Annotated in this window: 79 protein-coding genes, 1 tRNA gene and 1 other RNA gene; 17 read left to right on the top strand and 64 right to left on the bottom strand. The window is 42.5% G+C overall.

From position 1 onward, the window contains the following. Positions 1-103: 103 nt before the first annotated feature. The 15 genes from LIZ08_RS04695 to LIZ08_RS04625 all read right to left on the bottom strand — a co-directional run bounded on the left by LIZ08_RS04695 (position 104) and on the right by LIZ08_RS04625 (position 21,035). Complete coding sequence (locus tag LIZ08_RS04695) at positions 104-967, bottom strand: helix-turn-helix domain-containing protein (protein WP_070674785.1); 864 nt, start codon at positions 965-967, stop codon at positions 104-106. 289 nt (positions 968-1,256) lie between these two features. Beyond that, positions 1,257-5,651 (bottom strand): PolC-type DNA polymerase III, encoded by a 4,395-nt coding sequence (locus LIZ08_RS04690; RefSeq protein WP_070674782.1) that lies wholly within the window; start codon positions 5,649-5,651, stop codon positions 1,257-1,259. A 163-nt stretch (positions 5,652-5,814) separates the two neighbouring features. After that, the gene (locus LIZ08_RS04685; protein ID WP_070448960.1) at positions 5,815-6,372 is read right to left on the bottom strand and encodes a hypothetical protein; all 558 of its coding nucleotides are present in this window, start codon (positions 6,370-6,372) and stop codon (positions 5,815-5,817) included. A 430-nt stretch (positions 6,373-6,802) separates the two neighbouring features. Continuing rightward, positions 6,803-7,207 (bottom strand): DUF5082 family protein, encoded by a 405-nt coding sequence (locus LIZ08_RS04680; RefSeq protein WP_049482422.1) that lies wholly within the window; start codon positions 7,205-7,207, stop codon positions 6,803-6,805. Positions 7,208-7,216: 9 nt separating this feature from the next. Beyond that, entirely contained in the window at positions 7,217-7,771 is a 555-nt protein-coding gene (locus LIZ08_RS04675) for a DUF3592 domain-containing protein (protein ID WP_049482417.1), read from the bottom strand. A gap of 8 nt (positions 7,772-7,779) precedes the next feature. Beyond that, positions 7,780-8,313: a hypothetical protein gene (locus LIZ08_RS04670; protein WP_053092568.1), complete on the bottom strand. Its 534-nt coding sequence runs from the start codon at positions 8,311-8,313 to the stop codon at positions 7,780-7,782. Further along, positions 8,310-9,734 (bottom strand): T7SS effector LXG polymorphic toxin, encoded by a 1,425-nt coding sequence (locus LIZ08_RS04665; RefSeq protein ID WP_049482414.1) that lies wholly within the window; start codon positions 9,732-9,734, stop codon positions 8,310-8,312. Before LIZ08_RS04665 ends, LIZ08_RS04670 begins: the two co-directional genes overlap by 4 nt. A gap of 45 nt (positions 9,735-9,779) precedes the next feature. After that, the gene (locus LIZ08_RS04660; RefSeq protein WP_049482413.1) at positions 9,780-10,070 is read right to left on the bottom strand and encodes a hypothetical protein; all 291 of its coding nucleotides are present in this window, start codon (positions 10,068-10,070) and stop codon (positions 9,780-9,782) included. Between the two features lie 11 nt (positions 10,071-10,081). Next, positions 10,082-11,179: a hypothetical protein gene (locus tag LIZ08_RS04655; RefSeq protein ID WP_070448957.1), complete on the bottom strand. Its 1,098-nt coding sequence runs from the start codon at positions 11,177-11,179 to the stop codon at positions 10,082-10,084. Beyond that, complete coding sequence (gene essC / locus LIZ08_RS04650; protein WP_227038369.1) at positions 11,179-15,594, bottom strand: type VII secretion protein EssC; 4,416 nt, start codon at positions 15,592-15,594, stop codon at positions 11,179-11,181. Before essC ends, LIZ08_RS04655 begins: the two co-directional genes overlap by 1 nt. A gap of 3 nt (positions 15,595-15,597) precedes the next feature. After that, the gene (gene essB / locus LIZ08_RS04645) at positions 15,598-16,887 is read right to left on the bottom strand and encodes a type VII secretion protein EssB (protein ID WP_227038368.1); all 1,290 of its coding nucleotides are present in this window, start codon (positions 16,885-16,887) and stop codon (positions 15,598-15,600) included. Between the two features lies 1 nt (position 16,888). Next, positions 16,889-17,131, bottom strand: coding sequence for an EsaB/YukD family protein (locus LIZ08_RS04640; RefSeq protein ID WP_013904565.1), 243 nt, complete (start codon positions 17,129-17,131; stop codon positions 16,889-16,891). Then, the gene (gene essA / locus LIZ08_RS04635; RefSeq protein ID WP_125826715.1) at positions 17,132-17,587 is read right to left on the bottom strand and encodes a type VII secretion protein EssA; all 456 of its coding nucleotides are present in this window, start codon (positions 17,585-17,587) and stop codon (positions 17,132-17,134) included. Continuing rightward, positions 17,584-20,607 (bottom strand): type VII secretion protein EsaA, encoded by a 3,024-nt coding sequence (esaA, locus tag LIZ08_RS04630; RefSeq protein ID WP_227038367.1) that lies wholly within the window; start codon positions 20,605-20,607, stop codon positions 17,584-17,586. Before esaA ends, essA begins: the two co-directional genes overlap by 4 nt. A gap of 140 nt (positions 20,608-20,747) precedes the next feature. Continuing rightward, positions 20,748-21,035, bottom strand: coding sequence for a WXG100 family type VII secretion target (locus tag LIZ08_RS04625; protein ID WP_003016069.1), 288 nt, complete (start codon positions 21,033-21,035; stop codon positions 20,748-20,750). A gap of 477 nt (positions 21,036-21,512) precedes the next feature. Between LIZ08_RS04625 and LIZ08_RS04620 the strand changes: the two genes are divergently transcribed. Further along, positions 21,513-22,064, top strand: a complete 552-nt coding sequence (locus LIZ08_RS04620; protein ID WP_023919523.1) for a hypothetical protein — start codon at positions 21,513-21,515, stop codon at positions 22,062-22,064. A 54-nt stretch (positions 22,065-22,118) separates the two neighbouring features. Here LIZ08_RS04620 and LIZ08_RS04615 read toward each other — a convergent pair whose 3' ends face one another. The 21 genes from LIZ08_RS04615 to LIZ08_RS04515 form a co-directional block, all read right to left on the bottom strand. After that, positions 22,119-23,969: a proline--tRNA ligase gene (locus tag LIZ08_RS04615; RefSeq protein WP_227038366.1), complete on the bottom strand. Its 1,851-nt coding sequence runs from the start codon at positions 23,967-23,969 to the stop codon at positions 22,119-22,121. Between the two features lie 15 nt (positions 23,970-23,984). Next, positions 23,985-25,244 (bottom strand): RIP metalloprotease RseP, encoded by a 1,260-nt coding sequence (gene rseP / locus LIZ08_RS04610; protein WP_049482393.1) that lies wholly within the window; start codon positions 25,242-25,244, stop codon positions 23,985-23,987. Positions 25,245-25,280: 36 nt separating this feature from the next. Continuing rightward, positions 25,281-26,084: a phosphatidate cytidylyltransferase gene (locus tag LIZ08_RS04605; RefSeq protein WP_023919527.1), complete on the bottom strand. Its 804-nt coding sequence runs from the start codon at positions 26,082-26,084 to the stop codon at positions 25,281-25,283. Positions 26,085-26,093: 9 nt separating this feature from the next. Then, the gene (locus tag LIZ08_RS04600) at positions 26,094-26,843 is read right to left on the bottom strand and encodes an isoprenyl transferase (protein ID WP_227038365.1); all 750 of its coding nucleotides are present in this window, start codon (positions 26,841-26,843) and stop codon (positions 26,094-26,096) included. A 154-nt stretch (positions 26,844-26,997) separates the two neighbouring features. Further along, the gene (gene yajC, locus LIZ08_RS04595) at positions 26,998-27,324 is read right to left on the bottom strand and encodes a preprotein translocase subunit YajC (protein WP_003004444.1); all 327 of its coding nucleotides are present in this window, start codon (positions 27,322-27,324) and stop codon (positions 26,998-27,000) included. A gap of 156 nt (positions 27,325-27,480) precedes the next feature. Further along, positions 27,481-27,726, bottom strand: coding sequence for a hypothetical protein (locus LIZ08_RS04590; RefSeq protein ID WP_003009969.1), 246 nt, complete (start codon positions 27,724-27,726; stop codon positions 27,481-27,483). A 225-nt stretch (positions 27,727-27,951) separates the two neighbouring features. Further along, positions 27,952-30,081 (bottom strand): AAA family ATPase, encoded by a 2,130-nt coding sequence (locus tag LIZ08_RS04585; RefSeq protein ID WP_021154368.1) that lies wholly within the window; start codon positions 30,079-30,081, stop codon positions 27,952-27,954. A 355-nt stretch (positions 30,082-30,436) separates the two neighbouring features. Beyond that, complete coding sequence (locus LIZ08_RS04580) at positions 30,437-30,736, bottom strand: hypothetical protein (RefSeq protein ID WP_024056353.1); 300 nt, start codon at positions 30,734-30,736, stop codon at positions 30,437-30,439. Between the two features lie 18 nt (positions 30,737-30,754). After that, a complete protein-coding gene (locus LIZ08_RS04575) occupies positions 30,755-31,135 on the bottom strand; it encodes a hypothetical protein (RefSeq protein WP_024056354.1) in 381 nt (126 codons plus the stop codon). Further along, entirely contained in the window at positions 31,114-32,709 is a 1,596-nt protein-coding gene (locus tag LIZ08_RS04570) for a hypothetical protein (protein ID WP_070448949.1), read from the bottom strand. Before LIZ08_RS04570 ends, LIZ08_RS04575 begins: the two co-directional genes overlap by 22 nt. Beyond that, positions 32,699-33,094 (bottom strand): DUF1310 family protein, encoded by a 396-nt coding sequence (locus LIZ08_RS04565; protein WP_024056357.1) that lies wholly within the window; start codon positions 33,092-33,094, stop codon positions 32,699-32,701. Before LIZ08_RS04565 ends, LIZ08_RS04570 begins: the two co-directional genes overlap by 11 nt. A gap of 163 nt (positions 33,095-33,257) precedes the next feature. Next, positions 33,258-33,644, bottom strand: coding sequence for a DUF1310 family protein (locus LIZ08_RS04560; RefSeq protein WP_024056358.1), 387 nt, complete (start codon positions 33,642-33,644; stop codon positions 33,258-33,260). Positions 33,645-33,658: 14 nt separating this feature from the next. Further along, positions 33,659-34,066, bottom strand: coding sequence for a DUF1310 family protein (locus tag LIZ08_RS04555; protein WP_024056359.1), 408 nt, complete (start codon positions 34,064-34,066; stop codon positions 33,659-33,661). A gap of 19 nt (positions 34,067-34,085) precedes the next feature. Next, the gene (locus LIZ08_RS04550) at positions 34,086-34,484 is read right to left on the bottom strand and encodes a DUF1310 family protein (RefSeq protein WP_070448947.1); all 399 of its coding nucleotides are present in this window, start codon (positions 34,482-34,484) and stop codon (positions 34,086-34,088) included. A 105-nt stretch (positions 34,485-34,589) separates the two neighbouring features. Beyond that, entirely contained in the window at positions 34,590-35,354 is a 765-nt protein-coding gene (locus LIZ08_RS04545; protein WP_049507565.1) for an amino acid ABC transporter ATP-binding protein, read from the bottom strand. A gap of 19 nt (positions 35,355-35,373) precedes the next feature. Continuing rightward, positions 35,374-36,060, bottom strand: a complete 687-nt coding sequence (locus LIZ08_RS04540) for an amino acid ABC transporter permease (RefSeq protein WP_003004305.1) — start codon at positions 36,058-36,060, stop codon at positions 35,374-35,376. A gap of 3 nt (positions 36,061-36,063) precedes the next feature. After that, positions 36,064-36,756 carry an amino acid ABC transporter permease gene (locus LIZ08_RS04535; protein ID WP_049507562.1) on the bottom strand — a complete coding sequence of 231 codons (693 nt, stop codon included), beginning with the start codon at positions 36,754-36,756 and terminating at the stop codon, positions 36,064-36,066. Positions 36,757-36,822: 66 nt separating this feature from the next. Continuing rightward, entirely contained in the window at positions 36,823-37,701 is an 879-nt protein-coding gene (locus LIZ08_RS04530; protein WP_155169342.1) for a transporter substrate-binding domain-containing protein, read from the bottom strand. 27 nt (positions 37,702-37,728) lie between these two features. Further along, positions 37,729-38,730 (bottom strand): uroporphyrinogen decarboxylase family protein, encoded by a 1,002-nt coding sequence (locus tag LIZ08_RS04525; protein ID WP_049507558.1) that lies wholly within the window; start codon positions 38,728-38,730, stop codon positions 37,729-37,731. Positions 38,731-38,829: 99 nt separating this feature from the next. Beyond that, positions 38,830-39,030 (bottom strand): hypothetical protein, encoded by a 201-nt coding sequence (locus LIZ08_RS04520; RefSeq protein ID WP_021154358.1) that lies wholly within the window; start codon positions 39,028-39,030, stop codon positions 38,830-38,832. 17 nt (positions 39,031-39,047) lie between these two features. Then, on the bottom strand, positions 39,048-40,058 hold the full coding sequence (locus tag LIZ08_RS04515) for a uroporphyrinogen decarboxylase family protein (protein WP_406697815.1): 1,011 nt from the start codon (positions 40,056-40,058) through the stop codon (positions 39,048-39,050). Between the two features lie 426 nt (positions 40,059-40,484). On the opposite strand from LIZ08_RS04515, the gene LIZ08_RS04510 reads away from it, so the two are divergent. After that, positions 40,485-41,342, top strand: a complete 858-nt coding sequence (locus LIZ08_RS04510; RefSeq protein WP_070448942.1) for a 5'-nucleotidase, lipoprotein e(P4) family — start codon at positions 40,485-40,487, stop codon at positions 41,340-41,342. A 57-nt stretch (positions 41,343-41,399) separates the two neighbouring features. Here the strand turns inward: LIZ08_RS04510 and glmS are convergent, their stop codons facing one another. The 7 genes from glmS to LIZ08_RS04475 form a co-directional block, all read right to left on the bottom strand. Then, positions 41,400-43,208 carry a glutamine--fructose-6-phosphate transaminase (isomerizing) gene (gene glmS / locus LIZ08_RS04505; RefSeq protein ID WP_195327186.1) on the bottom strand — a complete coding sequence of 603 codons (1,809 nt, stop codon included), beginning with the start codon at positions 43,206-43,208 and terminating at the stop codon, positions 41,400-41,402. A gap of 232 nt (positions 43,209-43,440) precedes the next feature. Then, positions 43,441-44,826, bottom strand: coding sequence for a glycoside hydrolase family 1 protein (locus LIZ08_RS04500; protein WP_227038364.1), 1,386 nt, complete (start codon positions 44,824-44,826; stop codon positions 43,441-43,443). Between the two features lie 134 nt (positions 44,827-44,960). Then, entirely contained in the window at positions 44,961-45,656 is a 696-nt protein-coding gene (locus tag LIZ08_RS04495) for a gamma-glutamyl-gamma-aminobutyrate hydrolase family protein (RefSeq protein WP_201088945.1), read from the bottom strand. Positions 45,657-45,834: 178 nt separating this feature from the next. Next, positions 45,835-47,355 (bottom strand): ABC transporter permease/substrate-binding protein, encoded by a 1,521-nt coding sequence (locus tag LIZ08_RS04490; RefSeq protein ID WP_227038363.1) that lies wholly within the window; start codon positions 47,353-47,355, stop codon positions 45,835-45,837. Further along, positions 47,348-48,076: an ABC transporter ATP-binding protein gene (locus LIZ08_RS04485; RefSeq protein ID WP_227038362.1), complete on the bottom strand. Its 729-nt coding sequence runs from the start codon at positions 48,074-48,076 to the stop codon at positions 47,348-47,350. Before LIZ08_RS04485 ends, LIZ08_RS04490 begins: the two co-directional genes overlap by 8 nt. Next, positions 48,069-48,923 (bottom strand): SDR family oxidoreductase, encoded by an 855-nt coding sequence (locus LIZ08_RS04480; RefSeq protein WP_227038361.1) that lies wholly within the window; start codon positions 48,921-48,923, stop codon positions 48,069-48,071. The genes LIZ08_RS04485 and LIZ08_RS04480 overlap by 8 nt, the downstream gene beginning before the upstream one ends. Before the next feature lie 17 nt (positions 48,924-48,940). Next, on the bottom strand, positions 48,941-49,390 hold the full coding sequence (locus LIZ08_RS04475; RefSeq protein WP_227038360.1) for a MarR family winged helix-turn-helix transcriptional regulator: 450 nt from the start codon (positions 49,388-49,390) through the stop codon (positions 48,941-48,943). Positions 49,391-49,646: 256 nt separating this feature from the next. Between LIZ08_RS04475 and cbiM the strand changes: the two genes are divergently transcribed. From cbiM to LIZ08_RS04460, 3 genes are read left to right on the top strand one after another with little or no spacing between them, the layout of a single operon-like run. After that, positions 49,647-50,630, top strand: coding sequence for a cobalt transporter CbiM (cbiM, locus tag LIZ08_RS04470; RefSeq protein WP_227038359.1), 984 nt, complete (start codon positions 49,647-49,649; stop codon positions 50,628-50,630). Beyond that, complete coding sequence (locus tag LIZ08_RS04465) at positions 50,623-51,411, top strand: energy-coupling factor transporter transmembrane component T (protein WP_023919566.1); 789 nt, start codon at positions 50,623-50,625, stop codon at positions 51,409-51,411. The genes cbiM and LIZ08_RS04465 overlap by 8 nt, the downstream gene beginning before the upstream one ends. Before the next feature lie 12 nt (positions 51,412-51,423). Continuing rightward, a complete protein-coding gene (locus LIZ08_RS04460; RefSeq protein WP_227038372.1) occupies positions 51,424-52,149 on the top strand; it encodes an ABC transporter ATP-binding protein in 726 nt (241 codons plus the stop codon). Positions 52,150-52,225: 76 nt separating this feature from the next. Here the strand turns inward: LIZ08_RS04460 and LIZ08_RS04455 are convergent, their stop codons facing one another. From LIZ08_RS04455 to LIZ08_RS04445, 3 genes are all read right to left on the bottom strand, one after another. Further along, on the bottom strand, positions 52,226-52,897 hold the full coding sequence (locus tag LIZ08_RS04455) for a DUF4352 domain-containing protein (protein ID WP_227038358.1): 672 nt from the start codon (positions 52,895-52,897) through the stop codon (positions 52,226-52,228). Between the two features lie 192 nt (positions 52,898-53,089). Further along, entirely contained in the window at positions 53,090-55,591 is a 2,502-nt protein-coding gene (leuS, locus tag LIZ08_RS04450; protein ID WP_227038357.1) for a leucine--tRNA ligase, read from the bottom strand. A gap of 123 nt (positions 55,592-55,714) precedes the next feature. Beyond that, positions 55,715-57,691 carry a peptide ABC transporter substrate-binding protein gene (locus LIZ08_RS04445; RefSeq protein ID WP_155199205.1) on the bottom strand — a complete coding sequence of 659 codons (1,977 nt, stop codon included), beginning with the start codon at positions 57,689-57,691 and terminating at the stop codon, positions 55,715-55,717. A gap of 165 nt (positions 57,692-57,856) precedes the next feature. On the opposite strand from LIZ08_RS04445, the gene LIZ08_RS04440 reads away from it, so the two are divergent. Continuing rightward, positions 57,857-59,179 (top strand): DUF1958 domain-containing protein, encoded by a 1,323-nt coding sequence (locus tag LIZ08_RS04440; protein WP_155199204.1) that lies wholly within the window; start codon positions 57,857-57,859, stop codon positions 59,177-59,179. Between the two features lie 316 nt (positions 59,180-59,495). Here LIZ08_RS04440 and LIZ08_RS04435 read toward each other — a convergent pair whose 3' ends face one another. Both LIZ08_RS04435 and LIZ08_RS04430 read right to left on the bottom strand, forming a co-directional pair. Beyond that, entirely contained in the window at positions 59,496-60,587 is a 1,092-nt protein-coding gene (locus tag LIZ08_RS04435) for a glycerol dehydrogenase (RefSeq protein WP_227038355.1), read from the bottom strand. A gap of 497 nt (positions 60,588-61,084) precedes the next feature. Further along, positions 61,085-62,980: a M13 family metallopeptidase gene (locus LIZ08_RS04430; RefSeq protein WP_227038354.1), complete on the bottom strand. Its 1,896-nt coding sequence runs from the start codon at positions 62,978-62,980 to the stop codon at positions 61,085-61,087. 148 nt (positions 62,981-63,128) lie between these two features. Between LIZ08_RS04430 and LIZ08_RS04425 the strand changes: the two genes are divergently transcribed. From LIZ08_RS04425 to tpx, 4 genes are all read left to right on the top strand, one after another. Continuing rightward, a complete protein-coding gene (locus LIZ08_RS04425; protein ID WP_049473110.1) occupies positions 63,129-63,851 on the top strand; it encodes a metal ABC transporter ATP-binding protein in 723 nt (240 codons plus the stop codon). After that, positions 63,848-64,690: a metal ABC transporter permease gene (locus LIZ08_RS04420; protein ID WP_049473111.1), complete on the top strand. Its 843-nt coding sequence runs from the start codon at positions 63,848-63,850 to the stop codon at positions 64,688-64,690. The genes LIZ08_RS04425 and LIZ08_RS04420 overlap by 4 nt, the downstream gene beginning before the upstream one ends. Before the next feature lie 11 nt (positions 64,691-64,701). Next, positions 64,702-65,631, top strand: a complete 930-nt coding sequence (fimA, locus tag LIZ08_RS04415; protein ID WP_227038353.1) for a metal ABC transporter substrate-binding lipoprotein/fibrin-binding adhesin FimA — start codon at positions 64,702-64,704, stop codon at positions 65,629-65,631. A gap of 77 nt (positions 65,632-65,708) precedes the next feature. After that, positions 65,709-66,203, top strand: coding sequence for a thiol peroxidase (gene tpx, locus LIZ08_RS04410; protein ID WP_227038352.1), 495 nt, complete (start codon positions 65,709-65,711; stop codon positions 66,201-66,203). A gap of 395 nt (positions 66,204-66,598) precedes the next feature. On the opposite strand, the gene LIZ08_RS04405 is transcribed toward tpx, so the two are convergent. Next, positions 66,599-67,624: a DUF3114 domain-containing protein gene (locus LIZ08_RS04405; protein ID WP_227038351.1), complete on the bottom strand. Its 1,026-nt coding sequence runs from the start codon at positions 67,622-67,624 to the stop codon at positions 66,599-66,601. Between the two features lie 124 nt (positions 67,625-67,748). Between LIZ08_RS04405 and LIZ08_RS04400 the strand changes: the two genes are divergently transcribed. Continuing rightward, the gene (locus tag LIZ08_RS04400; protein WP_227038350.1) at positions 67,749-68,402 is read left to right on the top strand and encodes a metal-dependent transcriptional regulator; all 654 of its coding nucleotides are present in this window, start codon (positions 67,749-67,751) and stop codon (positions 68,400-68,402) included. 21 nt (positions 68,403-68,423) lie between these two features. On the opposite strand, the gene dtd is transcribed toward LIZ08_RS04400, so the two are convergent. The 8 genes from dtd to LIZ08_RS04360 all read right to left on the bottom strand — a co-directional run bounded on the left by dtd (position 68,424) and on the right by LIZ08_RS04360 (position 75,382). Further along, positions 68,424-68,867, bottom strand: a complete 444-nt coding sequence (gene dtd, locus LIZ08_RS04395) for a D-aminoacyl-tRNA deacylase (RefSeq protein ID WP_227038349.1) — start codon at positions 68,865-68,867, stop codon at positions 68,424-68,426. A 276-nt stretch (positions 68,868-69,143) separates the two neighbouring features. Further along, a complete protein-coding gene (locus LIZ08_RS04390) occupies positions 69,144-71,363 on the bottom strand; it encodes a RelA/SpoT family protein (RefSeq protein ID WP_049506398.1) in 2,220 nt (739 codons plus the stop codon). A gap of 163 nt (positions 71,364-71,526) precedes the next feature. After that, positions 71,527-72,270, bottom strand: a complete 744-nt coding sequence (locus tag LIZ08_RS04385) for a 16S rRNA (uracil(1498)-N(3))-methyltransferase (protein ID WP_003014229.1) — start codon at positions 72,268-72,270, stop codon at positions 71,527-71,529. Between the two features lies 1 nt (position 72,271). Then, positions 72,272-73,222: a 50S ribosomal protein L11 methyltransferase gene (gene prmA, locus LIZ08_RS04380; protein WP_227038371.1), complete on the bottom strand. Its 951-nt coding sequence runs from the start codon at positions 73,220-73,222 to the stop codon at positions 72,272-72,274. Between the two features lie 137 nt (positions 73,223-73,359). Next, positions 73,360-73,833, bottom strand: a complete 474-nt coding sequence (locus LIZ08_RS04375) for a GNAT family N-acetyltransferase (protein ID WP_049506395.1) — start codon at positions 73,831-73,833, stop codon at positions 73,360-73,362. Then, complete coding sequence (locus tag LIZ08_RS04370; protein WP_049506393.1) at positions 73,830-74,264, bottom strand: NUDIX hydrolase; 435 nt, start codon at positions 74,262-74,264, stop codon at positions 73,830-73,832. The genes LIZ08_RS04375 and LIZ08_RS04370 overlap by 4 nt, the downstream gene beginning before the upstream one ends. Positions 74,265-74,313: 49 nt before the next feature. Continuing rightward, on the bottom strand, positions 74,314-74,856 hold the full coding sequence (locus LIZ08_RS04365; RefSeq protein ID WP_227038348.1) for a hypothetical protein: 543 nt from the start codon (positions 74,854-74,856) through the stop codon (positions 74,314-74,316). 55 nt (positions 74,857-74,911) lie between these two features. Beyond that, positions 74,912-75,382, bottom strand: coding sequence for a DUF3013 family protein (locus LIZ08_RS04360; protein WP_003009881.1), 471 nt, complete (start codon positions 75,380-75,382; stop codon positions 74,912-74,914). Between the two features lie 114 nt (positions 75,383-75,496). Here LIZ08_RS04360 and LIZ08_RS04355 point away from each other — a divergent pair, with 114 nt between their 5' ends. The 5 genes from LIZ08_RS04355 (at position 75,497) to LIZ08_RS04335 (ending at position 78,347) form a co-directional block, all read left to right on the top strand. Beyond that, positions 75,497-76,768 (top strand): replication-associated recombination protein A, encoded by a 1,272-nt coding sequence (locus LIZ08_RS04355; RefSeq protein ID WP_227038347.1) that lies wholly within the window; start codon positions 75,497-75,499, stop codon positions 76,766-76,768. A 66-nt stretch (positions 76,769-76,834) separates the two neighbouring features. After that, positions 76,835-77,027, top strand: a non-coding RNA gene (gene ssrS / locus LIZ08_RS04350) — 6S RNA. Between the two features lie 5 nt (positions 77,028-77,032). Continuing rightward, positions 77,033-77,105, top strand: a tRNA-Lys gene (locus tag LIZ08_RS04345). Positions 77,106-77,200: 95 nt separating this feature from the next. Beyond that, positions 77,201-77,614 (top strand): helix-turn-helix domain-containing protein, encoded by a 414-nt coding sequence (locus LIZ08_RS04340; RefSeq protein WP_227038370.1) that lies wholly within the window; start codon positions 77,201-77,203, stop codon positions 77,612-77,614. 217 nt (positions 77,615-77,831) lie between these two features. Continuing rightward, complete coding sequence (locus LIZ08_RS04335) at positions 77,832-78,347, top strand: HdeD family acid-resistance protein (protein WP_227038346.1); 516 nt, start codon at positions 77,832-77,834, stop codon at positions 78,345-78,347. A gap of 701 nt (positions 78,348-79,048) precedes the next feature. Here LIZ08_RS04335 and LIZ08_RS04330 read toward each other — a convergent pair. The 5 genes from LIZ08_RS04330 to LIZ08_RS04310 all read right to left on the bottom strand — a co-directional run bounded on the left by LIZ08_RS04330 (position 79,049) and on the right by LIZ08_RS04310 (position 82,146). After that, entirely contained in the window at positions 79,049-79,393 is a 345-nt protein-coding gene (locus tag LIZ08_RS04330) for a lipopolysaccharide assembly protein LapA domain-containing protein (protein ID WP_004250751.1), read from the bottom strand. Positions 79,394-79,984: 591 nt separating this feature from the next. After that, the gene (locus LIZ08_RS04325; protein ID WP_009732101.1) at positions 79,985-80,524 is read right to left on the bottom strand and encodes a T6SS immunity protein Tdi1 domain-containing protein; all 540 of its coding nucleotides are present in this window, start codon (positions 80,522-80,524) and stop codon (positions 79,985-79,987) included. Positions 80,525-80,649: 125 nt separating this feature from the next. Next, positions 80,650-81,135, bottom strand: a complete 486-nt coding sequence (locus LIZ08_RS04320) for an immunity protein YezG family protein (RefSeq protein WP_009732100.1) — start codon at positions 81,133-81,135, stop codon at positions 80,650-80,652. Positions 81,136-81,520: 385 nt separating this feature from the next. Continuing rightward, positions 81,521-81,619, bottom strand: coding sequence for a TipC family immunity protein (locus LIZ08_RS04315; protein WP_227038345.1), 99 nt, complete (start codon positions 81,617-81,619; stop codon positions 81,521-81,523). After that, on the bottom strand, positions 81,616-82,146 hold the full coding sequence (locus tag LIZ08_RS04310) for a hypothetical protein (RefSeq protein WP_049486467.1): 531 nt from the start codon (positions 82,144-82,146) through the stop codon (positions 81,616-81,618). The genes LIZ08_RS04315 and LIZ08_RS04310 overlap by 4 nt, the downstream gene beginning before the upstream one ends. A gap of 216 nt (positions 82,147-82,362) precedes the next feature. Between LIZ08_RS04310 and LIZ08_RS04305 the strand changes: the two genes are divergently transcribed. Next, positions 82,363-82,893 (top strand): hypothetical protein, encoded by a 531-nt coding sequence (locus tag LIZ08_RS04305; protein ID WP_227038344.1) that lies wholly within the window; start codon positions 82,363-82,365, stop codon positions 82,891-82,893. Positions 82,894-83,090: 197 nt separating this feature from the next. Here LIZ08_RS04305 and LIZ08_RS04300 read toward each other — a convergent pair whose 3' ends face one another. Together LIZ08_RS04300 and LIZ08_RS04295 are read right to left on the bottom strand one after the other, a co-directional pair. Next, a complete protein-coding gene (locus LIZ08_RS04300) occupies positions 83,091-83,798 on the bottom strand; it encodes an ABC transporter (RefSeq protein ID WP_227038343.1) in 708 nt (235 codons plus the stop codon). Continuing rightward, the gene (locus LIZ08_RS04295) at positions 83,795-84,475 is read right to left on the bottom strand and encodes an ABC transporter ATP-binding protein (RefSeq protein WP_227038342.1); all 681 of its coding nucleotides are present in this window, start codon (positions 84,473-84,475) and stop codon (positions 83,795-83,797) included. Before LIZ08_RS04295 ends, LIZ08_RS04300 begins: the two co-directional genes overlap by 4 nt. Between the last annotated feature and the right edge of the window lie 155 nt (positions 84,476-84,630).

Below are 84,630 nucleotides of genomic sequence, written 5' to 3'. Positions count from 1 at the left end.
CATTCTATCCATTAAAGATGCAATTGTTATTGTCATTACTCATGATCAAAATCCAAAAATATTGGAAGAGTTTGATCACGTTATTACCTTATAGGTAAATGGCCTAGTCTACTAAATGAATGATGTGTTTCTCAAAGTATTCTTTGTAATTTTTGTAGATTGTTTTATTGAAGAGTTCGAAAATTTTTAAAGCTTCTTCGATTTTTAAAAGTGATTTTTGATTATGATAGAATTTCAGTTCCAAATATCCATCTAAATACAGCAAAATAGTTTGTTCAAAAAAATCTGTGGAATCCGCTAATATATTCTTCGTAGCCTGTTTTAAAAATAAAGATTCCTCATATAAGTCGTTCTCAATCATTATAATCCAAGAATTGAGAAGTAGTTGAATGAGAGATTGTCTATTTCTAGGTATAGAACTATACAACTTCCCTTTGTTGAGCGCCTCTTTGGCATATCTAAATAATAAATCTGGAGATAGAACACGACAGCAATTTCCAAGGATGAGCGTTTCGTAATAACCCCAGTTTTCAACAGAAAATAAATAGTTTGTAAGATAAGAGGCGTCTTGTTGACTCAATTGATGATTCTTATCCATTCCCGAAACAATACTTTCAATGAAAATAGCATTTAATTTATGGTAATGAGAATTTGTCCCATGAAAAAGTTCTATTTCTTTCTCTACCATATCTAGTAATGCTTGAGCATCTTCATTATATGCAGCCTGTTTAACATAAGCTATTAAGGTATTAAAATCCGAAGGTTGATAATGATTACAGATAAGCAGAAATTCTTCTAGTGTTACTCCTATTCTTTCAAGAAGATACAATAACTTAAAGACAGAAATCTCTGTTTCTCCTAATTCAAATCTAGATATTTGAGATTTTGAAATTTCAGCACCTGCTAATGAAGAAATAGAAATCCCCTTTTCTTCTCTTATTTTCCTATAAGTTTCACCTAAAATCATACTTATCTCCATTCCATATCGAAAAGTTATTAAGGTATAGCAAACACTACTTCCGTTAAGCTTACTCTTGTTTGAGAGTATCATTATTAGTAATTTATAGCAATCATTTTTGATAATTTCAATATATAACTTCCTAAAGTTTTAGTCTTTGGATAAAAACTTACTTATACTATATCATATCTAAAAAGCAGTAGAAATGAAAATCATAAAAAATCATCTCTACTGGTTTTACTGTTAAGTCTTAATTAGATGAAACTTAGTCGGCTTATTTGAACAAGTTGACTTTAAATTAGAACAAATCATCAAACAAACTCAACTGGTTATCCTCTGGCATATTGCCAAGAATGCCCATCTCATCCATCTTTTCAACCAGGGTGGACGAAACACCGCCGCGCTTACGGAGTTCTGTTTTAGAAAGGAATTCTCCTTCTTCACGCGCCCGCACGATCTGCTTGGCAACGTTCTCTCCTAGACCATCCATAGCGACAAATGGCGGAATGAGGGTGTCCCCATCAATCAAGAATTCTGTCGCTTGACTGCGATAGAGGTTGAGCTTGCCAAACTTGAAGCCCCGCTCCCACATTTCATTGACAATCTCAAGGGTGGTGTAGAGGTCGATCTCCACATTGGAAGCTTCGTTGTTCTTGCGTTTCTCAGCAATCTCCTTCATCCGCGCTTTCACGGCCTCAAGGCCTGCACCCATGGTCTTGATGTCAAAGGCTTTGGCCCGAATCGAGAAGTAGGCACAGTAATAATAGAGAGGATGATGCACCTTAAAGTAGGCCACACGAAGGGCCATCATAACATAGGCCGCCGCATGGGCTTTGGGGAACATGTACTTGATCTTCCCACAGGACTCGATGTACCACTCAGGAACATTGTTTTCCTTCATGGCTTGGATATAGCCATTGCGCTCTTCTTCAGAAATCTTAAGCCACATGCCTTTCCGCACCCGCTCCATGATGGTAAAGGCCATTTTTGGATCTAGGCCAGCGTGCATGAGGTAAACCATGATGTCGTCCCGACATCCAATAACGGTTGATAGGTCGGCAATTCCTGCCTTGATCAAGTCTTGGGCATTTCCCAACCATACGTCGGTACCGTGAGACAAACCAGAAAGCTGAAGCAACTCGGCAAAGGTCGTCGGATGGGTTTCATCCACCATGCCCCGAACGAAGTTGGTCCCAAACTCTGGGATTCCCAGCATACCAGTTGAGGTACCGATTTGCTCCGGTGTGACTCCTAGGATATCGGTTCCTGAGAAGAGGGCCATAACACCTGGATCATCCATAGGGATATCATTTGGATCAATGCCTGACAAGTCCTGGAGCTTCCGAATCATGGTCGGATCATCGTGTCCCAGAACATCGAGCTTGAGGACGTTCTCGTCGATATCGTGGAAGTTAAAGTGGGTGGTCTGCCATTCGGCTGTCACATCATCGGCTGGGTACTGCACAGGAGTGAAGTCATAGACGTCCATATAGTTTGGAATAACAACGATTCCCCCTGGGTGCTGACCGGTCGTCCGTTTGACCCCAGCTGCACCAAGAGCCAAGCGCTCGACCTCGGCATCTCGGTAGTACTTGCCATAATCCCGCTCATAACCCTTGACAAAGCCATAGGCCGTCTTAGCAGCCACAGTACCAACCGTTCCTGCCCGGAAGGCATATTCTTCCCCAAAGATATCCCGGACATCCAAGTGGGCACTCGGCTGGTCCTCCCCTGAGAAGTTCAAATCGATATCGGGTACCTTGTCTCCATCGAAACCAAGGAAGGTTTCAAAGGGAATATCCTGTCCATTTTTGCTGAGCTTGTGACCACAGTTTGGGCAGTCCTTATTAGGCATATCAAAGCCGGAACCGTAAGAACCATCCGTGATAAACTCACTGTACTGGCACTGACCACAGACATAGTGAGGCGAGAGCGGATTAACCTCGGTAATCCCGATCATGGTCGCGACAAAGCTGGACCCAACGGATCCACGCGATCCAACCAGGTAGCCCCGCTCATTGGAACGGTGCACCAGCATCTGTGAAGCCAGATAAATCACGGCAAAGCCATTCCCCAGGATAGAGGTTAATTCCTTTTCAATCCGCAAATCGACAATATCAGGGAGCGGATTACCATAGATCTCAAAGGCTCGCTTATAGGTCAATTCCGCAACTGTCTCTTCGGCCTTGTCGATAAAAGGCGTATAGAGGTCACCCTTGACCACTTCAACGGGTTCAAAGATTTCTGCCAGTGCGTTGGTATTTTCAATGACCAATTTTCGCGCCAAGTCTTCTCCTAGAAAGGCAAATTCATCCAGCATTTCATTGGTGGTTCTGAAATGCGCTTTAGGAAGTGGCGCTGGCTGGGCATCTTCTCCATGCCCGATGGTCCGGTTGATCATAGCCCCTTGACCGAGACTGCGGACAATGATCTCCCGATAGATTTCATCTTCTGGCTCCAGATAATGGACATTTCCTGTCGCAAGAACGGGTTTGCCGAGGCGATCTCCCACCTCAATCAAGCTCTTGATAATGGTCTGGAGCTCGTCCATGTCCTTGACCTGCTCCTTGGCAATGAGAGGTGCATAGATAGCCGGTGGCATGACCTCAATAAAGTCGTAGTACTTGGCCACTTCGACCGCCGCATCCACGCCTTGTGACATGACCGCATCAAAGACTTCCCCTTCTGAGCAGGCCGATCCAAGGATCAAGCCTTCGCGGTGGGCATCCAGCACAGTCTTGGGAATCCGTGGGACTCCTTCGAAATACTTGGTCCCAGAAAGCGAGACCAGTTTAAACATATTCTTAAGTCCGGTCTGGTTCTTGACATAGAGAGTCGCATGCTTGACCCGGGCCTTCTTATAAGAATTCTCATCGATCAAATCGATATTCAAATCCTTGAGATTGGTCACCCCATGCTTTTCAGCGACTTCTTTGATAAAGATAAAGAGCAGGCGCCCCGTTGCTTCCGCATCGTAGTTGGCCATGTGGTGGTGCTCCAAAGCGACCCCAAACCGCTTGGTCAAAGGTCCCAAGCCATGCCGTTTAAAATCTGGGTAGAGGTTACGGGCAAATTCCAGGGTATCGATGACTGGTTGGGTAATCTTTGGTAAGCCATGACGCTCATAGTTAGCATTCATGAAGCCCACGTCAAAGGTGGCATTGTGGGCGACAAGAACCGTTCCCTCACAGAAAGCCTGAAATTCCTTCAAGACCTGTACCAAGGGCTTGGCCCCACGGACATGCTCGTTGGTGATCCCTGTCAATTGGGTCGTAAAAGCCGACAAAGGATGGCCCGGGTCAATAAACTCGTCAAACTCCTCAATGACATTGCCCTTGTACATCTTAGAAGCGGCGACCTGGATCAAGTCATTGTAGATGGCTGAAAGTCCTGTCGTTTCCACGTCAAAGACCACATAAGTCGCTTCATTGAGGTCTAGATCCACCTCGTTATAGGTGATCGGCACCTTGTCCTCTACGATATTGGCTTCCATCCCATAGATCAGCTGGATCCCAGCCTTCTTGGCTGCTTTAAAACCATGCGGGAAGCTCTGCACATTGCCATGGTCGGTGATGGCTACAGCCTTGTGGCCCCACTCAGCTGCCTTGGCAACCAGCTCTTCGACTTCCGGCAGGGCATCCATGGTCGACATATTGGTATGGGCGTGGAATTCCACCCGGCGCTCGCCTTCTGGCATCAGGTCCTTGCGGGTATAATGGACGACTTCCTGGATGTCTTGGACATTCATAGTTAAGTCACGCGTGAAATTGTTCATTTCGATATTTCCCCGCACCCGTAGCCAGCTGTTCTTCTTGATCATGTCAAACTTCTGGGCTTCTTCCTCATTTTTAACCCATTTCTGAAGGGAAAAACTCGAGGTATAGTCGGTCATCTTAAAGCTGATCAGGACCCGACCAGTCCGCGTCACCTTGTGCTCCACGTCAAAGACCACACCCTCAAAGACAATCCGGTTCTCTTCTGTCGTAATCTCGATCATCGGAGTGATCTCGGCCTTGTCTAGCTTAGGTTTAGCTGCCGCTTTCTTAGCCTTGAAGTCAAAGACCGGCTTTTCTTCGACTGCTGGTGGCGGAGCCATCTGAGCCAAGGATTCCATAGCCCGCAAAGTCTCCTCATTGGCTGCTTGGAAGATCTTTTCATTTTCCTCTTCAAAGCGCGCTACTTCTTGCTCTGTCAACTCCTCATCAGACTCCACCCGACAGGTGAAATGCGGAAAACCAAAGGCTTCCAACTGTTTGGCAAGGTTAGGCAAATGATTCTTACGAAAATGCTCTGTATCGACCGAAGAAGGCCCTGAGATGATCAATTCCTGACCTTCCGCGCGCACCTGCAAGTCTTGGTAAAGCCCCTTAAAGCCTTGACTCGCGCAAGGTCCATCCTCAAAGACCTCCCGGTAGTAGGCCTGCAACAAATCCTCAGAAAAGTCCGGATTCGCCACTTGGATGGTAAAGGTCGCTTGGTTTCCCGTCTTTGAAAATTCGTCCTTCAAGCGCTGGCGCAATTCCTTAAACAAAGCAATCGGCAAGACTTCCGCAAAGGCAAAGCGGAACTCCCAGACCCGGCTGACCTTATGCACCACGACTTCTTGAATCTCCGCATGCAAAAAGGCACTGGAAGATCGCATCTCCAGCGGCATATCCAGCTGATCCATTAAAATTTCAAAGGTGTTGGACATTGTTTCTCCCTTGATCTTGATTCTTTTGCTCGCTTTTGAGTAGCCCGATTTCTATGCAAAACAAACCATTCAAAAACATTCGTAACCCTTATTTTATCACAATTTAAGGATTAATTCGAGGGAGAAGTGAAGACAAAAAAATCACCGATAGGACAGTGATTTCTCAATGATTGGTCAACAGCAGGCAATCCTGATCATTCCCCACTTGTTGCCTCTGTTTCTGAGCTGAACTTGGTGTCCGAAGTAGGTCCTTCATCTGAGACTGGACCGCTTCTCTTGAGCTTTGTTCTTGCTTTTGGATATTCTCCATAGCAGGCTGCAACTTCTGCCGGATTTCCACTTTCTCCTCTTGCTCTTTTTGCGCTTGGAGGGTCGGACGATACATAGCAAAGAAAGAACCGATGACCACGATCAAAGCGATCAGACTCACCCCATAGCGTTTTGACTGTTCCTGAGAGTCAACCTTGACGCCTTTGACCGACACCTCCTTCCACTCCGGATGCTCTTTCTCAAAGGCATCTTTCTTAGCCTTGGTCGGCATGACCAAGACTTGGTTCATTAAGGAAATCATCCCCATAACCACAAGCAAGTAGGGAATATAGCGCGATTGATTGAAGATCATAACGATCAATAACACAAGACCGATCCCTGCAATCCCCACATTAAAAGCAAAACGCATCCAAAATTCTTTCTTCAGCTGTAAATAAGTTTCTTTAGACATCGGTCACTCCTTATCCATCATTTATACTTCATCCCTTACTATCTTATCGAAATTTAGTTTGAAGATCAAGTTAGTCACTGGGTGGAGAGAGTTGAGGGGGATTTCGTTTCACAAAATTAACAAAAGATAATATAGAAAAACTATGATCGGTACACAATACCTAGAAATTAATCATAGTCTTTCTACTTAAATTGATAATTTTTCCCTTAAAATACACTATATTCTAAGGGAAAATCTTTCTGGTAAGGGATAAATTTTTATTGCTTAGAATATAAAAAGATTGAAGAAAATTATCCAAAATGGCTTTTTTCTTCAATCTGAGAAAGAATCAGTTATTTCTTTCTTAGTTGTAACTTTTCATCAATCATCCACAGTTGATAAAAAGCCTTTTAAATTCAACTCTAGTAATAAACTTCAGAAATATAGCGTATTAATTAACAAAACTTTCAAACCATCCACTAATATTATTCAATAATATACCTAATTGACCAATAAATCCATCTTGTTCCATCGCTTTATTTTCATACTCGTTTATTTTATTAAGCAACTTATCTATATTTTCATTCATCGCTTTAATACTAGAATCAAAATTCTCAATTAGATCTTCTGCTGGAGTAACAAATTTTGTACTATGAAGATTACCCGTCCATGAATCATCATGTTCGTTTTTCTTAGTATCCAAAGATTTTTTCTGTTTTACAAATTCACCCTTGATAGTTCTTAATTCTTCATAGATTTTTTTTACTTCTCGAGCTTTCTTCAAATATTCTTCTTTTTTTGATTGTGCTGCACTAATCTGTGATCGAATTGCAGCTTGTTGACTAGATTTTGACATGATCCCTCCTTAATTTGCTTTCCAATTGTATATTATAGATAAAATAGTAAGTGTCACAAAAACGATCATATAAACGATGTAGAGAATGAGAAAGAGAAGAGCTAACTTTTTATACAGTTTATCTTTATTACAAAAACGTTCAACATAAGACTCTTTTGGATTTTGAGGATTATACCAGACGGTCATGGTGGATCCTTTAGGAAATGCTTCTTTTAAAACGTTTGTGTAAGAGACAATTGAGTTTCTAGAAATCACTAAATTTTCACCCAAAAGATCCGGTGTATCAGCTACCGCCTTTCGACTCATCCAAGGAGCCGATTTCACTACGGTCCAACGGTATTCCAATTGCCTCTTATAAGCTATTCCATCAACAATATATTCTACAATGGGTGGAATCACTTGTTTTGCGTATGCATAGCCAACAACAATGCCATCAACCCGTTCTGTTGATAGATTTTTCCTTCTTGCAAAACGCTTAGAAATGTAGGAGTAAATGAAGAAAGCAGTTAGGAAATAGATCGACCCGCCCCCTATTGCAAAAAGAAATATAATATATAATGGCATTTTTTAACCTACTTCTTTACTTTTAAATCCGACATCTCTAATGACATCTTTTCTTCTTGTGTCATGGTCTCGACAATTTGTTTTTGCTCGCTGGATATTGGCAAGGTCAAAATCGTAGCAGATTGATCCGGCAATACTCCACTGTCACTAATTTTATAGCCAATCCGTTGATGTTGATAAATGAATTGCCCATCATATTTCCAACTCAATGAAAATTCAAAATCCTTATCAATTTGAAATCCAGCTTTATTAATCAATAGAAAAACGGCATATTCTTGTTGATTTGATGAGAAAGTTGCGCCAGTATAGTTGATCGATAGGCTTCCTTGATTTCCAAGATCTGGATGTTCCTTCGTTAATTTTTTACCTAATTCAATTAAATTAGATTCTTTTCCTTCATACTGTGGTGCTACTATAAATTTCAATGTCTGTCCTCCTTTATTTTCGTTTCCTACATTTTTATTTGATGATACATTTTCCCCTGAACACGCTACTAAAAAGAATGAAGTAACCATCAATAATAATATTTTATTTATTCTCATTTAAAACCTCTTCCAATCCATCTGAAAAATCCATCCGGCCAAATATAAGGAATAGTAACATCCGCATTTATACCTAAAAATGCTTTGGCTCCAGCCTTTAAATTTATAGTACGGACATCCCAATTTTCATCACCTAAGAAACTATCATATGCTCTTTCTTCTTTGACTTTTAGTGTAAGTGAGCCTCCTTCAGAAGCTTCAGGAGTAACAGACATTGCAAGTAAGTTTTTCCCAACTTTTTCTCCATTTTCATCAGTTGCTTTGTAGTGAAATAGCTCAAATCCTATTTCAGCTGAAGTAGATGGACCTGATCCATCAATATCAAAGCCAAATTCTGATTTATCAGATGTAATATAGGCATCTAAGTCAACAGTATATGAAGCTGCACTAGTTTTACCTTCTAAATAAACCGTATCAAAAAGAGTACTTACACGTCCTTTCGCACTTGCAACCTCACCTTTAGATTTCAAATAAAGACCACCAGTACCAAATCCAAATTCATTTTGTAGCTGGGCAGCGTTTATTTCACCCGTTCCCTTAAAAAATGGACCAAGTTTTAATTCTACATTACTAGACAAGACTTTTACATTAGAATAGAATTTTGTCATCCCATTTTCTACGATAATCGATCCATCATTTTTTAATAAACTACCACCGATATACCCATAATAATCTTTGCCCCAACCTTTTGCCATCTGGCCTTCTAAAACTGAATAATATGCTGTATTATATGAATACGGATCTTGTTTTCGTTTATTATCAAGTATAGAGCCGTTCCCTTTTATATACCATTCTTCTTGTTTCAATTCTTTAAATTTTGCATTATTGTATTTACCGCTAGATGTGACATAATTATTTAAAATATTTGTGATCATTGTATCCAATTTACTAATGGATGTCAAGATACTTTCCGCACCTTTAGATAACTCATCATCTTTTGTCTTAAAATCTTTATTAACTGTTTCTAAATTTGTATCTAAGGTAGTAAATCCATCAGTCAGTTTACTTGTATTAGTTGGAGAAACAGAAATATATTCTGCTGCTTTTTCTTCGTTACTTGCAAGATCATCTATATCACTAGTGACAGCTTTAGAAATATTTCCAAGTGATTTTTTCACATCATCTACTCGTGAACTTGATACCTTACCAGACTCATTTGATTCGAATTCAAGAAATCCTTTTTTTATTTTTTCAATGTATTCCTTTACATCTTTCCCAACCTGTAATAAAACATAGGTTGCATTTACCGAATTTTCCTGCATAAATGACTTATACTGTTCCGCACCTGTACCTTTAAAATTCAAGGAATTCGTCAGAACAGTTAGAGTTTTCTCAACATTATATAACTGAGTTTCTAGGTTCGTATAGGCTGTACTTCCGGTAGTATCAATTGCACTTAATTTTGAATTATCCAGTTTCATATTTTCCCTTTCCAATACTACAAAATTTTTTAATTGTTCTCAAATTTATTTACTACTTGTCAGCCCTTCTCCATGAGTGGCAATGGTAGAATCCACAGCCATCCATTCGGATCTAATTACTTCCAGATTCTTAACATCTTGGGCTAGTAATTTTTTGTATGACTTAATCACATTATTAAAATTAGTTACAATATCTTTCAATTGAGTAATAGTTTCTAATTCAAGACCGTCTGTCTCAATCTTCAATATTTCATCCAAAACACTATCTTTTGATTTTGTTAGTGCATCTATTTCTGTCTGAAAACCTTCTGGAACAATTAGGATTTGATCTGCCATTATTTTCTCCTTTACTTACAATTTACTGTACAAAATAAACTCTCATCTAAAACAATCAAAAAGTTATTCCTAATCGTTTCTAATGATTTAGTTATTATCGATTTGTTATATTCAAGATAATTAACCCCAGACAACCATAATACAACGAATAAATTTGTATAAACCTTCGGTTTTTCCTCCAGTAAATAATTATTTTGTCGCCTGATTTGCTCGATATATTTAGTTAAAATTTCATCATTAAACATATGTCGTTCAATTTTATTTATCTCAGGAATATACATACCCATATCAGCACCATCAATAGCTAATATGGGCTGAAATTTTTTATAATGTTCTGTTAAAATCTGATAAGTCAGAAAAACATCCTCTGATGTATATAATAATTCATTCTTTTCTTCAAAAAAATTTGGATTCGAATGGATTAATAACCCTCTCTTACCTCTCTCTTTAACCACTATTTTCTTAGGAACTATATCATCAGGGGCCAGGGGAAAAATTATTGACTCGGGGCGATATGGATTATGTGATATAGAGATTTCTTTCTCAAACATTTGTATGACATTCTCTTCTACATTTCCTAAAATGAATACTTTAGATTCCATACCTTGAAAAAGTATTTCTTGGACAAATCTAACATCCTCTGATGTAATTTTTTGAATTTGATTAAATAGATTATATCTTGAGAAGCGTTTATTTTGTCCAAGAAATTCTAATATAGATAAGTTAAAGATATCAGGAAAATCATTTTCTTTCGTTAAATATTCTTCTACAAACTCTTTTTTATTCTTTTCGAACACTTCATTAGGATTGTACAACAAAAACTGATTCAATTTTTTTATATCTTCTTCAATTTTCTTTGAATTGCTAACAAACGAAATTGTAGTATTACCTGGATTAACTGAAATCTCAATATTTTTTCCTAATATTTCCTGAGCAAATTGTTTCTTGATATTTGCCAAAAATAAAATAGAAGCTGGATTAACTCGATAAATCTCATTATCTATTTGATACTCTTGTAAAGTAAAACCAAAATTATAACCGAATGTTATATAGATTCTATCTTTATCATAATCAAAAGGTTGGATTAAAACATCGTATTTTTTTGACATTATTCTACTCCTTTCACTAATTTCATAGTTTGATAATGATTTCCATCGACCATATAAGCAACTGATTTTTTCAAAGTAGGTTCCGAATATTTCACATTCGACACACTTATGATTTTCTGATCATTCAATCGCATTTCAACAACAGCATATTTTAGTTGCTTAATAAATTTCGAAACAACATTTAGACTATTAGATAACATAGGGAGAGTTGTGATGAAGCTATATACCTTAACTTTAGGTCCGTTTGTCATGATATATAGTATTTTATCAGACAATACCTCATTCTCCTGAATCAAGTCTCCAATTCCATCCCAAATTATTACCATTGGTTTAGGAAGCACTTCATCTAAATCAATATTTTCACTGACTAAATCATACATTTCTTCTATGGCATTTTTCCTTCCCAAAGGCGAATCTATTTCATTTGAGATACGAGATTGTTTTTGAGATTTCGAAGTTGTCAAAAGAATAGAGTCGAAATGGAGTTTTTCGAAACTTAACAACATAGTGTTGATAATATTAAGCTTTTGCCATTCTTGTTCAAAAATATATAAAAGATTTCCTTTAATTAAATCCCAACTTAATGGTTGAACATTTTCCAGATCCAATCCGAGTGGCACTTTTCCTTCATCCAGCAAGGCTGCTACATCCTCACGTCCGTAGAAGGCTGCTTCTGTCAACTCATCTGGCACCATTGGGATGCCTGCTGGGGTGCGGCCAGTCCACATCTCTTTGAGACTTTGGACTTGATCGCGGAGGTTGTTGATGATTTGGATATCATTGTCTCCTGCGACGGGTAGAGCGAATTGGACGACATCGACTTCGTCACGCTTCATGAGGGCGCGTCCCTTGATGTCTTCCATGGTAGCCGCAAGTGGGGTTGCTCCCACGATACCGCGGATTTCAGAGATATCATTTTGTGGCAAGGTCAGCTGGTGCTTGAAGTTGGAATAGAGCTGAGCCCGTAGGTTGTTCTGACGGCTAGCTGTGATGATCAAGTGCACACCGATGCTGAGACCTTCACGAGAGATCCGCATGAAGAGCTTGAAGAGGTCTGTCTCATAAGGCTCGTCCTTCATAGACTCATAGCTATCCATGAGGATGACCATGGTTGGCTCTTGCTTACCGGTCACTTCACGGTAGAGGGCGATGGTGCCGACCCCATGCTCAGAGAGGAGCTTCTTACGACGATCCAACTCGCGGTTGATGATCCGGATGAATTTCTGGATTTTCTCCGTCTGATCGAGCAGCAGGCTATCGGCCACATGTGGCAATTGGCTCAAGGGTGCTAGACCGTTAGTTCCGAAATCAAGCAGATACATGGTCAGATTTTCTGGACTCTGCTTGCGGGCCAGATCCATTGCGGCTGTCTGTAGGAAAGTCGTCTTTCCTGTACCTGGACTTCCGTAAAGGAGGATATTGCCATCTTTTGACAGATCGATGGCGACAGCTTCTTGCTTTTGCGCTTGCGGGATATCGGCGACCCCGATCAGGACGCTTGGAGCTGTCCGTTTTTGCCAAGCCTCGATCGGCACGACCTTGTCCAACTCATCCAGCGTGATCCGCTCTTTAAGCGGTGGCAACCATGGTTGGGCCACAGCTGCGATGCCTTCTTGTTGGTGCAAGTGGTTGATTTCTTGCACGATGACATCCAGCTCTGTCGGCACTTCCTTGATTTCTTCTGCCATATCCAGACCGGAGAGGTCTTGGTTGAGGACTTCGTATTGGCCCAGTTCATTGATCAAGTAGATGGTATGGTCTTCGATCCCTAGCTGGTCCTTCTCAGGCTGATAGTCTGCTCCTGACCAAGCGGTTTGGAAGAGTTCATAGACTTCGTTGTTCCCGACTTGGAGGTAGGCACGACCAGTCTGAGTGATCTCAGCCGCATCTGCCGTCCGCAGCATCTCCATCGAGTCTCCACGGTCAGCTACCTTGAGGGCTAGCTTGAAGCGAGAGTTGGACCAGATCTGGTCATCCACGACCCCAGAAGGTTTTTGCGTCGCAAGGATCAAGTGTACCCCGAGGGAACGCCCGACACGCGCGATAGAGACCAATTCCTTAATGAAGTCTGGCTGGTTGACCTTAAGTTCGGCGAACTCATCACTGATCAAGAAGAGGTGAGGAAGCGGTTCGGTCGCTTCACCGAGTTTAAATTTCTTTTGGTATTGGTTGATATGGTTGACCCCATATTGACCAAAGAGGCGCTCCCGACGATGGATCTCCGCATTGATAGAGGCTAGGGCCCGCATGGACTGGGCACCATCCAAGTTGGTGATGGTCCCAAGCAAGTGAGGCAGATCCTTGAAGAGATTGGCCATTCCCCCACCCTTGTAGTCGATGAGGAGGAAAGCCACATCATGTGGGTGGAAGTTGACGGCAAGGCTCAGGATATAAGACTGAATAGTCTCAGACTTACCAGAACCGGTTGTCCCTGCGATCAAACCGTGTGGCCCATGAGCTTTTTCATGGAGATTGAGGTAGACCAAATCGTCCTTCCCGCGCAAACCGATCGGAACAGCCAAACTTTGGTAAGGGGCATGGCTCTCCCAACGACTCAAGACCTTGAGGTCATTGAAGGTCTCCGCTTGGTACATTTCAAGGAAGGTCACCGAGTCCGGAATTGAGCTCTTGAGCTGTTGGATATGCTTCAGAGGCGCAAGGCCACGCGAGATGGCTTCCTTGTCATAACCTTCAGGGAAGTGATCCAATTGGAAGTCAAGCTCACGAAGAACCCCTTCTTGCAAGAGCAATTGCCCTTGGTTGCGGTCCTTGATGGAGATAACGGTTTGGATATTTTCAGAAAGAGATGAGAGCACATCTGCCACATAAATGATGGAGCAACCTAGCTCTGTCGGATCCTCACGGAAGAACTCCATGATGACATGGTCCAAAATCAAGGTTTCATCGGTGATGAGGACCACATAGTGAGGGTGGAAGATCTTGGTATCATTAGCTTTTTCTTCCTCTTTTTGCGCCTTGCGGAGCTTGAGGATCTGGTTAAGACTGTTCAAGACCTGATCGCGTGTCCGCTGATTGTAGACGAAGCTACGGACATTCATGTCTTGCAGAGTTGCATGAGGCAACCAGCGCATCCAATCCCAGCTTTCTTTTTCCTCTTCTGGAATGATCGGAATGATGGTCAGATCATGGTAAGAGTGAAAAACTGCCAATTGGGCAACCAGGAGTTGCAGCTGTTCTAGCACGATAGGCCGAGGGCCGACGTACCCTACAGGTCCCCGATTAAGGCTGGCTACAATCGGAAGATTATCGATCTTTTGATGAGCTTGGAACAGGGCATAGCCTTCTTCTTCCAAGGCATCTTTCTTCCCACTGCGCTCTTCCTGACCATATTTGAGCTCGTAGCTGGTTGGAACCTTGCCCAAGCCCAAACGATAGGCCAAAAAGTCAAAATGAAGCGGTGTTTTTTCGTAGATCCGCGAGTCATAGCGTTTGACCATCTTGGTCAAGTCTTCAATCGCTGGGAAATGGTAAAACATGCCTTCTCGCTGCTTACGAGATAGTTGTTCCAAGTCCTTGGCCTTGTCCTTGAGATAGAGATGGTAGAGCTCCACGCGCTCTTTCTTGTCTTCTTTGTATTTCTTACGATTCTTAAAGAATCCTTGGACCGAAAAAATCACACTAACCACAGACATGGATACCGTCGCGATGATATAGAGACCCCGCGGTTGGAAAATGGTGATCAAGATGGTCACCCCAACCATGATGAGGGGTGGCATGATTAACTTCAAGAGTTCATCTGATGGCTTTTGAGGCTCCGCTCCCGGAGGATTGATCAAGATCTTGTCTTCCGAACTCCGGTAGATGATCCGCGGAGACCGGTGGTACTCTGGATAGTCCTTGTAAAAGTCATAGCGTGAATGCAAACGCGGCACTAGATAAGGACTTACTTCGACAGCCCCTTCCACGCCAAATTCTTCCGGATAGAGCTTAAAGGTCACATCTCCAATAGCCAGCTCATCCCCAAAGGCTAGTGGAAAAGTCGTTTCACTGACGAGTTTGTGGTTATGGTAGAGTTTTCCGGATAAGAGCTGGCAAGTCCATGTCTGCTCTTTTTTCACAAGGAGAAAGCGTACTGGATAGTGCAAGCGCACATCTGCACCCTTTTCATCTGCTACGAGGATCTCTTCCTTGTCTAGCAGTTCATAGGTATGGACTTCTCCTGTCGCCAAGTAGCAGACTACATCCCCAAGGATCGTACTATTTTCAAGCACACCCTTGTCTTCACCATACTGGTAGAAGATTTCTCCTTGACTCCATTGAAAATGAAGGGGATTTTCTTGCGAAGCCAGGGTCAACTGAGCTGTTTCTTGATTCGATACGGTCGCTGTTTTCCCCTCTTCTAGCGCTAGCTCATAGCGAAAACCTTTTTTATAGAGTATGATACGTTTTTTCATAGACTACTCCTTGTGGTCGCTAGACTCAGTCGAGCTTGCAGTTGTAGAAGACGAGCTTTCTGTTGAGGAGCCTTCTGTAGATGAAGCTGTTGTTGAGCTGCTAGTGGAAGCTTTGGTTTCATCTGTCTCTGCTTCCAAGAGTTTAGAGCGGGCATCCCAGTATTTCTTGTATTCACCCTCGAGTTCAGAGAGTTTCTTCTCGCGCTGTTCACCAGAGAGTTTTTCGCTATCACGTGTCGCCTTGATTTCCTTCCGAAGGGCGTAGATGATCAAGTCTGAATCGTCGATCCGCTTAGCTGTATCCAGCGCTTGGGTAAAATCATGACGTCCGATATAGATCCAGTAGTGGAGATAGAGGCTATCTGACTTGAGCGTGACGTTGTTGAGGATGACCTTCTTTTGATCCTCTGAGAAATTCAAGCCTTGCAAGTAAGACGTCGCCAACTCATATTTCTGTGTCGTTGGAAGACTGCTTGGAGCTACTCCCTCCAACTCATCGATCACACCGGTATAGTCTACCTTGAGATAGGCTGTATCCGCTTGAAGCAACTTTTCTTTAAAAGGTGCTTGGAAAAAGACCAAATAGATCAAAGGCAAGAGTAAGAGGGCCACTACAGCTGAAAGCCATACGGTTGCCAACTTAAAGATTCGGTGTTGACGACTTGAAACCAAGGTCAAGGTCTTTTCTTCCTCTTCCTTGCGTTCTTGGTAGGCTTTCTCTAAGAGAGCTTTCATCTCTTCTAAGCTAGCGGCATCACGGATTTCCACCAAGAAATCTGGTAGATCTTCTAATTCGAGCGTGCCTTGATAGAGCTCCATGAAATCCCAGTCCCCAAAAAGAGTGACCGCATAGCACTTGGCCTGACGCAAGAATTCATCCTGATCCCACTTGCGTGGCACCATCATTCCTGGAACACCGCGGTAAGCGATCTTGACCTGCGCATCCTTGGTCACAAACAAATTGATAGGATGCAACATAAAGGTCACCGGAAGCTCCAAGGCTGGCGCCAAATCTAAGACATTAATGGCTAGACGCAGACGGTCTGAAACCGGTAATTCTTGGATTTCTTCAGCACTCAATCCTAGCGCATCTGTCTGATAGGTCAGATGAATCTGGTCTTGATCCGCTGTCATGCTTTGCTCTAAAAACAAGGGATGATGGAGATCCAAAATCCATAAATTGCGTAAATCCTGGCTATCCACTTCTGAACGCTTGAGGTCCAGCCGCCAGCTCGTTTCTTCTTTTTCAAAACGGAAGACTTGTTCTTCCAGTGTAAATTGTTCTTCTTTCACCTTACCACTCCTCAATCTCGATCAGATCACCACTCGTGATCGGATACTCTTGTACCACCTTGCCTTCATCCAGCAAGATGCCCTTATTTACCACGCGCAACTGATACTTGCTTCTAGGTTCCATGGCAGACCCAAAGATCTGATCCAATTCCCGAATCAAGCGTCGCACCTCCATCCGTGTTGGGATTCGGAGATCATGGCTTGCACCATTCATACGGAAGGTGACATTGATATGTTGCTCCATTTAGGCCTCTTTTCTATAGATTCGATAAGAAATATAGCCAGCAATCCCAAAGAGAAGGGCACTCCAAGCCAGCATTTGCAAGGCTGGAATAAAATCCGCCAAACTGGCCGAATTGTCCTCCACATCGGACTCAAATTTAGATAATTTTTGATTTTCCGGCTGGAACAGGTCCGCTTCAGGCCCTGTTTTTTTCTTTCCCTTTATAGCAGAAAACAACTGGCCGTCTGAATCGGTCAATTGTTTCTCTTGCTTGCGTTTTTCATCTGCTAATTTTTCCTGATCCTTCTCATTGAAAAGAGACTCAGTCGCATCCAATTGGCCCCCGAGTGTCTTTTCCTCTTCTGTCTCAAGACGTGAGTTGTTGACCTGCAGACGATTATCAATAAAATCATCTGCAGAAACAACAACTACTGGCAAGAGACTAAAGACAAAGAGAAGATACATCATTTTTTTCATAAGCTTGATTCAATTTCCTTTGTTTGAGTAAACTTCTTTGGAATGAAGATATTGGCAACCGCCAAAAGGCCGAAGAAGACCAACAATCCGAAGAAGACGCCGATACCGGCTGTTTGTCCATCAAAGTAACCCGCAAACTGTCCTTCTAAAATAGAAAGGAGGTTGACATTTTTCACCAGTGCTGGAAGGCCTGACAAGGTCGCGGTCGTTCCGATCGCGCTTGATAGGTAGACATAACTGATCAACATGAAGAAGGCCAGTCCCATTCCAATCACACGGAAGTGTTTCAAGAGGAGGTATTGCAGTTGTACCAAGACAAAACTTGCTAGAACCGCTAAGAACACCCATGAAGGTACATATTCACGACCAACAGAGAGTTGAATACTTGAAATCATTCCGATCACCAGTCCAAGGATGAGAGAAAGTCCCACAAGGACACCGACAGACAAGAGATCTGATTCTTGCAAACGATCCAATTTGAAACGATCCTTAACCTTGCGAATGATTGGTTGAGTCGCAAAAAGATAAGCTGTAAAGAGACTCAAGACTTCCAACATAAAGATCCAGATAAATGGACGGTAGACGTTGATAGTCGCTTTCACAGAAGAAGATTTCTCTGCAACTGGATTTGACAAGAAGTCGAGCAAGACTTCATTCGGCACTCCGTTTTCATAGGCATTGTTGAAGACCTTACGGAAGGCTTCGACGAAGTTCCCGTTTTCAGACAATTCCTTGTCGAATTCACCCATCAAACTTTCCGCATTGCTAGACAATTTCTCTGTATTGCCTTGGGCTTTTTCCAATTCTTTGTTCAATTGACTAAAGATTTCATTGGTAGAGTTAGCAGCTTCTACATTGCTACGAGATGAGCTCTTAACGCCTTCTGTCGAGCTCAATAATGACGTGTATTCAGAACCAAGGGCTGACAAATCTGCATCGGTCTTGGTTTGAGCCTGTGTCACTGTTTCTTGTGATTTTGAGATCTCTTCTAAACGTTTTTGAAGCTCTGCATATTGCGTCAATTGATCGTTGATATTTTGGGTTAGATCCTTGTTGGTGTTTTCGATCGCTTGAAGATTGGCCTGCAATTGTGGTCCCAAGTCTTGCAACTGTTGGAGTGTACCATCTAACTGGGCTTTCACACTCTTCGTTGCATCCCCAGATTCATCCGTTTCAATACTCTTACGGTAGTCCTTCATGTTACTTGAAACAGCAGCCTTCACGATGTCGACCAAAGCGTTTGTCAAATCCATATCTTCGATTGGATCATAGAGCGAATGACGATCTCCCTTTTCATCTTCTGGATAGTAGGCATCGATCAATGCTCCTGCGCGTTGATAATCCAAGGCGATTTCACTAGCTTTCGATGCATAGTTAGCGACAGCTGTTTTCAAATCTTCTGCAGATACGGTCACACTGGTTGAAGAAACTCCATTCACAAGAACTTCAACATCAATCGTGCTTGGCATAGTTCCCCCATCTTCAGCGAGGTGAATTTGAATTTGTTTGCCATCTTTCAGTTCGACTTCCTGCTCGCCGCTACCTGCATAAGTATGTCCATCATAGGTCCAAGTATCAACCTTGACTCCTGCTGGCACTTGGATGCTAACCTTCTGTTTTCCAGATTTAGCATTGAGGACATCCGCAACTGCCGTTGATTTGGCATCCACTTCTGCAGCCAATCGTTTTAATTCATCGGCATTCCCTTTTGCTTGCGCCTTCGTTCCAGCAAAAGCACTATCAAAATTAATCGCTGCGTTGAGATTCCCATACTTATTCAGATTAAGACTAGCAGGGTCTAAAGACGGAAGTTTTTCAATCGCTTGACGAATGTCATCATCCGCTTTATCTCGAGCCTTGCTGATAGTTTCGATTTTTGGCTTTCCAAGCAAGGTACGAAGAGTGACTTTGTCTCCTTCATTTAGACCATAGTAGTCAAGGATCTTCGCTTTTACAGAAGACTCGATGTTCTTTTCGTGCTCATCTAATTTGTCGCGTTCTGCCTTGATCCCTTTTTCGAGGTCTGCCACACGATCATTCACATCTTTTGTCAAGCCTGCATAAGTCTTGGTACCTGAAGCATCTCCTTCTGTTTCAGTTGGTTGACTCAATTGTTTGGTAATTGCTTCTTGGTTTTGTTGTAGATTCTTATACAACTCTTGGGTCTTTTCACTGACAACAGACTGGTTCATAGACATCAGCTGGTTCATGAACTCTTCATGGCTGATCTTGTCCTCAGAGCGTTGTTTGATCAATGTGTCGAAGTTTTGACCGTACTGATCCTGAGATTGGGTCAATTGATCAAAAGCCTGTGTATAAGACTCAAGGACTGTCTTCAAAGCATTGTTCGACTCGACAGAAGACGTAGACAAGCTATAGAGACTTGGAAAGATATTCTTCGAATCTAAAGCCGAATCCAGCAAGTTGCTTCGGTATGAACCAATGTTGGTAGATTGAATTTTGTTACTTGTTTCCACGTTCTTCTGAGCTGTATAAAGGTTGCTCAAAATGCTGACCATATACATATCAACCAACTGGCTATTCAAGTTCGAAACGATATCTTTAGCGACTTTATTGGCCTCGTTTTCAACCTGAGAATTTCCAGCCGCATTGACCTTATACGTCACCGTTGTCTTCTCTGCATTAACCGCGTTCACTTCCAAGACCTTCTCTGAGAAATCACTTGGAATAACGATCATCAACTGGTACTTGCCATCTGCAAGCCCTGACTCAGCAGCTCCACGAGGGAGTACAGACCAGTTTTGCGAATTATCCCGTTCGATATTCTTTACATAGCTAGCCCCAAGGTTATATTCTTTATCATTCAGCTTGACCGCCTTGTCTTCATTGACAACCGCAATGTTGAGCTTAGTGTTTTCCGTTGTTTGCACGGTCTTGGCTTCGTTTTGCTTTTGGTCCTTTTGAACCGTCGTATAAAGACCCACGACAGATCCCATCAAAAGGAGCACAACCGCACTCTGACCGATGTATTTTAACCATTTTTTATTTTTAACTTCCATACCTTTTCCTTTTTCTAATTCATAGATACAAAATAGGGGTTAGGAATTAAGAATCTAACCCCTATTTTCTATATATCAAAAGACAAAAGGGTGATCTACCTACAAGAAGTAAGATCACCTCCAAGACTATCTTAGTTATCTTAGTGGATTTGTGCAGCGATATCTTGGTCAGTTTGTTCAACGATATCAGCAACTTTGATCAATTGACCGTTGATGTCTTCCAACAATTGAGCGAATTGTTTGATTTTTGGAGACAATTCGTTGAATTGTGCTTCAAAGCTATCAAATGCAGATCCATCCCAGTTTGCGTCGATGACTTGTTGTTCATGAGTCAAAGTAGTAAGGATTTGATCGATTTCTTGAGAACCTTGTGCATAACGTTGTGCTGAAGCACGTAGGTCTTCTGGAGTTAATTTAATTTGAGCCATATGTTTCTCCTTTTGGGCTGATACCCTTATATTTTTTTCATAAACAATACATTTTAGTACGAATTAGTAAAATGCCAGATAACTGTATATTTTACCTTTTTCTCCCTGTTTGTATTATTTACTTAAAAATATCTTAATGAAATATTGCCAGAATGTCAAGTTTAGAGGACTAACTGATAAAACATTGTAACTTTGTTACAATTGTGTAACATTTTGTCATAAAACTGTAATATATTTCCCGAATTCCTTGCCCCAGTAGTCTCCAACTAGTATTATTTATGGAAAGAAAAGAAGACACTCTGTCCTTTTATATTAACTCAACACATAGATAAAAGTTGTTGATTTTAGGTGTTTTTAAAAGCAAATTTCGATGACTTTTGTATATTTTTTCATTTTTAAAACTTTTATGGTATAATGAAACCTGTTCAAAACTTGTTTCATACAAGATCGAACACCATTAACCTATAAGGAGTATATATGAAAAAATTTCTACTTGTCTCTGTCTGTCTACTAGCTCTTACCGCTTGTAGCCAAGGCCAACAAGGCAAAGGGACTACTAACGCTTCTTCCAAGCAAGAGGCCACTCAAACCAAAAAGGAGCAAGTCCAAAACAAGACCTTTGTTAGTGACCTCGGCGATCACCACCAAAACAAAATTCAAATCGGCTACAAAAAAGATGAAATTGTCTCTTTTACTTTTCTTAGTTTTGAACCCATTTCCTCAGATTTGCAAGACATGGATCTTTCCGAGTTAAAGGAAATCTACCAAGAAGAATTAGAACATAGCGATATCTATAAAAGCTTAAATGGCAAGCCTGGTCTTAGCTTCCGCATTCAAATTTCGAAAGATAAACAATCCTATGCCAAGGTCTTACAAGCTGACTTCTCAAAAATCAAGAAAGATGAGTTTGCTTCCATCTACGGGGATCAAGGGGAGGAAGAAAGAGCCGAGTTCAAGAAATACCTCAATGGCAAACCTCAAGATCTCTTTACCTATTTCAAAGATCAAGGCCTCAAAGAAGAAAAATAAAAAGAGCTTCCTGAGTTTCATCACCACACTGGTGAGAGCTCAGAAAGCTTTTTCTTATTTGTTCAAGATTGAAAGAGTTTCAAGGAGATTGTCCGCATGAACTTCAATGGTATCTCCTGTCGCTTTGATTTTCACTTCAACGATGCCTTCAGCTGCTTTCTTACCAACTGTTACGCGGATTGGAAGTCCAATCAAATCACTATCGCTGAATTTGACACCAGCGCGTTCATTTCGGTCATCCACCAAGACTTCGTAGCCTTTATTCACCAAAGCTTCTTCGATCCGATCGGTCAAAGCAAGGCTTGCTTCATCCTTGACATTGACTGGAATCAAATGCACATCAAATGGCGCCAATTCTTTAGGGAAGTTAATCCCCCAAGCGTAACGGTATTCCCCTTTTGGAGTCTTATTGACAAAGAGGCGTGCATGTTGCTCCATAACAGCTGAAAGAAGACGGCTGACACCGATTCCGTAGCAGCCCATGATGATTGGAACTGCACGACCGTTTTCGTCCAAGACATCTGCTCCCATGCTAGCGGAGTAGCGTGTGCCGAGTTTGAAAATGTGACCGATTTCGATCCCGCGCGCAAAGTTCAAGACCCCTTTCCCATCTGGTGAGATCTCGCCTTCCCGAACTTCACGGATATCGACGTATTCTGCGGTAAAGTCACGGCCTGGGTTGACACCAGTCAAGTGGTAGCCTGTTTCATTGGCACCTACGACTGCATTGCGACTATCTTGGACCTTGCGGTCTGCGATAATCTTAACATTTTCAGGAAGATCAACTGGACCGAGAGATCCAAAATCAGCTCCCAATAATTCTTTCACTTCCACTTCGGTTGCAGGTTCAAAGAAATCTGCTCCGAGGTGATTTTTCAACTTCACTTCATTGAGCTGATCATTACCTACGAGAAGGGCAACAACTGGCTCTTCATCTGCAATGTAAACCAAAGTCTTGATAGTCGCTTCTTCTGGAACATTCAAGAAGGCCGCCACTTCATCAATGGATTTGACACCTGGCGTTTCCACGCGTTTCACTTCTTCTTCTGCTACGACACGGTTACTTGGCTTGTATTCATTGGTAGCCATTTCCAAGTTGGCAGCATAGGTCGATTCACTTGAATAGGCAATGGTATCTTCACCAGAAACCATCCATTTGAACAATTCTGCTTTGATTTCTTCTTGGACTTCTGCTGGGATCTCATCAAAGGAAGCCACCGATTTGTCTAAAACAACCCAACGGTCCAAGTCTGTACGAGCAGGTGTAACAGCCATAAACTCTTGGCTATCTTTTCCGCCCATGGCACCACCATCACCGATGATGGCTTTGTAGTCGATGCCACTGCGGGTGAAGATCCGCTCATAAGCTGCCTTATACTCATCATAAGTTACGTCCAAGCTATCATAGTTAGCATGGAAACTGTAACCATCTTTCATGATGAACTCACGGGTCCGAAGAAGACCATTCCGTGGACGTTTTTCATCGCGGTATTTTGGTTGGATTTGGTAGAGATTCAATGGCAATTGTTTGTAAGATTTCACTGAGTCGCGCACAATAGCTGTAAAGGTTTCTTCATGGGTTGGACCCAAGATAAAGTCAGAGCCTTCACGGTTTTTCAACTTATAGAGGTCTTCCCCGTAAGTTTCGTAACGACCAGATTCACGCCAGAGATCCGCACTCAAAAGGGCTGGAGCAAGCATTTCTACTGCTCCAATTTTTTCAAATTCTTGGCGCATGATGCCTTTTGCTTTTTCAATCACTCGATTAGCTAGTGGCAAATACGAATAGACACCAGCTGATACTTGGCGAACATAACCTGCACGCAACATCAAAGCATGGCTAATGACTTGAGCATCGCTTGGCATTTCGCGAAGCGTTGGAATCAACATTTTACTTTGTTTCATGGACAATATCCTTTTCTATTTCAAAAATAATTTCATAATATCATTCCAGGTGACAGCAATCATCAAAATAACCATTACAGCTACACCTGCAAGTGTCATATAGGTTTCTACTTCTTGTTTCAATGGCTTTCTCCGGACGACCTCGATCAAATTGATCAAGATTTTTCCTCCATCCAAAGCTGGAATCGGGATTAGATTGAAGATCCCAATATTAATAGAGAGCATGGCCATAAGAGACAAGACTGCTGGAATCCCTAATTGAGCAGCTTGTGAGCTGGCATTGTAGATAGCAACCGGTCCACCCAGTTTATTGAGACTAAAGTGGAAAATGATATCTTTCAAAGCTCCCAAAATCCGTGTCGCTGTATTCCAGGTATCTGTAAAACCAGACAAGAGTTTATCCACAAATCCTGTCTTGAGGCCATTTGTCACACCCAAATAGTAACGATTCCCTGACTTAGTTGGCTTCACTTTGACTTCTTTTTCTTGGCCGTCTGTCTTGACCTTCAGGGTCAATTCAGGAGCCGTCTTGCTGTCCTTGGTTGCTTTCTCAACAGCGTCTGTCAGCTCATCCCAGTTGCTAACGGTGTCGTTGTTGACTTGAAGGATCTGAACATTGCTTTTGACACCGACCTTAGCCAACGCCCCATCAGGTGCCACCTGAACATTGTTGCTGTAGTAGTCAATCGCACCACCGCGCATAAAGGCTAAGAGTGAATAGACGACAATACTGAGGATAAAGTTGTTCATAGGACCCGCAAAGTTGGTGATCAACCGTCCCCAAATGCTGGCATTCTGATACTGAACATCTCTCGGTGCAATCCGCACTTCCGTCCCATCTTCCTCAACGATGGTCGCATCATGATCAACACTATAGGTCTTGGTCTCATCGAGAACCAAGCCCGTAATTTCCAGTTTGTCTTCAAAGTCAAACTGGGTGACATTCATAGGAAGGGCTGTCTGATCCAGATTCTTTCCTGAAAGATTGATCCGGACGACCTTACCAGCCTCATTGAGCGTCAAGCTGACAGGCGTTCCGGTTTTAATCTCAGTTGTGTCCTCACCCCAGCCAGCCATACGCACATAGCCACCTAAAGGTAGAATGCGAATGGTATAAGCTGTTCCATCTTGACCAATATGGGCAAAGATCTTTGGACCCATCCCGATCGAGAATTCTCGCACCAGGATGCCCGATTTTTTTGCAAAATAGAAATGACCAAACTCGTGAACGAGAACGATCACTCCAAAAATAACAATAAAGGCAATAAACTGCATCGTTCTATACGTGGTTTCCTTTCTATCTCTTCTGTCTTAGAACAAGCCCAAGAAATGCATCAAGGGAAAGACAAAAATCAAACTATCAAAGCGGTCTAGAACACCACCATGTCCTGGAATAAATTTCCCAGAATCTTTCACACCGAAGTGGCGTTTAATCGCACTCTCTACCAGATCTCCAAACTGACCTGCAATACTAAAGAGGATGGTAAAGAAGATCATCGCAAGAAAACCATGTCCACCCGCCACAGAACGATCCACGATCATATAGATCACAGTTACCGCAACTGCAGACAAGATTCCCCCAAGACTGCCTTCAATCGTTTTATTAGGAGAAACCGCAGGCATGAGCTTGCGTTTCCCAAACCGACTTCCTACCAGATAAGCACCTGAATCAGTAGCCCAGACAATAAAGAGGGCCAATAAGACCTTATCAATACCAGCGATTCGCGCATCCACTAAAGAATGGAAACCAAGTCCAACATAAAAGCTAGAGGCAATGGGATAGACCACATCTTCATAATTATAATTCTGAGCAAGAACAGTTGTCCCCATGAGAATCAAGACAACCAGACCATAGGCAATCATATTGCCATCTGCTGGAAGGTAAGGGAGGTAGTCCTCGATCGGCAAAGTCAGGACGAAGGCCGCTAACATGGCTAGCGCTCCTTCAAAAGTCGCTGTCTCAAGCCCCTTCATCTTGAGCAATTCATGAACCCCTAGCATGGCGATCAAGCCAATCACAATCTGGAAGAACACTCCTCCAACCATTACTGTTGGAATGAAAAAGAGCAGGGCAATTCCTCCAAAAATCACACGTTTTTGTAAATCTTTCGTCATCATCTTCTCCTAAACACCACCAAATCTCCGATGGCGATGGCTATATTCTACTATGGCACTTCGTAGTGCTTCCTCTCCAAAATCTGGCCACATCACATCTGTGAAATACAACTCACTATAAGCAGCCTGCCAAGGAAGGAAATTGCTCAAACGGATCTCTCCGCTGGTACGGATAATCAAATCCGGATCCCTTAGGACACGTGGCAAACTCTCGGTATAGAGAGAATCTGCGATCATCTCTTCTGTGATATCTTCTGGGCTAAACTTCGCATCCAAGACTTCTTGGGCGATCTGCTTCACAGCCTGAGTAATCTCTGTACGTCCACCATAATTGAGTGCGAAATTCAGGATCAAGCCAGTATTGAGGTGGGTCATCGCTTCTGCTCTTTCCAAAGCTTCTAATGTTTCTTTGGGTAATTTCTTAGTGTCACCGATCATTTGAATCTTGACATTATTGCGATGCAATTCAGGGACAAAGCGATCATAAAACTCAACTGGCAAGTGCATGATAAACTTGACTTCATCTTCAGGGCGTGTCCAGTTTTCGGTCGAAAAGGCATAGACAGTCAGGACCTGAACCCCCATATTTTTTGCTGCAATCGTCACTTCTTGGAGAGCTTCCATCCCCGCCTTATGACCGAAGACGCGCGGTTGCATCCGTTTTTTCGCCCAGCGACCATTGCCATCCATAATGATCCCAATGTGTTTCGGGACTTCTAAAGGTATCTCGATTTTTTCTTTTTTCTTAAAACGAAACATGTTTTTCTACCTATTTCAATATTTATCGCTTCATTATACCATAAATCCCCATAAAATAGGGACTCTGGCCTCTTTTTTGAACCAGCAAGGCTTTCCTTCATCACATCGTCCTATTTGCCCACCAAAAAAGAGGCCTTTGCCTCTTCTTTGATGATTATTCTTCGATGGCTGAATCGGCATCTGAGCTAGCGCCTTCTGTAGCAGTAGCTGAGATTCCTTCTGATACAGGAAGAACTGTTTTGATCGCTCCCAATTCAAAGGTCAGGTAGACACCATCAACATCCAAGACAACGGTCTTGCGATCTGTATCGACTTCATCGATGGTTCCGTACAAGCCACCAATCGTGATGACTTCATTTCCTTTTTGAAGTTTATTCAAACTTTCCATCCGTTTTTGATACTGTTTCTTTTGGCTACGGCTCATGAAGTACATCAAACCGACCATAAGAACGAGCATAATTAGCAAACTTCCGCCTTGCATATGTTTCTCCTTTAATTTTCATATATGCTATACTATATCAAATTTCGCCCGTCTTTTCAAGTTTTCCCATCCTCTTCAAGTAAAATCAGACTCCAGTCTCAGAGAAGAGGCACGTTTTGATGAAAAAGAAAAAAACCACGAAAAGTGGGCTACTGACTAGTCAATCGTAATGCCATACTTTTCATGATTCTCATCATACCAATCAATCAAGGCCAAAGCCGTTTGATAGGTAATATTTTTGATTTTACTCGTTCCCTTCGTCAAAGTCGCTAGGCTCATTTTGCTGATGTTTGTTTCAGTTGCGACACGATAGCTCGTCAAGCGACCGTCAACCATCAGTTGAACAACGGCTTCCACTTTTCTGTATTCGGGAGTTGAGTAGATATCAATTGTATTGCTCATCTTACTTCCATTCCTCAAATTTTATTCTTGTATAGATTATATACTTATTTTCTTTATTTATTAATAATTTTGCTCAAATTGGATTAATTTCACTAATTATTGATGTTTTTTTGCCCCAAATAGGAGGATTTTGGCCTTATACGGCGAATAATTTCCCCCAGGTGGGAAGAAAAAATAAAGACTGCTATATGATAGCAGTCTCTATTTTTCACAAACTAATTCGCCTTAATCTGCTTGTTTATCAGCGTTTTCTTCCTTCTTTGTGTCTTTTTCTCTGATCACAAGCACACCATCTTCCATGTCTGCTTCGAGATGTTTGGCATCCAAGTTATCCAAGTGGAAGTCTGTGACTTTGTCACGGATTTGTTGTTCAACTACCCGACGGAGTGGACGAACACCCATCACTTCATCATAACCTTCTTCAGTCATGTATTCTTTAGCTGCATCGCTCACTGCCAAGTCGATTTCTTTCTTAGAAAGGGTCTTATTGACATCTACCAACATCAAATCAACAATCTTAGAAAGGTCTTCCTTGCTCAAGTGTGAGAATTCAATGACAGCGTTGAAACGGTTCAAGAATTCTGGACGGAAGTAAGGTTTCAAACGATCCATGAGTTCTGGTTTATCCGCATCTTCTGTCAAGTTAGCTTCGTAACCAAATCCAGCGTTTGAAGTAGCGATAATTACAGTGTTCTTGAAGTTGACCGTATTCCCTTGACCATCTGTCAAACGACCATCGTCCAAAACTTGGAGGAGAAGGGTGATCACTTGAGGATCCGCCTTTTCAATTTCGTCAAGAAGAACGATTGAGTATGGGTTACGGCGAACACGTTCTGTCAAAGTATTGCTGTTGTCATCATAACCAACATAACCAGCTGTTGTACCAATCAATTTAGAAACAGCTGTACGGTCGCTGTATTCTGACATGTCCAAACGGATGATGGCATCTTTGGTTCCGAACATATCAAGAGCCAATTGTTTAGCCAACTCAGTCTTACCGACACCAGTCGGACCTACAAAGAGGAAGCTCCCAATTGGACGGTTCCCTTCGTCAAATCCTGCACGGTTCCGACGGATAGCACGTGCCACTGCTTCAACAGCCTTGTCTTGACCGATAACCTTGGTTTGCAAACGGTGACCCATATCTTTCAAACGTTCGATATCAGTTGCACCCATTTGAGACACTGGGATACCCGTCATCCGTTCTACTGATTCAGCCACATCGTTGATTGTTGCAGTTACCTTATGGTCTTCTGTATGGTTTTCAATTTTCTTTTCAAGCTCTTCGATACGAACTTTTGCTTTCAAAGCTGCTTCGTAATCTTCTTTAGCCGCAGCTTCTTCTTGTTTGGTTTTTTCTTCTTCAATTTCATGTTCCACAGCATGGACATCTGTTACTGGATGTTGAGCCGCCAAGTGAGCAGCTGTTACATCGACCAAGTCAATGGCCTTATCAGGCAAGCTACGTTGTGGAATGTATTGGATAGAATAATCAACTGCTGCTTTCAAAACTTCATCTGGCAAGATGACATTGTGGTGTTTTTCATAAAGATCACGGATCCCTTGGAGAATCTTGAAAGTATCTTCAGCTGATGGAGCATTGACTTTCACTTCGTTGAAACGACGAGCAAGAGCTGCATTCTTCAAGATAGTGTTACGGTATTCATCTTGAGTCGTTGCACCAATGACTGTCAATTCCCCACGTGAAAGAGCAGGTTTGATGATATCCGCAAGACCTTTAGAGCCTTGACCATCACCTGTGCTACCTGCACCAAGGATTTGATGGATTTCATCAAAGAAGAGAATAACATTTCCCATAGCTTTGACTTCTTGGATCAGATTTTGAATATTTTCTTCAAAGCTACCACGGTATTGCGTACCAGCTTCTAGACCAGAAATATCAATCGAGATGATTTCTTTATTCTTGATAGCAGCTGGAACATCCCCGTTCACAATAGCTTGTGCCAAACCTTCTACAACTGCTGTTTTACCAACACCGGCATCCCCTACAAGGACAGGGTTGTTCTTGGTACGACGAGACAAGATTTCAGCAGTTTCTTGAATTTCTTTATTACGTCCGATGACCGGATCCAATTTTCCTTCACGAGCTTCTTCGGTCAAGTTGCGACCAAGTTTTGCAAGGATCCCATCTTGTTTCATTCCTTTACCTTGATGGTGTTGCACTTGCTCGCTTCCTTCATTTGGAAGTTGACCAGTTTGGCGGTAAATAGCGAATTCTTCTGGTGTCACTTCACGACCGTTGATCATGTAGCGACGGCTTTCAGAACGAAAACCACCCATGTTTCCCATTAGTTGATTGAAAAGATCATCCATATTGTTAAAGTTGTTGTTCATATTGTATACCTCTAATTTACATAATTTTAATTCATTCTTGAAAATTAGCAGACCAATTGGCTGCTGTTTGATTGTTTACATAATTTAAATTCATTTATATAATAATAGCCCTACAGGCTAACAGTTTCTATTTTTCCTTTTATCAATTAGTTGTCTTAATTCTGGAAATAGCATATCACCATCTCCTTTCCACTATTGATCTTGTAAACCAGTAGGTTTTTCAACCTCTTTTTGTTTACATAAATTATTATAACGCAGACTGAATTCTTTGTCAACACTTTTTTACATAATTTTTTAAATTTATTAAAAAAATCTGGAGTCACTCCAGATTCTATATTTAAATAGAAGTTCTTGGCTAGATAGATTTAAATTTACCAGCTTTTTCTTGAATAACCGTCTGTACGTTTTTAGCAAATTGACCCACCATGGACTGATCCAGTTGTTTTCCAACTACCTGGACGTCTTCTTCAGCTACTGTTGTAATCGCAGTCAATCCATCATTGTAACGTTTCTCAACTCCTGCCTTGCAGGCCAATAAAATGGGCGCATAGACAACACGGATTAAATCTTTTTCAAGTTTCTTTCGGCTTTCGATGATCCTCATCTTATCTTTCATATCTAAATCAAAGAAATCTTTGACTGGACTATCACCCATACTTCCTCCTCTTCTATACTATGAAACTTTATCTTGTGCAAACTCCTCTTCCAGTTGGCGTCTATCTTTCCGGTAGGATTGCCATAAATTCTCTTCCTCGATTTCGATCTGTTTTAAGGCTACTTGTGCAGCTTCTCTAGCTTCGAGATCATACTCTTCGATACAGCGATGGAGGGACTCCCATTCACAACTGCTATCAATCTCCTGCTGTTGTAAAAAGGAAGCTGCCATCGCATACTCTTCTTCCAGCATCTGGGTGAAGAGCTGCTGTTTTCTTTCCACTAGGCAACGCTTTTCATCTAGCTCCAAGCGCGCTTTTTGGAACTCTCTTTCCAAGTGATCTAGTTTCTTTTCCTTTTTTGAAAGAGTAGATGAAATTAATAAGCTAGTTGTTCCCACTGGTTCATTTCTCCTGCTATTTTTTGATCTTTTGCTTTTAAGAGCTCAATTCCTGTATTCACTTGCTCGTTTAAAGCATGAAATTCATTCGATAAGGACTGATATGCAGCCAAACGATTGTCGAACCTTTCTCTTACTTGAGTGACAACTGTTTGCCTTGTTGCACCAGCCTGTGCATAGGCCTCTTCTACTTCGGAAAGATTGAGAATGAAGCCTTTCGGAACGGTCTGTAATACTTTCTCCAAAGCTTCTAAATCTGTATCCAGTCGTGCCTTAGATTTCTGAGCTTGCTCCAGCCCTTCATCCACTACTCGAATCAGCTCATCAGAAGCCAAGCGTGCCTGCAAGGCATCGAGATAGATTTGTTCACTTGAACTCAGTCCACCACCTGTTTTTTGTAATTTATCCTTTAGGCGATAGTAAACCTTCATCCGCTCTTCAATGATTTCCTTGCGAGTGATGGCTTCCGTTCCCTTTTCAAGAACCAAATTCCCATCCTTATCATAGATATAACCATGCATCATGTGCTGCAGGCCAGTATTTATCAAATTTTTAGTTTTGAGGTGCTTGACAATCCCACTGGATTCCTTGCTTCCAGAATCCTGATAGCCCAAGCTAACCAAATCTTTATGGTCAATGTGGTTGTAAATTTTGTACTTCAGCGAATCTATACGCGCTTTTTGCTCGGGTGTTAAAATAGGATAGGCATTAGGGCCATTGTATAGATGGACAGTCCCAATATGAGAAGCTTCCTCTTCCGTCAAACAGGCAAGCGCATACTGAATATTCATAGACCCCAGAGAGTGACCGTATAGATCGATCTTGGCATTGGGGTATTTTCGGATCACCTCTTTCAAATGAGCTGCAGCATCTTTAAACTGCGGAGGCGGGAAAGTACCGTTTTCATCATTGTATTTTTTTAAAAAAGCAGCTCCCATTAAAGCAGGAAATTTAACCTGTTCTTCGGCTGTTCTTTCTGCAAAAAAGCCGACCGCATCTGATGCTTTTTCCTGTATGAAATTGCTGACAGGATTGTCCATCGCTTTTTGTATGAACCTACCTAAGGGAGTGGCCTCCGGTGGAAGATTAACAGATGTAGGAATAATTGCATCTTCAAAAGCTTCTACAGCATTGTTAAAACCATTTTTAGCCTTATCTCGCGCATAATTCTTCGCATATTCTGTTGCATACTCGCTTGCACCACCAGGGTTCAAAATATTGGAAGCTGCTGGCAAATCTGTCCCTACCCAATCTGTAAATGTATCATGGAGTAATTTTTGTGTACTTATTTCAGTTTCAGATCCCTTCATCAAAACTGTCACATCATGGATTTGGGCGCGATCTTCATCAGAAGCAGAATAGGGGACTGGATCTTGTTCAACCCCCTTGCCACTATCCGTTAGTACAAAGACCTGTTCTTCATTGCCATTTACACTATCATAGATGTGAGCTAAGTTACCAATATAATCATCTCCATCGTTAATAGAATAATCTTGACCCATTTCTAACGGTTGATATTCCAATAAGGATGTTTTCTGATGTTGAAGATCCGAAAAATTAGAATTAATGACCATCACTTTCTCCTCTTATTAGTCTCGTTAACTTTTTTGGCATCCCAGACGCTGCAACGGTATATTCCCCAGAATCTTCCTCTTGAACTGTCATATTGATTATTAATGTATCATCATTGTTAATGACTACCTCTAGAATCAGTCCTCCCATTGGGTTATATTTTAATTTGTCTTTTAAAATCCTATAAGTCTTTATTTTCCCATTTGGAGTTAATGCCTCTGGATCCTGTTTTTTTAAATATTTTTCAATCGCCACTTTCATTTGCTTACTCTCTGCGATTTGAATCATTTCTTGTTTTTTTGCAGATTGTCCATTAAAAAAGCTACAGCCTCCTAAGCTCAGGCTAAATACTACCATTATCAACACAATAAATTTACTTTTTTTCATTTCTTCCCGTTTCTTTTTCTAGTTTTCTTAAAATTTATTATACAAAATTCCATCAACGTCTGAAATGTTACTTTTGTTAAAAAACATTGCCAAAAGGTTACAAGCACTAACTATTGATGTAACATACCAGCTTTGATTCAGAAAATGTTTCTGGTTACCTATTTTAATTGTTGGTTAATAAATCACTTAACTCCTCTGTTTTCCCAAAATAGGTCTCTTCATATTTCCCTGTAGTAGCATCTTCTTGTATAGTTGTGCTCAAAACTAACTTATCATCATTATTTATGACTATTTTTACTAATAGTCCTCCCATTGGATTATAATCTAAATCATCTTTAGAAATTTTATACGTTTTAATTTTTCCTTCTGGTGTAAGTGCTTTTGGATCTAATTTTTTTAACATATTCTCAATCGCCACTTTCATCTTCTTGCTCTCTGCGATCTGAATCATTTCTTGTTTCTTTGTAGCTTGTCCGGTAATAAGACTGCATCCTCCTAGAAATAGCCCTGACAGAATCATGATTACGGTCATACTGTATCTTTTTTTCATTCTCTTGCAATTCCTTATTTATCGTTTACTAATTTCTTGGATAATTCCCCTGAAATGACTACTCCATTCTGTTCCATATGACCATCAGACTCTTGGGTTAAGGTTGTCGTAATGGTTAAATTCTCATCCTCATTAACCATCATTTCTATCGTCAAACCTCCCATGGGATGAGATCTCAGCCGGTGGATATTAATTTTATATGACTTCACAATCCCCTCCGCTGTCAAGGCATTGGGATCTTCTTGTCTCAATATATTTTCGAGAACTCTTTTTGATTGCTTACTCTCTGCAATCTCTAGCATTTCTCTTCGTTGCTCTGATCGTCCGGTAGTAAGACTACATCCTCCTAGGCACAAAGTGGTTAGCAATAACCATAACGTCCCTATTATTTTAGTTCTCATATTTTCCTTTGATGCTTCCATGAATGACTCCACTATGAATTTATTTCCCAGTCTCTTCTGCTTTACTTAACAGATCATCTAATTTTGCTGAAATACCGTAACTACCTGCTTCGAACTGTCCTGAATCTTCCATTTGAATAGTCGTATCGATCGTTAACTTTTTATCGCCATTGATCACGAGATAAACATTCATCCCTCCCATTGGATTGTATTCCAATTCACCTTTTATCAGGGTATAGGAGTGAATGACTCCTTCTGAAGTGAAAGCTTTCGGATCGATACTGATTAACAAGTGTCTTATCGCTCGCTCCATTTTCGTGCTTTCTGCAATCTGAATCATTTCTCTTCTCTCAGCAGCTTTATCCGTAAAAAGACTGCAACCTCCTAGAAACAAAGTCAGTAAGAATAGTAGTACAAATCGTTGTTTTTTATCAGTCATATTTCCCTCTCACTTATATTATTCGTAATGATTTTTAAAAAATGAGCTAATTTTTAAATTTTTTCCAGAATCCAAAAAACACACCCTTACTAGGTGTGCCTCTTGTTAAATCATGTATTCGACACTATAAGTGGCGTCGGATAAAATCCGTGAAAGGAATTGTTTGGTTCGCTCTTCCTTTGGACTGTTGAAGAATTCATGGGGCTCATTTTCTTCAATGATATGCCCGCCATCCATAAAGATGACATGATTAGCCACATCACGCGCAAAGCTCATCTCATGCGTTACGACAACCATGGTCACTCCTTCTTGGGCTAGCTGTTTCATGACATCTAAGACATCCCCAACCAACTCTGGGTCCAGTGCTGAAGTCGGCTCGTCCAGCAAGATCACATCTGGTTTCACTGCAATGGCACGTGCGATTCCGATCCGTTGCTGCTGACCACCTGATAATTGAGAAGGATAGTAATCCTTATAAGCGAGGAGACCAACTTTTTCAAGGGCGGATTCCGCCCGTCGGATGGCTTCTTCTTTTGGAATCTTACGAGCTACAACCAGGCCTTCTAAGATATTTTCAAGAGCTGTTTTGTTGGCAAAGAGATTATAATGCTGGAAGACAAAGGCTGTCTTTTGGCGGATTTCTAGAATCTCTTTTTTGCTAAGTTTTGAGAGGTCATATTCTTTTCCACCTAGGGTTAGGTGGCCTGTGTCTGCCTTTTCCAAGTGGTTGAGGCAACGAAGGAAAGTTGTTTTTCCTGATCCAGATGGGCCCAAAATGACGACAACGTCCCCTTGATTAACCTTGAGATTGACATCTACCAGGACCTGATGGTCCTTAAATTTTTTCGATACGTGTTCTACTTCTAACATCTTCTTATTTCTCCTTCTTCTAAGCGAGTGTCAGGCGTTTTTCCAAGAGGTTGAATCCCCACTGAATCACCCCACAAATGACAATATAAAGAATAAAAATCACGAGATAGGATTCAAAATATTGATAACCATAAGAGGCTTCGACCTTGGCAATGGCGGTGATATCCTTGATGGTCATGACAAAGACAAGGGAGGTTCCTTTGACCAAGTTGATAACCAAGTTACACAAATTGGGCAGGGCTGAACGCAGGGCTTGGGGAAAAACAATGCGGATATAGGCTTGGCGATTGGTCAAACCAATGGCTTGCGCTGCTTCTAGCTGGCCCTTATCCACGGTCAGGATGGCTGAGCGTAGAATTTCAGCCAGACTCCCTGTAGTCATCAAGCTAAAGATGATAAAGGCATAGTAAATGGGATTGATCTCAAAGACATTAAAGTGACTGCCAATACTCTTAAAAAAGCTATTCAAGAGGCTGGGAAAGAGACTATAAAAGAAGAGAATCAAGAGAATCGGAGGCGTCGCGCGAATAAAAGCCAAGTAAACCACTGAGAAACTGCGAACCCCTTTGACCTTATAGATCTGACCGAGCGCCAAAAAGAGGGCTGGAAAAAAACTCAAGAGAATCGACACGACCATGATCAGAAGGGTCACTGGAACACCACCCAAGGTGGCTAGAAATGTTTTACTAATAAAATTGAAATCCATAAGCTACCTTTCTGTTACACTGAGTCGTTTCTCAAGGAGTTGAGCGGAGAGGGAGATCACAAGGGCAATTGCCCAGTAGATCACTGCTACGGCTGTATACGTTTCGAGGGAATAATTCCCAAGATTGCGACTGATCAAGTTGTTTCCTGCTCCCATGATATCGATAAAGCCAATAGTATAAGCCAAAGCGGCATCGCGCATGAGGTTTAAGATGGCAGTCGTCATATTTGGAAGAGCCACACGAAAGGCTTGGGGAAGGACAATCCGCCAAATGGTTTGAGCCGGCGTCAAGCCGATACTCAAGCCCGCTTCCATCTGACCTTTTGGAATGGCCAAATAGGCTGCCTTGAAAACCTCAGAGATCATCGCGGCAAAGAGAAGAAACATGGCAACAAGGACAAAGACAAACTTGGACCAGTGGTCAATGTCAATGCCCAACCACCAGTTCAAAAATTGGGGAAGTCCATAAAAGACCAAAAAGAGCAAGACAATCGGAGGAGTACAACGCAAAATAAAGACATAGCCTTTTGCCAGACCTGCTCCTACCTTATCTTCTGATACTTGTGCCCAGGTCAAAACCAAGCCAAATGCAGAACCGAGAACCGTCGTTAAAACCATCAAAGCTAGGGTCGCTGGTAGGGCTTGGACCAAGGTTGGAAGAAATGACCAGACCTTGGAAATGTCGTATGAGACCATGTTTCTTTTCCTTTCTGTATCCATATAGAAATAAGGAAGCTGGGGCTATGCGCACCCAGTTCCATCTTATTTCTCTTTATCTACATAACTGAAGACATCTTCACCGAAATATTTTTTCGACAATTTAGCAAGTGTCCCATCTTTTTCCAATTCTTTGATGGCCTTGCTGTATGCTTCCGCAAATTTTTCGTTTTTCTTATCCTTATGGATCAATGGGTAAGTTGGAATTCCTTTGTAGGCAAACCAGCTCAGTTTGTCCGCATATTGGTGGTAAGAACCATCTTTATCTGTGACAGCTTTTTCAAAGGAAAGTTTGATATCAAAGAAGGCATCGTAACGTCCTTCAAGAACCCAAGCATAGGCATCTGCGACTTTGAAAGATTCCGCAGCTGTTAATTCGATTTGTTGGTCCTTATGCTTTTCATTGTATTCTTTAATAACATTCCATTGTGCATTTTGTGGTGAAATTGGAACCAATTTTCCTTTTTCTTTAGCGAAGTCATCGATGTTCTTGTATTTATTCGCATCTTCTTTCCGGACGGTAAATCCGATGATACTTGCTCCGATTGGTTCTTTTGGAATGATAAATTTCTTGGCACGTTCTTCGGTATACCAAGCTCCTTTGGTTCCGATATCGTATTTACCAGATTCTAGACCAATCAAGAGATCGTCATCACTTGTTCCGGTGTACTCAAACTTGTAGTCTGGTAGTTTTTCGTCAATGGCTTTGAGAACGGCTACTTCATAGCCATCTGACTCTCCTTTTTCATCAACGAAATCATACGGTACATAGTTTTGAGTGTGGGCTACTTTCAAGGTTGTCACCTTGTTCGATCCTGTTGAGCCTCTGCTGTCGTTTGCATGGTTCAAGCTCCGTCCAAGAATGGTTGCACCTGCAATGGCAAGCACTGCCACCCCACCGATAATCCATGTTTTTTTACTCATACTCTGTTCTCCCTCTTTCTATTTTCCTTATTCTGCTGCAGCTTCACGAACCCATTCGATTCGTTCTTCATCAATGTCACTTGGAATCGTACAATCGGCACCAATGACCAAACCTGTGGTTCCTGTTTCTGCGATGATGCGTTTGGTTTCTGCTTGGATCGCAGCCTTATCTCCTGTGTAAAGAAGACCATTTTTGCCATTTTCAAAACCACCAAGAACCGTGCGTCCACCGAAGATTTCGCGTCCTTCTGCTAGGCTGATGCCTTCTGGTCCAACTGCCCAGTTAATGACTTGGGCTGGGTAGCCTGTGAAGAGATGGATATCATTGCGAGCTCCTTCGTAGCCACAGATATGAAGGATATTTACGCCACCGGCTTCATTGGCTGCCTCTAAGACATGGAGTTCACTCGGTGCAATAATGTTTTTATAGACTTCTTGTGTAACCCGCGCATCTTGGATGCTTTGAACACTGAGGTAGATCCCGTCTGCCCCTGCTTCTTTGATGATTCGTTGGCTCAAACTTGCAATATCTTGGCCAATCGTATCCAATACTTTTTTAAGAGTTGCTGCATCTTGATCGATAAAGTTTGCGATCAAGTCATCTCCTCCCGAAACTTCTCCGACCAACCATTTGAAGTAGGTCACTGGAGCAAAGATATTGTAGATAGCCACAATGTCTTCTTCAAAACCAGCACGGATTTTTTTAACGAGCTCTACTTGCTCTGTGATCCATGGATGATCGGCTCCAAGCGGTTCAATCCCTGCTAAATCTGAGATGTTTTCAAGGCCTTTGTGAATAGCTGGATTTGGATAAGCAAAGTAACCATCGCTCATAAGTTTGACAAAGTCTGGTTTGACCTTGTGAAGAAAGTTTTTATGGCCATTGAGATTTTTTTCAATAATTTCCGGATTGGAAAATCCTTTCAACCATTCTTCTTCTGTTGTAAAATGATGCCAAAATCCAACTGGCACACGGTCAACTGCTTCTCCTTTAAAAGCTTTTAAGACTAATTCTCTTTTTGATGACATGTTCTTACCTCGTTCTAATCTTTTCTTGTTTGTTATCTTATCACTTCGATAATTGTTTGACTAATATATATTTTTTATCAAGCTCTTCATCTTTTTTTATCACTGATCTTCAAGGAGTAGAATTCCTGCTAGGTCAGATGGGCGGATGAGGGAGAAACTATGAGCTGGAATCTTCTCCAGTCTTGCCATATCTGGATCTTTTTTTGCTTTCCCCTGACTGCTTGCTAGAGCTACTTTACTGAGCCCTAGAAGCAAAAACAAAACGGTTACCAGGATACACCATACATTGATCTTTTTCATCTCCCTCTCCTTTCTTCTTACAATACAGCTGCTTGACGTACCCAATCTAAGCGTTCCAATTGGAAATCATCTGGCACGGTACAGTCTGCTCCAAGAATCAAACCACGGCTTCCGGCTTCAGCCACCAAGCGACGCGTTTCTTGCTCAATAGCTTCTCGTTCTCCTTGGTAGAGCAAACCTTTCTTGCCGTTGACAAAGCCACCCAAAACGGCACGATCGCCGAAAAGTTTACGACCTGCGGCTAGGCTAAGGCCTTCATGATGGGTCGCCCAGTTAATGACTTGAGCTGGATAATCCTTGAAGAGCTCCACTTCATTGCTAGCCCCTTCAAAACCACAGATATGAAGGATATTGATACCTCCAGCTTCATTGGCCGCTTCTAGGACAGCGATATTGCTCGGTTCAATGATCTTGCGGTATTCTTCATCTGTCACTCGCTCATCTTGGACCTGCTGGGTTGAGAAGTAAATCCCTTCAACACCTGCTTCTTGGATCAAGCGGCGACTTAAAGTAGCGATGTCTCCTGCAATCACGTCAAGGACATGAGCTAAAGTTTCTGGATCCTCCTTGATAAAGTCTGTAATCACTTGGTCTCCACGGGATTGATCCGTACGGAACCAGCGTTTCAAATAAGAAATAGGCGAGAAGATATTGTAGAAAGAAGCAATCTCTTCATGGAAATGAGAACGAATCTCCTTGACCACTTCAATTTGTTTTTCAATCCAAGGATGATGCTCCCCGATGGGCTGAATATCCTTCAATTCTTTGATTGATGTGATCTCTTTCGAATAAAGTGCACTCGGATAGCGGAAAAAGCCATCGCTCATGATCTTGACAAAATCAGGTGAAATCTCTTCTACATAGTGTTGGTGTCCTTTAATACTTTTTTCAACTACAGCCGGATTGTCTAGCCCCAATTCTTTTTCTTCTTGGGTCACATAATGGAGCCAAAATCCTACAGGGATTCGCTCTACTGCTTCGCCTCGAATGGCACGAAGAACCAATTCTTTTTTACTCATACTGTACATCCTCCTCAATATTTCTCCAACAGAAAGATTGACTGCTTCCCTTCTGGAATTTGTAACCATGATATCACCTCGAAAAGTAGCTGACTAATATATTTTCCCTATCAAGGCCTTAAAATTTCTTTATTAAGAAAGGTATCAAAAAAACGCAAGTCCTTGAAAATAGGGACTTGCGGGTATCTTTCTTTATTGTTTCATTTTAGAAGAAAAGGACCGCTTTGATCTTTTCTTGACCTGGTTATAGCAAAAAACTATACCCCTTCTTTTAAAGGAAAAAATAGCATATGTTGAGGCGAAGAAACCTTTCATAACAGCATTTTTTCTCCTTTGTTCTTTTCACCGATTCCTAGACACCTTCTCCTCTTTCTTGTCAGGCAAGATTGAAAGGAGTATAATTTTTATAGAATAATTTTAAGGAGTGTACGGTTTATGAAAACAACAAAAACCACCTTTACCATCGTTTCTGCTCTTGCTTCTGTCATTTTACTGACGAGTTGTGGAAGCAACACCAACAAAACGCAAGAGACAAAAGCAAGCAGCACTAAAAATCAGGTGACGATGACCTATGATCAACAGCGCTCACAAGAAAATACCATGTCTGTCCTTTGGTACCAAAAGGCAGCTGAAACTAAGGCTTTGTATTTACAAGGCTACAATGTCGCTACTGACCGTTTGAAAGAGATCCTCCAAACTCCTTCTGATAAGCCTTATTCCATCGTCTTGGATTTGGACGAAACTGTTTTAGACAACAGCCCTTACCAAGTTCAAAACGTCAAAGATGGTACGGCCTTCAATCCTAAAGATTGGGATGTTTGGGTGAAAAAAGCAGCCGCAAAAGCGGTGCCAGGTGCCAAAGATTTTCTTCAATATGCGGATCAAAACGGGGTTCAAATCTACTACATTTCTGACCGTACAACCTCTCAAGTAGATGATACCATCAAAAACCTTGAAAAAGAAGGCATTCCTGTTCAAGGACGTGACCACCTCATGTTCTTAGAAGATGGCGTCAAATCAAAAGAAGGCCGTCGCCAAGCTGTACAAGAAAAGACCAACCTTGTCTTGCTCTTCGGGGACAACCTGGTCGACTTTGCAGACTTCTCTAAGACCTCTGAAGCTGATCGCGACAAGAAATTGGACGAATTGCAAAAAGAATTTGGTGAAAAATTCATCATCTTCCCAAATCCAATGTACGGATCATGGGAATCAGCTGTTTACCAAGGTAAAAAACTAGACGCCAAGGGACAAACAGAAGAACGCCTCAAAGCCTTGCAAGGTTTTGACAAATAAAACAAATATCCTCGTTAGGAAAAACCTAACGAGGATGTTTTTTCTATATAGACAAGTTTATTCAACGGTTACAGACTTAGCAAGGTTCCGTGGTTTGTCGACATCGAGCCCACGATGAAGGGTTGCAAAGTAGGCAATCAATTGGGTTGGCACCACCATTGAGATTGGAGAGAGGTAAGGGTGAACCGCTGTCAAGACCAAATCATCTGTCTCTTTAGCGACATTTTCTTCTGCAATGGTTAAAACATGAGCCCCACGTGCTGCCACTTCTTGGATGTTTCCACGTGTGTGGCTGGCTAAGACTGGGTCAGACAAGAGGGCGATGACCGGTGTACCCTCTTCGATCAGAGCGATGGTCCCGTGTTTCAACTCACCCGCAGCGAAGCCTTCACATTGGATGTAAGAAATTTCTTTTAGTTTCAGACTGGCTTCCATAGCAACATAGTAATCTTGGCCACGTCCAATATAGAAAGCATTGCGGGTTGTTTCCAACAAGCCACGAACTTTTTCGTCGATCACTTCTTTTTCTGAAAGGGTTGATTCGATCGATTGGGCAACGATAGACAATTCGTGCACCAAATCAAAGGCTTTGGCCTTCTCATTGCCATTGGCTTCCCCAACAGCTTTAGCCAGAAAGGCAAGGGCTGCGATTTGAGCCGTATAAGCCTTAGAAGAAGCTACCGCAATTTCAGGACCAGCATGGAGCAACATAGTCATGTCTGCTTCACGTGAAAGAGTTGAACCTGGGACATTGGTCACTGTCAAGCTTGGGATGCCCATTTCATTAGCTTTGACCAATACTTGGCGGCTATCGGCTGTTTCACCAGATTGGCTGATAAAGATGAAGAGTGGTTTCTTGCTGAGAAGTGGCATACCATACCCCCACTCAGATGAAATACCGAGTTCTACTGGGGTATCCGTCAACTCTTCCAACATTTTTTTAGACGCAAATCCAGCATGGTAAGAGGTACCAGCCGCAAGGATATAGATGCGGTCTGCTTCTTGAACAGCCTTGATAATAGCTGGGTCTACTACTACTTGACCAGATTCATCTGTATAGGCTTGGATCAACTTACGCATGACAGTTGGTTGCTCATCGATTTCCTTGAGCATGTAGTATGGGTAAGTCCCTTTTCCAATATCAGAAAGGTCGAGTTCAGCCGTGTAGCTAGCCCGTTCTTTGACGTTGCCATCATAGTCTTGCACTTCAACGCTGTCAGCCTTGACAATGACCAACTCTTGGTCATGGATTTCCATGTATTGGTTGGTTTCACGAATCATGGCCATGGCATCAGAGCAGACCATATTGTAACCATCGCCAAGACCGATCAAGAGTGGTGATTTATTTTTTGCCACATAGATCGTGCTTGGATCTTCCGCATCCATCAAAGCAAAAGCATAGGCCCCACGGATGATGTGGAGGGCTTTTTTGAAGGCTTCGAGCGTAGATAAGCCATCTTCTTCAGCAAATTTTCCGATCAAGTGGGCAGCGATTTCTGTATCTGTTTGCCCCTTGAAATGGTGACCTGCTAGGTATTCTTCCTTGATTTCAAGATAGTTTTCAATGACCCCATTGTGGACCAAAACAAAGCGACCTGTTTCAGAGCGGTGTGGGTGGGCATTGTCCTCAGTTGGTTTTCCATGAGTGGCCCAACGGGTATGTCCAATCCCAGCTGTTCCTTCGACACCTTCTGCCTTAGATGACAATTCTGCAATGCGACCAACTGCCTTTACCAATTGGCTCTTGCCTTCACTAGCTAGGAAAACACCCGCAGAGTCATAGCCTCGGTATTCGAGTTTTTCAAGTCCTTGAATCAAAATATCAGTAGCATTTGTATTTCCTACAACACCAACGATTCCGCACATAGTTTTTACGATATAGCCTTGCTATACTTTCCCCTTTACTTAGTCAAACGACCCATGGTCGATTTCTCAGTTACTTTAAAATTGGTCTAGTCTAATTTGACCAAAAAGCAACCAGTGGAGTCAGTATACAATGCTTCTTCCAGTTTGTCAACTAGGAAATTCAAGAAAATTGGTCTAGTTAAGGGAGGGTTAAGAAAAACCTATCAACATCTTGGTTGATAGGTTGCTTTTTCTACTCTTCAAATCCATTCTGCTGGCTCAACTCACGGAACCAATGGCCGGATTTTTTGAGGGTACGTTTTTGACTCCCAAGATCCAATTCAACTAAACCATAGCGGTTCTTGTAGCCATTGAGCCAAGACCAGCAGTCAATAAAGGTCCAGATCAAATATCCTTTACAGTTGGCACCATCTTGAATAGCCCGGTGGAGCTCACGAAGATGGTCTTTGACAAAGTCAATCCGGTAGTCGTCTTGGATCACGCCATCCTTGCGGAATTTTTCCTCTCCTTCAACCCCCATCCCATTTTCTGTCAGGATCCATTCGATATTGCCATAGTTTTCCTTGATGTTTTGGGCAATGTCATACAAGCCTTGCTCATAGATTTCCCAACCACGGTGGGGATTGATCTTGCGCCCTGGCATAACATAAGGTTCATAAAATTGTTCAAAGAGTAGGGGAGATGCTAGATTTGGAGCATAACGAGGAGCCGCCACACGGAGTGGTTGGTAATAGTTAACTCCTAGGTAATCCACCGTATTTTCCTCAATCAAGCGCAATTCAAAGGGATCATAATCCGGTAAGAGATCGCGCTCCCGTAGGATCTCCACTAATTCTTCAGGATAATGACCAAGAACAGATGGATCTAAGAAAGATTTGGCTTGAAAGAGCTCGGCAATACGCGCAGCTTTCACATCTTCTGGATGCTGGCTCCGAGGATAGGCTGGTGTCAAATTGAGCACAATCCCGATACGATAGTTAGGATCCACCTCGTGACAGGCCTTAACCGCTAGAGAGCTTGCTAACTGGGTGTGGTAGGCTACTTTTACTGCTGCTGCTGCGTCTACCTTATGAGGAAAATGGGCATCATAAAAATAACCAAACTCCACAGGGACAATGGGTTCATTAAAGGTGATCCACTGATCGACCAGATCCCCATAGGTCTTGAAACAGAAACGCGCATATTCTTGGTAAGCATAGGCAGTTTCTTTATTTTCCCAACCATCCCCTTGCTCTTGAAGAGCCATCGGTAAATCAAAATGATAGAGGTTGACCAAGAGGTGAATCCCTTTCTCCTTTATCTTTTCAAAGACACGACGGTAGAAATCAACGCCTGCTTGATTGATCTCTCCTCGTCCTTCTGGGAAAATACGTGACCACTGAATAGAGGTCCGAAAGGCCGTGTGGCCAGTTTCTAACAAGAGGTCCAAATCTTCTTCCCAGTGTTCATAAAAAGTCGATGTTTTCTCTGGTCCTTGCCCTTGATAAAAGCGGTTGGGCTCGATCTTATACCAGTAATCCCAGAGATTGTCTCCCTTTCCATCCTGGGCGAAACGCCCTTCTGTTTGAGGGCCCGAGGTCGAACTCCCCCATAAAAAATCCTTTGGAAATTGATACATGTCCTAATCCTCCTCATTCTACTAGCTCTATTGTAGCGCATCCTCCTCCAAAACCTAGTCACAATTTACAGTCTTTCTTACGCAGATTAAAGAAAAAGCCCCTTAGGAAAAATTCCTAAGGAAGCTGGTCCTCTTTACAATTGAGTCACGACATATTCAAAGAGCTTGCGATCTGCTGGGCTCTTGTCAAAACGCAATTCCGGATGCCACTGAACGCCGAGGAAACGACTCTCATCTGTGGATTGAACGGCTTCTATGATGTCATCTTTAGGATCCCGCGCGATCACTTCTAAACCATCTGCCAAGTCTTTAATACTTTGATGATGGAAAGAATTGATGCGACTGGTCTTACCATAGATCTCTTGCAGGATCGTCTGATCCTTGGTCACCAACTCTTGGCTGGTGTACTGACCTGGATTGTCCTGCCAGTGGTGTTCAATGTCTTGATACAGAGTTCCCCCTAGAGCGACATTATAGAGCTGGGTCCCACGGCAGACGGTAAAGATCGCTTTTTTAGCCGCACGCGCTTCTTCAATCAAAGCCAACTCAAAGAGATCGCGTTTCAAGAGGTAGTCATCACTGTCGATGGTGATTTCTTCTCCGTAAAACTTGGGCAAGACATTTTGTCCACCGGTAATGATGAGCTTATCAATCATCGATATGTAGTCTTTGGCCAAGGCTGCATCTCCAATCGGCAAGATCAAGGGAATCCCTCCTGCTTCTTTGACCGCTTCGACAAAACCAGTCGCCGCATAACTCATGTTCGCGTCTGGATCATCCGGGAAGGGTCTTTCATTTCCTGTAATTCCAATCACTGGTCTTATTTTCATACTTGTTTCCATATACTTTCATTCGTTTTCAAGGCTTATTGTAACACAATTTTAAGCTAGACTCAATGGAGAGTTTTTGAAGAGAAGGTCTCTCCCTCTATAACAAAAGCTTGCTGAAAGGGGTTAAAATTGCTTTCTATCAAAAAATCCTCAAGTGCGAAGACTTGAGAATTGTTTGTTAATTTTTAATAAACCCTTCTTTTACCAAAAAGTCACGCGCCACTTGAGCAGCAGACTTGCCTTCTACTCCGACTTGGTAGTTCATCTGGCTCATTTGCTCTGCTGTGATTTTACCAGCTAACTGATTGAGAACAGCTTCCAATTCAGGGTGTTTCTTAAGAAGAGCTTCTTTCATGAGGGGAGCCCCTTGATAAGGTGGGAAGAGTTGCTTGTCATCTTCAAGGACCACCAGGTCATAACGAGCCAGCTCGGCATCTGTTGAGTAGGCATCCGTTATTTGAATATCCCCAGACTGGATCGCCTGGTAGCGAAGGGCTGGCTCCATGGTGGAGACTTGTAAGTTGAGACCATAGATCTTCTGCAAGCCTTTGTTTCCGTCCTCTCGGTCGTTAAACTCAAGCGTAAAGCCTGCCCTGAGTTGTCCTTCCACCTTTTTCAAATCTGAAATAGTCTTGAGTCCATACTCTTGGGCAATCTTTTTAGGGACTGCAACAGCATAGGTATTTTGATAAGCCATAGGTTTGAGCAAGGCCAGGTCGTCTTGTCGTTTGATCCCATCTCGGGCAGCTTTGTAGACTGTTTCTGGATCATGACTGACTTGTGGTGCTGGCTTGAGGAGACTTTCGGTCACCGTACCTGTAAACTCTGGATAGATAGCGATATCCCCTTTTTTCAGGGCTTCATAGAGGAAGGTGGTCTTGCCAAAATTCGGTTTGACAGTCACTGTCATGTCCGTATTTTCCTCGATCAAGATCTTATACATATTGGCGAGAATTTCAGGTTCAGGACCCAACTTCCCAGCAATGACCAGATTTTCTTTTTTCGGTTTGGGAAGTAGACTTGGTGTATAGCTAGCTCCCAATCCCAGGATCATGACCGCAAAGGCCGCAAAGATGGTCCGCAATTTGGCCTTTTCCATCCATTTGAGAAGAAGGTTAAAGGCGATGGCTAAGAAGGCAGAAGACAGGGCACCGATCAAAATCAAACTGGCATTATTGCGGTCAATCCCCAGAAGGATAAAGGAACCGAGTCCCCCTGCTCCAATCAAGGCAGCTAGGGTAGCCGTCCCGATAATCATCACAGCTGCTGTCCGAATCCCAGACATGATAACGGGCATGGCCAAGGGAATCTCGAACTTCTTCAAGCGCTCCCACTTGGTCATCCCAAAGGCGATTCCTGCTTCTTCAAGGCTTGGATCAATCCCCTGTAAACCGGTGATGGTATTTTGAAGGATGGGGAAAATGGCATAGATGACAAGAGCTGTTAAGGCCGGAAGCGTTCCGATTCCCATGATGGGTATGAAGAGGCCGAGAAGGGCCATGGAAGGAATGGTCTGGAAGATCCCAGCTAGCTGTAAAACCCAGTTGCTTGTTCTTTTGTGGATACTCAAATAAATAGCTAGAGGAACAGCCAGAAAAATCGCAAGGAGCAAGGTCAGTAATGACAGTTGCAAATGTTGCCCCAGTGCAGCGAGCCAGTCCCCAAAGCGTTCTTGAAAGGTTGCAAGTAGTTTAGACATGGTGAGCACCTCCAAATAGATCTGCAACAAAGTCGTTGGCTGGCTGGTCTAAAATGGACTCAGAATCCGCCACTTGTACAATCTCTCCTTCTTGCAACACTGCAATTCGATCCCCTAATTTTAAGGCCTCGTCCGTATCGTGGGTCACAAAAATAGTGGTCATACCGAACTCCTTGTGCAAGTCTTTGGTGAGAGCTTGCAACTGCTTACGGGAGATGGCATCCAAGGCCGAAAAAGGTTCGTCCATCAATAGAATCTTTGGTTCCCCAATGATAGCTCGCACAATGCCAATCCGTTGTTGCTCTCCACCAGATAACTCGCTTGGTAACCGATGAGCATAGTCTGCCGCAGGAAGCCCCACCTTGGCCAAGAGTTCTTCTGTTTTCGAAGCGATTTGCTCCTTGCTCCAGCCCTTCATCTCAGGAATGAGAGCAATATTTTCCGCAACGGTCAAGTTTGGAAATAGGGCAATGGCTTGAAGGACATAGCCAGTACTGAGACGTAACTCCCGTTCATCATAGTCCTTGATACGTTTCCCATCCATATAGATATTGCCATCAGTCGGCTCCAAGAGACGGTTGACCAGCTTGATCATGGTGGTTTTTCCAGATCCTGAAGGTCCCACAAGAACCATAAATTCTCCATTTTCAATGCGGAGGTTGACATCTTTTAAAATGTTTTTATCCGTGTAGCGTAGGACTACATGTTTGTATTCAATCATATTTTTCCTCAATAAGTTTTCTGTCTCTAAAAATATCCAATAAGCTACTTGCTGGATGCCCTAGGACTTTTTCGACATCTGTAGAAACCCCAGCTTGTTCTCCAGCTTTAATCGCTGTATAGGTGCTGACCCAGGCATCGTACTCCCATGTTTGTGCTGGCCATTTTTTCCGTGACTCATAGGCTTCTTCTACTGATTCATCCACATACGCGATGGTCTTACCGGTCTCTTCTGAGAGAAGCGCTACGATCTCTTCCATGGAAAGTTCCTCTGGTCCTGTTAGATTCAAGGTTTGATTTTCCCATTTCTTAGCATGTAAAAGAATCTCTGCTGCAACACTAGATGTGTCCTTACGGGCAACTGCTGAAACCTTCCCACTTCCTGCTGGACCACGAATCTCTCCATTTTCAAGAGCAATATCTATCAAGAAGTCCAAGTAAAAATTATCTCTCAAAAATGTATAGGTGAATCCTAACTCCTTGATATAGACTTCCGTCTGGGCATGATCTCGAGACAAGGTAAAGGTTGCTTTTTCATCTGCTCCGTAAAAGGAGGTATAGACGATATGCTGCACCCCCGCTAGCTTTGCGGCATTTAAAAAACTCGTGTGTTCCTCAACACGCTCTGGATTTTCCCGAGCAGAGACCATCAATAAGACATCGATACCCTTTAAGGCCTCAACCCCCTCTGGAGTATTGGCATACACCATCTTACGAATTTCCGCTGACGCGTAGACTGTTGCCCGCTCTGGGCTTCTTGCCAGATGGATAGAAGCAATTCCTTTTTTATCGACAAGATCAGCCACATAAGAGCCTAATTTCCCTGTTACACCTGCTATTCCAATCATAAGCATTTTCCCCTCTACTACAGTTCACTCTCTTTAGCTTTTAGATTTGTGATAATACGCTCTTGATAGGCTTCAAATTCTCGGATTTCTTGATCCGAAAAGCCTTGGTAAAAAATCTCTCCCAACTCTTTACTAACGCGGTCACCGATTTCTTTTTGCGCCCAACCGAGGTCTGTCAAAGAAATATATTTTTTCCTTTTATCCTGTGTGCAAGGTTGAATCGTAACCAAGCCTTGTTCTTCCAATTTCTTAACCATACTGGTCAATGTATTATTGGCTAGACCCGTCGCAAGAGCGATATCTGTCGCAGTAGCGCACTCCAACTCTTGCTTCCACAAAATCGTTAAAATTTTCCCTTGTTCACTTCGGTATAGGGCATCTGGTTCCTTGCTCAGCAGTTTTTGAAAGATACGCCCATTTAACAAGCGTATCTGTAAAGCTTGGTGGCCCCCTTGCATCTTGTCCATTTTGTCTCCTTTTTATTTCGATATCGAAACATCACAGTCATTGTATCACTGCTCGTTACATCTGTCAACTATTTCGATATGGAACCAATAATTTTATCTAAATTCACCTTAAAAAGCCTTTCTAGCCCTTCAAACTAGTTTCTTCTCCCTCTTTCTAGCAAGTGTAACAAATGTTGGACTCGTTTTGCAACGACACCTGATTTTATAATGTGGTAATCTGTTAACGAAATTAAATCATACTAATGGAGAATTTGTTATGCATATACCAGATAATTACCTTAGTCCTGCAAGTTGTGCAGTTTTAGCGGTTGCTGCTGCGCCTGTTATTGTCTTATCCATCAAAAAAGTCAAGGTCCAATTAAAAGAAAATAAAGAGCTAGCGCCGATGCTTGGGATTGCTGCTTCTTTGTCCTTCTTATTGATGATGTTTAATGTTCCTGTTCCTGGTGGAACGACCGCTCACGCTGTCGGAGGGACCCTTCTTGCCATTCTCATAGGTCCCTATGCGGCCTCTCTAGCGCTGACAGTTGCCTTACTCCTACAGGCCTTCTTATTTGGTGACGGAGGGATTCTCGCTCTTGGGGCCAATATTTTCAACATGGCCATTGTGATGCCTTTTGTTGGCTATGCTATTTATAACTTGTTCCGCAAGCACCATCAGGAAACGCTTGGCGTTATTATCGGTTCTTTTCTTTCGATCAATGCTGCTGCCTTCTTAGCTGGTGTTGAATTGGGCTTGCAACCCCTCATCGCGTCAGAAGCTGGTCAGCCACTCTATAATCCTTATGGATTGAGTATCACGGTGCCTGCTATGTTGGGTGCTCACCTCCTTGTCGCAGGTTGGGTCGAAGCCTTCTTCACCTTTGTGATTTACCGTTTTGTCAAACAAGTTGCTCCTACAGAGTTGTACACACCAAGTTCAGTCAATACAACTTCATTCGTTAAAAAAATTCGCTGGGTGCTCCTTGCTTTGATCGTCCTCAGCCCACTTGGACTTCTCGCAGATGGGACAGCCTTTGGTGAATGGTCTGCTGAAGAATTGGGTAGCCTGCTTCATGGCAAAGTTCCAACAGGGATCAAAAATGGATTCTCATTTGATGCCTTGTTTAGTGATTACACCATTCCTGGAACTAAAATTGCGATCGGCTATATTCTCTCAGCCGTGACAGCCGTCCTTATCTTCTATATCATCAGTAAAATCATTCGATCAATGAACGGAGAAAAAACTTCTCATGCGTAAACTCCCTGACTGGCTTCATCAAGAGCAAGCAACTCTTGAAGCATCCAAAAGCCATCACTATTTACAAATGAATCTTCAAACATTGCGCCACTTTCTTGGCAAAATGAAACAAACGACGCCCGCATTCAAGGCCAAAACTTCGTCTTGGATGCGACTCGTTTCCTTTTTAATTCTAGCCATTCTCATTACGACTGCCCACCATCCCATCCAACTGTGGTTGATTGGTATCCTTTTGTTAATGCACATTGCCATGCTTCCTGGAGAGGTCCTACTCCACCTCTTTAAGGTCCTGTTCAAGGTGCTGCTGATTTCCACAATTGTGATATTACCTAGCATCTTATTTCAAGGATTTCAAAATGGAGGGCTCTTTTTGCTACGTGCAGGGATGATTGTCCTCAATATTTCCCTCTTTCTAGCCACAACGACAAGTGTGCAACTGGTCGAGGCCCTTCGTCAGTTACGTGTTCCAAAAACCTTTGTGCAAACCATTGATATCACACTCAAATATGGCTATATCTTAGGGAAACACTTGCAACAACAGATCGAATGCGTCCAGCTGAGAACAGTTGGGCAAAAGGTGAATCTCAATCTCTTTGGCTCCCTCCTTGGTCTCTTGTACCTATCCACAAAAAACCATACAAAAGAAGTGTACGAAGCGATGATTCTTCGAGGCTACGGCATGGATACAAAGCGCAAAGAAGCCTTCCACTGGAAGAAGGAAGACGTCTTTTTCCTATTGGAATTGGCAGTTCTCACGACCTTCACGATCTTACTTGGCTAGAAAGGAAAGTATATAATTCGCATTCAAGATGGAAATTACCACTACACCGAGGAGACTGGAATCCATGATATTCAACTCCAGATCCAAAAGGGGGAAACCGTTGGCCTGATGGGTCCAAACGGAGCGGGAAAATCTACCCTTTTTAAAATTCTGGTTGGACTCTTGCCCCTCTCTTCTGGTCAGTACCACTTCAAGGACTGGACCATTGACCAAGACTTCTTGAAAGATCCCCATCGTGCTGGGCAACTCTTCCAGCAGGTTGGACTCATTTTTCAGAACAGCGATACCCAATTGTTCAATACAAGTGTCTATGATGAACTGGCTTTTGGGCCACGCCAATTAGGTTTAGCCGAAACCGAAGTCCAACAACGCGTCAAGGATACGCTCGGTCTTTTAGAGATTGAACACCTGAGAGATCGCATTCCCTACCATCTTTCTGGTGGCGAAAAGAAGCTAGTCGCTATCGCCAGTGTCCTCACCATGAATCCTAGTTTCTTGCTATTTGACGAGCCTTTTAACGGCCTCTCGCCAAAATACCAGAAGCTGATTGTCACCTTGCTGCAAGAACTAAAAACAGCTGGAAAAACAATTGTGATTTCCTCCCACCATTTCGAACAAATCGCACCGATTGTCGAACGGGTCCTCCTCTTTTCTGAAGAACGCACCATCACAGGCAGCTACGATCGAGCCGATTGGGAAAATGACCCGGCCATTCAACAATCCTTCACTACATGTTAAAAAGCCTCGGTAAATTTTTTTACCGAAGTTTTTTTGATGAGAGAGACAAGCGTAATATCTATACATAAACAACTTATCAATCCAAGTTTATTTTTCCTTTTTGTGTTCCCCAAACACCGGTTTGTACTTGTAATACAAGTCCGGATGCATTAGCAGTTTCCGCATTAAGGTCGAAAACCACATTACCAGTGATGCTGTTTTCCGGATTTAACTCTGAAAGAAAGAATTTTCCTTCCTCATTAGCATACATACCAGCTACACTATCGGTTTCATACTCCGTATCACCTTTTAGCAGTTTAAAGAAATCGTTCGTAACAGTAATTGATTTCTTTCCTGAATTTTTTACTGTTACATTCAAAATCAAGTAGCTACCATTTGCTGTCTTTCCGTACTCTCCTCCAACATTTTGAGAAATAGACTTAGAATTTACAATATATTCAACATCCCCCACTTTAGTAACTTCACCAATTTTGGGAATCACTTGTGCTACAGATTTCTTCTCGGCAGACTTACTCTCTTCAGATACTGCTGTTTTCCCATTTTTATCATTAGTTGCTTGCTCAGTGGAACTGGTCGTTTGTGTTGTCGTTGAGTTACCTGTTGAATTTTTTGAAGTTATTGAACCTCCACCCTTCGTTACAGCACCATAAGCAATTAACACTACAAGCAAAATAAACCACCATTTCTTGTAGAAAGGTGTTTTTTTCACATAAACGTTCCCGTTTTCATCCTTGATTTTCTTAGACATAAGAAATCTCCTTTAAACTTTTTCTTTGATATAATTATAATGTATTTGCTCAAAAAAAAAAGCATTTTGAGGGATAAAACTAAAAATTTCTTTAAATAGTGATTTATCTCTATGAAATTATGTAAATTATTTTGTTCATTCTCTAAATGAATTCAAAAATCCCCCAGAATTTAGCTCTGGAGGATTCATTTTTTATTTCACAACAATATTAACAAGCTTATTAGGGACACTAATCACCTTCACGATTTCTTTGCCATCAATCTCTGCTTTGACTTTTTCGTCAGCCAGAGCGACTTCTTGCAATTCTTCGCGTGAAAGGTCTTTTGCGACCATGAGTTTAGCACGGACTTTTCCTTTGATTTGAACGACGATTTCAATTTCGTCTTCAACCAATTTGCTTTCGTCCCATGTTGGCCAAGCCACATAAGAGATAGACTCGCCTGTTGCTGCCACTGTTTGCCAGAGTTCTTCTGCCAAGTGAGGTGCAAATGGTGCAATCAATTGGATGAAACCTTTGGCGTAGTCCACATAGAGTTTATCTTCCTTATTGGCAGCATTGACAAAGACCATGAGTTGAGCAATGGCTGTGTTGAATTTCATAGACTCGACTTGCTCAGTAACAGATTTAACGGTTTCGTTATAAACCTTGTCTAGAGCGCCATTGTTTTCCGCAACGATTTCTTTACTTGTAATCAAACGGTAAACACGGTCAAGGAATTTACGGCTTCCTTCCAATCCTTCTTCAGACCAAGCGATGGAAGCATCGAGTGGTCCCATGAACATTTCATAGACACGAAGGGTATCCGCACCGTATTGTTCCACCACATCGTCTGGGTTCACCACGTTCTTGAGGGATTTAGACATCTTGGCTGGTGCTTGCTCCAACTCTTCCCCTGTTTCCACATGGAAGAAGGAACCGTCACGTTTTTCAACCTTGTCTGTTGCCACAAGAGCTCCACGGTGGTCACGGTAGCTAGTTCCCAAGATCATTCCTTGGTTAAAGAGTTTTTGGAAAGGTTCTTTGGTTGGAACAACACCGATATCATAGAGGAATTTGTGCCAGAAACGAGCGTAAAGCAAGTGAAGCACGGCGTGTTCTGCACCACCCACATAGATATCGACTGGCAACCATTGTTTGAGGAGGTCCTCATCAGCCAATTTCTCAGTGTTGTGTGGGTCGATATAGCGAAGGTAGTACCAGCTTGAACCCGCCCATTGTGGCATAGTGTTGGTTTCACGACGACCTTTCACTCCATCCTCACGAGTCACTTCAAGCCAGTCTGTCAAGTTAGCCAATGGGCTTTCACCTGTACCTGAAGGGCGGATGTCCTTGGTGACTGGCAAGACAAGTGGCAATTCACTTTCTGGAACAGCTGTTGAAGTTCCATCTTCCCAATGAATGATTGGGATTGGTTCACCCCAGTAACGTTGACGGCTAAAGAGCCAGTCGCGGAGACGGTAGGTCACCTTTTCTTGACCAAAGCCTTTTTCTTCTAGCCAAGCCACGATTTTAGCAATCGCTTCTTCTTTGTTGAGACCGTTCAAGAAGTCAGAGTTGACGTGAAGGCCATCTTCTGTGTAAGCAGCCTCTTCAACATTCCCACCTTCCAAGACTTCTACGATTGGAAGACCAAACTGTTTAGCAAATTCCCAGTCACGCTCATCGTGGGCAGGTACGGCCATAACAGCACCTGTACCGTAGCTAGCAAGAACATAGTCGGCAATCCAGATTGGAATTTCTTTACCATTGACAGGGTTGATAGCATAAGCACCAGTCCAAACCCCTGTTTTTTCCTTGGCAAGGTCTGTACGAGCCAAGTCTGATTTAAGGCTAGCTTGGTGTTTGTAGTCCGCTACAGCTTCAGCTTGTTCAGGTGTCGTGATGGCATCTACTAGTTCATGTTCAGGAGCCAAAACAGTGAAGGTCGCACCGAAAAGAGTATCTGGACGAGTCGTAAAGACGGTAAATTCCTTGTCTGTCCCTTTTACTTTGAAAGTGACATTGGCACCAGTTGATTTCCCAATCCAGTTGCGTTGCATGTCCTTGATAGACTCTGGCCAATCCAACTCATCCAAATCATTGAGCAAACGTTCCGCATAGGCCGTGATTTTAAGCATCCATTGGCGCATTGGTTTGCGGACAACTGGATAGCCCCCACGCTCAGATGTTCCATCTGGAAGAACTTCTTCGTTGGCGATAGCTGTTCCTAGTTCCTCAACCCAGTTTACTGGCACTTCCGCTTCATAGGCTAAACCTTTTTCGTAAAGCTTGGTGAAGATCCATTGCGTCCACTTGTAGTAGTTCGGATCTGTCGTATTGACTTCACGGTCCCAGTCGTAAGAGAAGCCAAGCGCATTGATTTGGCGTTTGAAGTTGGCGATGTTTTCCGCTGTGAATTCCGCTGGGTCATTCCCTGTATCCATAGCGTATTGCTCTGCAGGCAAACCAAAAGCATCCCATCCCATTGGGTGAAGGACATTGTAACCTTGGGCACGTTTGAAACGGCTAAGGATATCAGTCGCTGTGTAGCCTTCTGGGTGTCCTACGTGAAGACCCGCTCCAGATGGGTAAGGGAACATGTCCAATGCATAAAACTTAGGTTTTGAAGCATCTGTTCCTGTCTTAAAGGTGTGATGGTCAGCCCAGTATTTTTGCCACTTAGGCTCGATTTCTTTATGATTGTAAAAACTCATAGCGTCTCTCCAATTTTCGTGATGCTCCTATTATACCATTTTTAGGCGATTTTTAAAGGTTCAGACAAAGAAAAAGACAGGTCCCATACGGGACCTGTCTTTCCTGTTTTCTTCAAGAAAAGTCTATTTCACATGCTTTTCAAGTTCTTCTTGCGCTTTTTTATTGGATTTTTCTTTTTCTTTCTTCCATTGATCACGCGCTTTGTCGTAGTCTTTAGCCGATACGACCTTGTCTTGAACTTCCAAATATTTATAGTTGAAGGTTTGACCCTTGTGGCCTGTCCAAGCAAAGGCTGCAGAGTATGGTACAGTCTTACGAACGACTGGAGAAGCTCCATCTGAATGGATCGGAATCAAGAGGGCACTATCGGTCAACCAAGCTTGAGCGGCAGCGTATTTTTCGTAACGCTTGTTCACATCTGTGGTTTCTTTTTGAGCATCCTCAATTAATTGATCGTATTCATCAAAACCAGCTGCTTTTGCGGCCGCATTGTTGGTACCAGCATCGAATCCAAAGTAGGCATTAGCATTTTCGCCAGATTTACCACTAGTGATATCGATGTAAGAAGATGGGTCCGTATAGTCTGGTCCCCAACCCAAGTTATTGTTCAAATCCCAGTCTTGTTGCGAAGCATTTTCAGCAAAGTAAGTCACCCGTTGCAGATCATCCTCAGAAATCATATTCAAATCGATGACAATATTTTCTGCTCCTAGTGTAGATTCAACTGACTGTTTAAAGGATTGAGCTTGTTTGATTCCTTCCGTAAAAGTCGATGAAGTTGGAAGATCCAAATGAATTGGGAATTCAACTCCTTGAGACTGCAATTCTGCCTTAGCTTTAGCAAACTCTTCTTTGGCCTTGGTTGGATTGTAAAGGGTATCTTTTCCATCTGCGACAGAAATCCCTTTCCATTCATCCCCATAAGCTTCTAGGTCTTTTTCTACTGCATCCCCAAATTGTTGGCCATTGATTTGGACAAAGTTTGGTGGCGTAAAGGTATTACGGATGACCTTATTGGCAGCAGCTTCCCCATTCGCCTGAGCTACGTATGCCTTACGGTTGAAGGCAAACATAATGGCTTGACGGAAGTCCTTATTTAAGATGGCTTTCTTAGTTGAAGTCTTTTGAGCATCAGTAGTCTTCTTTGTGATTTCATAAGCCTGACGGTCAATGTTGAAGGAAAGGTTGTAGGTAGAGGAACCTTGGTCAGTAAAGACGATATCGTCTTTGTGCTTCTTCTCTACACTCTTATAGTTAGAGCCATTTGGGAAGACACGGGCAACTGTATAGTCGCCGTTATCAAACCCACGAATCAAGGATTCTGAGTCTTGTCCATCATAATAGGTCAACTTCACTTTACTGATCTTGACATTATCCGCATCCCAGTATGTTGGGTTCTTTTCCAATGTCGCAGAAGATTTAGAAGTGATGGATTTAATCAAATAAGGACCGCAGTAGAGGATACTAGACGGAGAAGTTCCTTGGCCATAGTCATCTCCTTTAGATTTCAGGAACTCTTCGTTAACCGGCATCAAGATCCCCATCGTAGTCTTAGAATTCCAGAAACTTTCTGGTTGGCTCAAGGTATATTGAACGGTGTAATCGTCAATAGCTTTCACTCCAACAGTTGAGAAATCAGATGTCTTCCCTGAAACATAATCATCCAAGCCTTTGACAGATTTTTGGACCAAGTAAATCGCTTGTGATTTCTTGTCTGCCGCGTGTTTGAGACCTGTGACAAAGTCTTTGGCCTTGACTTCTCCATATTCTTCCCCTTCAGAAGTCATCCATTTGACCCCTTTACGGAGTTTATAAGTATAGGTCAAGCCATCCTTGGAAACAGTCCAGTCTTTAGCAAGCGATGGGATCAAGTTCCCGTACTTGTCCACTTCCAACAAGCCATCTATCGCATTTCCTGTAAACTCGGAAGTCGATTTTTTATTAGAAATCGAGTAGTCTAAGGTATCTGGATCCTGGGTATAGACATAGCTATAGGTCTGACCACCAGAGCTACTAGATTTCCCTCCTGAGCAGGCTGCCAGTACACCAGCTGATAAAAGCAGAGCGCTGGTAGCTAAGAGTACCTTCCCTTTGTTCATATAAATCACCTCATTGTAAAAAATGTTATACTCAATTTAAATTATAGCACTTTCCAGGGAAATGTAAACGCTTTTACTGTGAAATTATTCTATTTCTTCTTTATTTTTTCAATTTCTTCTTTTTCTAGAATTTTTTCAAGTTGAATCCCTGGCCTGTATGATATAATGGAATCTATGAATTATAGGAGACATTTACACAAACGACTAAAACACAGCCTCTTGTCCCTCCTTGTAGGAGTCTTGGCATTTGGCACTATTTCCACTGCTTTTGCGGACGACATCTACCAGCAAGAAGATGTCATGAAAATCGCAGCTGATGCTGGACTGGTATTGGATGATTTTTACAAGCCTAAGGCTGATATCGTCATCGACGCCAATACTGGAGCCATTTTGTACGGAGACAATATCGACACGGTCCGGGACTCAGGAAGCATGGCCAAGCTCATGAGTGCCTATGTTGTCTTTCGGGCCCTCAAAGAAGGCAAGATCAAGTACGATACCGTGGTCACAGCAACAGAGGCAGACCAAGCCATCTCAGAAAACAACCTTTTAAGTAATTCACCTATTGTAGCTGGTGTAGACTACAAGGTATCGGAATTGATCAAGATGCTCTTTGTTCCATCTTCCAGTGCGGCCGTGATTATGCTCGCCAACGCCGTCACTGACAATGATCCCGATAAGTTTTTGGACTTAATGAATCAGTACGCGCAAGAAATGGGGATGAGCCATACCAAATGGCACAATCCAAATGGGGCGATGATCTCGGTCCTTCAGGGCTACTACAATCCTCAGCGCTACGATGTCAATGCGAATAACGAAATCACAGCGCGGGACATGTCTATTCTGGCTTATCACATCGTAAACGACCTGCCAGAAATGTTGGAATACACCAAGCAAGCTCACACTACGATCATGGAAGGAACCCCCTACGAGCAAAGCTACGATAACTACAATACTTCCCTCGAAGGTGGAAAATTCGCCCTTAAAGGAACAGATGGACTCAAAACTGGATCCAGCCCGACTGCTGACTACAACTACACCGCGACAACCAAGCGGGGTAAACAGCGGATTATCGAAGTCATTTTGGGGGTTGGAAACTACGATGTCGAGATCGCCGAAAGTTACCGCAATCAAATCGGGAATACCTTGGCTGAGAAAATGTTCGCAGACTACCAGTATAAAAAAATCCTTTCTGCAGGCGATCATACCATCGACGGGAAGACAATTCACTTGAAGCAAGACTTCTATGCGACTGTTAAGAAGGGGACGAAGCCAGCGCTAAAACTCGAAAATAACCGCCTAGTCGTCCAAAACGGCTTGCAACAGGTATCTCCAAGCATTAAACCGGGAGTGGCTGTAAGTGAGTCTAAAACAACGACCTCTAGCAGTAAAAGCAAGGGACTCGATGTCATGTGGCTCTTCTGCTTCCTGCCTGCCGGAATTTTATACCTGATCTTTAAACAAACCGATCCAAAAAGAAGAAAATAGGAAAAGAACTCCCATTACCATAAGGTATGGGAGTTCTTGGTTTGTCGACAAAGCCGTCTTAGAAACTTTCCTTAGGTGAGTACGGACGTCAGCGAACTTCGAAGAAGTTCCATGACTTAGTTTTGGACCTAAAGTTCCAAAACTCCCGAGTGCTAGAAACAATCGTGTTTCTAGCACTTTTCTCACGGCGGAAAGTTCCTAAGCATTTTTTAATGAGCCTTAAAAAGTATCTAATTTTAATTTTTTAGGCATCCATTAGTTTGTTTGATGTAAAAAATCAGTTTGTCTACATTATCTGTGAATGACAGATATTGATTTAGTCTAAACCTTGAACGTAGGCATCTACTGCTACGATGGCTTGGGCAATATCAGAAGCCTTCACTTCAAATGGCATTTGATGGATGGTTTCTCCTTCGATGGTGGCTTGTTGACCAACTTTGAGAAGATCTTCATAACTTGCAGTTTCAAGATGCATTTCTTTCAGAGTTGTTGGCATACCGATTTGTTGATAGAAACGAATGTATTTATTCAATTCTTCCTTCGGACGGTTTTCCAAGAACAATTGAACGAGCGTTCCGTAGGCTACTTTTTCACCGTGAGTTAAATGGTGGATGTCCCCAGTAAGGGCTGTAAAGCCATTATGGATGGCATGGGCAGCAGCTAATCCCCCACTTTCAAATCCAATACCACTGAGAAGGGTATTAGCTTCAATAATGTTTTCAAGAGCAGGTGTTACAACTTTGGCTTCACAAGCAGCCATGGCTTGAAGACCGTCTGCAAATAAGGTTTCTTCACAACGTTGTGCAATGGCGACACCCGCTAAAGTTTGTCGTTGACCCAACATGGTTTTTCCATTCGCTTGCATCACTGCACGCGCTTCTACCCAAGTTGCTAGGCCATCTGCGATACCAGAAGCGAGCAAGCGTTTTGGTGCTTGAGAGATCACTTTGCTATCCACCAAGACCAATTCTGGGTTCTTAGAATAGAAGATATAGCGCTCAAAGGCACCCTCATCCGTATAGATAACCGACAAGGCGGAAACGGGAGCATCTGTAGAGGCGATGGTCGGAGCAATCACAACTGGTGATTTTAGAAGATCAGCAATAGCTTTTGCACTATCGATGGTCTTTCCTCCACCAAGTCCAATGACCAAATCACAGCCATTTTCTTCTGCCAGACTAACCACACGATTGATTTCGTTGTCAGAAGCTTCTCCATTGAAGAAGACTGGCAAAACCGTGAGCCCATTTTGACCAAGGTATTCTTCAAAACGCTTCCCTACGATATCATAGACCACTGAATCACATAGCAAAACAGGGTGATTCCCTAATTCTGAAATAGATTGCGCATTTTCAAATAAGGCATTCACACCTTGAATGTAACGTGACGGACTTGCAAAATTTCTCATAGTCTGCTCCTTTAAAATTTATTTAGTTCACACCTATAGTAGCATTTATTTCTATGAAATTCAAAGAATTATACAAGGCTCCACTCAATTAAATTTATCTGTTCACGCAGTCATTGGAAGCGCTTCGTTTTTATTTGATGAATCTTATTATCAAAAATCCCCAAAGCTAGTTTCAGTAGGTTGAAACTTGACTTTGGGGATTTTTATTTTTTTCACGAGCGATCAAGAAAATCAATCGCTTAACTGAAGTTGAGACTACTTCCTTTGATCAACAAAACTAGTATCGCGAAATTGAACTCGCCCTAAAAGCGTCGAGAAAAAGAGAGATTGACTGGTGGGCCTGGCCCACATGGTCAAGAAAATCAATCGCTTAACTGAAGTCGAGACTACTTCCTTTGGAAAAAAGATAAATCAATTGGCATTCAGGGAATGCGGCATTGATTTCCTATTTTTCTGCAGGAAGTTTCGGTAAACCGAATCGTCTCTCCTATCTTAGTTTACCAAATAATCACACGATCCTCTGGTGCGCGCCACATGCCGTCGCCTTCTTTGACATCAAAGGTTTCAAAGAATTCGTCAAAGTTTGGTAATTGGACATTGGTGCGGAGTTTTCCTGGTGCGTGGACATCGACACTTGCGAGGAGTTGCATGTACTCTGTCCGAGCTTTCATGCGCCAGATGCGAGCAAAGTTGGTGAAGAATTCTTCTGCTGAGAAATCTTCCTCTTTCTTAGCGGCTTCAAGGGCTGCAGCGATACCACCGAGGTCTGCTACGTTTTCAGAAACGGTCAATTTCCCGTTGATCTTGGCACCGTAAGAGTCTTGTCCTTCAAACTGATCGATGACTTTTTGAGTCCGAGCGGTAAAGGCTTCGTAATCTTCTGGCTTCCACCAGTCTTTCAAGCTACCGTGCTCATCAAAGGATGCTCCATTGGTGTCAAAGGCGTGGGAGATTTCATGGGCAATGACTGCACCGATTCCGCCGTAGTTGGCTGATGATGATTGGTGAAGGTCATAGAAAGGTGCTTGTAAAATCGCTGCTGGGAAGACGATTTGGTTCTGTTGCGGATCATAGTAGGCATTGACCATATTAGCTGGCATGTGCCATTCGCTCCGATCAACTGGTTGGTTCCACTTGCTCCAAGTATGGGCAATGGAAATTTCATAGAGAGCTTGAGCATTTTCAACCAATGTTTTGCTCTCATCGATGATCTTTTTGGCGTATGTTTCTGGTAATTTTTCAGGGTAGCCGATATGTGGTGTGATGACATTGAGTTTGACAATGGCTTTTTCGCGAGTTTCAGGAGCGAGCCAGTCTGCTTTTTCTAAGCGCTCCTTGTAGACGTCAATCATGGTCGCTACTTTATGCTCTACATCTGCTTTTGCTTCTGGTGAAAATTTTTCTCCCGCATACCAGAGTCCAAGCGCTTGGCTATATGGTACTTCTGCTAATGACAAGGCCGCCTTTTCTTTTGGACGAGGTTCTGGAACACCTGCAATCGTACGACTATATTCACCAGCCAAGACACGGATTTCTTCGGTCAAGAATAAAGTCCAAGAAAGAGCTGCGCTGAGTTTCAATTTAGCATGAAGGGTTTCCCAGTTGGCTGCTGAGTAGAATTTTGGCGCAAATTCCTTCCAAAAACGCTCTTCTGGAACAATGATAGTATCTGGTGTTTGTCCAATCACTTCTGTAAAGAAGGTATCAAGTGGCAATTCTGGAACCAAGGCCTTGAAATCTGCCCATTCATAAGGATGGTAGAGTTTGTTGTACTCGGATTTTTCTTCGTTTGACAAGACATATTTGGCCAATTCTGCATCGGCCGCAATGACCTTATCCAAGATATCTTTGATTTCTGCCTCTGAGAAATCGAATTTTGCCAAGAGTTTTTCAACCATTTGACGCCAAACAGCCAATAACTCTGGGCCTTTTTCATTGCCTTCTTCATAGTAGGTTGTATCAGGCAAAATCAAACCGAGTGCTTCTCCCCACAAGACATTCATTTGGGCATTCATAAAGTCCGGTGACACGCTAAATGGCATGAGATTTGGTTTGCCAGCTAGCTCATAGGTGCCTAACTTACTGGTATAGTCTTCAAAAGAAGACAAGGCCTTGATTTCATTGATCAAGGGCATAGCTGGAGCCACACCAGCTGCATCTCGTGCCTCAAAATCTGCCACCATCTTGTGGTATTTGACAAAGTTTTGGAGAATGCTGTCTTCGGGTAAGTCTTCTCCCCGTTGCCATTTTCCGGTAATATCCAACATCAAGTTTTCAATCTCTTGGATCAAGTCCATAAACCCACCGGTTGACGGTTTATCATCAGGGATGACGGCTGTCTCAGCCCATTTCCCGTTGACGTAATCATAAAAATCATCTTGTAAACGTACCATGATCTTCTCGCTTTCATTCTTTTCTATTAACCTTATCAAAAATAGGTCTATTTTTCAATGATTACAAGCAAGTTAATCTAAATTATTTTAAAAATTAACTTGACTTAATTTTTAAATTTATGTATATTAATGGTAAAGGAGCAAAATCATGATTCAAATTGAACATTTAAGTGTTGCTTATCAGCAAACACTAGCCTTGGAGGATCTTTCCCTCACCATCCAGGGGCCAACCATCCTAGGAATTCTTGGCCCCAACGGAGCTGGAAAATCAACCCTGATCAAGGCTATGCTAGGACTTCTCCCTCATTCGGGAAAAGTCCTGCTCGATCAAAAAGATCTCGGCCAAGTTCTTCAACGAGTGGCCTACGTCGAACAAAAGACAGCTATTGATTTCCACTTCCCCATCACGGTGCGAGAGTGTGTCTCACTGGGCCTCTACCCCCATCTTTCTATTTTCAAGAGAAAAAGCAAAGAGGATCTCCAAAAGGTGGAAGATGCCCTAAAACTTGTCAATCTCCTTGATCTAGCGGATCGCCAGATTGGCCAGCTTTCAGGAGGGCAATTCCAACGGGTTCTAATCGCCCGCTGCTTGGTCCAAGAAGCAGATGTCATCTTTTTGGATGAGCCCTTCGCTGGAATTGACTCCGTTAGCGAAGACATCATCATGCAGACACTCCAAACCCTGAAAAAGGAAGGCAAGACCATCCTGATCGTCCATCACGATCTCAGCAAGGTTCCAGCTTATTTTGATCAAGTTCTGCTTCTTCATCGCAAGCTGATTGCCTTCGGAAAAACGGAGGAAACCTTTACCAAAGAGAATCTGCATGCAGCCTACGGGCATGAACTCTTTATAGGAGGTGAAATCAGATGATTGCAGAATTTATCAATGGATTACAACAATTTCATTTCCTCCAAAACGCTCTCATTACAGCTATTGCCATTGGGATCGTCGCCGGTGCGGTCGGATGCTTCATTATTTTGCGAGGCATGTCTCTCATGGGAGATGCTATCTCGCACGCAGTCCTTCCAGGGGTGGCCCTGTCCTTTATCCTTGGTATCAATTTCTTTATTGGCGCCATTGTCTTTGGGCTTCTAGCTTCCATCCTTATCACCTATATCAAGAGCAACTCCATCATCAAGAGCGACACAGCGATAGGGATTACCTTTTCTTCTTTCCTCGCCTTAGGAGTCATCCTGATTGGAGTCGCAAAAAGTTCCACCGACCTTTTCCACATCCTCTTTGGGAATATCTTGGCCGTGCAAGACCAGGATATGTGGATGACCATCGGTATTGGGGTGGCGGTCTTGCTGGTGATTGTCCTGCTTTTTCGCCCCTTGCTGCTCACTTCATTTGATCCGGTTTTGGCTCAATCCATGGGCGTCCGGGTCAAGGTCTACCACTACCTCCTTATGGTGCTCTTGACCTTGGTTTCTGTTACTGCTATGCAAAGTGTCGGAACCATTCTCATCGTCGCCATGCTTATTACACCCGCTGCGACGGCTTATCTCTATGCCAATAGCCTCTGGTCCATGATGCTCTTGTCCTCTAGCTTAGGTGCTCTTGCATCCATTTTGGGACTCTTTATTGGTTATAGCTTAAACATCGCCGTCGGGTCTTGTATTGTCCTCACTTCTGCCGTCTTCTTTCTCATCAGCTTCTTTATAGCTCCTAAGCAAAGAAAGAACAGGCACGCTCTTTCATCTCATTAAAGGAGAAACACATGAAAAAAATCGCTTCTTTCCTCGCCCTCTTTGTGGCGCTCTTATTTGGCCTTCTAGCCTGTAGCAAGGGGGCTTCTTCTGGAGCTTCTGGCAAATTGAAAGTGGTCACCACCAACTCCATCCTCGCAGATATCACCAAAAATATCGCCGGGGACAAAATCGAGCTCCACAGTATTGTCCCTGTCGGTCAAGATCCCCACGAATACGAACCGCTCCCAGAAGATGTCAAAAAAACTTCACAAGCAGACCTGATTTTCTACAACGGCATCAACCTCGAAACCGGTGGCAATGCTTGGTTTACCAAGTTGGTCAAAAATGCCAATAAAGTAGAAAACAAGGATTATTTCGCAGTGAGCAAGGGAGTCGACGTCATCTACCTAGAAGGCCAAAACCAAGCTGGAAAAGAAGACCCTCACGCTTGGCTCAATCTCGAAAACGGGATCATCTACGCTAAAAACATTGCCAAACAATTAATCGCAAAAGATCCAAAAAATAAGGACTTCTACGAAAAAAATCTAGCAGCCTACACTGAAAAACTCAGTAAGCTCGACCAAAAAGCCAAGCAAGCATTCAATAACATCCCAGAAGAGAAAAAGATGATTGTGACCAGCGAAGGTTGCTTCAAGTACTTCTCAAAAGCCTATGGCGTCCCATCTGCCTATATCTGGGAAATCAATACGGAAGAAGAAGGCACACCTGACCAAATCAAAACACTGGTAGAAAAACTCCGTCAAACCAAGGTGCCGTCTCTCTTTGTTGAATCCAGCGTTGATGAGCGTCCCATGAAAACTGTCTCTAAAGATACCAATATTCCGATCTATGCAAAGATCTTCACTGATTCCATTGCCAAAGAAGGAGAAAAGGGCGATAGCTACTACAGCATGATGAAGTGGAACTTAGACAAGATCGCAGAAGGATTGAGTCAGTAACCCTTCAGATTTCTAAACAAATCAGTGGCCCCTCCACCGGTATTGCGGTACAATAAAAACAAAAAAGGAGTCTTTTTATGGCAACATTTTTAGGAAACCCTGTTACCTTTACCGGTTCTCAACTTCAAGTTGGCGATACTGCTCATGACTTTTCACTGACTACACCAAACTTAGAGAAAAAATCTTTGGCTGATTTTGCTGGGAAGAAAAAAGTCCTCAGTGTGATCCCATCTATTGACACAGGTATCTGTTCTACTCAAACACGTCACTTCAACCAGGCCCTCTCTGACATGGAGGACACTGTGGTCTTGACGGTTTCCGTCGACCTTCCTTTCGCTCAAGGTAAATGGTGTGCTGCTGAAGGGATCGAAAATGCCATCATGCTCTCAGACTACTTCGACCATTCCTTCGGAAAAGCCTATGGCCTCTTGATCAATGAATGGCATTTGCTCGCACGCGCTGTCTTGGTCCTAGATGCGGACAACAAGGTCACTTACGTCGAATACCTAGACAATATCAACAGCGAACCAAATTACGACGCTGCAATCGAAGCCGTCAAAGCACTTGGATAAATGAAAAAAGAGGTCTGCGACCTCTTTTCTATATCTACAAAATCTGTTCAGAACCTTTCCTTAAGTGAGTACGGACGTCAGCGAACTTCTAGGAAGTTCCATGACTTAGCAAGATACAAAGGGTGTTCGCGGATAAAGTCAAAATAGGAAGTTTGACACAGAATCTTTTGATTCTAGGAAAACTTATCTTTTTGACACGATCCGCAGCCCGTGTTCAATTAGTTTTGAACCTAACGTTTCAAAACTCCCGAGTACTTGAAACAACAATGTTTCAAGCACTTTTCTCACAGCGGAAAGGCTCATCACCTGATAGATCAGCTCTAAGAACTTAACTGTTTTAACTTCTTTTAAGAATCTCTTAGGCTATTTTATGTAAAATAACAGTTCTTTCGTTGTTATAAAATCCGATGGAGCCCATTCTGGAGGAGAACCCGCCAGCGTAAGCGAGGGATGCCTCTGAGGAAACTTCGCACGCGTCTTGCTACTTGTTGCTTGTAGCTCTTGCCTCCTTGTGCAAAGACTCCTTTTCGACTCCAGTATCCCTCGATACCGCGGTCATTCTTCGGAGCTAGATAGCGAACACCTTGCTGATAGAGGACCTGCTTGCGAAAGGCTGGGTCCCAAGCTTTGACGGGGTCAATATCTAAGTCCTTATGGGTCCGGCCCCTAGCCAACCCGTAGTTAAAACTGGCACCATTGACAATGCCATTTTCAGAAACTTCTACTGGATCGACTTCATTGAGGAAATGCCCAGCTTGATCGAGAATATACTCCGTATGAAAATTTAACAAGACCTTGAAATTGACTTGTTGGGAGGCCCCTGATGGATAATGAAGGTGACCATCTGGCCTTAGGGAGACCTTGTTGTGAAGGCGGGCAGCCGCATAAGCATCCACCGTGACAGCTCTGGCCTCCTGTAGGTAAGCTTGTAAGGCCTCCTCGTCAGTCTGTCCAGCTCTCGCATTATGTATCCGAATCCATTGTGCCTGGTAACTTGAAAGTAGGTAGCGCAACTGGTGAACCTGGCGTTTCAAAAGCTGATCTCCCGACTGGTCCGCCAAGGGATCACTTTCAAAAGCGACCTGCACGACGCGTGAAAATGCCGTCCAAAAGTCGGATCCTGGCGGACAATCTGGAGCCATCCTACTCAGAAGAAAGGCTGTTTCTTCACAAGTTCCAGACAAGTCACTCGGCATCAGGAGAATTTTCATGACGCCCCTCAGTAAATCTTGGGCAGCAGTCTCCGTTAGATCCTTGATCTCCTGAAACCACATGTTTTGAAACAGAGGACTGGCAAAGAAAAAGACAGACTGGTATTGTTCTTGGTAGGCTTGTGGATCTTTGTATCCCTGCAAGTGCTTCTCTAGATAGGCTAAACTATTTTCTCTCCAGCCTAGTCTCGCTAATTCCCGTCTGTTCATGATGCCGTCCTTTCTATGCTACTATACTACCATCTTTTGGAGCTTGAGACAATTCTCATTACTCCACTAGCGTTTTTGAGGATTTTTTTGATATACTAGAAGTGAGCGAAGAAAAGAGGAAAGCATGACACCAAACAAAGAAGATTACCTCAAGTGCATTTATGAAATTGGCACAGAAGTAGAAAAAATCAGTAATAAGGAAATCGCTAGTCGCATGCAGGTCTCTCCACCCGCTGTGACCGAGATGATTAAGCGCATGATCTCTGAGGGCCTCTTGGTGAAAGATAAGACCCATGGCTATCTACTAACAGATCTGGGCTCGCAATTGGTCTCTGATCTCTACCGCAAGCACCGCTTGATCGAAGTATTTCTGCTGGAAAATCTTGGCTACACAACTGAGGAAGTCCATGAAGAGGCAGAAGTTCTCGAGCATACCGTTTCTGAACATTTCGTCGACCGACTGGATCACATGCTTGGGAATCCTAAGACCTGCCCTCACGGTGGGACAATTCCAAAGAAAGGCGAAAGGCTTGTCGAAGCCCACCAAGACCGTCTCAGTGAAACGACCCAACCTGGTCTGTATATTCTGCAAAGGGTCTATGACACCTATGAATTGTTAAAATTCTTAGACCAGATCCATCTCCAAATTGGTGATACCATCGCGTTTCAACGGTACGATGACTACACAGGCCTCTATCACTTCGTTATCCATGGACAAGAAATTTCTATCAACCAAGTGATCGCCCAACAACTTTATATCGAAAAACATGCAGTCTAATCTGACTGCATGCTTTCTTACTTATGGATTTTTTGTATCTAGCAAAATCGTCACTGGACCATCATTGATCAATTCAATCGCCATATCGGCTCCAAAGATCCCTCGTTTGACAGTGACTTCTTTTTCTAATTGATCATTAAAGGCATCATATAACTGACTGGCCATATCTGGCTTGGCAGCCCCTGTAAAAGCAGGACGGTTGCCTTTTTTGGTGTCCGCAAAGAGGGTAAATTGAGAGATCGACAAAATTTCCCCTTGGATATCTTTGACTGAAAGATTCATCTTATCTTCCTCATCTGAGAAAATACGCATCTGCGATACCTTTCGAACCGCATAATCTAAATCTTTCTGATCATCATCTGGACCGACACCTACTAGAAGCAGCAAACCTTGCTGGATCGCATTGTATACTTGACCATCAATGGAAACTGAGGCACTCTTGACCCGTTGAATCACTAATTTCATTTTACTATCCTATTTTATAAATCTATCGAGCATTCACTGCTGCGCTTGAAAGAACATCAACCTCAGACAACGAGCTAACCAAGCAATAAAAGAGTTCTGAGCACGTCCTAGCTTCTTCAAAGAAAATCGACATCAGACAAGGCAATGAGACGCAGGCACACCATCTGAAAAGTAAAGGCTGTTCAGTTGCTTTTAGTGCGAGGCAGCGAGACGAAGACAGTACTTAAGTACGGCAAGGCGAGCTAACGAAGCAATAAAAGATAACTGAGCAGCCGACTAGCCGTTGGTACGCTTAACAGAGTACACCTCCGGCACACTCTTAATCTTATCCACAACTGTTGTCAACATAGACAGGTTTGGAATCCCAAAGGAAATGTGGATATTGGCAAATTTCATGTCCTTGGTTGGTTGGGCATTGACGGTTGAGACCATTTTAGCTGTATTGGAGAGGACTTGTAGCACATCGTTCAGAAGTCCGGCACGATTGAGTCCGTAAATATCGATATGAGCGATGTAGTCTTTGGTCGTGTTGTTATCTTCCCATTCTACATCGATCAAGCGTTGCTCGTAGTTGTCTTGAGCTCGGAGATTCATACAGTCCTGACGGTGAATCGCAACACCGCGTCCTTTGGTGATGTAGCCGACGATTTCATCACCTGGAACTGGATTACAACACTTAGCAATCCGAATCAAGAGCCCAGAAGCGCCTTGGATGACCACGCCACCTTCGTGACGAACCTTCAGGGTGTCTTTTTTATTTTCAACCTTGACCTCGCCACCTTTGACTAGCTCTTCTGCTTCTGCGCGTGCCTTAGCCCGCTCTTCTTCTCGGCGTTCATCCTCCGTCAAGCGGTTAAAGATGGTAATAGCCCCAATCTCTCCAAAACCAATGGCCGCAAACAAGGCTTCTTCTGTCTTGTAACTTGATTTTTGTAGCACTTTGTCCATGTGCTTTTTGTCCATGAACTTATTGGCTACCAAGTCATGCTCGTGGAATTGGGCCATCAAGAGGTCCCGACCACGGTTAATCGACAATTCCTTGTCTTGATTTTTAAAGAATTGACGGATCTTGTTGCGCGCCTTGCTAGTTTTAACAAGTGTCAGCCAGTCACGGCTCGGACCAAAGGAGTTGGCATTGGTGATAATCTCCACCTGGTCTCCCGTCCGAAGTTTGGTATTGAGGGGCACCATCCGGCCGTTGACCTTGGCACCAATCGCTTTTTCCCCAACCTTGGTGTGGATTTCATAGGCAAAATCGATCGGTCCGGAATCTTTCGGAAGCGAGCGTACGGTTCCATCTGGTGTGAAGACGTAAATCTCTTCTGCCAGGATGTCTTCTTTTACATTTTCAACAAATTCTTTGGCATCGCCTGACTGGTCTTGGAGTTCCATCATCTCCTTAATCCAGTTCATCCCAATAGCCGATTCCTTGCTATTGACCTGACCCTTAATACCTTTTTTATAGGCCCAGTGAGCTGCAACCCCATACTCAGCGACTTCGTGCATTTCCTTAGTTCGGATCTGGAACTCAATTGGTCCTTTAGGGCCGTATACAGTCGTATGGATGGACTGATAACCATTGGCCTTCCGGTTGGCAATATAGTCCTTAAAACGCCCCGGCATTGGCTTCCAGAGCTCATGGATGTAGCCTAGCATAGCATAAACATCACTTGGAGTATCCAGGATACAGCGGATGGCAATCAAGTCATAGATTTCATCGAAGCGTTTCTTCTTATCCTGCATTTTGCGATAGATCGAGTAGATATGCTTTGGTCGACCATAAATTTTCCCATGCAGATGGCGTTCCCCAGCATAGGTCTCAATCTTGTGGACAACCTCTTCGACCAACTCTTCTCGCTCGCGACGTTTTTCCTTCATCATATGAGAAATCTTGTAGAATTCTGTCTCATTCAAATAACGGAAAGACAAATCTTCAAGCTCCCACTTGACGCTGGAAATCCCGAGACGGTGGGCTAGTGGTGCATAGATCTCCATGGTCTCACGCGAAATGCGCTCTTGCTTATCCTTGCGCAAATGCTTGAGGGTACGCATATTATGCAAGCGGTCTGCCAATTTGACCAAAATGACACGGATATCTTGAGACATGGCCATGAGCATCTTGCGATGGTTTTCCGCCAACTGCTCTTCATGGGACTTGTACTTGACCTTCCCGAGCTTGGTCACCCCATCGACAATCACGCGCACATCATGACCAAATTCGCGCTCTAAATCATCTAAAGTCGCATCCGTATCTTCCACGACATCATGCAAAAAGCCACAGGCGACCGTCACAGCATCCAGTTTCAGCTTGGCAAGGATTCCTGCCACTTGAATTGGGTGGATGATATAAGGCTCGCCAGACTGACGGAATTGCCCATTATGGCAATCAACCGCATAGACCAAAGCCTTTTGCACAAAAGCAACATCTTCAGGTGATAAATATTTTTTTGTAAGGGCAACGACTTGGTCCCCTGTTAAATTCTCTTCTTTCGGCATGTATTTTCTCCAGTTTCTTGGATACTATTTTAACACTTTTAGAAGCAGATGGGAACCAATGAAGCTACTTTAATATACGGATACTTCTCGAAGATCATTCTGGGATCCACCTTGCTTTCATCATTCTTGTAAAAAAAACTAACGAAGCGATTCCTTCACTTCGTTAGTTCATTAATTCTGTAACAACACTCACGGCACTGAGAGCGTAGAGTGGGGCCGTTTCCGCTCGTAGGATGCGAGGCCCAAGCCCTGCTAACACTGCTCCTTTAGCTGTAAAACTTTCAATTTCTGCAGGGGAGAGGCCTCCCTCTGGCCCAAAGATAAAGAGCAATTTACATCCAGCTTCTAATCCTGTCAGCGACTGAATCAGAGCGGCCACCTCGCCTTCTTTGGCTGACTCTTCATAGGCCACCACGGTGCGGTCAAACTGGTCGAGTTGGGCTAGAAAGTCTGCCTTTTTCTCAAAAAGGGTGATGCTCGGTACCAGATTCCGCTTGCTTTGCTCGGCTGCTCCAAGGGCGATTTTTTCTAGTTTATCGACCTTTTTACCCAATTTTTTGCCATCCCATTTGGCAACGGACCAATCGGCAGGGAAAGCCCAGATCTGGCTAGCTCCGAGTTCTGTTACTTTCTGAGTGATGAACTCGAGCTTGTCTCCTTTGGGAAAGCCTGATGCGATGGTCACTTGAATTGGCAATTCTACATTGTCAGCCAATTCCTCAACCAGCTCCAACTGACGCGCCTCCACATTGACCACGCGCGCCATACGCTTGATCCCATCATCAAAGACTAGAGTAACTTCGTCATCCTCCTTCAGGCGCATGACCTGAAACATGTGCTTGCTGGTTTCCTTGTCCTCGATAGTGACAGGTGATACGGCAAGACCTTTTACAAAATACTGCTGCATGCTAGCCTCCAATCACACCGGAGACATCCTTGGTCTTCTTGAAGACGCAGGCATTCCATTCCCCTTGGATCATGTGGGTCTCAAGGAAAAATCCAGCCGACTCAGCTGACTCACGCACCATGTCCCACTTGTCCTTGATAATGCCACTCATAATCAGGTAGCCTTCGTCCTTGACCAAACGATAAGCATCATCCGTCAGATGGATAAGGATATCCGCTAGGATGTTGGCCACGATGACATCTGCTTCAATCTCCACACCCTTAAGCAAATCGCCTGGGGCTACATGGATGTTCTCCATGCCCGGATTGAGCTCAATATTTTCCTGAGCGACGCGAACCGCTACATCATCCAGGTCATAGGCTAAGATTTCCTTGGCACCTAGGAGTGAGCTAGCAATAGAGAGAACACCTGAACCAGTCCCCACATCCAGCACCGTTTCCCCACCACGAAGGACCTGCTCCAAGGCAAAGAGGCTCATCTTGGTCGTCGGGTGAGTTCCTGTCCCAAAGGCCATACCAGGATCTAGCTTGATAATCTTTTCTCCAGCCGTCGCCTCATAGTCCGTCCAAGATGGCACGATGGTCAAGTCATGAGTGATACGAGCTGGCTCATAGTATTTCTTCCAGTTGTCGGCCCAGTCTTCCTCAGCCAAGGCAGTCGTGCCAATATTAATCTCTCCTAAGTCCATAAAGTCGGTCAATTCTGAGAGACGAGCCTGCAAGTCCGCTTCAACCGCTGCTACATCAACCGTTTCCGGATAATAGGCGGTTACCACAATTTCTTCTTGTTGCTCGACCTCAGGGAAAATCTCACCAAAGCGATCGACGTTGCCCACATAGTCCATGCTGTCTTCGATTGCGACACCTTGGGCGCCTAACTCGATCAAGAGATTAGAGACTAGCTCCTCTCCCTCACGCTTCACTGTAACTTTTAACTCTTGCCATGTTTCCATCATTAAGATACCAAGCCCGTAAAACATAAAGCCAAAATAGGAAACTCTCTGAAGACACTTGTGTCTAAGAGAAGTTTATCTTTTTGGCACCGTGTTTAGGGCGGGTTCAGTTTAGAAATTTAACTGAACCATCCTTTCTATTTCTCTATCAATTTTTTCATGTAGACCATATCCATGCCTTCTTTTTCAGGCTCGATATGGGTTTGACGGTAGCCATTTTTCTCGTAGAACGCGACCATGCCTGCATCCTGTAACACCGTACACAAATCCCATTGTCTAACGGTTGAAAATTCCTCTTCTAGCAAGCGTAATCCTTCAGATCCATACCCTTTTCCCTGATACGGAGGCAGAATCGCTGCAGTCCCCAACCAAGCTTCCGTTAACTCTTCATTGGTCTGAATTCGTAAAAAACCAATCTTCTCTTCGTTTTCTTTGACAAAGTAGTAATAGCTATTGGGACGCTCCAATAATTTCCATTTGATTCGCTCGCGATCCTCCAGATAGGGATCATATTCATCTTGGTATTTGTCATAGACTGCCTTAAAACTGGCTCTTTGAATGGCAATAATGGTTTCTAAATCCTCTGCTCCCGCTCGAACAAGTGTTATCATAAACCTTCCTCCAAATAATCCCTCAATCTCCCCTGTAGCTGAGGCACTGCCTGTTTAGACTTCAAAAATTCCTCAATAGGCATCAATTTATAGCCTTGTCCTTCATCTCCGAAGATGATATTGTCAAATTGTTCTTGCCTTAGCTGACCAACCATAAAGACCGATTGCTTGTCTTTAAAGATTACGCTAGGATAAATCTTGCTCCAAAGCAGACAGTCTTCATCTAAATGAATTCCCAGTTCCTCATAAACTTCACGCGCTGCGCACTCGAAAGGACTTTCGTTTCCTTCACGACCACCACCTGGCAACTCCCACATGTTGGGACAAGGGATATCGTCCTTGTCATCACGTAAGATAGTCAAGACCTTATCCCCACAAATCAAGGCAATCTTGCAACCTTGGAAATCCATTCTGCTATCCAATAATTCCATGATATTTACTCTTTTCTATGATAACAATTACTCTCTAGGAAAATACGAGCTAGCTTTCTTCGATTACTTTTTGGCACTCTGCATCCCAGTATGCTTGCCATCTGCCATGTTTTTTCGCAAAATAAACCGTAAACTCATCGTTTACATAATCTGCAACATAGCGAAGATTAGGCGGGTTTTCCTCACCACTTAATATCCAAGGATGGAAGTAAAAGGTTTTCTCCCACCTTTTCTGAGTATAGCCGAGATCCTTAGCATACTGAGGGATAGGTTGTTGCAACTCGCTTTCCAAATGGGACTGAATAGCATTGTCAATACTATTTAAACGAGCTAATAGTTGCTTAAACTGGTCTTCCTCTTCCGTATTAAAACCTACTAGAAATTCAAATTCCGCAAAGTCTTCAGGAAATTCAAGTTCTGTGACTGTACCATCTTCTGCATAGCGCCCCTCCTCATCGACAAGACGACGAGTTCCAGACTTCAATATTCGCTCGAAATCTAGATCCGCAAAGCGATTGCGGGGAAGAATATCAACTGACGGCTCAGTTTTAGCTGACCTTCTCCTGAAAAACTGTTTGACTTTTTCTAGCATAGTCTCCCCCTTCTCCTTGAATTTATTATTTAAAAATGTCCACTTAGAATCTTTTCTAATATCTCGGATAAGGGTAAAAAGTACTTTCTTCTAGGCCAACTTTTCCTTCTTCAAAAACTTCTTGGTTCCAGACGATCTCAAAGCTCTCTGCTTCTTCGTCTGCTAAGAAATCCATGAGCTCATCCAAGGCCAGCTCGGCTGTATCTCGGAGGAAAGTCGCAAAATAGGCTAGAAACTCACGAGACAAGCCTTTTTTAGGCTCATAAGGAATCGCTGTTAAATAGGCATCTTCCTCCACATGAGACTTGGCTGGATTGTAGAAGAGCACGGCTTCTTCAAAGAAGATATCCTCGTCAGATTCTTCGCCAGCTTCATCAACCAGTGCAACCCCGCCTGTGTTTTGCGCTTCCAAGAGAAAAGCCACTTCTACCGCATGGTTTTTCTTATCCCAATTGATCTCAAAATCAAAAGGAAAAACCTTGTCCATCTCCTCTTCTAAAACATCCAAAAATCCGTATTTAGACATAGCGTCCTCTTTCTAATTTCCCACTCTTAGAGCGGAATATGATACAATAGTTACTACAATCTTACCATAAAAACCGTCTCTTTGAAAGGAGACAAAGCTAGAAAGGAGAAGGAAATGCCCGACAATCTCGCACTCCGTATGCGACCACGGACGATCGATCAAGTCATCGGTCAACAGCACCTGGTTGGAGAAGGCAAAATCATCCGTCGCATGGTCGAGGCCAATCGTCTGTCCTCTATGATTCTCTATGGACCTCCGGGGATCGGAAAGACCAGTATTGCTTCTGCGATCGCAGGAACGACCAAGTATGCTTTTCGGACCTTTAATGCAACAGTTGACAGTAAAAAACGCCTACAAGAAATCGCAGAGGAGGCCAAATTTTCTGGTGGCTTGGTCCTGCTCTTGGACGAGATCCATCGCCTCGATAAAACTAAACAAGATTTTCTCCTGCCTTTGCTCGAAAGTGGTCTGGTCATCATGATCGGTGCAACGACTGAAAATCCCTTTTTCTCTGTCACACCCGCTATTCGTAGCCGCGTACAAATCTTTGAGCTGGAACCGTTGACGACGGAGGAGGTCAAGCAAGCTCTAAAAACGGCGCTGGACGATCCCGACCGTGGCTTTGATTTTCCAGTCGTGCTCGATGAGGACGCTTTGGATTTCATCGCTACCTCAACCAATGGAGATCTTCGCTCTGCCTTTAATTCTCTCGATCTGGCGGTGCTGTCGACCTCTGAAAATGCAGAAGGAATTCGCCATATTACGCTAGAGATCATGGAAAACAGTCTCCAGCGCAGCTACATCACCATGGACAAAGATGGAGACGGCCACTACGACGTGCTCTCTGCTCTGCAAAAATCTATCCGTGGTTCGGATGTCGATGCTAGTCTCCACTATGCAGCTCGTTTGATCGAAGCCGGAGATCTACCCAGCCTAGCTCGTCGCTTGACTGTCATCGCTTATGAGGATATCGGTCTGGCCAATCCAGATGCGCAGATTCATACCGTGACAGCGTTACAAGCAGCTGAGCGCATCGGCTTTCCTGAGGCCCGCATTCTCATCGCCAACATCGTCATCGATCTAGCCCTTTCGCCGAAATCCAACTCAGCCTACGTCGCCATGGACAAGGCCCTGTCTGATCTGAGGACATCTGGCAACCTTCCCATTCCTCGCCACCTCCGCGATGGTCATTATGCCGGAAGCAAGGAACTGGGAAATGCACAAAACTATAAATATCCCCACAACTACCCCGGCAACTGGGTCAAGCAGGACTACCTGCCAGACAAGCTCAAACACGCGTCCTACTTTATTCCCAATGAAAATGGCAAGTACGAGCGTGCTCTCGGAGCCACCAAGGAGAAGATTGATCAATTCAAGAAAAAGTGACATCGGTTTCAAAAAATTGAGATTTTCCCTTGAAATATTTTCAAAATGTGGTATCATATACATATAGAAACGCTGTGGTGTACGACTTCACACTTAAGTGTTGACCGACTATTTTTTGTATTATTAGGGAAACAAAAGACTTCTGGCAGTATGCAGGCCGTTTCACGCGGAAGCAGCTAAGTCAGAGCGAGTTGCCCACCTGCTTAATTGCGCGGGTTCAATACAAATCGTGAAGTTTCGGCACCAATACAGCTTTTTATATTTGCCTCCTTAGCTCAGTTGGTAGAGCAGTAGACTCTTAATCTATGGGTCGCAGGTTCGAGCCCTGCAGGGGGCATCTAAATCAACAGGAAAAAGCCTTGATTTATAAGGCTTTTTTGCTTGTCTATAACTGATTTGCCCCATCATTTGCCCCACATTTTTTTATGAGCAATCTTTCCAGACATCTCTGATTACGAAAAACAAAAAAGCTATCCTACCTTTGCAAATTTGGATAAGATAGCAGAATATTTTAATGCAACTCCAACCCAACTCTTTGGAACGAGTAAAGAGATTGAGTTAGAAAAGAGTGTTCTTGAATCTAATGAATACTCTGATAAAGTAAGTGAAATCTTAAAAGCTGTCAAATACATCGAGCATTTCCTACATACTGATGGACAGTACTTAGAGGATTTACTTTACTTAACAAGAGGCAACCAACTATACACAGAAGATGGAGATGAGTTGTATATTGATCCAACTTCTCAGAAAAGAACACTTCATAACCAATATGAACCTGGTTTTATTGAAGCAAGGGATAAATCTCCACTAGAGCTCTTAATTGAAAATAAGGAGCTATTAGATTAAATAAAAAAAGCGAGGATATCCTCGCTTCAGATTGAAGTTAAAATCTTTAGAAGACACTTTTATAAGGACTTTGTCTTAAATCTGTGAAAAGGAGTAAAAACTCCTTTTCTTTTTGTAAGTCAGACTGAAACTTCCAAATTGTTTATTTATTTTATTGACATTTTCTATAAAAGGAGGTAAAATAGCTTCATAATCAAACTATATAGGGGGTATTGAAATGAAATTTTTCAATCGTTTACTGCTATTCCTTGCAGGAGTTGTTTTTGTCCTTTTAGGACTTTTCCTATTTACAAACCCAGTAGCTAATCTTGTTGCTTACAGCTGGTGGATTGCATTTGGTTTACTGGTTTCTTCTATAGCAGCTATTTTAGGCTATTTCTCTGCACCAAAAGAGCTTCGCTCACCTGTTTATCTTTTCCAAGGGTTTGTTAGTCTTCTCTTAGCTCTTTACCTCGTTGCTTATGGCTTTGTGACCCTGCCGATCGTCATTCCGACCATTGTAGGAATTTGGTTAATTGTAGAAGCCATTATTGCTTTCTTTAAAGGCAATCGTCTAAGATTGATTTTCCCTATTATTGGTAGCAATAGCATGTGGGTATCCTTGCTTGAATTTTTACTAGGTCTAGTGATTCTGTTCAATCCAGTGGCTACAGGTGTCTTTGTCGTTTATGTCATTGCCTTTTCATTTTTAGTTACTGGCTTCACCTACATTATTGAGGCCTTTCGTAAATAGTCTAGTTGCTATTTCTATCGCATTCAAAAAAGCTGGGAAATCATATTCTCAGCTTTTTCGTCTCTTTAATTATCACTTTTTCGCATTCCATTCTACGTAGAAATTTGTTTTTCCATTTTATTCTCCAATTTGATCTCGCACTGACATTTATTTATAACAAAACTATATATCTAGAATAGCATAATCATTAGGTATTATAGGTTTTCAAACAAAATACGAGTCATTCGTTTTTGCCCCGCTTTTGCCCCATTTTTAAATCCTGACATTGAAAATACCTAAAAGTATTTCCCTAAAATCAGCTATATTTCAACATTTTTGTTTATTTTCAATATGAAAAGTTCTTACAAATTCATGTCGTTATCCTGAGAATAGTTAGAATAAATTAAAATAAGGTCTTTATCTAACACGAAAGCCACATATGTTTATTTTTCATTAACTTGTGTAATGAAAAATAACTGAAAATCTTTTGCATCTTTCTGAGTCGGAAAGTCAATTATAATATTGTCCAACGCAGTACCAAACCACCTATTTGCCGACCTTTTTCTATTGCTTTTACAGATAGGAGTATTCTTCCCTTAGCCAGCCAACGGTTTATCGACTTCATCCTTGCTAATAAACACCTGCTCTGTTAAGACGGGACACTCTTATCCCAAAAAAGTTCCAAAGTCTCACCTGACTCTGGAACTTTTTGATTTCTACACTTATTGTTTGGCTTCCTGTTTTAATTGTTGCACCTGTTCCTCGTACTGGACAAGCTCCTTGTCTTTTATATTGATAGTCGCTTCTGCTTCAGCAATGCGGCTTCTCAGATCTTGAGTCTTGCTATGGTGATAGCTAATACCAATAACACTACCAGCAATGATTCCGATTACTAGACAAGTAAAAATCACCAAAATCAAGGAAGCAGATAGTTGTGTAAAGACAAGACTGACAGTTACTGTTTGACGATTGAGCAGACCAAAGCAGATCACAATGACTAATAAGATCAAACCGCCAATTAGATAAGCCTTATCTTTCAGTGACAATTCATTAAATTTTTTTAGCATAAGTTCCTTTTCTCCTGACTATGTTGATAGAAAACTACACAACATTTAGATATTAACCGAAGCCATTCTACCAGAAAAATTCGATACTGTCAATAATTATTTGATTAACACTCCGTAACTCTACTTGAGTATTTACACATAATTATTGACAGTATCCCGATTTGATCTCGCACTGACATTTATTTATAACAACACTATATATCTAGTATAGCATAATCATTAGGTATTATAGGTTTTCAAACCAAATAGGAAACCTATATGAGTCATTCGTTATTTTTGCCCCACTTTTGCCCCATTTTTAAATCCTGACATTGAAAATACCTAAAAGTATTTCCCTAAAATCAGCTATATTTCAACATTTTTGTTTATTTTCAATATGAAAAGTTCTTACAAATTCATGCAGGGGGCATCCAATAAATCAACAGGAAGCCTGATATATCAGGCTTTTTTGTTTGTCATTTTGTTTTTTGTACCAAAATTTGTACCAAAAAATTTTACATTAACAAAATAAGCGAGTCTCATCCAAAGACTCACTATTTATCTAACACTCGTTTTCATCGAAAAAACCACCGCGAGGGTGGTTCTTTTTTATCAATCGTCAAACACTCCGCCTGTGAGTTGGTACATGAGGTAAATGTGCTCCAGGACTTTAACTTTATCCATATGATCCACATCTTTAAAGCCTCCTAATGCTAGGAGCGGGACAAAACCGAAACATTGGTTATAAGACAGAGCACCATGTTTTGACACAGCTTGTCTGTATAAATCAAGTTCAAATTTTTTTGTAATATATTCGTTATCTAAATATTGAACGAATAAATCCATCCCCTTACAAATAATATCCAAATCCTGAATATTATATTGGACAATTCCCACATAGGCGTTCTTTTCCCAAGTAACAATATCTCCAAACGCTGTTACGAACATAGGAAAAGCGACATCTCCTCTGAAATAACTATCTTGGAGAAGCTCAAGATAATCATCTGGATTGATGACTTTTAGATAACCATCTAAAAAGGTTCCCAAGCCATCTTCCTGCCAAATCTGTAACAACTCAGCAGGGACTTGGTCCTTGTATTTTTCAATAACTTCTTGGGGCATATCTGCCACTTTGATAAAGTTTTCTAGCATGTTTTCCTCCGATTTGATTTTTAGCATCATTTCTCTACAACCATAGTATACCATAAACCATATGTACCAACATTTGTTAAACAACAAGAAAACCACCGCGTAGGTGGTTTATTCTTTAGATATAACTATTTGCCATTATGCTCTCTTTGGAAGGCTTTCATAGCCTTGAACTGTTCTAGTTCTTTTTCATTAGCTGGTTGCTTTCCGAGATATTTATATTCAAAAAAGTCCATTTGTTGACCTGAACTATAATCACTTTCATTCCAAGGTGCATAGTCAAATTCAGCAGATAATTTCGTGCCAATTACTTTTATAGTACAAGAAGTCCACAAAGGTTGGCCTTCTTTCTCAAAAATTTCTCTCAACTCCCAAGCTAATCTAAAGGTGCGTCTTTCTTGATTCCGAAATTCTAAATTAGGAATACCATACCGCTTTGGAATATATAGATTGTAGATATACTCATTTTTCCCCTCTTCATTAAAGAAATAATATACCTCTCCTCCATCAAAAGCTAAACTTATGTTAATAAAAAGATTATCCCATGCTACTGGTATTGTCTCATTAACACTCTGTGCAATCTCACGAATTTTTTCATTAATTTGTTTTTCCATTTTATCCTCCGATTTGTTCTCACGCCGACATTTATTTATAACAACACTATATATCTAGTATAGCATAATCATTAGGTATTATAGATTTTCAAACCAAATGCGAGTCATTCGTTTTTCCCCACTTTTGCCCCATTTTTAAATCCTGACATTGAAAATACCTAAAAGTATTTCCTAAAATCAGCTATATTTCAATATTTTTGTTTATTTTCAATATGAAAAGTTCTTACAAATTCATGCAGGGGGCATTTTTTATGCACAAAAAGCCTTGAAAACCAAGGCTTTTTTGCTTGTCTTAAAAGTATTTGGCTCACTTTTTTATGAATACAAATAAGTGAGCTTCATAGCAAGGCTCGCTTTTTCTGTTATGAAAGAAAGAACTTATTTTCTAGTTTTTAGATGAATCATCTCTCCAAATATCTTTCACGGTCAAATCGCCCCAATTTTTTGGGCTGAAGCGACTGGAGTAGATAGAGGTCCAGTTCACCGATCCACCACTTGCGCTTTAAAGTGGGCCGGTTTATCGTCTACATTGGTGATGGTGATGTTGTAGGGCTTTCGTTCCGTCACCCCAAATACTTCCTCAACTTCCCCTTGAACCACTATTCCATCGTTTTCTAAGTAGAAACTCTTACTTTTATCATTCGGTAAGTCTTTACGTTCTGTTTTGTCTTTTAAAAAAATGAGCTCCGTTATTGTTTGCTTTTCAACACTATAGACTATATTACTATCTTTCATCCCCCAACCTTTTCGACCGGACAATTTTAACTTCGTATCGTCTAATTTTTTAAAATGGAGTTCCGAATTATACTCTAGCTGGTCCGTATTGGGATAAACTCTCAATTGAACACTTTGACCAGGCTGGAGGGTATAGCTCCCATAAGTAAGGATCGAATAAACAAACCAGATTGCAAAGGAAGCATATAAGAATCCAATGATCTTTCGTGAACGTTTGCTTTTAAAACGACGTAAAAGTAAGACGAGAGAAATCATAAATATCAGAGGTGTTAGCATTTGTCTTCCTTTCTTACCAGCATTGACCCGGTTATGATTTCTACAGTAGCTTTTCATTTCACTCCTAGCCACACTTTCCATCTAGTATACCATAACCTGAAATGATCTAATCACAAGAACCCCACCAAACATTTGACAGCTCTTCATCGAATCCGCTATGATAAGGGTACTTGAAATTCCAAGTTTTCGTTGCATCTTAAATGTAAGGAGTCCAAAATGAAAATCTATTATTCAAAATATGTCGGATATGGCTCTCTGGCTTTTGCCTGTGCGCTCTTTATCCACTTAGCTTTTTTATCGATCCTAGGTTTTGAGGGGTTTCCAAAAATCACTTTTATCACTCTCATTCAGATCCTTTTATTGTTGATTGCGATCTATGCAACCATTGCTGGGATCAAAAGACTGACCAGTCGTCAGATCGCCTTTGAGCTGACTTCTGATGGGATCCATGCTTATCAGGGAGTGATTCTGACAAAAGATATCTTTATTCCCAAGGAAGATTTGCTGAGTGCAGCCTATAAAGTGGCTGACGTTAGTGACCCCGATCACCAAAATAGTAAGAGTTATTTTATCGAATTTCAGCTGAGGGAAAATACTGCACTAGAAAATCTCTCAAAATCTAATACGATCATTGACACAGAGCACCATACCGTAAAACTCTTCGTCAATTTCTGTAAATTTAAGGAAGAAGATTGGCAAAACCTATCCAAGTACTTGACGAACGAATACCAAATAACCGTTTTATAGCAAAGAAAAGAGAGTGGGACAGAAATCGGTAATTCGTTAGAATTCGATTTCGTCGTCCCACCTCCGCACAGTTGAGTAGGGCTGTAAAAGCTGATGAAATCAGCGTAGTAGAGCCCACTCAACCACTGCGTCTTGCTCGACAATCCAAAAACAATTGAGAGGCTAGGACTTTTGTCCCAGCCTCTTTTTAACTGCTCTTAGTTCCCCATTTTCCCTTTGGGTACGAGCAGATAGAAAAATAGCAAATTCAATCCAAATACGGCAACAAAGAGCGCTAATTGGGTGGCATCAATCGTTTGTTTCTCGGTCAAATCTTGGATCAGCTTTGTATAATAATAGCCTGGGAATACCCGTTGTAGCTTGCCAACTAAGTCCATAAATCCTCCACTTGCACCAAGCGCATCAAAGGGAATAATGGTCATGGCTGCTAAAATAATAACTGGAAAGCCAATGGTATCAATCGTCTTGGCATCTACCCTCACCCCAAGTACAAAGCCAATCACACTAAAGTAGATCCCCATCAAAGATAAGAGGAAAAATTGTACCAACAGGCTAGTCGTCACTGGAAAGTGAAAACCTAGGACAGCAACTACTAGCACCGCTAAAAAGATCAGGCTGTTCAGAATCAGTTGTACAATCGATTGATCCCATAAATAGTGCTTGACGCTATAGTTTGTAAAGCGGGATTCAAAAGAATAAAAACCGATATCTGAGGCGATTCGCTTACTAAAAGTTGCAAGGCTATTGCCAATGACCCCGATAAATACAGCAATGCCTAATAAAATACTTGGTGAAATCCCTTTTTGAAGCTGATAAAAGAAGATATACCAGCCTATGGGTAAAATAATGGTGAATAATACAAAGCGCTTATTTCGTAAAACTTGTTTTAATTGAATCTTTTTCATGCTTGTTCCCTTCCTTTATTCATCTCTTCTCGGAAATACTGCTCAATGGTTTGACCAGCCTGGTGAATGTCCTCAACAGCCTTTGTTGCAGCAATTCGACCCTCTTTTAAAATCAAGACTTTTGTAAAAAAGGCATCAATTTGGTTAAAATCATGGGTCACCACAACAGATGTAAACTCTTGCTGCTCCAGCAATTTCCAAAAATTATCCACTGCTTCCAAGTCCATGCCAGTCGTCGGCTCATCTAAAAAAATCAACTTTGGATGATTCAAAATGGTTAACAACAAGGACAAGCGTCTCTTTTGACCACCAGAAAGACTTCCCACCATCTGCTCTCTTGATTCTCTCAATTCGACCATCTCTAAGAGTCCATTGATATCAGCCTGCTTCAGCTGATTCATCCGGCTTTTTAATTCGACGAGTTCGGCAACGGTCAGATCCTCGATGAGCAGATCCCCCTGAGGCATCATCCCAATTTCTCTTTGAAAATCAAGCGAAGTCTTTATCGTCCCCGAATCAGCCTGGAGTTGCCCTGCGATAATGTTGAACAGGGTGCTTTTACCTGCTCCATTATTTCCCAGCAAGGCAATTTTGTCTCCTTCTTCTATCGAAAAAGACACCCCCTTTAATACAGCTTTCTCCTTAAATGATTTTGTAATAGATGCTACCTGAAACATACGATCCCTCTTTTCTTATTGATCTTGTGTCCATTATACGTCAAAGAGAAAGCCTTGGAGGCTCTCTGTCAGAATCGGTCAAAAAATCGTCGTGAATGGTCAAAAAAGAGGCTGGGACAAAAGTCCTAGCCTCTCAATTATTTTTGGATTGTCGA

The organism is Streptococcus sp. 210928-DFI.4.42 (assembly GCF_020554365.1).
In the GTDB taxonomy this organism is placed as follows: Bacteria; Bacillota; Bacilli; order Lactobacillales; family Streptococcaceae; genus Streptococcus; species Streptococcus parasanguinis_S.
Note: the sequence above shows the minus strand (reverse complement) of the source record. Positions and strands in the feature narration are given on the sequence as shown.

What these genes read in the sequence shown, in the direction of transcription:
- LIZ08_RS04695 (WP_070674785.1), bottom strand. Translation starts at nt 967, where the DNA reads ATGATTTTAGGTGAAACTTATAGGAAAATAAGAGAAGAAAAGGGGATT.
- LIZ08_RS04690 (WP_070674782.1), bottom strand. Translation starts at nt 5,651, where the DNA reads ATGTCCAACACCTTTGAAATTTTAATGGATCAGCTGGATATGCCGCTG.
- LIZ08_RS04685 (WP_070448960.1), bottom strand. Translation starts at nt 6,372, where the DNA reads ATGTCTAAAGAAACTTATTTACAGCTGAAGAAAGAATTTTGGATGCGT.
- LIZ08_RS04680 (WP_049482422.1), bottom strand. Translation starts at nt 7,207, where the DNA reads ATGTCAAAATCTAGTCAACAAGCTGCAATTCGATCACAGATTAGTGCA.
- LIZ08_RS04675 (WP_049482417.1), bottom strand. Translation starts at nt 7,771, where the DNA reads ATGCCATTATATATTATATTTCTTTTTGCAATAGGGGGCGGGTCGATC.
- LIZ08_RS04670 (WP_053092568.1), bottom strand. Translation starts at nt 8,313, where the DNA reads ATGAGAATAAATAAAATATTATTATTGATGGTTACTTCATTCTTTTTA.
- LIZ08_RS04665 (WP_049482414.1), bottom strand. Translation starts at nt 9,734, where the DNA reads ATGAAACTGGATAATTCAAAATTAAGTGCAATTGATACTACCGGAAGT.
- LIZ08_RS04660 (WP_049482413.1), bottom strand. Translation starts at nt 10,070, where the DNA reads ATGGCAGATCAAATCCTAATTGTTCCAGAAGGTTTTCAGACAGAAATA.
- LIZ08_RS04655 (WP_070448957.1), bottom strand. Translation starts at nt 11,179, where the DNA reads ATGTCAAAAAAATACGATGTTTTAATCCAACCTTTTGATTATGATAAA.
- essC (WP_227038369.1), bottom strand. Translation starts at nt 15,594, where the DNA reads ATGAAAAAACGTATCATACTCTATAAAAAAGGTTTTCGCTATGAGCTA.
- LIZ08_RS04640 (WP_013904565.1), bottom strand. Translation starts at nt 17,131, where the DNA reads ATGGAGCAACATATCAATGTCACCTTCCGTATGAATGGTGCAAGCCAT.
- essA (WP_125826715.1), bottom strand. Translation starts at nt 17,587, where the DNA reads ATGAAAAAAATGATGTATCTTCTCTTTGTCTTTAGTCTCTTGCCAGTA.
- esaA (WP_227038367.1), bottom strand. Translation starts at nt 20,607, where the DNA reads ATGGAAGTTAAAAATAAAAAATGGTTAAAATACATCGGTCAGAGTGCG.
- LIZ08_RS04625 (WP_003016069.1), bottom strand. Translation starts at nt 21,035, where the DNA reads ATGGCTCAAATTAAATTAACTCCAGAAGACCTACGTGCTTCAGCACAA.
- LIZ08_RS04620 (WP_023919523.1), top strand. Translation starts at nt 21,513, where the DNA reads ATGAAAAAATTTCTACTTGTCTCTGTCTGTCTACTAGCTCTTACCGCT.
- LIZ08_RS04615 (WP_227038366.1), bottom strand. Translation starts at nt 23,969, where the DNA reads ATGAAACAAAGTAAAATGTTGATTCCAACGCTTCGCGAAATGCCAAGC.
- rseP (WP_049482393.1), bottom strand. Translation starts at nt 25,244, where the DNA reads ATGCAGTTTATTGCCTTTATTGTTATTTTTGGAGTGATCGTTCTCGTT.
- LIZ08_RS04605 (WP_023919527.1), bottom strand. Translation starts at nt 26,084, where the DNA reads ATGACGAAAGATTTACAAAAACGTGTGATTTTTGGAGGAATTGCCCTG.
- LIZ08_RS04600 (WP_227038365.1), bottom strand. Translation starts at nt 26,843, where the DNA reads ATGTTTCGTTTTAAGAAAAAAGAAAAAATCGAGATACCTTTAGAAGTC.
- yajC (WP_003004444.1), bottom strand. Translation starts at nt 27,324, where the DNA reads ATGCAAGGCGGAAGTTTGCTAATTATGCTCGTTCTTATGGTCGGTTTG.
- LIZ08_RS04590 (WP_003009969.1), bottom strand. Translation starts at nt 27,726, where the DNA reads ATGAGCAATACAATTGATATCTACTCAACTCCCGAATACAGAAAAGTG.
- LIZ08_RS04585 (WP_021154368.1), bottom strand. Translation starts at nt 30,081, where the DNA reads ATGAACAACAACTTTAACAATATGGATGATCTTTTCAATCAACTAATG.
- LIZ08_RS04580 (WP_024056353.1), bottom strand. Translation starts at nt 30,736, where the DNA reads ATGGGTGATAGTCCAGTCAAAGATTTCTTTGATTTAGATATGAAAGAT.
- LIZ08_RS04570 (WP_070448949.1), bottom strand. Translation starts at nt 32,709, where the DNA reads ATGGTCATTAATTCTAATTTTTCGGATCTTCAACATCAGAAAACATCC.
- LIZ08_RS04565 (WP_024056357.1), bottom strand. Translation starts at nt 33,094, where the DNA reads ATGAAAAAAAGTAAATTTATTGTGTTGATAATGGTAGTATTTAGCCTG.
- LIZ08_RS04560 (WP_024056358.1), bottom strand. Translation starts at nt 33,644, where the DNA reads ATGAAAAAAAGATACAGTATGACCGTAATCATGATTCTGTCAGGGCTA.
- LIZ08_RS04555 (WP_024056359.1), bottom strand. Translation starts at nt 34,066, where the DNA reads ATGGAAGCATCAAAGGAAAATATGAGAACTAAAATAATAGGGACGTTA.
- LIZ08_RS04550 (WP_070448947.1), bottom strand. Translation starts at nt 34,484, where the DNA reads ATGACTGATAAAAAACAACGATTTGTACTACTATTCTTACTGACTTTG.
- LIZ08_RS04545 (WP_049507565.1), bottom strand. Translation starts at nt 35,354, where the DNA reads ATGTTAGAAGTAGAACACGTATCGAAAAAATTTAAGGACCATCAGGTC.
- LIZ08_RS04540 (WP_003004305.1), bottom strand. Translation starts at nt 36,060, where the DNA reads ATGGATTTCAATTTTATTAGTAAAACATTTCTAGCCACCTTGGGTGGT.
- LIZ08_RS04535 (WP_049507562.1), bottom strand. Translation starts at nt 36,756, where the DNA reads ATGGTCTCATACGACATTTCCAAGGTCTGGTCATTTCTTCCAACCTTG.
- LIZ08_RS04530 (WP_155169342.1), bottom strand. Translation starts at nt 37,701, where the DNA reads ATGAGTAAAAAAACATGGATTATCGGTGGGGTGGCAGTGCTTGCCATT.
- LIZ08_RS04525 (WP_049507558.1), bottom strand. Translation starts at nt 38,730, where the DNA reads ATGTCATCAAAAAGAGAATTAGTCTTAAAAGCTTTTAAAGGAGAAGCA.
- LIZ08_RS04520 (WP_021154358.1), bottom strand. Translation starts at nt 39,030, where the DNA reads ATGAAAAAGATCAATGTATGGTGTATCCTGGTAACCGTTTTGTTTTTG.
- LIZ08_RS04515 (WP_406697815.1), bottom strand. Translation starts at nt 40,058, where the DNA reads ATGTACAGTATGAGTAAAAAAGAATTGGTTCTTCGTGCCATTCGAGGC.
- LIZ08_RS04510 (WP_070448942.1), top strand. Translation starts at nt 40,485, where the DNA reads ATGAAAACAACAAAAACCACCTTTACCATCGTTTCTGCTCTTGCTTCT.
- glmS (WP_195327186.1), bottom strand. Translation starts at nt 43,208, where the DNA reads ATGTGCGGAATCGTTGGTGTTGTAGGAAATACAAATGCTACTGATATT.
- LIZ08_RS04500 (WP_227038364.1), bottom strand. Translation starts at nt 44,826, where the DNA reads ATGTATCAATTTCCAAAGGATTTTTTATGGGGGAGTTCGACCTCGGGC.
- LIZ08_RS04495 (WP_201088945.1), bottom strand. Translation starts at nt 45,656, where the DNA reads ATGAAAATAAGACCAGTGATTGGAATTACAGGAAATGAAAGACCCTTC.
- LIZ08_RS04490 (WP_227038363.1), bottom strand. Translation starts at nt 47,355, where the DNA reads ATGTCTAAACTACTTGCAACCTTTCAAGAACGCTTTGGGGACTGGCTC.
- LIZ08_RS04485 (WP_227038362.1), bottom strand. Translation starts at nt 48,076, where the DNA reads ATGATTGAATACAAACATGTAGTCCTACGCTACACGGATAAAAACATT.
- LIZ08_RS04480 (WP_227038361.1), bottom strand. Translation starts at nt 48,923, where the DNA reads ATGATTGGAATAGCAGGTGTAACAGGGAAATTAGGCTCTTATGTGGCT.
- LIZ08_RS04475 (WP_227038360.1), bottom strand. Translation starts at nt 49,390, where the DNA reads ATGGACAAGATGCAAGGGGGCCACCAAGCTTTACAGATACGCTTGTTA.
- cbiM (WP_227038359.1), top strand. Translation starts at nt 49,647, where the DNA reads ATGCATATACCAGATAATTACCTTAGTCCTGCAAGTTGTGCAGTTTTA.
- LIZ08_RS04465 (WP_023919566.1), top strand. Translation starts at nt 50,623, where the DNA reads ATGCGTAAACTCCCTGACTGGCTTCATCAAGAGCAAGCAACTCTTGAA.
- LIZ08_RS04455 (WP_227038358.1), bottom strand. Translation starts at nt 52,897, where the DNA reads ATGTCTAAGAAAATCAAGGATGAAAACGGGAACGTTTATGTGAAAAAA.
- leuS (WP_227038357.1), bottom strand. Translation starts at nt 55,591, where the DNA reads ATGAGTTTTTACAATCATAAAGAAATCGAGCCTAAGTGGCAAAAATAC.
- LIZ08_RS04445 (WP_155199205.1), bottom strand. Translation starts at nt 57,691, where the DNA reads ATGAACAAAGGGAAGGTACTCTTAGCTACCAGCGCTCTGCTTTTATCA.
- LIZ08_RS04440 (WP_155199204.1), top strand. Translation starts at nt 57,857, where the DNA reads ATGGAATCTATGAATTATAGGAGACATTTACACAAACGACTAAAACAC.
- LIZ08_RS04435 (WP_227038355.1), bottom strand. Translation starts at nt 60,587, where the DNA reads ATGAGAAATTTTGCAAGTCCGTCACGTTACATTCAAGGTGTGAATGCC.
- LIZ08_RS04430 (WP_227038354.1), bottom strand. Translation starts at nt 62,980, where the DNA reads ATGGTACGTTTACAAGATGATTTTTATGATTACGTCAACGGGAAATGG.
- LIZ08_RS04425 (WP_049473110.1), top strand. Translation starts at nt 63,129, where the DNA reads ATGATTCAAATTGAACATTTAAGTGTTGCTTATCAGCAAACACTAGCC.
- LIZ08_RS04420 (WP_049473111.1), top strand. Translation starts at nt 63,848, where the DNA reads ATGATTGCAGAATTTATCAATGGATTACAACAATTTCATTTCCTCCAA.
- fimA (WP_227038353.1), top strand. Translation starts at nt 64,702, where the DNA reads ATGAAAAAAATCGCTTCTTTCCTCGCCCTCTTTGTGGCGCTCTTATTT.
- tpx (WP_227038352.1), top strand. Translation starts at nt 65,709, where the DNA reads ATGGCAACATTTTTAGGAAACCCTGTTACCTTTACCGGTTCTCAACTT.
- LIZ08_RS04405 (WP_227038351.1), bottom strand. Translation starts at nt 67,624, where the DNA reads ATGAACAGACGGGAATTAGCGAGACTAGGCTGGAGAGAAAATAGTTTA.
- LIZ08_RS04400 (WP_227038350.1), top strand. Translation starts at nt 67,749, where the DNA reads ATGACACCAAACAAAGAAGATTACCTCAAGTGCATTTATGAAATTGGC.
- dtd (WP_227038349.1), bottom strand. Translation starts at nt 68,867, where the DNA reads ATGAAATTAGTGATTCAACGGGTCAAGAGTGCCTCAGTTTCCATTGAT.
- LIZ08_RS04390 (WP_049506398.1), bottom strand. Translation starts at nt 71,363, where the DNA reads ATGCCGAAAGAAGAGAATTTAACAGGGGACCAAGTCGTTGCCCTTACA.
- LIZ08_RS04385 (WP_003014229.1), bottom strand. Translation starts at nt 72,270, where the DNA reads ATGCAGCAGTATTTTGTAAAAGGTCTTGCCGTATCACCTGTCACTATC.
- prmA (WP_227038371.1), bottom strand. Translation starts at nt 73,222, where the DNA reads ATGGAAACATGGCAAGAGTTAAAAGTTACAGTGAAGCGTGAGGGAGAG.
- LIZ08_RS04375 (WP_049506395.1), bottom strand. Translation starts at nt 73,833, where the DNA reads ATGATAACACTTGTTCGAGCGGGAGCAGAGGATTTAGAAACCATTATT.
- LIZ08_RS04370 (WP_049506393.1), bottom strand. Translation starts at nt 74,264, where the DNA reads ATGGAATTATTGGATAGCAGAATGGATTTCCAAGGTTGCAAGATTGCC.
- LIZ08_RS04365 (WP_227038348.1), bottom strand. Translation starts at nt 74,856, where the DNA reads ATGCTAGAAAAAGTCAAACAGTTTTTCAGGAGAAGGTCAGCTAAAACT.
- LIZ08_RS04360 (WP_003009881.1), bottom strand. Translation starts at nt 75,382, where the DNA reads ATGTCTAAATACGGATTTTTGGATGTTTTAGAAGAGGAGATGGACAAG.
- LIZ08_RS04355 (WP_227038347.1), top strand. Translation starts at nt 75,497, where the DNA reads ATGCCCGACAATCTCGCACTCCGTATGCGACCACGGACGATCGATCAA.
- LIZ08_RS04335 (WP_227038346.1), top strand. Translation starts at nt 77,832, where the DNA reads ATGAAATTTTTCAATCGTTTACTGCTATTCCTTGCAGGAGTTGTTTTT.
- LIZ08_RS04330 (WP_004250751.1), bottom strand. Translation starts at nt 79,393, where the DNA reads ATGCTAAAAAAATTTAATGAATTGTCACTGAAAGATAAGGCTTATCTA.
- LIZ08_RS04325 (WP_009732101.1), bottom strand. Translation starts at nt 80,524, where the DNA reads ATGCTAGAAAACTTTATCAAAGTGGCAGATATGCCCCAAGAAGTTATT.
- LIZ08_RS04320 (WP_009732100.1), bottom strand. Translation starts at nt 81,135, where the DNA reads ATGGAAAAACAAATTAATGAAAAAATTCGTGAGATTGCACAGAGTGTT.
- LIZ08_RS04310 (WP_049486467.1), bottom strand. Translation starts at nt 82,146, where the DNA reads ATGCTAACACCTCTGATATTTATGATTTCTCTCGTCTTACTTTTACGT.
- LIZ08_RS04305 (WP_227038344.1), top strand. Translation starts at nt 82,363, where the DNA reads ATGAAAATCTATTATTCAAAATATGTCGGATATGGCTCTCTGGCTTTT.
- LIZ08_RS04300 (WP_227038343.1), bottom strand. Translation starts at nt 83,798, where the DNA reads ATGAAAAAGATTCAATTAAAACAAGTTTTACGAAATAAGCGCTTTGTA.
- LIZ08_RS04295 (WP_227038342.1), bottom strand. Translation starts at nt 84,475, where the DNA reads ATGTTTCAGGTAGCATCTATTACAAAATCATTTAAGGAGAAAGCTGTA.